This window comes from Rickettsia australis str. Phillips (assembly GCF_000273745.1).
In the GTDB taxonomy this organism is placed as follows: domain Bacteria; phylum Pseudomonadota; class Alphaproteobacteria; order Rickettsiales; family Rickettsiaceae; genus Rickettsia; species Rickettsia australis.
On record NZ_AKVZ01000018.1, the window covers coordinates 1 to 91,400 of the forward strand.

A 91,400-nucleotide genomic window follows, 5' to 3' on the forward strand; every position below is an offset into this window, starting at 1 on the left:
GTAGGAGAGGATGCTCAAAATACAGTAGTTTGATCAACTATTACGTGTATCGATTTCACGATTGTCCCTAGTGGTTAAGCTGACCTTGTTGTATGGTTTGATTTCATTCCTGCATGGATTGGTTTTCTTGTCATTGCGAGGAGGTATTGTTGCGTAGACACCGGTAAAACCTACTGTGTCACCCCGTGGTCCATAAAAACAATAAAAAGTACTAATAATTTTAGTATTTTTAACTGGATCCAGTGGTCAAGCCCACGGGGTGATAGAGGTAAAATTGATCTACGCAACAAGATCGCTTGCAATGACGACTTGGTATTCACGCTTGCAATGTCTTGCAGGATGATCCACAAAATTATCAATGTTTTATCATTTTATTATAGTGTTCCGATAAAACTTTCACGCCATATAGCCATAATAGACATACGATAATAAAACTAAGCATCAATAAACCGGCTATGTCGTTATGTATGGCGTTCGGGAAAATACTAAAGGATATGAATTGAATAATAGCACCTATTGATTTACCGATTTTAGTACCCATAACATCAACAGCAGCTTTACCTTTAGTCTTCATTTCACTATCGAGCGGAATATATACCATTTCTTTAGTAGCATCGAAAAGTGAATATTTTACGGATTTAGAAAGTACATGCCAAAGTCCGCCGATAAAAACTATAACGACAAGCGGTGAACTATAGCCGAGAGTATTTACAATATTTCCTAGGTGATTTTCAAAAACCGTGAATGAAAAGAACATAACGCCTGCTCCAAACATTATAATCGGTGTTATAATAGCTCCCCAAAACCAGCCGCATATTCTAATTAAACTACTGCCTAAAAACGCACTAACTAACGTGAGTACTCCCGTCCAAAAAAATACTTCACCGTGATAGGATATAAAATCCTTTGTGGCAGGATAGAGTTGTTTTACTTTTGACATCCATAATCCTTCTATGAGGCTAATACTCATAGAATAAGATATTACAAGAAGACAAATAAAACCGAGATATCTAGAAGTGAATATTACTTTTGCACTTTCAATTAAGCTTAATTTTAATATATCCGTTCTTTGGTTTTTAAATTTAATATTTTTGTCTGCTTCTACGACTGATTTATCAATAAGTTTATGAAGAACTAGACAAATTAATCCGGATATTAAAATAACCGTAATAAATGATTTTAAAAGGATTTCGTTTGTATCGTTTAGATGAGAAAATAAAGGTAATAAAAAATGCTCACTCTTAGCAAAATAAATAATTACGGTTCCTGAGATAAGTAAATTCGTTTGTCCGAATAAAGTAAAAAATGAGTAAAATCTTGGTGCTTCTTCGACTTTAGTAATTTTATTTGCAAGTTGCCAATATAAAAGAGTAAAGACTATAACTGGCCATAATTCTCCCATAATATAAAATAATACTAAACTCCACTGTCCCCAAATTATTAAAAACCATTTTAAGTGAGGAAGAATAGTGATATAGTGCTTAATTAAGCCAGGATCAGGATGAAAAAAATCTTTGTACGGAAATAAAATAAAACCAAAAATTGCGAAAAAAATAAAAAAGTACCGGTAATTATCCTAAAAACTTGCTCTGTTGTCATAATATTACAGAGTTTAGAATAAAGAATAACAAATAAAATTCCCATCGGCATTTCGCCCCACAGTTTGATAAAACTCAATACTTCCGAGCTAATTAAGGTAACAACAAAACTATCTTTAATACTACGAACTAAGTTTTGATTAAGTAGAATAAAAAACATTAATAAAGCCATCGGGATGAACTTGGTTAATTCATACGATCTAATCGGCCATACTATATGCCTAAATTTACTGTTTCTGGCTTTATTCCAAATTGTGAAGTTAGAATCCACGGCATCCATTTGATTTACTATGAGCTTATTTTTTTAGTACCGGATAGTTTTTATTATATGTCATTCCTGCTTATGTGCATGACATAGAGTGAGACTGCTCTTGAGTTGATATCCATGGGAATGACATATAAGGCTTTAAGTATTACAAAAATATAACATCTTCAAAACTGTCCGGCTATATTATTTTTATGCAACCTAGACTATAATAAAAACTATGTCAAGATTTTTTATTATAGTCTCATATATTGTTGTTAATTACATTTGTTATACTTAATCGTTGCGTTAATAAACTGAATAAATAACGGATGAGCTTCAAAAGGTTTAGATTTAAATTCTGGATGAAATTGTACTCCTACGAACCAACGCAGTCCCGGTAATTCAATTATTTCTACAATCTCTTCATCTTTTGAAAAACCGCTAAATACTACTCCATTTTTTTCAAAAATATTTTGAAATTCATTATTAAATTTATATCTATGACGATGTCTCTCATTTATTTCAAGGGTTTTATAAGCATTAGCTGCAATGGTATTTGCAACCAAAATACAAGGATAAGAGCCGAGCCTCATAGTCTTTTTTACATTTTCAATTGTTATTTTTGAGTCTTCATAGTTTTTATTTATTTTCTTAATAATTTTTGTACCGGCTACTTTAAATTCTTCCGTTACTGCATCTTTAATACCGATTAAGTTCTGAGCTATTTCGATCGTCGCAAGTTGCATACCGAAACATATTCCAAAAAAAGGTATGTTATTAGTACGAGCATATGTTATTGCTATAATTTTTCCTTTAGTTGCACGTTCTCCAAATCCGCCTGGTACTAAAAGTCCATCTATATTTAATAATTTTTTATTAATATTCTCTTCAGTTAGATTTTCAGCATTTATCCATACTAAATCAATTTTGTATTTGTAATAAATACCTGCATGATCAAGTGCCTCGATTACTGATTTATAAGCATCTTTTAATTTATGATATTTAGCTATTATAGCAATTCTTACTTTTGAATTAGAATCTTTTAGCCTACCAATTATATCATACCATTTATCTAATTTAGACGGTACGACATTAATATTAAAAAATTTTAATACTTTATTGTCAAAACCTGAATTATGATACGCAATCGGTACTAAATATATATTTTTTTGATCTATTGCCGGAATAACATACTCAGATTCTATATTACAAAATAAAGCTATTTTATCTATTTCGCTTTTTGAAATGTTACGTTCTGCACGACAGACTAGTATATTAGGTGTAATACCTATAGCACTTAATGCTTTAACTGAGTGTTGGGTAGGTTTTGTTTTTAATTCACGAGCGGTTTTAACATAAGGTAATAATGTTAAATGAATAAATAAGCAATTTTCGCTTTTTAATTTGTTACCGATTTGCTTTATAGCTTCAAAAAACGGTAGACCTTCAATATCACCGACTGTACCGCCTATTTCACAAATAATAAAATCAAAACCCTTGGTATTTGAAAGTATAAAATCTTTTATTATATGTGTAACATGCGGGATGATTTGAACAGTAACGCCGGTGTAATTTCCTAAACGTTCATCTTTAAGTAATTTTGAGTATATTGCTCCTGTCGTGATGCTATCAAACTTGCACGAGGAAACTCCGGTAAAACGTTCATAATGTCCAAGATCTAGATCGGTTTCTGCTCCGTCATCCGTTACATATACTTCCCCATGTTCGTGAGGATTCATAGTCCCAGGGTCGACGTTAAGATAAGGGTCTAGTTTTCGTACGCAAACTTTAAATCCTTTTGCTTGTAATAGCATAGCAAGAGATGCTGCCGTTAGACCTTTACCGAGTGATGAAACAACGCCGCCGGTAACAAAAATAAAACGTACCATTATTTATTATAAACCTAGTTTACTAATATTTTTGTAAAATTTTACTGCTTTTTTTAAATCTTCTTCCGTATCTACGGAAATAGGAACATTCTCAACTAAACATGTACCTATAGTCATGCCGTTTTCAAGGACACGTAATTGTTCTAAACGTTCTGTTTTTTCTAAAAAAGTTGGCTTAAGAGATACAAATTTTTCTAAGGCGTTTTTGCGAAAACCATACATGCCTACATGATATAAAAATTCTTCTGCACCGTTTGGAATAAGACTACGCGAAAAATACAATGCTTTCCCCGCTGAGTCAACCGCTACGGTAACATTACTACTAGCTTCCACTGATTCCCTATCTACCTTTACTACCGGTGTAACAATATCGTATTCACTGTTTTTTAAATATTCTATAATTTTCAAAATAGAGCTAGGTTCAATAAAAGGCATATCTCCCTGTATATTAACTATGTAATTAATGTTTTGATTATTTGGAATTAATTTAAAAGCTTCATAAGTACGGTCAGTACCGGTTGGGATAGCACTATCCGTGAATATTACTTTCCCTCCAACTTTTTTAATAATATCTGCTATCTCTTCCGAGTCGGTCGCAACATATGTATGCTCAAGGTTAACCTGATTTATTTGCTTGAATACCCGCTCGATTAAAGTTATAGAGCCGATAAGCTGCAGCGGTTTTTGTTTAAGCCTAGTTGAACTTAGCCTTGAGGGGATAATTATAGCAACGTCCTGATGCTGCATAAACTTCCTATGTATTAAATTACAAAATAATTGTTGACAGCTTAGCCTTTTTCGGCGATAAAGTAAAACATAATTTTTGAATATATATTTATACTTAAGCGTCATTTCGTGATCAAGCCACGGAATGACACACACAAAAACATAAATATATTTAAGAGCTCGTAGCTCAGTCGGTAGAGCATTTGACTTTTAATCAAAGGGTCCCGGGTTCGAATCCCGGCGAGCTCACCATACTTCTACACTGTGGGTTTGTAGCTCAGCTGGTTAGAGCACACGCCTGATAAGCGTGAGGTCGGAAGTTCAAGTCTTCTCAAACCCACCATTCAATCAACTAAAATCTGTGTTACATATTTAAAGAAGAATAAGAAACATTAGATTAATCAGTAGTTTCTTTGTATCGGTAACATTTTTTCTCAATGAGTTTTTTTAGAGGTAGGAATAGTTTAGAAGGGAGATTATTAAGAGCACACCACGGTCAGTTTCCTACCTTATGAAGCTCAAGATTCTGTAATTCATGTCTTAAACAATGAGCTTTAAGGAAAATAGAGACATAATGCTTTTGCTCTTTTTCAAAGGCATCGTTAGTCACCGCTATAAATTGTGGGTTTTCGATGATTAGATTTGTTTCTTCTAAAACTTCACGGATAGCACATTCTTCAAATGTTTCTCCAAATTCTAAATGTCCACCGGCAGGAGCACAACTAGACTCGTCACGGGAACTAATACGTTTACCTAGTAAAATCTCATTTTTGCTATTAAAAACTATAGCACCTATACCGACACGTGGGTGGTTAGTCATATATTAAGTAGCTCCGAATAAATAATAAAGTCGATATACGAAGTGCTATCTATTGACTTATTAATAGCTTACGTTAATTTCCAAATTAAATAAAAAATATTGCTTATTTAAATACCATGAGCTATTTGTAGATTATATTTAATATTTACCTGTAGTTATGAATTCTACCAATCAATCACAAAATAATAGCTTAACTCTCTCATGGCTTAAGCTTGGTATAGTGTCTTTAGGGCTTGCCGGTTTATATTCAATTATTTTGGTGGTACTACGTACTCCACAATTATCGCGTTTTTTCCCGAATCCGCATATTTTCAAATCTGCTTTAATTATTCATGTTAATTTATCGGTATTGATTTGGTTATTGTCTATTACGGCTAGTGTTTGGTCTTTGTCATTAAAACAATCCTCTATGTCATTCCCGCGAAAGCGGGAATCCATTTTTTTTTTCTAGATTCCCGCTTTCGCGGGAATGACATACTATGCAAGCTTGCCTTCTTAGCTACTCTTCTAATCGCTATTTCCTCAATAGCGGGGCATAATCCGGTGATGAATAATTATATACCGATGCTTGAAAATATCGTATTTATTTTAGGGTTAAGCTTATTTGGCGTTACGTTGCTATTATATGCGATAAATATTTTATACTTCTTCGATTGGGCAAATTTAAATAGTCTAGTTAATTTTACAATATTATCGACTATTATAATGTTTATTTTAAGTTTCGTTTGCTTTGGATGGTCTTATAATGGTTTGCAAAACATTATCCAAATTATTCCTATCGAGATAGAATTTTATTATGAATTACTTTTTTGGAGCGGAGGTCATTTATTGCAATTTATATATACTCAAATATTAATATTTATTTGGGTTATCTTATTTCAGAAGCTAATAGACAGAGAATTAAAATTCCAAAAATTTCACCTGTTTTTACTTTATTTAAATTTTATTTCCAGCATTCTTATACTTTTCGGTCATATATCTTATGACATTATCGACGGAGCATTCAAAAAATTCTATACAAATCATATGAAATATCTAGGCGGTATTGCTCCTGTTTTATGTTTGGTCGGTATGGGGGTTGAATTCTTGTCATCCCGCGGCTTGACCACGGAATCCAGTAAAAAAATAGATTCCGTGGTCAAGCCGCGGGATGACACGGTTATAATAAATAACAGAGTCATCAAAACCATCTTACTTTGCTCCATTACTTTATTTTTACTTGGCGGGCTTATTGCAATGAACATCACGGGTATAAATGTAGTAATCCCGTCTCATTACCACGGTTCTATAGTAGGGATTAGTATTGCTTGTATGGGGTATAGTTATTTTGGTATCAATGTTATTCCCGACCCTTATGTCATTCCCGCAGAAGCAGGAATTCAGAAAAAAGTATTCGCAAGCATGAATTCCTGCTTCTGCGGGAATGACATAAGGGGTTACGGGATGACATTTGCCATCTACCTCCTAACATTCGGGCAGATTCTGCACATACTAGGTCTAGCACTCGCCGGCGGTTATGGAGTTATGCGGAAAGATCCAAATAGCGTAATGTCGATGTCAGCTAAGCTATTAATGGGAATGATGGGAGGAGGAGGGCTGATTGCTATAGTAGGCGGCTTGATGTTTGTATATATTTGTGTTAGAGTAATTTTTTTTAAAAGTATAAAACTAGAACATGAGTAAACCAACTAGAGAAGAAGCTACAGAGGCAGTAAGAACGTTACTAAAATTCATTGGTGAAGATCCAACTAGAGAAGGGCTACTTAAAACCCCTGATAGAGTAATTAATAGCTATACGGAAATATTTTCCGGTTATGGAAAAGATGTAGAAGAAATATTAAATACAAAATTTTACGATACTTGTAATTTTCAGGGCTTTATTTCACTAGAAGGCATAAAATTTACCTCTTTTTGTGAACATCACATGTTACCTTTTAACGGTACGGTACATATAGCTTATATTCCTGATAACTGTATTGTCGGCATAAGCAAGTTAGCACGAATAGTAAATATTTTTGCTAGAAGGCTGCAAATTCAAGAAAAAATGACGGTACAAATAGCAGAAAGCGTACAGGAGAATTTAAGGCCGCTTGGCGTTGCCGTTAAGATTTCTGCCTTGCATAGTTGTACGTCTATGCGTGGAGTGATGCAGGATCATAGCATAATGAATACCATACATTATACGGGTATATTTGCTGAGCAGCAGAAATATCGCCATGAGTTTTTGAATCTTACCACGAAAAGATAAGTGTATCTTTTATGTCATTCCCGCGGAAGCGGGAATCCATCTTATTATTATAAATGTTTTTCTGCATTCCCGTTTCCGCGGGAATGACATAAAAGATACGGAGATGACATAGAAATACCATATTAAACTAAAAATAACTAAAAAAATTCTATGTTATTATCACAATATTTTTTACCTGTTTTAAAAGAAGAACCAAGTGAGGCTCAAGTAACTTCGCATAAATTAATGCTTAGAAGTGGAATGATTAGGCAGCAGGCAGCAGGGATTTATACATGGCTTCCGCTTGGCTTAAAGGTACTTAAGAATATCGAGAACATAGTAAGCTTAAATATGAATAAAGCAGGAGCTTTAGAAGTTCTAATGCCTTGCATTCAACCGGCACATTTATGGATGGAATCGGGACGTTTTGATAATTACGGTAAAGAAATGCTGAAATTTCAAGATCGTCATGATAATACTTTACTATTCGGTCCGACTAATGAAGATATGATTACGGATATTTTTCGTCATAATATTAAGTCATATAAGGATTTGCCTAAAAATCTTTATCATATCCAGTGGAAATTTCGTGATGAGATTAGACCACGTTTTGGTGTTATGAGAGGCCGAGAGTTCCTTATGAAAGATGCTTATTCTTTTGATATCAACGAAGAAAATGCCGTTAAGACCTATAATCAAATGTATAAGGCTTATATTAATACTTTCAGGGATTTAGGCGTGTTTGCTATCCCTGTTATTGCCGATAACGGTCCAATCGGCGGCAAGTTAAGCCATGAATTTCATATAATTGCTGAGACTGGTGAAAGCACTATTTATTATGATAAAAGATTTAAGACACTAAAAGATAATCCTGATATCGATGTAGAGGAAATTAAAAGCTGGTACGCAGCAGCTGAAGAAAAGCATGACATAAATAAACTATCTATATCTGAACAAGAAATAACCAGTAGTAAAGGGATAGAAGTTGGGCATATTTTTTATATCGGATCAAAATATTCGGTTAATATGAATGCTCTTATTCATGACGAACACGGTAAACTAGTTCCTGTAGAAATGAGTTCCTACGGTATAGGTATTTCAAGGCTAGTTGCAGCTATCATAGAAGCAAATTGCGATGAAAAAGGTATCATTTGGCCTTCTAGCGTTGCTCCTTTTAAAGTTTCTCTAATTAATTTGAATATTCAGGATAGTAAATGTGTAGAGCTTGCGGCAAAAGCTTATAAAGAGCTATCAGATAAAAATATAGAAGTGTTATATGACGATACCGAAGCACGTCCAGGCAGTAAATTCGCAACGCATGACCTTATCGGATCACCTCATCAAATTATAATCGGTCCTAAAAAAGCTGCAAATAATATCGTTGAATTAAAAGACCGTAAAAGCGGAAATATAGAGGATATTGAGGTAGAAAATCTTATTAATTATATCAAATAATATAGACAGTGATAGTATCATATAAAATATATGAATATATCTGCAACTGAGTTAAATAAAAATCCTGGAGAAATCATTGATCAGGCATTGAGAGAGCCGATAGTTATTAATAAGCAAGGTAGACCTACTGTTTTTTAGTAGACTATGAATATTTTACTAAGCTTGAAGATGATTATTGGTGGAAGGCAGCAACAAATATTACAAAACAGCCGGAATGGTTATTAGTAAAAGAATCAGCAAAATTTCTTAAAAGCTAATGAAAGAAATAATTTTAGAAAAAAGGATAATAAAAATATTAGACCGTTATCCTGAAAATCATCAGCGTAAAATTAAAAACAAAATTCTCGCTTTAATAAATAATTCAGTAACCAATGGTAGTAAATTATTAGTAGGCTACCATGATTTTTATAGATGCGATATTGGAGAATATAGAATAATTTATTGTTTTAATGAAACTACAATTTATGTGATATTAGTTGGAAAAGGTAACGATTCTGAAGGGTATAAGTTATTAAAAAACATTTTCTAACAAAATATACTGTAAGAGACATGAGTGTATGACACAGTTGATTCACAGGAAATTAACATGAAAAATTTTATAAAATATTTGTTTTTTACCGTTTTATATATTGTAGTAACAATAATAGTCGCTTATATGGTTTTGGCTCAAACTGTTCCTAATGATGGGCAGTGTCATATGATGGATAGACCGCTTGTTATTCATTACATCTTAGCAGCAATTATTACCGCTTTACCGGCACTAATTTTAATATATAGTAGAAGTAAGAAAAAGAAGAAATAAATTATATGATCGGTAAATTAAGCGGTAAGATTGATGCCCAAGGTGATGATTACATTATAATTGACGTAAACGGGGTAGGATACTTAGTATATGCTTCGGGTAAAACTTTAGGTAAACTTGCCGAAGGGGAATTTTATAAACTATTTATCGAAACCCATGTTAGAGAGGAACATATTCATCTTTACGGCTTTCTAACTATAGAAGAGAAGAATTTGTTTAATTTGCTGCAATCCGTGAACGGTATTGGTACAAGAATGGCTCTATCTATTTTATCAAATCTAACTCCTACGGATATTCAAATTGCTATAAATAATGAAGATAAAGATATATTTAAAGCAATATCCGGCGTTGGTGCTAAACTTGCTGAGCGTATAGTGCTAGAGCTGAAAGGTAAAGTAGCGAAAATATCAAGTGGTTCAGCTATTATCAAAGATAGCTTAAATATCAAAAATATTACATCAGTCGCAAGCAATGAAGTAATAAAAGCTCTAGTCAATCTAGGCTTTTCTAGATTTGAAGCTCAAAACGCCGTTCAAGGCATTATTATCCAAAACCCCGAAATCTCTATTGATGAATTAATCAAAACAGCCCTGAAAAATCGAAATGCTGGCCTTTAAATCAAATATTAATTTATTAATACTTTTTACTTTTCTTTAATTTTGATATATAATACGTATTCAAAAGAAATATCATTAAAATTAATAGGTAAAATTATGTCAAAATTAAAAATATTTTTAGCAAGTATAAATGCTAATAAATTAATTGAAGAACTAAGAAAGATCCAGCTACATTAAATATCAACGATGAGGTATTACCCAATCATTTGGAAGATTTAATAGAAATTTTAAAAGGAGATGATACTGTAAAAACGCTCAAGATTGAAAGGTCTGTATGGAATTCAGTATCATTACTATCACACAACGGTATAACAGAAGAAAGTAAAATAGAATTATTGCAAGTGATACCAAAAATGAAATTAAATGCTTCAGGTTTAACCGGTCTTACCTAAACAATAGCGATATAGATATTGTTTGTGAAGCAATCAAACATAGCAAAATTAATGAACTTGAGTTTTTTTAGGTAGAGAAATAAGTGATGAATCAAAAGCAAAATTATTCACTTCTATAAAAAATAATAAAGTTCTTCTTAATTGTTTGGTTACGGGTCCAAATGATATGTCATTACAAGAGAAACACGAAAAAAAAGAATGGATAAGTCAAATTAAGAAGATAACTGATGAAAATCAGATTATTCTAGAAGAGAAGTAGCACAAGTTTTAAAAGAGTGGTCTGAAACGTCTAACGATGTGCATAAGGGTACAATTCATAATCACTTAAAATTATATTAAAAGTTAAATAAAGATAATGTTATAGAAGAGTTAGCAGAATTAAAAGTAATTGATGCAAATTCTATTCTAGAAAACGCAGATAAACATATTAATGAGCATTTTTTTGAGATGATGGGAATTACACAAGAGGTTATATGTTGGTGATTTATCTAATATAAATCAATTAAATTATATAGAATCTTGAAATAATTTATAGCATAAAACTATTTTTTAGCTATTATTAGTCATTATATTTGATTTAAAATAATGACTAATATATTATCACCTGAAAAAAGTGACAATGATCAAGAATTGCCTATAAGGCCCTCATATTTACAGGAATTTGTCGGTCAACAGCAGATTAAAGAAAATCTTTCGGTATTTATTAAAGCTGCAAAATCTCGGAATGAGCATCTTGATCATACTTTATTTTACGGTCCACCAGGTCTTGGTAAGACTACGCTTGCCAAAATTATTTCCAACGAAATCGGCGGTAATTTCAAATCCACCTCCGGTCCTGCTATACTTAAGGCAGCTGATCTTGCTGCTATTCTTACTAATCTTGAAAAGAACGACGTATTATTTATTGATGAAATCCACCGATTAAATACTGCGGTTGAAGAGATTTTATATCCTGCTATGGAAGATTTTGAGCTTGATATAATTATCGGTGAAGGACCTGCCGCAAGGTCAGTGAAAATAACCTTGCCGAAATTTACCTTAATCGGGGCTACTACACGCCTTGGGCTGCTTAGTAATCCTTTGCGTGATAGGTTCGGTATTCCTATGCGGCTTAATTTTTATAATACTGAAGAATTGAAAAAAGTTCTAAATAGAGCGAGTAAATTATTTGATATTGATTTGACCGATTCAGGTTCGGAAGAGATAGCAAAAAGAAGTAGAGGAACGCCAAGAATTGCATTAAGATTGCTGCGTCGTATAAGAGATTTTGCAGCAGTTGACGGTAAATCAAGAGTAGATAAAGAAATCTCTGATTTTGGGTTAAAGCGTTTGGAGGTTGATCTCATAGGACTTGATAGTAATGATTATCGTTATTTGAAATTCATAGCGGATAATTATAACGGTGGTCCTGTTGGAATTGAAACGATCGCAGCAGCCCTTTCTGAACAGCGTGATGCACTTGAAGAAACCATAGAGCCTTATCTAATACAGATAGGTTTACTACAAAGAACTCCTAGAGGTAGGGTAATCACGATTGCTGCTTTTGAGCATTTGAAAATGCCGATACCTAATCAATCACATCATCAATTTAATATTTTTAACGAGAATGAATAATAATAATTTAAATGATAGTTATGCAGCTGCAGATGTTATAAAAAGGCTGATAAAAGATCATATTAAACCTTATGCAAATAAAATATATTTTTCTATATTTTGTATGGTTATCGCAGCACTATGTACGGCAGTGATCGTACATGCGGTTAGACCTATTATTGATAAGATTTTTTTAACGCATGATAAGAAAATGCTGATAATAATGCCTATAGTACTTACTGTAACTTTTTTTATAAAAGGAATTTCAGAGTATTATCAGAATTATCTAATAAAATTTGTTGGGCAGAGGGTGCTAAATGATTTGCAGATAAAAATGTATGAGCATTTGTTACTTGCTGATATTTCTTTTATTCAAAACCAATCTTCAGGACGTTTAATATCTCGTTTTACTAACGATATTTCTTTGATGCGTGGGGCTGTTTCTAATTTACTTGTTGGCTGTGCTAAACATTTCCTAACTGTAGTATGTTTAATAATAACGATGTTTCATTTAGAACCACTATTATCTTGCGTAGTTTTTCTTGTTTTCCCTTTGGCTGTTTATCCGGTGCAAAGGATGAGTAGAAAGATAAGAAAAATATTTGCACAATCACAAGAGGAGCTTGGACATTATACTTCTAGGCTTGATGAAACATTTCAGTCAATTAAGATTATTAAATCTTTTGTAGGCGAAAAAATAGAAAGTAATAGAGCATCGTTGATTATTAATAATATTTTAGAGTTTTACAAAAAAACATCTAAGCTAGATGCGATGGTTTCACCGATTATGGAGGGTTTAAGCGGTCTTGCAGTCGGAGGGATGGTTTTGTACGGAGGTAATCTAGTTCTTGAGGGTAAAACAACACCAGGTGCATTATTTGCTTTTTTAGCTGCTTTTGCTGCAGCTTATCGACCATTTAAAAGTTTGGTATCATTAAATATTAATTTGCAAGAAGGAATAGCAGCAGCTAAGAGGGTATTTAGTATTTTAGATACCGCACCTCTTATTAAAGATCATGAAGATGCTAAAGAAGTAGATTTATATAATCCACAAATTACTTTTGAAAAATTATCTTTAAGTTTTGAGAGTAAAATAGCTATAAAATATATAGACTTAAAGTTAGAACCTCATAAAATAATTGCGTTTGTCGGGCGTTCCGGTAGCGGTAAGACGTCCCTTAGTAATTTATTAGTGCGTTTTTATGATCCAAATGAAGGAAGAATTTTAGTTAATAATCATGATATTAAAGATATTAAGCTTACTTCACTTAGAGGTCAGATTTCCTTAGTTACTCAAGATACTCATTTATTTGATACAAGCATTGCCAAAAATATAGCATACGGTCAGGAAAACGCTACAAGAGAAGAAATAATTGAAGCAGCAAAATATGCAGATGCTCATGAGTTTATTATGCATCTGCCGAACGGTTACGACACGCAGATAGGAGTGCAGGGGACAACGCTTTCAGGCGGTCAGCGTCAGCGTGTATCTATTGCTAGAGCGTTCTTAAAAGACGTACCTATTTTAATTTGGGATGAAGCAACAAGTAGCTTAGATCAAGTTTCCGAACAGAAAATTCTAGAATCTTTAAAGAAATTACGCCAAGGAAAAACCACTTTAATCATTACGCATCGTTTAAACAGTATTACCGACCTTGATAATATTATCGTCATGAAAAACGGTGAGATTTGTGAGCAAGGTACTCACACTCAATTGCTTAAGAATAAGGATGAATATTATAGGTTGTATAATAAGGAGCTAAGGGAGAACAGTTGACTTATAAAATAAATAGCTTATATTCCTTAATTTTTATTAGCTATTATTGTATGGTTTAAATTGTCATTGCAAGCGCCTAAAGGCATTGTTGCATAGATTGATTTTCCGTCATTGCGAGAAGAATTACGTAGTAATTCGACGAAGCAATCCAGTAAAAAATTCTGTATATCAGAATTTTTTAATTATTTTTCTGTATTGCCGCGTCGCTTCGCTCCTTGCAATGACGGTTCGGATATCCATGCAACAAGGTTGCGGCTAAAGGAGTGTAGCAATTTCAAGACTTTGGCACGAGATTGCTTCATCAAAATTTTCAATTTTTTCTTGCAATAACGACTGAAATACCCACGCAACAATGCCTATGCAGGAATGACATAAACACAAGGAACACCATAATGCTCATTACCAAGATTTTTAAAGACTATCGATTATTTGAAATATTTATGTTAGGAATAGTTAGCGGTATGCCGCTGGTTATAATTTTTTCTACTCTTTCGGTATGGTTAAAAGAATCCGGAATAGATATCGCTGTTATTACTACTTTTGCGGTTGCAAGATTATCATATTCATTAAAAGTATTTTGGGCGCCGTTAGTCGATAATTTAAAAATACCTTTTTTAAGTAGGTGGGGGCATCGAAAAAGTTGGCTTATATTATGTAGCTCTTTAATGGCTTTAGTACTAATTGCTATGAGTAAGGAAAATCCTGAAGTTTCTTTAACGTCTTTATATTTTTTGACTATAGTATTAGGATTTTTATCTAGCACGTTCGATATTGCCGTTGATGCGTTGCGTATCGATAAGTTTGATCAGGAAACACAAAGCATCGCTAGTGCAACTGCCGTATTCGGTTATCGAATCGGTATGCTTATTACAGGAGCAGGTGCTTTGTATCTTGCAGAAATAACCGAAAATAATTGGCAACTAACTTTTTTTGTTATAGCTATAATATTTGTCGTTGCAACGATATTTATAATAACCGTAAACGAAAAAGAACTAGTAAGAGAAACAGTTAATATTACTTCTATTACTTCATGGATTGCTACAGTAATGAATCCTTTCAAGGATTTTTTCAAAAGAGAATTTGCCGTAACTATTTTACTTGCTGTAATATTTTTTAAATTAGGCGATGCCATGCTTGGAGCGGTTGCTTCACCGTTTTATATAGAGCTTGGTTATACAAAAGGCGAAATAGCAATAATAGCTAAACTTTACGGATTAATTGCGACATTAGTCGGCGGTTTTGCCGGTGGTATTGTAATGTATAGAGTGGGGAATTTTAAAGGTTTGATTATTACCGGTATTGCCCAAAGCTTAACGCATTTTGCATTTATTTGGCTTAATCATCAGCCTTCTTCTTTTGAAGCTTTATTAATTGCTATTACTATAGAGAATTTTGCTGCTGCTATGGGGGCTACCGCTTTAGTCGGATATATAGGTAATTTATGTAATACAAAATATTCTGCAACACAATATGCTTTACTTAGTAGTGCAAGTAGTGTATGCAACAATACTGTCACTATTTATGCCGGAAAACTTGTAAATATGATGGGGTGGGATGGTTTTTTCATCTTTACTATAATTTTAGCCTTGCCTGCTTTGTTGATATTAATGTATCTTAATAAAAAGGTTAATGTGTAGTAAGTTTTGTTTTTAACGTCATTGTGAAGAAATTTACAATAGTAATATTGACGAAGCAATCTCAGGAGTTTGTTATTATTTCATGAGATTGCCACATCGTTTCGCTCCTCGCAATGACGAAATCTATATTTATTGAGCAATGGTGAAAAATCCCGCTTGATTTAATTTGAATAATATTTTATTTAAAATGTTTAGTAAGTTTTTATTACCTTATATTTTTATTGCAGCATTTTTTTTTGCTCCAATAAGCGAAGCGAAGAAAGCTATAAAAAATACCCCTAAACCTCCTGTTCAAACTAGTTTAGTAATTGATGCAAAAAGTGGTAAAGTGCTGCAGGCTCATAATTCACAAATTCGGGTTTATCCTGCTTCTTTAACTAAGCTAATGACTCTGTACTTAATGTTTGAAGCAATCGAAGCCGGCAAGTTATCTTTAGATAAAAAATTACTTGTCTCACAGAAAGCTTCAAAAATGCCGCCCTGTAAGCTTGGTTTAAAGGCAGGAGAGACTATAACCGTTAGAGAGGCAATTAACGGATTAATCATAAAATCTGCTAATGATGCTGCCGTAACTGTTGCTGAGGGGATGAAAGGTTCTGAGAAAGCTTTTGCTCATTTAATGAATGTTAAAGCTAAACAGCTCGGCATGAAAAATACCTATTTTAAAAATGCTTCAGGCTGGCATGACCCATTGCAGCTAACTACCGCAAGAGATATGGCTAAACTTACTATGGCTTTGAAAAAAGATTATCCTAAATATTATCCGCTCTTTTCTAAAACCAGTTTTGTATTTCGTGGAAACATAGTAAACGGACATAATATGGTTACTAAAAATTATCAAGGTGCAGAAGGTATGAAAACAGGTTTTCATATACCGGCAGGTTATAATTTAGTAACTACTGCTTCTAGGAACGGTAAATCATTGATTGCCGTTGTTACAGGAGGCAAAAGTGCTGCATCTCGTGATCAAAAAATGATGGGGCTACTAGATAAGCATTTTAATATTAAGCCTATAGTCCCTAAACCTTCAATCAAACTTGCCTCTAATAATAAATCTACTACAAAAGCTAAATCAAAAATAATAAAGAAAAAGAATATACGTAGTTGATATGTATCGTTATTGCCCGCGTGGATCAATTTCACATCTGTCATCCTGTGGCTTAACCACGGGATCCAGTAAAATACTAAAATTACTAGTATTTGTTTATTATTTTTATGGACCCCGTGGTTCAGACACAGTGTGTTCTACCGGTCCACGCAACAATGCCTTTCAATACCATAAAGTAGTCGTGGCAACCTCATGAGGTTAATACAAAAACTCCTAGGATTACTTCGTCGAAACTTAAGTTTCTCCTCTCAATGACGTTAAAAATTGAGTCATGAAACAACGCCTACGACTCCCACAATGCCGATAATATTCATTCATCTGGATTTACGGCCAGCTTATATTTTAGATTTACGAGTTTTATATGACAATTAACACTACATTTAGTGTTTTTTGTAACTTTAGTAGATGAAGATTTTTTAGAGTGTTTAGCTAAAGTTTTACTTTGTAGTTTTTTTAGATTAATATTTTTTAGAAATTTCTCAGTTTCATTAGGTAAATATTCTATTTTTACTTTAGTGATACCTTGATTTTTAAATGCTAAAATTTCAGCCGCTTTTTGAGAAACATCTATTATACGATTTTGCTTAAAAGGACCTCTATCATTAACCATTAAAATTACTGATTTATTATTGGCTTTGTTGGTAACTTTAACTAAGCAAGGAAGCGGAAGAGTTTTATGTGCGGCAGTTAATAGATTTCTATTAAATCTATCACCGTTAGCTGTTTTTTTACCGTGAAAACCATCTTTATGTCCACCGTACCATGAAGCATAACCTGTTTCGGTAAAAGATTTAGGACTGTGAGGTTTGTAAGTCTTTCCTTTTATTTTATAATTTGTGCCAACTTTATAATGTCCTTTATAAGTGAGATTATGAGGATCATCCTTTGATAATTCTTTGTAAGAATATTTGCAGGAGTAAGGTAATCTTTTTGAGGTATTACAACCGCTTAGACTAAAAATCAATAAAAAAATCAATACAATAAGTTTATGGCTTCGTATCATCATCATGTTTATTAAAATAATAAATTATTTTAGCATAACACACAACTTTTTCAACACCTTTTATTTTTGATGCAATAGAAGCAAGCTTTTCTAGCTCTTCTTCTGATCTTGCAACTCCAAATAAATAAACAATATTATCTATAGTTAGAATAGTATAATTAGCAAATTTAATGTCTTTTCTGACTAAGTTTTTAGCTTTAATTTGTGTAGTTATCATACTATCTTTAGTATATTGGGCTAAGTCAAAATGATTACTATTTTTATTTACTTTCAACTCATTAATAACTTCTTGTACTCCTTTTTGATTCCAAGCAATTTCTACGGCTTTTAACGCATCAGATTCGTTTTGAATATTTCCTGTTAATAATACTCTTCTTTGTGATACTTCGACCTTTATTTTAGCACCTAAATCTCTAAAATTATTTTTTACTAAATCAGCTTTAATACCGGCAGAAATCCTTGAATCATTTAATGTTTCAGATATTGGTTGATCTTTTGAGGCAACAATGCCGGTAGTAGTTGCTGCAGTAAAAATAGCAGGTAAACAAGCAGATAAACTAAAAGAAAGAGCTATAAAAATTAGAACTCGTAACATCATGATAATAGTGCCATACGATTTTTCAAAAGATTGTATTTGTTTAAGAATTAACTATTTGTTTATGTCATTCCCTATAGTACCGGACCTTGTTGTATGGATACCGAGTCGTCATTGCGAGCGACTGAAAGGAGCGCGGCAATCCAGTACTTTAAAGCCTTTTAAGCTTTATTTGAAGGAAATCTTAATCTTAAATACTTCTTTAAAGCTCGACTTATCTCGCTTTACCCTAGATTCCCGCCTACGCGGGGGAATGACATAAAGTAAAAATAGTAAGATATTATATCTTACTATCCGGTAATTTATTCTTTAATAAAAGAGGTAATTGCAGTAAAATAAATATAAAAGTAATAGGTATTACACCGAATACTTTGAATTTTACCCATGTTTCATCTGAGAAATTACGCCAAACTATTTCATTAACTACAGCCATAAAAAAGAAAAAAGCCGCTGTTCTATAGCTTAAAGTTATCCAGCTTTCTTCTTTAAGACGTACTATACTTTCTAAAGCATATTTGATAAAAGGATTTTTTCTTATACCGCTCATGAGAAATATTATTCCAAAAATAACATATAATATAGTAGGTTTGATTTTTATATACATTGAATCACCGCTAATTAAAGTAATGCTGCCCGAAACTAATAAAACAGTCGTAGAAATAATAGAAAGCTTGGATACTTTCTTATCGATAACATAACAAACGGTAATACAAATAACAGAGGTAATAAGCATATAAAGAGTAGCATTTTGTATACCGCCTCCATAAAAAAAGCCTGCAAAAAATGCTATTACCGGACCAATTTCTGATAAAAGTTTTAACATATTTAATTTAATTGTTCTCTTTGATAAAATTAATTTGATTCATTTTTGTGTACTGATATTAAGTTATTTTTGGAATATCTTAATTTTAATTTGTATGAAAATATTTATCAGTAATATAGTAGTAAAATAGGCAAGTACTTGTAGCCCGTTAGGTCTTGCAATATAACCGGTAACAATATGTAAGATTTTACCTATTATACTTCTATCTGCTACTAACCATGAACTATCCCAAAGTTGATCGGATAAAAACATAACTAGACCGGAAGAGGTTAAAATACCTGCAGCACTTGCTGCAAATCCGCCTGCTATTAGCATTAATAATACAGTAGAGATTTTAAAAATATATTTTTGATTAGCAATCTTAATTAAACCGAAATATATTACTAAACCAAGTAAGAAGCCACTTGTAGCACCTATTATCACTCCTTGTAAGTAAATACTGCTTGATATTGTTTCAACTGAAGATATGCTATATACTAAAATAATAATTTCTGCACCTTCTCGTAATATAGTAGTAGCAACTAAAAGAACTAACATGAAATAACTGGCGTTACCTTCATGAATTTTTACTGATAAGTCGTTTATATGTTGCTTTACTTTTATACCATAACCTTGCATCCATATTATTGTCCAGCTAATCAAAATTGTTATTAGTATCATAATGCCGGAATCGAATAACTCGTCACCTATTCCGCCAAAAGATAAAGATAATTTACGGGTAAAAAATGCAAAAATTGAAGCAAATACTACTCCAAGCATTACTCCGGCAATAATATAAAGACGAGATTTTTCTATTTGTTTTGTTACGGCAAGTATTACACCAAGTAATAAGGATATTTCTAAACATTCACGAAACACTACTAAAGCAATTTTAAACATATTTTTTATCTAATCATTAACAATTATAATACCATGAGCCGTATCTTGATGAAAATCCCCAAAAATTTCATATTTTCCGGGTTTAAGCGGTGCAAGTATAATATTTATTGACTCATTTGGCATAACTATTTTTTCACGATGTAAATCATGACTTTCAAACTCTTCTACAGTATCATCTTCATTATGAACAATTAACCTTATCTTAGTAGATTTTGGTACTTCAACTATATTCGGAACAAATTTATGATCTTTTATAGTTATCTTTACTTCTAATATATTATCATTTGTTTTATTATCGGAACTTTTATTTGTAGAGATATAAATAATTACTGCTAAAAATATCAAACCTACTAGTACAATAATATTTTTGTTTTTTTAATAATTTCCATACTAAACTCCTAGTGTAATTAAAGTTTAAAGTAAGATTCTTATATACTAATTTGATTTGAGTTTTAAATTTGTAATAATTACAAAATTTATCTTGCAATTTTTATTAATGCTATAAGATATACAATTATTATCATTATGACAAGGATAGATAATAAAATATAATTTTTTTGTTTTTTATTATCCGATATTTTAGTTTGTTTCATATTTATTTAATTTTGTTTAAAATCATTAAGTTCAAGTAAAAGATATTCATTTATCGGTAATAATTCATGAGAAATAATTTTATTTATATTAGAACCTAAGGCTTTAAAAGTTTTTCCTTCTGCAATAATACTGCGTGTTCCAACCGTTACTTTACCTTGCAAAGCGTAAGAAAAAATTAAAGGATATGTAATATCGCCAATTTTCATCTCTATTTGTTGTCCTTTTGCTTTAGAATCATATAGTATTTTACCGTTTGATAAGCGAGTAATTTTAGCATTAAAGCTTACTTTTTCACCACATAATAAAGGAACACGATAAGCTATTTCATCATCATAAATTTTTACTTCATTATTTTTGACAAAATTTTGCGGTAATATGGATTTTAAAATTACATTAACTTTATAATTATAAGCATCATTGAAGATAATATTATTACTATTATTAACGGCATATTTTGCCGGAATAATAGCTTCTCGTGCTTCTCCTACCATCATACCGATTATTACATTATCTAAGCCAAGCATTACAGGAGCAGAGCCTAAAGTAAAAGTTTTAGTATCTTCAGATATTAAAGTATTGCTCATATCTGATATTTGATAAAATACGGTAACTACATGTCCGCAAGAAGCGGGACCGATATTACCGCTACCGAGCGTATGAATTTTGAACAGTGTTTTTACTAAATCCTTACGTACTTCAATAGTGTAATCATTAGGATTAATAGGTCCATTTAACGGTTGTAAAATATTTTCCAAAAATGCTTTCCCTTCTTCGGTTTTAAGAGCATTTATTACTATTTTTGAAACCGTACGTTCAAATAAATTACCGTTTAATGAAATAGATGGCTCATTATTTATACTAGTTTGGTTTTCATCGGTAGATGAATTATTTGAAGCCATTTGCTCTATAGTTGTAGGATTATTGTTGTCGGGAGATATTTTTAACTTTACTATATTGTAAAGTATTAGGATTACAATGATTAAAGATAAAAATTTCTGCATATATACTCATTATAATTTAAAAAATTGGCTGTAGCTATTTCAGAAAGCTCAATACAAGCAAATTTTACAGGACTCGCCTTTACTCACGTATTATTATACGCTTCGCTCCGAGGACTTTATACTCCTTGCTCTTTTCTAAATTAAACTTCGTCTATCTACTCTGTCATTGATCAGGAGTATATGTTTTAGTACAACAAAGTTTACTATAACAATCAATTACTTAATAATCAAATGAGAATAAAAATAATTTGATTAATAAAAATAATTGATTTAAATTTAGATGCAGAATTTTATAAATATAGTGGTGAAAAGTGAAAAAATTTATAGTTTGTTTTTTATGTTTATGGACATTAAACATATTTGCTACTTCTAAAACTTACCCTAATAAGCTTAATCGTTGTAAAATTACTGGAAATATATTTAATGATTATGAACCGAAAGTTTTTGAGACTACTAATAATTTATTACGTAAAACAGGAAGATTATCAAAATTTTACGGTGAAAGGATATTAATTAAAGGAAAAATATTAGATCAAAATTGTGTGCCTGTTGCAGATGCTAAAGTTTATTTATGGCAAGTAGGAAGCGGAGGCAAGTACCCTTATGAACCTTTAAAAACTAGAGTTGATAAAAGAAGATTTACAAGTAAAAGCGATTCAAGCTTTACCGGTTCCGGTATTGCTACTACTAATAATAAAGGAGAATATTATTTCATTAGTATGTTGCCTTATAAATCTTCTCGTTATTTTAGAAGTGCAAACATAAGAATAGAGCATCCCAGTCTTACTACTCTTGAAACACGCTTAGACTTATCTGATAAAAATATGTGTGATAATGAGTGCGGTGAAGTAAATCCAATATTGATCGCACCGCAAGAAAATATGCCGTCTTATTGTTTTGATTTAGTATTACAAGGTACGACGCTTAAGAGGTATTAGAAAAGTAATATGTAATGTCCTCGCTCTTGTGTCATTCCTGCGAAAGCAGGAATCCAGTAAAGCCTATAAAAACAAGTTTTTATAGGCTTATTTTATCAAGTATGTAATTATTATGGATTCCTGCTTTCGCAGGAATGACATATAGGTTTTTTGGGGATGACATCATGCGGTGCTTCTAAAGGCTTTTTGATACCACAACTACATAATGTAAGTGCTAATACGAATAAATAAAATGTCTTCATTACTATAAATTATTATATGACATTAAGAAATTATAATAAATATCTTATATATATTATAGTGTTTTTATTATCTATAATAATTTTTATTCCTAAAATTCATGCTAAGCTCTATGAGAAGCCTAAGGATAAATTAGAATTTTTAAGAGGTGCAAGCGTTCCTGATAATATAATTTTTTTTGATGAAGAAAAAAATCAATATTCTCTTGATCAGTTTGAAGGAAAGACTATATTGTTAGTGTTTTGGGCCACTTGGAGTGCTTCTTGTGTCAAAGAAATTCCTGACCTTGATACGTTACAAAAAGATTTTAGGAAATTACCTTTTTCAGTAATTCCGATTTCAGAAGATTATCAAGACATAAAAGTTGTTAAAGAATATTTTAAAAGTTATCAAATAAGATATTTGCCGATTTATCATGATTATAGAAATGAATTATTTAAAGCCTTAGGGGTTGTTAGTTTACCGACTAGTATATTAATAGACCCAAACGGCAAAATCGTAACTAGCTTTGTTGGCAATACAAATTGGTATGACGAAAAAGTTAGAGATACTATTTTATCTGCCATTCCCGGAAATTATCCTGAACCTAAAAATAGTTATAACGAACAATATCTGAATAAACCGGCTAAGCCTTTGCCGCCAATAAAAAAGGATATAATTAAAAACGAGCAAAATAATGAATGAAGTAAATAAATCAACTATGGCGAATGCAGAATTTGATCAGATAATAACCAAACGGCAGATAAGTAAATTAGATCAATTATTTGCTTCGGTTTTTGGTGATTCTAAAGAAGTGATTGCCGTGTTACGCCTTAGCGGTGTTATAGGTAAAGTAAGTGCTATGCAATCGGGACTTACTTTAGAATCATTAAATGAACTAATAGAAAAAGCTTTTAAAATAAAGAAATTAAAAGCATTATGTTTAATTATTAATTCTCCTGGCGGTTCTCCGGTACAATCTGAACTTATTGCGAAACGTATTCGTGACCTTGCTAAAGAAAATAAAATAAAAATATATAGTTTTATTGAAGATATGGCGGCTTCAGGCGGATATTGGATTGCTTGCAGCGGTGACTGGATATATGCTTCTTATAGTTCGGTTATAGGTAGTATTGGAGTAGTGTCAAGCGGATTCGGTTTCCATGAAGCGATTAATAAACTTGGAATAGAGCGTAGAGTTTATACGGAAGGAAAAAATAAAGCAATTTTAGATCCTTTTAAACCTATTAATAAAGAGGACCTTAAAATTATCAAAGATTTGCAAAAGCAGGTTTACGAGCATTTTGTAGAATATGTAAAAACAAGAAGAGTAGGGAAGTTAACACAGCAAGACGAGATTCTATTTAACGGTGAATTTTGGGCAGGACAAACTGCTCTTGATTACGGTTTAATTGACGGCATAGGTGATATGTATAGCATAATGAAAGAAAAATTCGGCGATAATATTAAGTTTCAATATCTGTGTGCTAAACAGCCTTGGCTTAAAAAGAAACTTGGTATGGGAAGTAAGATATTAACTGATAATCTTGCTAATTCTTTAATTGATGTGATAGAAAATAAAATTATTAACGATAAATTTGATATAAAATAAATATACTAAGATAGAACTTGAAAAATTGGCGACAATGTCTTTGTAAGTTCTCGGATGCTCACGTACTTTTGTACGCTCTGCTCCTCGGCATGCAAACTCCTTGCTCTTTTCCAAGTTGATCTTCGTATATCAACTCTTCACTTATGAGAAGTATTATGAATATAACGCAGGTTAAAATTAAGAAATTAGAAAATTTTTCAGGTAGTTTGCCGGAATATGCTACAGAGCATAGTGCGGGGATGGATTTAATAGCCGCAAATGAGCAACCTATAACAATAAAAGCAGGTGAAATACAGCTAATTCCAACCGGCATCGCTATAGCATTACCTGACTCATTTGAAGCACAGATAAGACCTCGTTCGGGTCTTGCCGTTAAACACGGTATTACGGTTGCTAATTCACCTGGTACTATTGATGCAGATTATAGAGGCGAAATAAAGGTGATTCTTATTAATCTTGGTAAAGAAGATTTCGCTATAGAAAAAGGGATGCGAATTGCTCAGATGATAATATCCAAGTACGAACGTATATTATGGGAAGAAAGTAGTAGCCTCACGGAAACGATGCGTGGTAGCGGTGGCTTTGGTTCTACGGGTGTTTAAGGATTTTAAAAACGTTATTGCAAGTGGGTATTGTCCTAATCGTCATTGCAAGCAGCCGTAGGGAGCGTGGCAATCTAGAAAAAGATTTAAAAAAATTCTGCAAATTAGAATTTTTAACTGGATTGCTTCGTCGAATTACTACGTAATTCTTCTCGCAATGACGGAAAATCGGTCCACGCAACAAGATCTCTTAGCAATGACGACTCCAGTATCCATGCAACAAATCATACACTTATGAAAATCATAATAAAATTATTAATTGCTATATTTTTGTTAGCTTTGAACTGGATCCCGTGGTCAAGCCATGGGATGACAACTGGGGTAAATTCTGATTATGTAGATAATGTTAAGCAAGTTTTTACATATATCGATCAAAAAAATTGGTCACAAGCTGAAGATTTAGCTCTAGAGGTAAATAGTAAAGTTTTAACAAAAATTGTACTTTCTCAGAAATATTTAGATAATAAATATTCAGATAATAGTTTTGAACATGTAATAAGATTTTTACGCAATAACCCGGATTGGCCTCAAAACAAGCTGCTTGAAGAAAGAGCGGAAGAATATCTAAATAATAATACAAATAAAAAAGTAATTTTTGATTGGTTTAGTAAACATCATCCTATTACAGGCAAAGGTTATAAATTTTATGCGGCAGCTGCAAGTAGTTTAATCAAAGATCAGAAGATATTACTACCTATTATTAAAGAGGCTTGGGTATATGCCAATTTCACTCCTGAAGAAGAAAATGTATATTACAATAAGTGGTATAAATATTTAACTGCAAATGATCATTTAGAGCGGATAGAAGAGCATTTATGGAAAAATGATATTAGGTCTGCCGAGCAATCCCTGAAATATGTAGATCAAGGTTATCGTAATTCCTTTAAAGCACAAATTGCGATTATAGGTAAATCACCAAATGCTGAAAAGCTTTTTAAAAATGTTCCTGAAAAATACTATACTTCCGGTTTGTTATATCGTTATTTAGATTCTAAAAAGACGCAAAAACTGACAAGTGAAGATGTTTCTTTATTTAAGAAGGCTAAAAATAACCGTAAACATTTTGCAAAATGGTGTCGCATTCAGTCCTATTATGCTCGTGAATTCATCGATTACAAAGATTTTGCAAATAGTTATAGAATGGCAACGATGCCCTTTGCTACTTGTCCTGAAACTATAAGAGAGCAGGAATGGCTTGCGGGTTGGCTTTCTTTAAGCTTTTTAAAAAAGCCTGATCAAGCATTAGTACATTTTAATAAGTTGATTAAAGTTGTTAAAACCCCAATTAGTTTAGCACGTGGATTTTATTGGCTCGGTCGTACTTATGAAGCAAAAGGCGATAAGCAAACGGCTAGAAAATTTTACGAGCAGGCAGCCAAATATTCTTTTACCTTTTACGGACAGGTAGCAAATGTTGAATTAAATAGAACAAAATTAGTTTTACCTCCTATTCCTGTAATAACTTCTGAAACAAGGAAGAATATCGAGAATAAAGAGATTATCAAAGTAATAAGGTTACTGGTTAAATATAATAAGAATAATTTAGCCATGATATATTCCAAAGCAGCGATTAAAAACACTAAAAATCCTGCAGAAATTCAAATAATTATGAATATTATTAAAGCAAATAATAATACTAACCATATGGTTGAGGTGGCAAAAATTGCTGCCCAAAATCATGCTTTTATTCCAGATTGTGCTTTTCCAACGCCTTATAATCTAGGAGATTTGCCTATCCCACCTCATTTAACTTATGGAATAATTAGACAAGAATCGGTCTTTGACCATAGGGCCGTGAGTTATGCAAATGCCATGGGGCTGATGCAGCTTATTAAGGGTACTGCTTGTGATACCGCAAAATCTATAAATATGAAATGTAGTGTAGCAGATTTAACTAGGAATCCGGTATATAATATCAAGCTTGGTTCGCATTATTTCAAAAAATTATTAGATGATCATAAAGGTTCGTATATTCTGTCTATTGCCTCTTATAATGCAGGGAGTCATAAGGTAGTAAAATGGATCGATAGATTCGGTGATCCAAGGGATATAAAAGATACAAGAAAGGTTGTTGACTGGATAGAACTTATACCTTATCGAGAAACAAGAGATTACGTTCAAAGAGTACTTGAAAATGTTCAAATTTATAGGGTAATCTTAAATAAGAATAATAACTTGTACTTTAAGAGTGACTTACATGCTTGCGATATAACAAAAAATTAATCTTTATTAGTGTTTTATTTTGACATATAGTAATACATAAGTATAATGTGGAAACTAATTAACAATATGAATTAAGGAGGAGAGTATGAAAAAATTAGAGCAACACCTTAAGAAACAGCGTAATGATAACGATGCTCAAGTAAAGAAATATAAAAAAGATCTTGATGTAATAGGCATTAGATATGACCATAAATTTGCACATGTTGAAGTTCCAAATCATGCTACCGGCGGGTTTGAATATTTTAAATGGGATTGGATAACAAGCACTACGGGTAGTCATCCAGAAATAGTACAAATATTTAAGAAAATAGTAAGCACTCTGAAAGAAGCTAAAAATGACCCAGCCCAGTATGAAAACTTAGTATCTAACTTGGATGCTAGTACCAGAAATGCACTTGATGTTAATATTAAGAAGCATAATATTACTGTACCGACATCAGACATTAATAAGGTAATATCAGAAATATTATCAGGAATGCAAGCATGGCTAGATACAAAAAGTCATATCCCTCTAGAACTTAAGCAAAAATTCTTAGAGTTAGGTTCTAATAATTTAGAAGAGTTTATAGAAAGTGCTTTTAATAAATTTAACAATAAATGGATAGTTAAAGAATTTATTGATAATGCTTTTGTACCACCTAGAGAGGAAAGTAACAAATATCTAGCTGGTATTGGTTGTGATTCAGCTGAGCAGCTATGGACTAAAATGGGAAATCTTAGAATAAGCGATGATTCAAATAAAGCTACAACCTCTCAGGCTTCATCAGAGAGTATAAATTCTAGTGACTTTAAAGGTAACACGTCAGATGAAGATTCCGATGATATAGAGGTTATATCACAATTACTAGCATCTAAAGTAACGCTTAATAATGGTAAAAAAATTGATGTTAAGAAAATTATAGACGCAATATATAACCTACAAGATTTAGATTTTTATTTAAGGAAGTTAACTCCTGCAATCAATCAGCTTGTGAAAAAAGAAATAGCATTAAAGTTAGCTTACGATTTTTTTAATGATTCTAAAGAGTTAAATGAAGTACGCTCTATATCGGAAGCATTAGGTATTAAAGAGGAGTTTAATACTTACAGCAATTTTAGCCTTGAGGAGCTAAAAGATGAAGAAGTTAATATTACTGGTGGAGATTATTCGTATTTAGAATAATTGCTTTCCTCTGTCATGCCGTGGTTTATCCACGGTACCTAGCACAAATAAAATAAAGACTAGATGCCGTGGATAAACCACGGCATGACAGAGTAGGTTTACCTGTGCATAACAATACCTATCAATGATATTCATGATTCTTAAAAATTTATCTTTACTAATAATATTATTCTTTTCAATATCAGTTTTTTCTGCTGCTACTAACCTAAAAAATATCCATATTACTGTTGTTGCTCCAGCAACAGGTGCTGATAATAAGACTTTATCGGATTTAAAAAATATTAATGGATTAAATTTACAAATTCCTTCTAAGTGTTTTTCTAAAGGTAAGCTACCCTTTCTTGCAAGTAGCGATGAAGTAAGATTTAATTGCCTGCGGGATGCCTTATTTGATGAGTCTGATAATATAGTATGGAGTTTACGAGGTGGTTATGGCTCTGCTAGAATAATTCCAGGTTTACTAAAGCTATCAAAACCAAATAAAGAAAAACTCTTTATAGGATATAGCGATATAACGGCTTTACATCTTTTTCTATCACAAGAATGGGGATGGAAAACTATTCACGGTAGTAATATAGCTGACTTATTAAAAACTGATAAAGATCAAAGTAATTTTACCAAGCTTGCTGAAATATTAAAAGGTAAGGTAAAGCAGGTTAATATAGAGAACTTAGTACCTCTTAACAATATAGCAAAATTAAGTGATCTTGTTAACGGCAAACTAACAGGCGGTAACTTAACTATGGTGCAAACTAGTATAGGAACGAGTTGGCAAATAAAGACCAAAGGCAAAATTCTTTTCTTAGAAGATGTGAATGTAGCTCCTTTTAGATTAGATCGTGAGCTTTTACACTTAAAGCAAGCAGGGTTACTTGAGGATGTTAAAGCTATAATATTTGGTTCATTTGGTAAAGATCTTGACGCCACAATGTTAGTGCTTCGTAATTTTGCGGATAATTTAAATATTCCGGTATTTAAAACAAATAGATTCGGTCATGAAAAAATTAATGATCCGATTATTTATAATACGGATAGTAAGATTATCATGGGGAATAATAAAGGATTTAAGTTAGTTATGGGATTGTAAGATTCATTGTGAGCAGTACCTAATCTGTATTGCGAGCGACCGTGGGGAGCGCGTGGCAATCTGAGGACTTTGGTACAAGATTGCAATGACGGCTGTTATAATTAACTCTGCCTAATCAAATGTAAATAATCATTATATCTTGATAAATTCAAATCATAAGAAAAAGACTTATTTGTAATGTAATATTCAAGTAGTCGTATTAATCCTGCTTTATGTTTATTTAAAGTCTCGATGCTTAAAGCTATTTCCGTTGTTTGTACATAAGGTTCGGTACTTGTTATTTTCACGTAGGCGATACTGATTTCTGGATTCCCCTTGTTTGGTCTTGTTGTATGGCTCACTTCAACCTCTATCATCCCGCGACTCGATCGCGGGATCCAGTCTTTTTTAATTTTTTTGTGGACCCCGTGGTCAAGCCATGAGGTGACATCGAAGGTTATAAATCCGTTTTCTAGTAACATCAAACTTTCGATAATAAGTTGCGGAGATAGCCCAAGCTCTATTGCTTTCTTAGTCGGAATAGTACCAGTTTTATAATCCATTATAGTTATATTGTTGGATTTACTTATTTCAATTCGGTCAGCTATACCGATTATTTTTATATCTTGACCTGCAATATTTAGTCGTAATTCCCCTTTAGTTTCAAAATAGATTTCTTTGCAGTTTTTTCGGCGTTCTATATCAAATAAAATAAAAGCTTTACTGAAAGCCGTGAGTTTTATTTGCCAAGTCTTTTTTGTGTACGTTGGTAAGATAGTGCCGTATAAAATATGATTACCGATATTTATTAAAGCAGCTTGTTTATCAAGCAAATTTAAATTAACATATTGTTTATCGTAATTTTTAGAATATTCCTCTAAAACTTTATGAATAAAATTACCAAAATCCGATATTTTAGGTTCTTCCCATATATTATCTTTTTGACGTAGTCCAAGGATTTTTTTAGCATAAAAACCGTATGGGTTTCTTATTAATGTTTCTATGTCGGTTACTGATAAGACGCTTGGGAAAGAGATGCTTTGTGCTGTGGGTCTATTGTCATACCGTGGCTTGACCACGGTATCTATTATTTTGTGGATCCCGCGATCAAGTCGCGGGATGACATAATAGGGTATAGGGACGACATTCTGTAACCTCAAAAATAAATTACTCAGCACTGACAACTTCCCATCATATTTTTTAGCGTTTAGTATAATTACTTGTTTATTTTGTAGAAACAAATTGAAATAATCTGAATATAGAGTAGGGGCGATTTCATTGTAATCTATATTTAGTATCTGTAAGGCTTTTTTGCTAAGCCATGGGTGAGCTTTAGCGGTAGGTGTCCAGTTTTCATTATTAAAATGCGGTAATATAATTAAGTCGAATGCACATAATGCTAAATCTTCAGGCCCTCCTATAGTAATATTAGTAGAGTCAGTATTTTTATAATATTTGATATTAGAGAGTAAAAAAGAAAAAATTTTAGGAAAATCCTTTTTATCAGTTGAATTTATATATTTGCTATATGCAGTTAAATTTGTTAAAAACTCAGCTAGTTCTGCTCCTCCTTCTTTTTCCCAAATATTAGGCAAAAGTTTTTCAGCTATTTCTTTAGTTAAGGTCAGAATATCTAGTATATTACGTGGGTTATCGGTAAATAAAATCTCTATTAAGTTACGACAATATTCTTTTGTATCCTCGTTATCAAATTGTAATTGCAATAAATATTGAGGTGAGGATATAAAGCGGTTTTTATTAGATAGCATTAACTCTAACTTATGCACAGCGTCATTCACAAAGCTTGATATTGTACGCTCCGCAGACTTACTCTTAAATTCATCTTGTCTGAAGTTTTCTGAATTTAGCTGTGTAGGATTACTGATTAAAGGATTTTTAAGTAATAAAAATAGGAGTTTTAAATCAAAATTATTACATAATATTTTAATAATGGAAGTTAGTAATTCACTTATATTAGTAAGCCTTAAGTCATTACCTAGTAGATCTTCGTATCTGTCTAAAAAATTGCAATATACTCTTTTAAGTTTATTATTATTTGTAATGATTGCTATTCGTTTATCTTTATTACGGCTACATATATAAGCTATTTGTTTAGCCTCTTCATAAATGTCATTAGGCTCATAATAAGATATACCATCGCTAATCTGCTTGGATGCTGGATTATAGTGAATTATGTAATTCTTTAATTCTTCTTCAAATCTTTTTAAAAAAACATTAGGCTTGAACATTCCGACGAGTATTATTTTCTTATTCCTATTCTTTATCCTTATTATTTCTTCGTGTAATAGCTTCAATTTATAAGCTGCTTTAGTTTGTTTTTGAGTAAATGATATTTCTTCTTGCCATCTTAAAAAGCAATATTCTAGAAATTTATAAATCTTTTGCCAATATTTAGAATTGTTATAGACTTCAATTAATTTTATATCGACATTATTGATTATAAGATCATTAAACAATTTTCTTAGAATTTCTGCAGCTTTTAATGATTCATTTTTATTACATTGTAAGTCTTTATATTCTGTAATTATTTTTGATATAATAAGAAGTTCTTCTATTTTAGATACATAATCCGAATCGGTTTTTTTTGAAATAAGAGAATTAAAAGGAATAATGATAGGTAATTTGATTTTATATTTATCGGCCAAAATTTTCCTTAATTCTAGGCATGAGAAATTATTAGGCAATATTATTTGAACTTCTGTACCTTTCTCTAATTTATCAATGATATACTCAGCAAAGCTTTTCAAAAAAGAATAATCAGCAGTCATAAATAATGTTTTTTACGGTAATATAGCAGATCCAAGGTCTGAAACAAATCTTATTTAAAACGATAATATAGTACAATAAATAATATTTGATTATTAGTTTCTTATTGAGTATCTTAAAATATATTAATTTCAATTTTATAAATAAGGTATCATATGAAAATTTTTATTATATTATTTACTATTATAGTCTCTATAACATCACGAGCTTGTGCTAATAATTGAAACTCACATATAGCGTATTGTGATAACATACAAGTAGAACAACAAGAAGATTTGATAATACAAAAATTGGTTAAACTATTTGCAGCTGAAATGAATTGTAATTAGCGGCTGTTTACAACAATGGGATGTGCAAGATAATCGAGTAAAATATTCAATTACTTGATAAGAACAATGTAGACCTGTAATTTATGGTCAGTATCAACTTGGAGACAATGGTAGAGGTTCTACTTTCGTATGTGAATGTTCTAAAAATTCCGTATGTTGTTGGCCGCTTAGATATGAATATAATAAAGTGTTTGTAATATGTTCATCTCATTATGTTGAAAACTAATATTTACTTACTAGCTTTTACGAATTCCTTAAATAATTCTAAATCTACTCCATTATCGTTAAGATATTCAGGATGCCATTGAACGCCGATAACAAATTTATGTTTCGTTGATTCAATGGCTTCAATTATACTGTCTTCTGCTTTTGCAGATACGATAAGATAATTACCAAGTTGTTTAACAGCCTGGTGATGAGTCGAATTAACCATAGTTTGTAGCTGATTATTAGCTATTTTAGCAAGTTTAGTATTTGCTTCTATACTAATTGCATGTGAAACTATATTTTTAGGTGAAGGTTGTGTATGGTTAATTATAGTTTCAATATAATCAGGAATATGTTTAATAAGCGTACCATTAAAAATAACGTTTAATAACTGCATACCTCGGCATATTCCTAAAACCGGAATATCTCTCTCTAAGGCTTTCTTTAAAACTAATATCTCAAAATTATCACGTTCTTCATTAGAAATTACTGCATCTTCGGCGTATTCCGGCTCATAAAATTTAGGATGTATGTCTTCATCACCGCCTGGAATTACAATACCGTCAACAAATTCCATAAGCTGATTTATTGTATCAGTTTGATAAGGTAATAATAGTGGTACACCACCGGCTGCAATAATTGCATCGGTATAGTTTTTTCGCAAGGCATACCATGGAAAAGCAGCGTAAGTATATTTTTCACAATTTTGAGCTAAATCAGGTGTAACACCTATTATCGGTTTCTTTTGCATTTTGGTATCGTTTTATTATTTTTCTTTCAGCTATGTCATTAAGTTGTCATTGCGAGCAGTTGTAGACTGCGTGGCAATCTCGTGAAATAATAACAAACTCTTGAGATTGCTGCGTCGTTGCTAACGCAACTTCTCGCAATGACGATTTGGCATCCACCAAAATCACTATTACCCCTCAATATGCGGTGGTGTTTCAAAAGTATGGAACGGCGGTGGTGAGGTAAGCGTCCACTCAAGCGTATTAGCACCGTCACCCCAAGGATTTGCCGGACAATTTTTGCCGTATTTTAGCGTATAGAAAACGATAAATACAAAATAAAGAGCTGCCGCCATAGAGATACCTGCTCCTATGGATGAAACCATATTCCAGCCAGCGAAAGCTTCAGGGTAGTCCGGTATTCTTCTTGGCATGCCCGCAAGACCTAAGAAATGCTGCGGGAAGAAAGTTAAATTAACACCAATAAATGTAATCCAAAAATGGATTTTGCCTAAAATTTCTGGATATTGTTTACCAAATATTTTTCCAAACCAATAATAAAAGCCTGCAAATGCCGTAAATAAAGCACCGAGCGACATCGTATAATGGAAATGTGCGACAACATAATATGTATCGTGCAGAACTCTATCAAGTGCCGAATTTGATAGTATTATACCGGTTACGCCGCCAATCGTGAATAATATAATAAATCCTATCGAAAATAACATAGGAGTTGGGAATGTAATAGAACCGCCCCACATAGTTGCTATCCAGCTAAATATTTTAATGCCTGTCGGAACTGCTATAATCATCGTTCCGGCAGTGAAATATATAAGTGCATTATAAGAAAGCCCAACAGTAAACATATGGTGAGCCCATACGATAAAGCCGACGAAACCGATTATTACCATAGCTCCGACCATACCTTGATAACCGAATATAGGTTTGCGTGAAAAAGTTGAAATAACCTGACTTACTATACCAAAGCCTGGAAGTATTACGATATATACTTCAGGATGACCGAAAAACCAAAATAGATGCTGAAATAATACAGGATCACCGCCGCCTTCAGGCTTAAAGAAAGTGGTGCCAAAGTTACGATCGGTAAGGAGCATAGTGATAGCCCCGCCAAGCACCGGCATAGCTAAGATTATCAGAAATGCAGTTACTAAGATAGACCAAACAAATAAAGGCATCTTGAAAAGGCCCATGCCTGGAGCTCTCATATTAAAGATAGTAACAATTAAGTTAATTGATCCGAGGATTGATGATAGACCTGTTAAATGTAAGCTGAAAATAGCCATATCGACTGCTGCCCCTGGGTGACCGCTCAAATTACTTAAAGGAGGGTAGAGCGTCCAGCCCGTTCCCGGTCCGCCGTCAACAAAAGCCGAACCCATCAGTAAGAGAAAAGCAGGAACTAGTAGCCAAAAACTGATATTGTTAAGGCGTGGAAATGCCATATCGGGAGCCCCTATTAATAGAGGTACAAAATAGTTACCAAAACCACCAAACAAAGCCGGCATAATCATAAAGAATACCATAATAACCGCATGTGCTGTGATAAGCACGTTATATAGCTGGAAATCATGATTTAAGAAAGTGCCGCCGGGCATTGCAAGCTCTAACCTAAATAGAAGAGAAAATAACCCTCCGACAATCCCGGCAAAAACGGCAAATATGATATACATAATGCCGATATCTTTGTGATTGGTAGAAAAAAGCCATCGCCTCCAACCGTGTGGGATGTGGTGGCCATCGTGATAAATTTCGGTAGTAGTTATATCCATAATTATTATTTTGCCTGTTTTAATTTTTCACTTTGTTTGTTCTTGTATGCAATGATGTCATTGTTGTTTGGTGCTGAAAAAGTGCTATGTGTTATTCCTGCAACAGTAAGAATCTAGGCTTTTCTTTGTCATGCTAAACAAGTTTGCCTTATCTCTCTCTTAATTAGTAGATACTGAAATAAATTCAAGATGACTATAAATTCTTCTGGATTCACGTTTTCACGGGAATGACATAAAAAATATTGTATTATTTTCCTTAAAAATCAGGAATGTTATACTTAATCTTTTTCCTTTTAAGGTTATTTAAGTGTAATTTTAGTATTTTCTCGAGTTTCATTTGATCTTTTGGTTTATTGTTAGTTATTACGTAATTTACAAATGTTGATACTATTAAATGAACATAAGAATTTTTTTAAAAATGTAATTGCTTTCATACGTAATTTCGGTATTACAATTGCTATATACTGCAAAAGTGATTCAGCATATAGATATTCACATTTTGTTCCCATTCCCATAGAATAACTTATATATTTTCTGGTCAAAGGTCACACGTTCTTAAACTCTATTTTTCTGAACCTAAAGACTATATAGGTAAGTCCTTTAAAAGCTGCTATATTTATTTACTAATTTTCATTTTTTCTAAGAAAATATAAACAAACTTCTAAAGCTTCCTGATAATTTAAAGAGTTTTGACAGAAGCTTAAAATAAACGCTTTTTTTCTTCTTCATTATTTAAAGAATAGATTAAACCTTTATCAGTAAACTTTTTTAATTTTTTACCAGTAAAAAAATCAACTTCATTTTTAATATATGCTAAATAAATTTTTCTTTTTAGTCTTGGTACACAACTCTCAATATCACAGCATAAATCAAGAGTTTCTAGATAAATGCATTTATTACTGCTTTTCAAGTTTTCAAATAATAATGGTAATATTAAACCCTCTTTAATATTAATAAAATCTACGTACTAAAAAACCTAAAGCTTGAATTGCTGCAGCTTGCGATAATTCTTCCGGATTTCTTAAATTTTTAGCAACACAACCTATTGCATCATCATAATCTGCATAACGCCCTACATCTATAAGATAAAAAAAGTTTTGCCCACTCAGGCCAATCAGCTACATCATGATTATTTACTCTTCTTCACTTATTATCATATAATTAGTTAGCCGCCAATTTTGGATTCTCGCCATTCATAGTCGTCTTGTTCTTGCTTGCAATCCAATTATCGAAATCCTCTTTGCTTACTACTTCTATAGCAATCGGCATGAAGCCGTGATTGATGCCGCATAGTTCGGAGCATTGTCCGTAATATACGCCTTTTTTTGCCACTCTTGTCCAGGTTTCGTTTATTCTGCCTGGGACTGCGTCTATTTTAAAACCAAGTGACGGAACGGCAAAACTATGTATTACATCACCTGCGGTAATGAGAAATCTTACGGTAGCATTTTCAGGGATAATAATTCGATTATCAACATCCAATAATCGTTTCTGGTCAGGTTTTAGATTTTCATCAGAGATCATTACGCTATCAAATTCTAAATTATCATGATCAGGATATATATAATGCCAATACCATTGATAACCTACTACTTTAATAGTTAAATCTGTTTCGGGTATTTGTTCAGCATGACGCAATATTCTAAAAGACGGTACTGCAATAATAACTAAAATTATAATAGGTATTACAGTCCAAATTATTTCTATTAAAACATTATGTGAAAATTTTGCCGGTACAGGGTTATTTTTTGCATTAAATCTGATACATACAAAACCAAGTAATCCAGCAACAAATAAAACAATAGCTGTTGAGATATAAAGCAGAAAATTATGAAAATGATGTAATTCCTCCATAATCGGACTTGCCGGAGGCTGGAACGTTACTTGCCAAGGTAACGGCTCGGAGGCAAAGCAATTACTACTAACAATCACAAAATAAATTAAAGCAATAGACATCTTCCCAAACTTCGCTTCTAGAGGTAATTTAGACGTCGAATCTAGACTCGAATCCTCACATATGTCTATAGTGGCAAGCACTTCCGTGTCTCCTTTAAATTCCTCTCTATAAGCCGGTTTGGAAAGATGTCTAATAATGTTTTTCATAGCACATAAAAGTTATTTCTATATATAATATAAATGTATATACAGTTTTATTAAAGTAAAAATCGATAAATTTTTGTAAAAACTACATATTTTTAATAATCTTTGAGCTAGAAAGTGTACCTATATTAGGATGTTGTAGTAAGTCAATAACTTCTATTACTTTCGCATTTATTAATTTTGCTTGATTTTGTTTATTTATTAACTGAGGATCGTGCTTTGTTACAGCGATTACAGAAGGACAAATATCTTGTACTAATCGGGCGTAATCATTAAAGTCTTTTAGTGTAGGCAATATAAGTACTTTATCAACAAATGTGAAAGAACTTAAAATTTTTGCTCGTTGTAATTGATTATGTATAGGTTGACGTTTTTTATATTTAATAATTGTTTCGTCAGGCTCTAAAGCGACTATTAAGTATTTAGCTTGTTTTTTAGCTTTGCGTAGAAATTCTATATGACCGTAGTGTAATACATCAAAACAACCGCCTACTAGAACTATTTCACTATTTATAGGGCAGTTTTTATTTAAAGAAATATCCTCATAATATTCTATTTTGGGCGGTTTGATAGTATTATGGTTAGATGAACAGGATATAAGATTTATAAAAATTAATAAAAATAAGAAAAGTCTAGGCATAATCCTTCTAATATAAGTTCATGACTAATATAAGTTAACGAAGATTAACTTATATAAAAAATTTAATTTTAATCAAAAAAACTAATAAAGCAGAAATAAAACAAAATTTTACAATTGTCTATTGTAATTTGTTTGTATATAATTCATATTATTATTAGTAATGAAAAATTGATTCAAATAATCTTCAGAGCAATTTTAATGAATGATACCGCACTATCTTATGATTTTAATGGCATATTACCATCCTCTTTTATTAGTGCACGTCTTAGGAAAATCCTCATCTCTTCGTCCTTATTATTATTTATAGGATTAGTTTTTTTCGTCTCTTTTGCTGTTAATAATTATGTTAACAACACATTATCCATAACTTTAGTACGACCTGATAGTGGTGAAGAAGAAACAATTTCATTTAAAGAAGTAGTAGTAAAAAAAGGCGATACTATAAAGTCAATTTTAATAGAACAACATATCCCTAAAGATGAAATAGAAAAAATTGTAAGTTTAATAAAAGAGGGGAAATTATCCTCTGCTCTTAAAATAGGGCAACAAATTACTTTTGAATATGAAACAAAAATTACTGAAAACGAGCATGAAGATTTAACCTCAGAGGTAACATTCTTAAATAAAATCATTATAATTGTTGATAAGCACAAGACTATTGAAGTAATAAGAGAAAACGATAATTTCAACGTTGAAGAAATTATAGTACCTTTAACTAAAAAAATTGCTAAAGCATCGGTAAATATTGAATCAAATTTTATGTCAGCTCTTAAAAAACTGGGTTTATCAAATAATAGCATAATAGAGCTGATTAATGCTTATGCCTATCAAATCGATTTTCAACGTCAAATAAAAAGTGGTGATACCGCAACCGTAATAATGGAACAATACGTAACGGAAGACGGTAAATTTTCTCACCACGGTAAAATCCTGTATGTTTCATTAAATCTTTCAGGAAAAGAATATAATATATATCGTTATTCCCATGACAATAATACAAATAATTATGCATTTTTTTCCGAAGATGGTAAAAGCGTAAAAAGAAGCTTACTTAAAACCCCGCTAAAAGTTATAAAAGTTTCTTCACATTATGGTAATAGAAAACATCCGATACTCGGTTATACTAAAATGCATAAGGGAGTTGACTTTTCAGCTCCAACCGGTACGCCTATATATTCCGCAGGAAACGGAGTTATAACGGAGATAGGTTGGAAGTCGGGTTATGGAAAATTTATTCAGATAAAACATAGTGGTACGTTATCTACTGCTTATGCTCATGCTTCAAACTTTGCAAAAAATTTAAAAGTGGGAAGCATAGTAAAACAGGGGCAGGTTATAGCATATGTTGGGAGTACCGGTAGAGCTAGAGGACCACATTTGCATTATGAAGTTAAAATTGACGGCAAACATGTTAATCCTATGTCGGTTAAAACAACACCTGGTGTAGAATTAAACGGAAGAAATTTAGAGAAATTCAAACAATTTAAAAAAGAAATAAAAACTTTAAATGTTAAGCTTGATAAGGAGTTGTAAACTGATAAAGCATCAGAGGTTTCATTAGGATAGCCGTCATTACGAGCGACTGAAGGCGTTGTTGTATGGATAGTTTTGTGTCATTCCCGGCGTGGCATTATTGCGTGGATCGGTTTTCTATTGTCATCCCGCGACTTGAAAGCGGGATCCAGTTAAAATACTAAAATTATTAGTATTTTTATTGTTTTTTGAATATCGTGGTCAAGCTACGGTATGACACCGAATGGATTTTTTGGTCTACGTAACAATGCCTACTCGCAATGACGATTTGCGTAACCAGTCCCATACATTTAATATTTCATAAACATCTATGTTCCTACTCCTAAAAAAACTACATCTAACATTTGCTTGTAGTAGTCGTATAATAATAACCTTAGTAATTATTGACCAGTTAAGTAAATGGTGGTTTATTGATAATTTGAGATGGAAACCAGGCTTAATGCTCAAGGTTACTTCTTTCTTAAATATGGTTTATACTTGGAATTACGGTATTAGTTTTGGTCTAATGCGTGAATATTATCAGTATAGTAATGCTATTTTTTTAATAACGAACACGCTTATTGTCTGTTATTTATATTATTTGATGATACGTTCAAAAACAATAGGGAGTTTTGCCGGTTATAGTTTTGTCATTGGTGGGGCTGTCGGTAATCTAATTGATAGGTTTTTTAGAGGGGCGGTCTTTGACTTCATTCATTTCCATTATCAAAATTATAGCTTCCCCGTATTTAATTTAGCTGATTGTTTTATTACAATAGGAGTAATTATCTTAATAGAAGATTATTATAGTACTAAAAAAGTTATTGAAGAAAAGGTTAAAGGGAATTATGATAATGCTCAAATTAAAGCTATGGCTGAAAAAATTCGTAACACCGATAAGGGCGGTAACGATTAAATATAATTTAAATTAAAGGTGTTTAAGTGAAAAAGATTTTTTTATTATTGACTGTTTTATTAATTACTTCTGCTTGTAGTAAAAAGTTAAAAGAAACCGTAGGTATATCAACAGCCGGACCTAATGAGTATCAAGTACAGCGTGCTAAAGCACTGGAAGTGCCTCCTCATTATTATTTACCAGATCCTGGGAATAGTAAAACAACTTACAGTAATGTAAAAGGACAAGGTGAATTTAATGAAGGTGAACAAGCTTTAATGCAGGATATGGATTAAGAATTGTGTTGTCCCCGTGGTCAAGCCATGGGATAACAATTTTTTGCTCACCCTCTCAATTACAGATTCATGAATTCTCATACAAAACAAAAAATAGGTGTTTTTGGGCTTGGTAAAACCGGTATATCGGTTTATGAAGAGCTGCAAGGTAAATGTGACGTAATTGTTTATGACGATTTAAAAGCAAATAGAGATATATTTAAAAAATTATATAGTAAAAGCGCTATTGTTGCTTTATCTGATTTAAGATGGCAAAATTTAGATAAAATTGTCTTAAGCCCTGGAATTTCTTTAACACATAAGATAGTAGGTATGGCAAAAAATTTTAATATTCCAATCACTTCCGATATAGATTTATTATTTGAAAAATCAAAAAATTTAAACTTTATCGCCATAACTGGTACAAACGGTAAAAGTACTACTACTGCTTTAATAAGCCATATCTTAAATATTAGCGGTTTAGACTATCAGGTTGCCGGTAATATTGGAGTTCCTGCTTTGCAAGCTAAAGCAAGTAAGAACGGATATGTACTTGAATTGTCTTCTTTTCAGCTAGATCTAGTAAAAATCTTTACAGCTAAAATAGCAGTGCTTCTTAATATAACTCCCGACCATTTAGACAGACATCAGGATATGAACGGCTATATTGCAGCAAAATCCAAGATTTTTGATCGAATGGATAAAGATAGTTATGCAGTAATTAATATTGATAATGATTATTGTCGTGAAATTTTTATAACATTGCAGCAGGAGCAACGTATAAAACTAATTCCTTTTTCGGTTACTAAAATTCTTGAAAACGGCATGTCGGTAGTTGATGATAAAATTAACGATAATTTTTTTGATAATATAAGGTTTGAATGCCAGTATAATTCAGAAAGCTTCAGACAAGATGAATTTCAAGGCAAGCCTGCGGAGCGCATAAAAATACGTGAGCACAGGCGAGACCTACAAAATTCGCTTGTATCAAGTTTTCTGAATTATACTATACCTTTTAATAAAAATTTGCAAGGAACTCATAATTATGAGAATATCGCTGCAAGTTATGCAGTAGCTAAAATAATAGGATTAGAACCTAAAAAAATACTTGAGTCTATAGGTAGTTTTCAAAGTTTACCTCATAGAATGCAATACATCGGTAGTATAAATAATATAAGTTTTTACAATGATAGTAAAGCGACAAATGCTATATCTGCCGTACAATCAATTAAAGCACTTGATAATATTTACTGGCTTGCGGGAGGAATCCCTAAAGAGGGTGGTATTGAAGGCATAAAGCCTTATTTCAGTAAAATTAAGAAAGCTTATTTTTATGGTCAAGCTAAAGAAATATTTGCAAATACTGCTAAGAATATAGTAGATTTTGTAATATGTGATAATCTTGAGCAGGCTTTCGATCTTGCTTATAAGGATGCAGTAGGTGATAATGCGGAGGTGAAAAATATCTTGTTGGCACCTAGTTGTAGCTCATATGATCAGTTTAAAAATTTTGCAGAGCGTGGCGAGTGGTTTATAAAGTTGTGTAGTATACTATCACCCGTGGCGTGACTCATAGTACAGGACGGTTGTTAAAAAATTTTCGATGTCATTCCCGCGAAAGCGGGGGGGAGCCTAGACTAAAAATCTTTAATTTTAAAGATTTTTTATTAGATAATTTTTGCAAATAAAGCTTCTTGAAGCTTTATTTAACTGGATTCCTGCCTCCCGCAGGAATGACATAAAACGAAAAATGTCCGGTACTATAGGTTTGATCACGGTATGACCTCGAGCATGTTTTCTAATCCATGCAATAACATAAATATAGTCATGAATAACGAAATATCTAATAATTTTATAAAATTATGGTGGCGGAGTACCGATAGGCAAATAATAATTTCTTTAATTATCTTATTTGCTTTTAGTCTAATGCTTGTTACTACCTCAGGTTCGGCAGTAGCAAGTAGAATAGGGCTTGAAGAAAGTTATTTTGCATCTAGACAAATATTTTATTTAGCTGCTGCTTCAGGTCTTATATTATTATTTTCATGTCTTAATAAAAAATGGTTAAGGCGTTTTGCAATAATTGGGTTTATTGCTAGTATAGTTTTATTAATAGCAGTTAAATTTTTGGGCTATGAAGTAAAAGGAGCAGTGCGATGGATTAATATTCTAGGTCTATCTATTCAACCTTCGGAATTTATCAAACCGTTTTTTGCAGTTGTTACGGGCTGGATATTGTCGCTGAAATTTAATGATGATTTTCCAAGTTTTACAATTTGTATAATATTTTATTCTATTGTTGCTATTCTCTTAATTATTCAGCCCGATTTTGGAATGCTTGTAATGATTACGGCAGTTTTCGGTATTCAGCTATTTATTGCGGGTATGCCGATATTTTGGATTGTGCTAGCCGGTTTTTTAGGAATGATAGGAGTAACTATTGCTTATTTTTGGTTACCTCACGTAACGCAAAGAATTAATTCATTTTTAGATCCTGATAGTAGTGAGAATTATCAAGTTAGTAAGTCTCTTAAGGCTTTTGAGCATGGCGGTTTATATGGACGCGGTCCAGGAGAGGGAGCAGTAAAGCAGGTACTACCTGACTCACATACAGATTTTATTTTTGCTGTAGCAGGTGAGGAGTTTGGAGCTATTATTTGCCTGATTGTTATAGGTATATTTGCTTTTATAGTATTAAGAAGTCTTATTAAATTGTTAAACGAAACAGATAAATTTGTACAATTCGCTGCTAGCGGTATAATTGCACAATTAGGGCTTCAGGCGATAATTAATATGGGCGTAACTTTGCATTTATTACCTACTAAAGGTATGACATTGCCGTTTATTAGTTACGGTGGTTCTTCAACGCTTGCAATAGCTATCGCTACCGGTATGCTGCTTGGATTTACAAGACACCGAATTCCTTTAAATTCGTACAAAATTCGTAATGTTGAAATATGAAAAAAATAATTTTAGTAGCAGGTGGTACGGGCGGGCATTTTTTTCCGGCTGTTGCTCTTGGGGAAGAATTATTGAAACGTGGATATGAAGTTCATTTTATTACTGATTTAAGATGCCAAAAATATATAAATCAGAATATGGGGTTAATTTTTCATATCTTAGATTTAAAACGCTCAAGTAATATTTTTTTATTTTTACCAAACTTATCAATTGCGATCTTAAAAGCTATTAAATTATTATATAATATCAGATCTTCAGCTATTATAGGATTTGGCAGTTATCCTGTTATATCTTCGATATTTGCGGCAGTTTTTTTAAGAGTACCGATTATAATTCATGAACAAAATTCTTACCTCGGGAAAGTTAATAAATTTTTTGCAAGCTTTGCTAAAAAGATAGCTATTTCTTATGAAGATGTAAAAAATTTACCGGAATTTGTAAAAAATAAAATAGTAGTTACCGGTGGGATAGTTAGGGAGAATATTAGGGAGTTGGATTCTGTAGTGTACTCAGTGTCACCCCGTGGCTTGATCACGGGGTCCAAAAAAATAAAAAAAGACTGGATTCCGTGGTCAAGCCACGGAATGACAAGCTTTTTACTATATTAATCTTTGGCGGTAGTCAAGGAGCTACGTTATTTTCAGAGCTGATACCTGCAAGTATCCAAATTTTGATGCGAAAACAACCAAATCTTAAATTAAATATAATCCAGCAAGCCGCATTAGGTGATCAAGTAAAAATAAAAGATATATACTCGAAATTAAACATTAATTATGAATTTGCCGAATTTTTTGATAATATGGCATTGCAATATAAAGAAGCCGATATAGTGATTTCAAGGGCAGGCGCATCTACTATAGCAGAATTGACCTATATAGGGTTGCCGGCAATCTTTATTCCACTGCCTAGTGCTGCGGATAATCATCAATATTACAATGCAAAATTATTGGAAGATAAAAAAGCAGGATGGTGTTTAGAGCAGAGTGATATTTCTGCAGGAAAATTAGCAGATAAAATACTCGATTTGATAAGTAATCCAAAGATATTAGAAGATGCTTCACAAAATTTATTAAAAAGAAGAAAAGAAGGGCATGTGTTGTTAAGTGATTTAATAGAAGGAGTGATTTGTCACTCCGTGGCTTGAGACCCCAGGGTCCAGAAAAAAATAAAAAAGACTGGATCCTGTGGTCAAGCCACGGGATGACAGTAAGGCACGCAACAATATCAAAAATACCTCAGAATAGCAATAATTTAATTAAGTGCACAGCAGTTCGGTTCTTTATCCTTGCAAAACTGGCTATTATGTGGCATTAATCATAATAAAAGTTTTGGAATAATATAAATATATGTTTAAAAAAATTATAATATTATTTTTAGGAATGTTTTTACTTTCAGCTTGTACTGATAATTTGAGAAGCTATTTTCAAAGATCCGCAAATAATAGATTGGTTGATAGTAAAGGTGCTAAAGGCGGCAAAAGAAAACCAGTATATAATAATAAATATATTACTTTAGCTAAAAAGAATATTATAGAAGATAATCTTGATTATGATAACGACGATGATGATGACTATGATAGCGATAGTCCTTTAAGAGGAGAGAGAATCGATCCTGTAAAGAGAAATCGTGAAATGTATCTTAAGATGATTAAAAGGGATATAGCAAGGCAAAAAGCAGAGTCCGGCTTCGCTGAATCCGATGATGGTATGACTTTAAGTAGAGCAAATAAAAAGGTGAGAAAAGACGATAGCGATAAAGAAAAAAAGATGCAAGAGGAATTAAATCAGATAAAAGCAATGCTTAGAGAAACTAAGCGTGATATATCAAAATATACTTGTCCAAATGCTGCGGTAAACCAAAATTATGCACCACCCGTTACAAATTATGAACCTGTAAATTATCCACCATTAAAAAATAGTAAGCCGTATAATAACAATTCTAAGGTAAAGCAAAAATTTATCCGTGAAGATTATGATGACGTTAGTAATGCTTGTTCGATATAATATATGTCATATATTTATCACTATCAATAGGTTTATTATTTTTCTTAAGTAAGAATATTATTTTTTAATAAAAATTAATATTTTAATATAGAAATATGTTAAATTTATTAATAGGTATATTATAAAAAGTAAACTCTCAGCAAGTACTTCTAGTCTTATCTCTATAAAAGGTCTTCAAAATCCTATTGTTGCTGAAATAAAGGAATTAACAAAAATTACATTTTAAAGATCAAGAGCTTGAAAAAGCTTACGGGATGGCTTCAGATGATGTTTCTATTTAAGCAACAAGGGAACAGATATTATATGCTTTAAAAGCTGTAGAATCTGCAAAACAACATTTGATAGACAAGACACAAGAATTTTGTAATCAATTAAATGACTATGGCATTTGTGTTGCTTACTCATTTGCTCATTATAAAAGAAGCGGTAAGGACATATTAGAATTTGTATCACCTTATTTATTAAAAAACGCATCTGATATGGAATATATTAAGGCTTATATTCCTGAAGCATATATAAAAGAGAGTAATACAAATGATGCTATGGAATTACTTGGTACACGAGAAGTAAGAAATTATTTAGCAGAGGCTGATAAGCTCGCAAGCAAATCTCCTGTACCGTCTACCACTTCTAAAATGGATAAATTTAATTATGATAGTGATGAAATTACGGTTGCCGGAGAAGAGAACACGACGCCGCATACTGAACAACCTTGATAACGCTGTCACCCCATGGCTTGTCCATGGGATCAAAATACTAATATTATTAGTATTTTTAGTTATTTTTCTAGATATCTTGGTCAAGCTACGGTATGATACCGAACGAGTTTCTTGAGCCATACAACATTAGACTTCTGGCATAACTTGTTTCTCAAGGTAATTTGTGCGTCAATCCTAGCCCCTCATCCTTATGTACTATAGTGTACGCTGCAGTTCTGTGCTTCGTGTTTCCTTCAAATTCCTCTTTATGAACTACATTATGCAAGAGTCTAATGTTAATCTTTCCAATTTAATTCCGTATAGGTTGCTAATTTCAGCTTTATAATTGCTATTTTTTAGCCATTTCTTAGCTGCTTCCAAATACAAGAAGATTATCGGCGTAATATAAAGAGTAAGTAGTTGCGATGTGAGTAACCCACCGACTACGGCAAGTCCTAGAGACCTTCTCTCAGCACCAGTAGCTCCGACTCCAAGGGCAATAGGAATAGCTCCCATTAATGCGGCTATGGTAGTCATCGTAATCGGTCTGAATCTTATTATACATGGCTTCATGCGAAAATTTATTGTCGGTACGTTCAAGTTCCAAAGCAAAATCGATAATCATGATAGCGTTTTTCTTAACGATACCGATTAGCATTATAAGTCCGACAAACCCGTACATATCAAGTTCGCTATTAAATATTAGTAGAGTGAGTAATGCTCCAAATATAGCGGTAGATAGCTCTGAAAGTATGGTTATAGGATGCACAAAACTCTCATATAACATACCAAGGATAATGTAAATAACTATAACGGCAAGTCCAAGCAATAAGCCAAGAGCAGAAAAAGACGACTGAAATGCCTGAGCCGTTCCTTGAAAGCTTCCGGTAATCGTAGCCGGAATTTGTAAGTCTCTTATTGCCTGATTAACTTTTGGAACGGCATCACTAATTGAATACCCGCCTTGTAGGTTAAATGATACTGTAACCGAAGGTAATTGCCCGAAATGTGAAATACTAAGCAGATCAACAATATTAACAATTTTAGTAATGGTAGTTAGCGGTACTAAATTGCCGCTTGCAGAGTTAATATTGACTAAAGATGACATTGATGAATCTATTTGATATTTAAGGTCTAGCTCTAAAATAATGTCATATTGAGCTGTTGGGGTATATAATGTTGAAATCTGCTCAGCACCGTAAGCTGCATATAGGATATTCTGTATTTGTTCGATTGATATACCGAGTTTTGCATCCTTATATCTATCAATCTGTACTAAAGTTTGTGGTTGTGCTATTTGTAAGTCCGAAGTTACGTCAATAAAACTTGGCATCCGTGCAAGCTTGTCTTTTAATTTCGGTGTAAAGTTAAATAGCTCGTCTTGATCGAGTCCTTGCATAGTATATTGATATTGGCTTTTTATTGCTTGTCCGCCAATCGTAATAGTCGGTATGTTTTGAATATATACCTACTAGATGATCTAGTTTTGAGCGTAACTGGTCTATAACTGCATCAGCTCCTATTCTTTGATTTCTTAGTTTTAAGCTAATAAAAATCGTACCTTGGTTAACGGCATAGTTCCTACCAGAAACACCTGCGGCCGAAAAGAATGAATCTATGTTATGGTTTTTAAGTAATACATTATATTAAAAGTTTTTTTATATTTTCTTGGATCCCGCGATCAAGTCGTGGGATGACAGACGTAGTCTTTTCCTCACAATGACAATCCTTCAAAAACACATTACATAACATTGGCGCTACGGTTATCGAGATAACTCTCGAAAGTAAAATAGCGGTAGTAATAATAACAGCAAGTTCGTGTAGTCATTTCCTAAAATTCCGCTCATAAATAATATCGGTATGAATACCGCCATTAGTGATAGAGTCATTGAGACGATAGTCAATCCTATTTCTTTAGTACATTAATATATGCTGCTATTTTATTCTTGCCTTTTTTCATATGTTATGTGATATTTTCAAGCACTACTATTGCATCGTCTACTATAAACCCCATTGCAAGCGTTAGAGCCATTAAAGACATATTATCGATGCTATAACCGAATAGATATATAAAGGCAAAAGTACCGACAATCGATAAAGGAAGAGCAATAGTCGGAATAATCACGGACCGTAAATGATACAGAAAGAGAAATATAGCAATCACTACAAGTATTAAAGCGGGTAGCATCGTAAAATTGGCATCATTGACCGATGCTCTGATAGAAATTGACCTATCAAACATGATATTAATATTAACACCCTCAGGGATTTGTTTGCGGAGTAACGGTAATACTTCTTTTATAGAGTCAACTATTTCAATAGTGTTAGTATCGGGCTGTTTCTGAATAGCAAGTATTAATCCAGGTTTATCTCTATACCAAGTGGCTATTTTATTGTGAGCTACGCTATCGATGGCTTTACCGATCTTTTTAAGAAAAAGCGTATTACCGTTTTTATAGGTTAATATTAAATCATTATATTCTTTAGCATTTTGTAGTTGCCCGGGGCTCTAATGCTCGAGTAGATATCTTGACCGTATAAAGCTCCAGTCGGTAAATTAACGTTAGCAGAGCTGATAATATTCGATACTTGGTTAAGCCATAGATTATTTGCTGCCATCTTAACCAGATCAACTTGTACACGCACTGCATATTGTTATGAGCCGTACACTTGTACCTGTGTAACACCCGGTAACATTGATAAACGTTCAGCCATAATTGTTTCAGCGTAATAGTTCCACAGTATATAAAGGGAGAGTATCAGAGGTTAAAGATAAATAAAATATAGGTGCATCGACAGGATTTACTTTACGATATGAGGGTGTAGTAGGTAAGTCGTGCGGTAGCTGCTTGTACGTCTTGTGCCGATGCGGCTATATCACGATCTCAATTAAACTGCAAAGTAATTTGAGTAGTGCCGTTACTGTTAACCGAACTCATCGAATCAATATCGGATATCGTCGAGAACTGCTTTTCAAGCGGTAATGCAACTGAAGATGCCATAGTGGTTGGGTCAAGCTTACTGAAACCTGAATAGTCGGAAAATCGATGTCAGGTAAAACGCTGACTGGTAATAGATTATAGCTGAATGCTCCAAACAGCAAAATAGTCACCATGAATAAGGTAGCAAGAACCGGACGCTTAATAAATATTTCTGAAATACTCAATTATTCCTCACACCTGTCATTCCGTGGCTTGTCCACGGAATCCAGTAATACAAGTTACAAATATAGCAAATTTTGTTTTATGTCATTCCGCGAAAGCGGGAATCCAGTAATTACAAATTGTATACATAGTAAGTTTTTAAAATTAAAAGCTCGCTTTATCTTGGATTCCCGCCTGCACGGACATGACATAGGAAGTAAGAATAAACTACTCCTCCCTAACACTCACCTCTACTCCGTTAGATAATCATAGTGGCCCGTTGGTGATTAGCGTTGCACCCTCATCTATACCGCTTTTAATAACAATAAAATCATCATTAGAAAAAACTTATATCTATATTCTTGACCACGTCCTTATTGTCTTTATCGATCACAAATACATCAGGTCTTTGATCATTAGTTTGCATCGCCTTAGACGGAACTATTAGAGCATCTTTTTCTGTGTAGATGCGTAATGATACACGTACGAATTGCCCAGGCCATAATATTTCATCTTGGTTAGGTTAGAGTTGCTTTGACTTTTATAGTGCCACTATTTGGATCAATTGCATTGTCGACAATGACTATCTCACCGTCTTTAATTTCTTGATCGTTTACGGTTCTAACCGTCAAAGCCAAGTTATAAGATTTTTGAGATTTATTAATACAGTCTAGATATTTTTCAGGTACGGAAAAACTGACATAAATAGGTGAGATGGTATTTATAGTGACAAGATTTGCAAAATATGGTGACACTAAATCACCTATATCAACATTACTCTCACTAAGTTTACCGTCAAAAGGAGCTACTATTTTTGAATACTCGATTTGTAAATTAGCATCTGCAATAATTGCTTTATCAAGTTCAACAGCAGCCCCAAGCATATTCATATTAGTTAGCATCTGTAAATATTGCTCTTCCGAAACGGCTTTTTCTTCATATAAAGCACGATATCTTGTTTCTTCTTTTATAGCATTTTTGAGGTTATAAGTATCACTTAGTAAATTTGCTTGTGCTTGATGTAATTGATTTTGAAACGGACGAGAATCGATTTTATATAATAAATCACCTGCTGTTACTTCTTGTCCATCATCAAAATTTACACTTAATATTTGTCATGTAACTTGAGGTCTAATATCGGCACTTTGGTAAGTTTCAGCCGCTCCTGCAAGCTCTATCACATAAGGTACGTCTTTTCTGATAACTTTTGTTACTTCAACCGGAGCTGCTATAGTAATTTGTTTACTGCTTTTATGATGATGTTTTATTACCCAAACCACTAATATTACTATTAGCACTAGTAATGTTATCAATATCAAATTCTTTAATGTGTTTGTGTTATTTCTGCTTATTTATGTCATTCCCGCCTACGCGGGAATGACATAAATAAGCCATGCAACAAGGCTTGCAGTCGCTCGCAATGACGTTGCTCGTACTACCACTCTCTCTTCCGAGTGTATGGAAAATATTAACCATAGAACTTAGCTGTAAAAGCTTTATAGCCACCCAGTCAATTTCGTTTTGTAGTATGTTTTGTTTAGTGGTAAGCACTGTTAAGTAATCTATATTACCTCGTTTATAACACTGATCAGCAAGCTTAAATATAGATGTTAAAGCTGCTTCATTTTGTTGCCAAATATGCAAATTATTACTTGATGTTTGTTCAAACGATAAAGCATCCATAACTTGCCCGAAAGCTGTGCATACTACTGATTTATATGCGGCCACATATTGCTTTTTAACACTTGCGGCAATTTGTACATTAGTTCTAGTTTTGCCAAAATCAAAAATAGGTCCTGTTATGTTGCCACCCACCTGCAAGTCTCAGTTGAGTTAGTAAATAGAGTATTAAGTTTATTGTTACCGAATCCTAATAAACCTGTTAAAGAAATTTGCAGAAAATAAGTAGCTTTTATTGCTTTTAAGTTTGCATCTGCTGCTAGTAAATTCTGCTCTGCTGCTTTAATATCCGGTCTTTGCTCTAAAAGTTCTGACGGTAATATTTTAGGTAATACCGGTAGAGCAGGGAAATAATCTATCGGTTTATCACGATAAATTAAGCCGTTTACTATATTTTCAGGAGTTCTACCTACTTAAAATTTTTAAAGCAGTTTCCTGCTTGTGCCTTTGTTATTTTAAAGGTGGCAATGATAAATTAGTAAGTGCAAGCTCGGAAGCAGCTTCACTCACCGGTATTAAATCACCTACGCTAAGATTATAATTTCTGATTTAATTTATAAATTTCCGTTTGAGTTTCAATTAGTTTTTTAGTTAGATATATTTGTTTGTCTAATGCTAAAAGATTAAAGTAATTTATAATGACGTTACTTATAACTGATAAACGTACCACTGCCTTGCTATACTCGCTTGTAAGGAAAGTTTTTTAGCTGACTCTCTAGCATTTGCGGCAGTTCCTCATAAGTCTAATTCTTATTAAGTACGCTTGCTAGCCTGAAATTATTAGAAAATCTTGACTCATTAGGTACTTTTGTTTCATTGCTATTTTTTGTTCAATTTGCTCCGCCTTGTAAATTGATTTGCGGGAATCTATAAGAATTAACAAAGTTAAGTTGAGCTTTTGCTGCTAGCACATTACTCATTGCCAGCTAAATATCAGAGTTATTGTTTAATGATTCTTTAATTAGCTCATTTAATATTGCGTCGTTAAATTGTAACCACCACTTGGATGATGTATTATCTTTCTGTTCTATAGAATAATTATTCCAACTATTAGGTAATGAGAGATTCGGTATAGTATTATTTTGTTTAGTACTACAACTACATAGAAGAAATGATGAAATCGATAAAACTAGTATGTTATTCTTCATTGTCATCCCGTGGCTTGACCACGGGGTCTAGTTAAAAATGGTAAAACAACGTATATAATAAGTTATTTTCTGGATACCGAGTGCTTTTTTTGATCCACGCAGGAATGAGATAAAACTCTTTAGCAGGTTCATTAAAATAAATTAATATTATTTATGAATCTTTAAACTATTATGTCAATATAGACTATTATTTTTTCAACTAACTATTTTTGTAACTGCGTAATAATGTTGCTAACTTTTTAGAAACAACTTTAATGTCATAATTTTGTTTGAGAGTAAGGTAGGCGTTTTTAGAAAATTCTTTTGCTTTTAAGGGGTTATCTATTAGATAGACAATTTTTTCTGCTAAATCTTCAGCAGAGCCGGCTTTACAAATAAGACCGTCTTGCATATGCTTTAAGATTTCTGCAGGTCCTTCAGTATCTGTACTAACAAGAGGCACGCTTGCCTCTATTGCTTCAAGCACTATAATTCCAAACGGTTCATGAAGAGACGGTAAACAAAAAATATCTATTTGTTTAAAGAATTTATCTCTATCGTTAACCCATCCTGTAAATGATATTTGACTTTGTAAATTAAGTTTACGTGCTAAAGCAATTAAATTATCTTTTTCTTCACCGTTTCCACCTATAACAGCTTGAATATCATATTTTTTTTCTTTTAAAATTTTTATAGCATTAATAAAAACATCAACACCTTTTTTAGCTACAAATCTTGCTAGTACACCAATTACGATAGGTTTTCTATATGTTTTATTTGGAGTAAAGTCTTTATAAATATTTATCATATTCGGTATGATGCATATCTTAGATTCGGCAAAGTTATTTTTTAGTAAAAATTCTTCCATATGATGCGTCAAGGCAATAACAAAATCACATTTACGTAGTCCTTTTAAACTATAATTATGAGCGATACCGATTAATTTTATATTTTGTGATTTAATAAATTTACTAAAATTTATTGCTCTATTACCATGTGCTATAATTATATCGGGCTTAATTTTGTAGATTATATATTTAAGGATAAGTACCGATAACGGATCAATAGGTACTAAGTTAGGTAGTTTAAAACTTGTCTTACGTAGAAAAGAATTTATTTTTGCTTTGTAAGAAGTGATATTTATAATCTCAATTTTTTGCATTTCAAGAGCTGCATTATAATTTAAAAATGCTTGTTGAATCCCGCCAAGATCACGGCTTAGCATAATATTGAGTACTTTCATTGCTACTTTAATTTTTTGATTTCTTCTTCTGTTAAATCGGTAAATTCCATAATTTCATCTAAAGGTCTATTTTTTGCTAATATTTTTTTAGCCATAGTAACTTTTTCCCTAGCTTTCCCTATAGCTTCTCCTTTAGCTAGTAGAGCATCCATAATTTTTTGTTCTTCTACGGTTAAATTATCCATTTCGGTTTTTACCATTTTTTCATAGGTATTTCACTCTTTTTCAGACCAGCTAGCTTGATCTAGAGCATAAAAAATTTTTTAATTATTGGGTCTTCACCTATCAAATGCTCCATTTCTTCTAGAGAGCTTTCATGTGCATGCTTAAAAGAAATACGCCCATTTTGCTTGAAGATGCTCTAATTGATCTAATTCTTTATTAAATTTTTCTAGTTCTAAACAGATAAAATAAAAATCTTGTAGGTCATTTTCATAAGTTTTAGTATCAAGTAATCTATGATTTGATTTCTAATCTTTTTTATCAGGAAAGAAAATAAAATCGGCAATAGCTAAGAATATTACTCCTCGAAGTTTTGCATATACTGCCATTTTCTTATGATTATCATCCTCTTTGAGTATTTGCCTTGAGTAGGCTTTTGCTGCATAAAGCTGAGCTCTTTTTTTTAAAGCCCGGATGTTTACTGACTTGCATCTCTACAATGCATTGAGTACCGTGTTGATCTTTGCACAATACATCTACTATAGATTATTTATAAGCAGCGATGTCTCAGTCCTAGGTAGTTTTTAAAAATGTAACTGTGGTAATTACTTCCTCTCCCGTATAACCTAAAATGTCATTTAGGAAATGAATAAGTATATTATTGTTTTTTTCCCGTACCGAAAATTTTGTAAAATGCATAGTTATTTTTAGGGTCTAAGAAACGTGAAATTAGCATAATAGTCTATATTTTTATATATAATAACTTCATTATAGCAAATTTGCTATAATTTGCTATAATACAATTTCCTAATATGTAAAACATTATGATTAGTAAAATTAATTTTGTAAAAATGCATGGTCTTGGTAATGATTTTGTTATTGTTAACAAACGAGATTTATTAAGTTCATATGATTTATCACAGCTAGCAAAAAATATGGCTGATCGTCATACAGGTATCGGTTGCGATCAGTTTATTATTTATGCAGAGCATAATGATTTTTATGAGATGATTATCTATAACATAGATGGCTCTAGTGCTAAATTATGCGGTAATGCTACAAGATGTTTAGCCAAGTTAATTTATCTTGATACGGGAAAGAAAGATATTACCGTAATGGTAGGCAATAAAAAATTGCTATGTAATGTGGAGGATGAAAATAATATTAGCGTTAATGTAGGAAGTGTTAGTTTTAATGAAGCTTGGATGCCAAGCCGTGATAAAATTTGGGAACTCGCAGAGCGTTATATGATTGATTTAAAGGAAATTATTTGTGTTGATATAGGTAATCCGCATTTGGTGATTTTTAGTAAGTTAGAGCCTCAAGATCAAAAAATTGTCGGTGAAAAATTGCAGGATAAGGAATTATTCGCAGATGGGGTAAACGTTAATTTTGCTGAAGTAAAAGATAATAAAATCTACTTATCCGTTTGGGAGCGAGGGGCAGGGTTAACACTTGCTTGCGGAAGCGGCGCTTGCGGTAGTTTTGCTGCAGGTTTAAAGTTCGGTTTTATCCATGCACCAAGTATAGTAGTATTTAAGCATGGCAGCCTTACTATGAAAGAAGAAAACGGTAATATAATAATGCAAGGGTCTGCTAAATTAGTTGCTCAAGGGGAGTATTATTATGAGCAATAATTTAAGACAAAAAGTAGTAACATTTGGCTGTAGACTTAATATTTACGAAAGTGAGATAATACGAAAAAACTTGGAATTATCGGGTATCGATAATGTGGCAATATTCAATACTTGTGCAGTAACTAAAGCAGCTGAGAAACAAGCAAGACAAGCTATCCGCAAGGCTAAAAAGAATAATCCCGATTTAAAAATTATCGTTACCGGTTGTAGTGCTCAAACAAGTCCGCAAATGTACGGTAATATGCCGGAAGTTGACAAAGTTATAGGGAATGAAGAGAAGTTATTACCTAATTACTACCAAATTACCGATGAAAAAATAGTAGTTAACGATATAATGTCGGTGAAAGAGACGGCAGGTCATTTAGTAAGTAGCTTTGACGGTAAATCTCGTGCTTTTATTCAGGTACAAAACGGTTGTGATCATTTTTGTACTTTCTGTATTATCCCTTACGGTAGAGGTAAAAGTAGATCAGTACCAATAGGAGCTATAGCAGAGCAGGTAAAGCATTTAGTACTAAACGGTTTTAAAGAAGTAGTTTTTACCGGTGTTGACGTTACGTCTTACGGTTCAGATTTACCAGGAAGCCCAACATTTGCACAAATGATTAAACGAGTTTTAAATTTAGTGCCTGAACTAAAAAGGCTTCGTTTATCTTCAATAGATGTTGCAGAAATAGATGATGAACTTTTTGAGCTTATAGCTTATAGTGAGAGGATAATGCCGCATTTTCATATTAGCTTGCAAGCAGGCGATGAGATGATATTAAAACGTATGAAAAGACGGCATAATAGGGCAGAGGTAATAGAGTTTTGCCGGAAGCTGCGGGCAATAAGACCGGTAGTATCTTTTGGTGCGGATATTATAGCTGGTTTCCCGACTGAAACTCCTGAAATGTTTGAAAATACAAGAAAATTAATTTCAGAAGCGGAATTACAATATTTACATGTTTTTCCTTATTCGGAAAGAGAAGGAACGCCTGCAGCATGTATGCCGCAAGTACCGAAAACTATAAGGAAAGAAAGAGCTGAAATTCTAAGACAAGAGGGGCAGAATCAGTTGTCTGAGTTCTTTAAGAAGCATATAGGTCAGAAAGTAGAGTTATTGGTAGAGAATAATAATATCGCCCATACTGAAAATTTTATTCCGGTAAAGCTAGACAAACCTTTAGAAATAGGGCAGATATTTAAAGCGAGGTTGATAGGTATAGAAGAGGGATATATGAGGTGTGTGTTGGTTTAATATGTCACCCCTGCTGTGGCTTGACCACGATATCCAGACAATTTTCAAAAAAACTGGACCCCGTGGTCAAGCCACGGGGTGGCAAAACAAAATAAAAAAACAAAAAAATCATGAAAAATATAGAAACAATATTAAGGCTTGCTGAGGAAAAAATCTTATTAGTACAAAACTTAAAAGCACTACAAGAATATAAAGTAGAATTTTTAGGTAAAAACGGTATAGTGACGGGTGAGCTTAAAAAACTAGGTAGTTTAAATGAACAGGAACGTAAAAAATTTGGCTTAAAAATCAATAAATTAAAGGATAAAATACAGAATATAATAAGAGCAAAAGAAAAAATTTTAGAGGAGCAGGAACTAAATTTAAAACTTGCTGCCGATAAAATTGATTTAACAATCCCTGCAAGGAGATATAAACAAGGTTCTATTCATCCAATAACACAATGTAGCGAGGAGTTAATACAAGTATTTTCGCAGTTTGGTTTTACTATAGAAAACGGACCGAATATCGAGAATGATTTCCATAATTTTACTGCTCTCAATTTTGAAGATGACCATCCCGCAAGGCAAATGCATGATACTTTTTATTTGAAAGGTCAGGAAAATAATAAACCGTTGTTATTACGTACTCATACTTCAACAGTACAGATTAGAGCTATGAAAAGCGGCAATCCGCCTTTTAGGTTTATAGCACCTGGTAGGACTTATAGATCAGATTCGGATATGACGCATACACCGATGTTTCACCAAATAGAAGGACTTGTTATTGATAAAAATATCAATATGGGGCATTTAAAATATGTTATCACGGAATTTATAAAAAACTTTTTTGAAAATTCTAATATTGAATTACGTTTTAGACCCAGCTTTTTCCCATTTACCGAACCTTCTGCCGAAGTTGATATTCGGATGAATAAAGACAATAAATGGCTTGAGGTCCTTGGTTGCGGGATGGTTCATCCAAACGTGCTTAAAAATGTCGGTATCGATAGCAGCGAGTATCAAGGTTTTGCTTTTGGGCTTGGGGTAGAGCGTTTTGCAATGCTAAAATATAATATCAAAGATTTAAGACAATTTTTTGAAGGAGATATGCGTTGGCTTAAACATTATAATTTTGGGAGCTTTGATATACCGAATTTAGCAGGAGGGCTTACGAAATGAAGTTTACGTTATCATGGTTAAAGCAATTGTTAGAGACATCGGCTTCAGTGACTGAAATTGCCGAAGCCCTCACAGCTATTGGTCTTGAAGTAGAAGAGGTGATAGATAAAGCGGCAGAGCTACAAAAATTTGAAGTAGCATATATAGCAAGTACTAAACCTCACCCGTCAGCTGATAAGTTAAAGCTTTGTGATGTTGAGACTAAAAGCGGTATGTTACAAATAGTTTGTGGTGCGAGTAATGCAAGAGCAGGTATAAAAGTAGTACTTGCAAATATCGGAATAGAAATACCAAATGGTAAGTTTAAGATTAAGGAATCTATTATTAGAGGTGAAAAAAGCTGCGGTATGCTTTGCTCTGAAGAGGAATTACTGCTAGCTTCAGAGTCTGAAGGGATTATAGAGCTATCTGAAGATGCTGTAGTTGGAGAGAATTTTACTAAGTATTACGGCTTAGATGATCCTATATTTGTTATTAACGTTACTCCTAATCGTGGTGATGCACTTGGAGTTTACGGTATCGCAAGAGATTTATCGGCAAAAGGACTCGGAATACTTAAAGAATTAGAAATTCCGGAAATAAAGAGTACATTTACTTCTAAAATTAAGCTTAACGTGCAAGACAAAGAAGCTTGCCCTTTATTTACTTTTAGAGAAATAAGAAATTTAAAAAATAAACCAAGCCCTGATTGGTTACGGAAATTATTAAAAAATGTCGGGGTACAAACTATTTCAAGTTTAGTGGATGTAACAAATTATATTTCTTATAGTTTTGGGCAACCGATGCATGCTTACGATGCGGATAAGATACGTGGGAGGATTGTGGTTGAGAGATATCCCTCTATGTCATTCCCGCTTACGCGGGAATCCAATAATTCTTATGGCAAAAGCGATGCTCTAGATAGTGATAAGGTTATTATGGATTCCCGCGTAAGCGGGAATGACATAGAGGGTGGCATGGATGACAACAATGACGCAATTACTTTCCACGCCCTAAACGGCAAAGAATATTTACTTACCGAAAATGATTTAGCTATAAAAGATGAAAGCGGTATTCAAGGTCTTGCCGGTGTCATTGGCGGGGCTAAGAGTAGTTGTACTGATAGTACAACTAATATAATACTGGAAGCTGCATGTTTTAATGCTAAAATGGTTGCAGCTAGCGGGCGAAGATTGCAAATTGATACTGATGCTAGATATCGTAATGAGCGTAATATCGATAGAAATTTTACGGAAAAAGCTTTAGACATAGCAACTAATCTTATTTTGTCAATATGCGGAAATGGTGAAGTATCGGAAGTAGTGAAATGCGGTGAGAAAGAGCCGCAAAAAAAACCTTTAGATTTTTCAGCATACTATTTAGAAAAAATTACGGGAATTAAATTAAATATCAAAGAGATAGAAGCTATATTAAATAAACTAGGATTTGTTACGGATGTTAAAGGTGAGATTATAAAGGTAATAGCTCCTTCTTGGCGTCACGATATAACTATTTTAGAAGATATAGCTGAAGAAATCGCTCGTATTTACGACTATGATAAAATAGAAAGCATAAAATTACCTGAATTAGACCAAGATAATAATAAGCTAAGAGAGCATAAAAGAATATCTAGTTTTAAAAGGATATTAGCAAGCAAAGGCTATGATGAGGTAGTAACTAATTCTTTTATGAGTAGTGAAGATGCAAAGTTATTTGCTGAATTAAAAAAAGAGTTGTTTTTGCTTAATCCTATTAGCATAGGAGACAATTATATGCGTCCTACTATACTGCCGAATTTGTTAAGTATAGTAAGTAAAAATCTAGCACGCTCTGTAAAAGATATGGCTTTTTTTGAAGTTGGACCGAGTTTTATAGATTTAAATACGGAAGCAACTTATTTGACGGCAATTATAAGCGGTTCATATAGTAATAAAAATCCTCATTCACTTGGACGAGGCTATGATGTTTTTGATCTTAAAGGTGATTTAGAGCTGGTAGTGGATTATGCAGGATTATCTATAGATAAATGTATAGCAACAGATGGGACAGCATTGCCACAATATTATCATCCAACTAGAGCAGTAAATATAGGGCTTGGTAAAAATTTATTAGGTCATTTTGGACAGATACACCCTAAAATCTTGAAATATTACGATATTAATCAGGAAATATTTGCATTCGAGTTAAATATTACGAATTTGCCGTTGAAAAAAGCTAAATGCGGTAAAAGAGACGAATTTGCAGTATCAGATTTCCAAGCTAATTTTAGAGATTATGCATTTATTGTTGATCAAGATCATAGAGTCGGTGAAATAATATCATATATAAATAATTTTAATAAAAAGCTTGTCAAATCAGTTATATTATTTGATATTTATAGCGGTGATAAATTACCTGAAGGTAAAAAATCTATAGCCATTAAAATAGAGCTACAAGCAGATGATCGGACGTTGTCTGATACTGATTTAAATTCGTTCAGTAAAGATTTAGTTGTTGCCATCTCGCAAAAATTTCAAGGAACATTAAGAGAATAACAATATGTTAAAATTAATAGTTGAAACAAAAACGTTAGTTCAGTCCCTAGGGTTTGCAAGTTCCGTTGTTGAAAAACGTAATGTAATACCTGAATATGCAAACATTAAATTATCGGCAAAAGACGGCAATCTAGAGCTTAGTTCTACTAATATGGATTTGTACTTAAGTCAAAAAATAGCAGTACAGGTAGTAAGTGAAGGTGAACTTACCGTTTCTACGAAAACTCTACATGATATAGTACGCAAACTTCCGGATTCCGAGCTTATATTAACAGATCTCGGTACAACGGGACTTGAAATCAAAGGCAAAAATTGTAAATTTAATTTATTTACTTTGCCGGTTAGTTCTTTTCCTCCAATGGATAGTATTAATCCTGAAGCAGGTTTTAAAATTTCCTGCACGGATTTTGCTAAAATAATCGAATCGACAAAATTTTCGATTTCTTTAGATGAAACTCGTTATAATTTAAACGGTGTTTATTTACACATAAAAGACAAAGAGTTTTATTCGGCAAGTACCGATGGGCATAGGCTTTCAATTTCATGGGTAACATTAGAAAAACACATAAAGAATTTTGGAGTTATATTACCGCAAAAAAGTGCAGAAGAAATTTTAAAAATAGTTAAAGATCCTAAAAATATAAATGAAGATATAGAAATTTTATTAAGTAGCAATAAGATTAAATTTATATGTAACGAAAATACTATTATGCTATCAAAGCTTATAGACGGTACTTTCCCTAATTATAGTGCTTTTATTCCAGAAAGCAGCAGCTCAAAATTAGTAATTAATCGAAAAATATTTGCAGATAGTATAGAAAGAATAGCGATAATAACCGTTGAAAAATTTAGAGCAGTAAAATTATCATTATCTCGCGAAACCTTAGAGATTAGTGCTGTCGGTGAAGCAAGAGGTAACGCAAAAGAGGTTATTAATTCTTCACAAGATAAGGAAAGTTTTTATGAATATAATAGTGATGAGCCTTTAGCTATAGGCTTTAATCCACAATATTTGGAAGATGTCTTAAAAGCAGTGAAATCGGATTTAGTAGAACTATATTTTTCAGATGTTTCAGCACCAGTACTTATTAAATTTCCTGAGAATCCTAAAGATATTTTTGTCGTCATGCCTGTTAAGGTATAGAGTAGCTGTATGTTATTCAGGCAAGGCATTGTTACGTGGATCAAAAAGCACACTCGATGTCATCCCGTGGCTTGACCACAGTATCCATCAAAACACTTATAGTATTAATAATTTTAGTATTGTTAGCTGGATACCGCGATCAAGTCGCGGTATGACAATGAAGGATTCCCGCTTCCATGGGAATGACATAGAGGGGGTATAGGAATGACATACAATTAGTTCAAATAATTTTTGACTAATAGCCAAAGCTTCTCTATTATTTCCATCAAACACCCTAATTAAATATTGGTTATGAAAAAAATTATCGGATTATTTTTTGTAATGATACTTAGTGCAATAAGTACTAGTATCTTAGCGGATGATTATCCAAAAACAGAACGAGAGCAGAAATGGGATGAAGTAGGTTCTATAGCAGGTGAAGAAGGGTTAGTTTTTAGACCTAGTAGGGTAAAAAACGAATCTACTAAAGCTGTAGGAGGTTCAGTTAATAAATATCTTTGGCAAGCAGCATTAGAGACTATAAGTTTTGCTCCTCTTACATCAGCTGACTCAAACGGCGGCGTGATTATTACGGAATGGTATAGCCCACGTTCTAATTCTAATTTTCGATTTAAAATAAATATATTTATTAAAGACGATGTAATAAGCCCTGATTCAATTGAAGTGAAAGTATTTGAAGAAATGCTTAAAAATAAACAATGGGTACTTAATGAAAACACCTCAAATCTTGCTATCACACTTGAAGATAAAATTTTAAGAAAAGCTAGAGATATATATATTAATAGTGCTAGGTGATTATATTACCTCTATGTCACCTTGTGGCTTGACCACGGTCTCAGGACGCAGTCTGTGATGCAAGATCACGTGGTCAAGCCACGGGGTGATAATAAATTAACAAGAAGATATGAATCAAATAGAACAAAAATGGCAGCAAATTTGGCATGACGAGAAAGCTTTTGAGGTATCAAACGAGAGTAGCAAGCCAAAATATTACGTACTTGAAATGCTGCCTTATCCTTCCGGTAAAATCCATGTAGGTCACGTACGCAACTATTCTATAGGTGATGTTATTGCAAGGTTTATGACTATGCAAGGTTTTAACGTGCTTCATCCGATGGGCTGGGATGCTTTTGGGCTACCTGCCGAAAATGCCGCAATAAAAAATAATTCTCATCCGAAAGATTGGACTTATTCTAATATCAAGAATATGAAAAAGCAGCTAAAATCTATGGGCTTTTCTTATGCTTGGTCTAGAGAGATAAATAGTTGTGATCCGCAGTATTATAAACATGAGCAGAAATTTTTTTTAGAGCTTTATGAGAAAAATCTTGCTTATCAAAAAGAATCACTTGTTAATTGGGATCCGGTTGATAATACCGTGCTTGCGAATGAGCAAGTTGTAGACGGGCGTGGTTGGCGTTCAGGTGCAGTAGTTGAGAAACGTTATTTAAAGCAATGGTTCTTAAAAATCACTGATGATGCTGAAGAATTATTAAACGAAATTCAGAATTTAAAAGATTGGCCTGAAGCAGTCCGCTCTATGCAAGAGAAATGGATTGGTAAATCGATAGGTGCTAATTTTCATTTCAAAATTAAGGATAATGAAGATATTACTATAGAAGTATTTTCAACAAAACCCGAAACCATTTTTGGTGCTGGCTTTATAGGAATTGCATTTAATCATCCGATAATAGAACGATTAGTTTCTAAAACACCTGAAATATCGAATTTTATAGCTAAATGTGCAAATATAACATGTTCTGTTGAGCGTGATAAAGCTGAAAAGGAAGGTGTATTTACCGGTCTTGATGTTACTCATCCTTTCGATTCAAATATAGTTTTACCGGTTATTATTACTAATTTTGTGTTAATGGATTACGGTACCGGTGCTGTGTTCGGTTGCCCTGCTCATGATGAACGTGACCATAAATTAGCTGTTAAAATGAACTTAACTATTAAGCAGGTAATTGAAACGGATATTGATGTACAAAAGACCCCTTATACGGAAGATGGAATTTTGGTTAACTCAAATTTTCTAAATGGCTTAACTAGTAATGAAGCAAAACAAAAAGTAATCGAGGAGTTTGAAAAATTAGAGATAGGTAAACGCAGCATAAATTATCGTCTAAAAGATTGGGGGATTTCAAGACAGCGTTTTTGGGGTTGTCCGATTCCTATGATTCATTGTGAAGCTTGCGGCATAGTTCCGGTACCTTACAAAGACTTACCAGTTACGTTACCTGATGATGTTAGTTTTGACGGTCACGGTAATCCGCTTGCTCATCATCCTAGTTGGAAACATGTGAATTGTCCGAAATGCAATAAGCCGGCTATTCGTGAAACCGATACTTTTGATACATTTTTTGAATCATCTTGGTATTTTACGAGATATTGCAATAGCAATGCTACAGAGATGACCGATAAAAAAGCTTGTGATTATTGGCTTCCGGTTGATAAATATATAGGCGGCATCGAGCACGCCGTTATGCATTTATTATATGCAAGGTTTTTCACAAAAGTAATGAACGAACAGAATTATGTAAGTGTTCGAGAGCCTTTTAAAGGGTTATTTACTCAAGGTATGGTGTTGCATGCTACTTATAAAGATGAACATAATAATTGGTTATATCCTGAAGAAGTAGTTAAAAAGGGTAATGAATTTTTTCATAAGGGAAGCAATAATAGAGTAGTGCAGGGACGCATTGAGAAGATGAGTAAGTCTAAAAAGAATCTCATCGATCTTGAGACAATGCAAGAGCAATATGGGGCAGATGCTATTAGGCTTTTTGTACTGTCCGATAGTCCACCTGAGAAAGATCTAGAATGGTCTATAAGCGGTATTGAAGGCTGCTCACGTTTTATTAATAAGCTTGAGCAAATGTTTGAGGCAATAAAATTTTTATATAACGAAGCTAATAAAGAGGAATTTGAAGGAAACATGGAATGCAACACCGTAGCGTACACTTTAGTACGTGAAGATGCGAGTACCGGATCGATGTACAAATTACCTTTAGAAGCAAGTTATATTAACAAAGAGCTTAATAGGTTAGTTCATTTTACTATAAAGCACGTCGCAGAAGATATAAAGCATTTTGCCCTAAACAGAGCAATAGCACGTATGCGTGAGCTTTCTAATGCTATATTCTCTGAAATATCCAAAGATAAAATTGATGTAAAAACTGTACGGCATGGCTTTAATATTTTAGTACAGCTACTAAATCCTTTTATCCCGCATATTACAGAAGAAATTTGGCAGAAGCTTGGCAATAAAGAGCGGTTATATAAATCAGCTTTTCCTGCATTTGATGAGTCAATGCTAGAGTTAGATACATATATTATGGCAGTGCAGGTTAACGGCAAACTCCGTGATACCTATGAGTTTAAAACTGCCGTAAGTGAAGATGCAATAAAGCAAATTACCGTCAATTTGCCAAAGGTACAAAAATTCTTAGCAGGAAAAGAACCGAAAAAGATTATTCTTGTGCCTCGTAAAATTGTGAATATTATAGTTAATTGATTTGAACTCACCTACTGCGTTACTCATCGTCTCGCCTATTATTGATAGGTTTTGCTCCCCGCTTCTTGTATCCGAATCCTAACTGCATTGACTATATTGTTTGCATTGTTATTGTGAGAAGAACTACTCGGTGTCACCACGTGGCTTGACCACGGGGCCTAGTTAAAAATACTAAGAATTATTAGTATTTTAAGTTATATTTTTGGATCCCGTGGTCAAGCCACGGTATGACACCGAGTGCGTTTTCCGAACCACGCAATAACGCCTCTTCTGCAGCAAAGACATAGAGTATTACATCGATGCCCTCTTTAAATAGAGTGTAAGATTGTATACTTGAAGTCAATTTACTATGTTAATAATTTAATATCTTTATTAACTTATCTTAATTTAAATTAATGCATAAAAATATCGATTTCATTCCAACCGATAAGGTCTAAATTAGCTCTTGTTGGTAAAAAACGAAAAATATCATGGGCAAGCTCGAGCCTATTTTCTCTAAGTAGCATTTTTTGTAACATATCTTTTAACTGATGCAAATAAAGCACATCTTTTGCTGCATATTCTTTTTGTTCTGAAGATAAATTGTCAGTACCCCAATAGGAAGATTGTTGTTGTTTTGAAATGTTGATATTAAGTAATTCTCGGCATAAATCCTTAAGACCGTGGCTATCTGTATATGTTCTAACTAGTTTTGAAGATATTTTAGTACAAAAGATATTTTCTAAATCTATACTTAAATATTTTTTTATAGATGCTAAATCAAATCTAGCAAAATGAAATATCTTGCATCTAGTTTTATCTAGCAATAACGCTTTTAAATTAGGAGCAGTATAATCTTGATTTACAAAATGAACAAGATGGGCTTCACCGTTGCCGTTACTAAATTGTAGCAAACATAGTTTATCTCTATGTAGATTTAACCCCATTGTTTCAGTATCTATAGCGATATCTCCTTCAAGTTCAAAATTATTAGGTAGGTCGTTTTGATAAATTGTTATAGTCATAAATTATATTCAATTCTTTTTTAATCATGTTGTTTGGGATGTTCTTCTCTATTTATTTTATGTCATTCCCGCTTCCGCAGGAATGACATAAGCGTCATGCAACAACACCTTTAGTTGCTCGCAATGACGATACCTACCTTTGACTAGGTGTGTCTTTTATTGTAAACACCTGCTCATTTGGAGCAGCTACTCCTAAAACTTTCTTTGCTTGTTCTTCTAACATATCTTTATTTAGCGATTCCGTTCGGAGTAATTTGACGTTATGTGCAAGTTCTACTCTTTCTGCTCGTAAGCCTTTCAGTTCATCATAAGCTTTTTCAAGCTGCCTATTTACTTTTAAATATGCAATAATCCCTTTGTTCCCATATATGCAATGAAAAACAAAATATCCAAGCAGTAAAGCTAAAAAGATATTTAAAATTATTTTTTTAGAATGATTGTTTAAATGTAGTATCATAAATATATATTCATAAAAAATAATACCGGAGCGGTTAAAATAATACTATCAAATCTGTCTAGCACTCCTCCATGACCGGGTATTATATGACCGCTATCTTTAATATTAAATTTTCGCTTAAAATATGAAATAAATAAATCACTTGATTGAGCTATTAATGCTAATATACAACTAATTATAAACAAATAAATTTTATTTGAAAAATAGTAATTTTCAATATGAAAGTTTGGTATAAAACTCACTAATACCGCAACCAAACCTGCTGATAATATTCCTGTAACTAAACCGCTCCAAGTTTTTTTAGGACTGATTTTTGGAGCAAGCTTTGCTCCTTTAAAAGTTTTGCCGCCAATCATTGCAAAAGTGTCTACAGACCAAATAATGCAAAAATAAAGCATAATAAGCCATTTATTAGTATCTTCCAATAATATTAATAGAGCTATAGGAATCGGGATAATAATTAGTCCCAGTACTGAATACGGTATAGAAGAGTAGGTCATATTATACCATTCACTTAACATTCCCACACCCAATAATATCATTAGAATATAAAATAAAGGCTTAAACCATAATATGGCTATAACAAATAACGGCACTAAAACTATACCGGACAGGATTCTTAAATATATATTTTGTTTATCTTTTGCCAAATGTTCTTTTCCTTTTTGAGTAATCATTTATAGCTTCTAGTATATCATCTTTATTAAAATCAGGCCAATATTTGAGTGAGAAATATAATTCAGCATAAGCTGCCTGCCAAAGCAAGAAATTACTGATGCGATAAACCCCGCCAGGTCTTATTAATAAATCTACATCCGGCATTTCTGGATCATATAAAGCATGCTGTATATCACTTTCACTTACTTCTTTTTTACCGCTTGCAATAATTTTTGTGCAGGCATCAACTATTTCTTGGCGACTTCCATAACTAAAAGCTATACAAAGTGTTATTTTATTATTATTTTTTGTTAATTCTATAGCATTATTTATTTGTTTTTGCAATGAGCTACTTAATAAGTTAAGCCTACCTATTACTTTTATTTTAACGCCGTTTTTATGTAAACTGTTTAATTCATTTTTTAAATAAATACTTAATAATTTTATTAAGAAATCTACCTCCATGCTTGAGCGTTGCCAATTTTCGGAAGAGAAAGTATATAAAGTTATATAAGGTATATTAAGGTTAATAAACTCAGGCAGTAATTCACGAATTTTATCAGCACCTGTTTTATGTCCTTCAGATTTTGTTAAGTGATGCCGATCTGCCCAACGAGCATTACCGTCCATTATTATTGCTAAATGTTTTATGTTAGTCATTATTTTATATTTTAGATGTTGCTGTATGGATCGATTTTTCCGTCATTGCGAGCGGGTACTGTTACGTGGATACTAAAACCATCATTGCGAGGAGCGAAGCGACGTGGCAATCCAGAAAAAATAATAAAAAATTCTGTAAATCAGAATTTTTTACTGGATTGCTTCGTCGCATTACTACGTAATTCTTTTCGCAATGACGATTTGGTATCTATGCGGGAATGACATCGGCGGTCATATTTTAGGTATTTCAATTCTTACCGATAGCCCGCCTAAATCCTTGCTATCTTCTAAATAAATAGAGCCTTTATAATCGTTTATTATTTCTTTAGTAATAGCAAGCCCAAGTCCTACATTACTTGCATTATCAAGCTGCCTTGCTTTATCTGATCTATAAAACGGTTTAAATACAAGATGTTTTTCTGTATCATCTATACCGATACCGTTATCCTCAATAATGATAGCTACGGTAGATGGATTATCTGTCAAAGATATTTTAATTTTAGTTCCATACTTTATAGCGTTACCGATTAAATTAGACAAGGCTCTTTCAAAAGAATTCGGTTTAATTCGTGCTTTTGAATTATCTATATTATTAAGTTTTATAAATTCAATATCTACATGTGACCATTTGTTTAAAAAATGTTCTATCCAAGGTAGTAATAAAATTTCTTCAAATTCTTCTGTACTTTCACCTTTAGCAAAATCTAAATAAGAATTTATCATTTGCTGCATAGTTAATATATCTTGTTTTAACCCTTCGATTTCTTCGCTTTCTTCCATTAATTCAAGTTGTAGTTTCATTCTTGTTAAAGGAGTTCTAAGGTCATGAGAAATCATAGCAAGCATAGTGGTTCTTTTAGTAATTTGTTTTTCAATACGAGCTTTCATTTTTAAAAAAGCAAGTCCTGCTTTTCTTATTTCTAAAGCTCCTGAAGGTTGGAAATTTTTGTCTTTTAAAACACCTCGACCAAATTTATCCATGCTATCCGCAAGAGTGAGTATTGATTTAATTTGATTTTTGGAGAAAATAATAGAAACAGAAAGTAATATAACAGTTAAAGATATAATCCATAAAACAAATATATATACCGTAGGATTAAGTAGTAATTTTGCAGGAAAAGTAATATATAATATTCCATCTTTTAATTCTAAAAATACTTCAATTTTATTTTCCTTATTCAGCTTAACTATATTTTTTTCATGGATTTTTGTAGCTAAAATATTTTTAAATATAGTAAGAGGCTCACTTAATTTAGGTTGTTTTATAGATAACTTTTTATTAAGCTGAAATTGATAAGATAAATTAAGATAATTTTCTGATAAATGGGTTATTTCTCTTGAATTATTTCTATGTTCTTTAATCAGTGATTCTATTTCATTGATAATAATAGTACTAGTATAATATGAAACATTATACCAATGACGATCGTAAAACAAGAATATAGCAACGATTTGTCCTATTAAAATCGGAATGATTATAATAAACATAAACCGTACAAATAATGTTCTCGGTAATAATTTAGATATAAAGCTCATATGTAATTTGTATACGTAATTGGCATTGCCTATATGGCTCAAGAAGCCTGCTCGATGTCATTCCCGCCTACGCGGGAATGACATAAAGTGATCAAATATAAAGTGCATAGCCCTCATTACGCACGGTTTTTAAATATTTTGGCTCTTTTGGGTTGTCTTCTATTTTGCCTCTTATTCTTGTAATTTGTACATCGATAGAACGCATACTAAGACCTCCCATTATTTTTGAAAGTTCAAAACGACTAGTAGATTTACCGGAATTTTTTATTAATATCTCAAGTAATTTTTGTTCGGTAGAGCTAAGAGGTATGATTTGATCGTTCTTAGTGAATTCCTTTGTATCAAAATTATAGAAATTATTGCCGAATTTAATTATATTCGTTTCTTTTTTAAAGTTATTATAATTATTAATTAAATTATTTATCCGAAGTAATAATTCTCTCGGTTCAAAAGGTTTAGTTATATAATCAGAGGCACCAGCTTCAAGTCCTTTAACACGGTCATCGGCTTCCGATAAAGCAGTAAGCATAACTATAGGAATATTATTACCGGCATCCCTTATAGTAGTAGCAAAATCAAGTCCTGTTATTTCAGGTAACATAACATCTAAAATAATTAAATCATAATTAGAATTTTTTAATAGATTTTTAGCTTCTATGACTGAGCTTGCCGTTGATACTAAAAGCTCGTTTTTATTTAAAAACTGCTTTAAAAGTGCTAATATTCTGCTATCATCATCTACGATTAAAATATGTGCTTTATGTGGTTGCATGTATACTCATTTGTCATCCCGTGGCTTGACCACGGGATCCAGTAAAATTATTAATATCATAAGCTGTTTGTTTGGACCCCGTGGGGTCAAGCCACGGGGTGACATCTTAAATTATATCTACTTTAATATAAATATAAGTTAATGACAATGATAAAACTAGAGCAAATTTTTTGGCATGTTTGGATTAACGGTGATTTAGTTCCTTATCAATTCGCAAGGATTCATGTTTTAACTCATAGCCTGCATTATTCAGGATCGGTATTTGAGGGTGAGAGAGCTTATAACGGCAAAGTTTTTAAACTAAAAGAACATACGGAAAGATTAATAAAATCAGCAGAAGCATTAGGTTTAAAAGTACCTTATAGTGTGGACGAGATAATAAAAGCTCATGAACTTGTAATAAAACAAAATAATATTAAGGATGCATATATAAGACCGCTTATTTGGTGCGGAGACGAATCACTAAATATTACTAACCCTGATTTGTCTACTAATCTTTTGATTGCCGGTATTCCATCAATGCCCAGGTCTTTTGAGAAAGGTATAAATTTACATGTAAGCCGCTGGCGTAAAGCAATGCCTGATAGCACCCCGGTACAATCTAAATCCGCCGCGCAATATAATATGGCAATAACGAGTCAAAAAGAAGCTAAAGCTCTTGGCTATGATGACGCATTATTACTTGATTATGAAGGGTATATTGCTGAATGTACTACAACAAATATTTTCTTTGTTCAGGATAAAACATTATATACTCCAATTGCTGATAGATTTTTAAATGGTATAACAAGACAGACTATTATTGAAATTGCAAAAGATTTAGGTCTAGAAGTAAAAGAAGAGCGCTTGAAATTAGAGCAAATAGAGAATTTTACCGGATGTTTTGTTACAGGTACGGCAATTGAGGTGCAAAATATTAGTTCTATAGATCTTGGCAATAAAAAGCTTATTTTTGAGAATCATAAAATTGCAGAACTTGTGCAAGAAGAGTATGGGCGTGTTGTTAGGGAGTAGGAAAAAGTGCTAAATCTTTCATCCCGTGGCTTGACCACTGGATCCCGCGATTAAGTCGTGGGATAACAAATTAGGAAGCTGAACCATGAGTCCAATACTTCCTCACAATGACAAATTAATAAAAAAATAAAAAACAATGAATAATATATTTAAAGGTTTAATTACCGCACTTATAACACCTTTTAAAGATAATAAGCTAGACTTATATGCTTTAGAGAGAATTTTAAAACATCAAATAAGGCATGAAGTCGATGCAATATTAATTGCAGGTTCAACCGGAGAAGGTAGTAGTTTGAGTTTTGAAGAATATAAATTATTACTGCAAACTAGCGTAGAAATCGTTAATAAGCGTATTCCTATAATAAGCGGATGTTCATCAAATAATACCGCTTATGCAATAGAACTTGCAGCGGAATCTACAAAAATCAAAGTTGAGGGTTTTATGGCTAGTCCACCATCTTATGTAAAACCTACACAACACGGGATTTATAAGCATTTTGAAGCATTACATGAAGCGTGTAATCTACCTATTATATTATATTCAGCTCCAACTAGAAGCGGAGTAGATTTTTCTGATGAGACGATATTAAGGCTTAGCGAGCTACCGCGTATCTTAGCATTAAAAGATTGCGGTGTAGATTTAGAACGTCCATTGCGGATTAGAGCAATAGTTAAAAAGAATTTTAATATTTTAACCGGTAATGATGAAGTAGTTTTAGCTTTTAATGCACAAGGCGGGGTAGGGTGGACCTCTGTAGCCTCTAATATTGCTCCCGATATGTGTAAAGAGCTATTAGAGAAGTGGTATAAGAATAATACTAAAGGAGCATTAGAAATCCATCAGAAATTACTGCCTTTATATAAAGCTTTGTTTGTAGAATCTAATCCAATTCCGATAAAATATGCCGCTCATTATTTAGGTTTATGTGAAAATGAAATTAGACTTCCATTAACTGAAGCAAGCGATAGTGCGAAAAAACAAATTGAAAACATTATAACATCACTATCTATAAAAATATGACCGAATATAAGAAAGTTATTGCACAAAATAAGAAAGCCCTGTTTAATTATTTTATTGAAGAAAGATTAGAAGCAGGTATTGTATTAAAGGGGAGTGAAGTACAATCTCTGCGTCAAGGCAAAGCTTCTATAGAGGAAAGCTATGCAGCAGATACCGGACATGAGGTATTTTTGTATAACTGCCATATTGCAGAATATGAAAAAGCGAATAGATTTAATCATTCTACTCGTAGACCTCGTAAATTATTGTTGCATACTAAAGAGATAAAGAAAATTATTGGTAGAATTAGAATAAAAGGCTGTACGCTAGTAGCTCTTTCTATGTATTTTAATAAAAAAAATAAAGTGAAAGTTGAGCTTGGTATTGCTAAAGGTAAGAAATTACATGATAAAAGAGAATCAATTAAAGAAAAAGACTGGAAAAGAGATCAGAGTAGATTAATAAGACAGAAATAAGCGTCATTGCGAGAAGAATTACATAGTAATTCGACGACGCAATCCAGTAAAAAATACTAATTTATAGCATTTTTTTATTATTTTTGCTGGATTGCCACGTCACTTCGCTCCTCGCAATGACGATTTCCAGTAAAAACAATATAGAATTTTTTAAAAAGGAATTTATGCAGCATATTATAGGTAAAATATTGGTTATATTTGTAGTTGTGATAGGAGTTTTATTTGTTTTCAAAACAATGAAAACTTATTCTACAAATCCGGTTTCCATTGAGGTTAAACAAAGTGAGGATGCAAGGAAATGTGAAGAGGAAAGAGTCCAAGAAATAATCAAAGATTATTTGCTTAAAACTCCGGAAATAATAATAGAATCAATAGAAGGCTTGCAAAAACGTAAAGTACAGGAAAATGAGACTAAAGTTAATAACTATCTAAAAGATAATAAGTTAGGTATTGAAGATAGTACAAGATTTCCTGTTATAGGAAATAAAGACGGGGATGTAATAATAATTGCTTTTTATGATTACAATTGTTCTTATTGTAAAAAAGGCGATATTTCTATAAATGAATTATTGCAAAATGATCCAAAAGTTAAAGTTATATTACGACCACTCCCTATCCTTGGAGATGCTTCTGAATATCTTGCAAGAATAGTTTTAGCCGTTTATAAGGTTAATCCAAGTAAATTTAAAGCTGTTCATGATGAATTAATAAAAATAAGAGATGTTTCTAAGGAATCCATAAAAGAGTTATTAACCGAGAATGGCTTAAATGCTACGGAAATTGAAGAAACTGCCGATAGCAATGAGATTAAAGATTTCATTACTCAAAATATGAAAATAGCTAGAAGCCTTAGAATCCAAGGAGTACCTGCGTATATAATTGATTCACAATTAATACCTGGGTTAATAGATTTCCCACAATTACTAAATATAGTTAAAGAAATTAGGGATGCTCGGTGAATTTCAAAAATTGGCAGTGTTATCTAGCAAGAGCTGCGGTGCTCACTTGTTAAGTATATGTTCCGTTCCTCGACTTGCAGACTCCTTGCTCTTTTTGAAATTGACCATATCCGTGAGCGTTCAATTATACGAATGTTTAGGATGTCATGCCCGCGAGGTTGTTGTTGCGTGGACCGGTAAAACCAGCTGTGTCATCCCCGTGGCTTGACCCATGGGGTCCATAAAAACAATAAAAAATACTAATAATTTTAGTATTTTTAACTGGATCCCGTGGTCAAGCTACGGGATGACAGAGGTGAAATTGATACGTGCAACAAGAAATTCCCGCGAAAGTGGACATATTAAAATTATTTTTCTAGATTCCTGCTTTTAGCTAGGAATGACATCGATTGCTGTTGAATAATTTTAGCCTTTATTTAACAAATCAAACATAGCTTTACCGATATCGGCAGGGGATCTAGTGATAGTTACGCTGGCACTTTGTAGAGCTTCAAGCTTATCTTCGGCACTTCCTTGTCCTCCGGCAATAATAGCTCCGGCATGTCCCATTCTTTTACCGGGAGGTGCTGTAATACCTGCAATAAAGCTAACAATAGGCTTCTTGATTTTTGATTGCTTGATAAACTCGGCTGCATCTTCTTCTGCATTACCGCCAATTTCACCAATCATAATAATTGCTTTTGTTTCATCATCTTTCAAAAACATATCAATACAATCAACGAAATTAGTGCCGTTAACAGGATCACCGCCTATACCGACACATGTAGATTGTCCAAGTCCTACGGCTGTTGTCTGTGCTACTGCTTCATAAGTTAGAGTACCTGATCTTGAAACAATACCTATCGTTCCTCTTTTATGAATATGCCCAGGCATAATACCGATTTTACATTCACCTGGTGTGATAACTCCAGGGCAGTTAGGACCGATTAATCTAGTTTTAGAACCGACTAAAGCACGTTTTACTTTCACCATATCAAGTACCGGAATTCCTTCCGTTATACATACTACTACTTCAATTTCGGCATCGATTGCTTCTAATATCGAATCAGCGGCAAAGCTGGGCGGAACATATATAACGCTTGCATTTGCACCGGTTTTTGCTTTTGCTTCATGTACGGTATTATATACAGGTAAATCAAGGTGAGTATGACCGCCTTTGCCGGGTGTGACACCGCCAACCATGTTAGTGCCGTAAGCTATCGCTTGTTCAGAGTGAAAAGTTCCTTGTGAACCAGTAAAGCCCTGACAGATAACTTTTGTTTTTTTATTTATTAATATTGCCATGTTAAATAATTTTTATTGTTTTTATTTTGTGTAATTGTCATCGTCATTGCGTGCAACTGAATGCGTTGTTGCATGGATCATTATTATGTCATTTTCCCGCCTACGCACGCGGGAATGACATAAAAGCCACGTAAGTATACTACGACTGCCTAGCTCATGACGATTACCTACCTAATAGCCTCGACTATCTTATTTGCCGCATCTGCTAAATCATATGCCGGTATTATTTCTAAACCGGAATTTGATAAAATTTCTTGGCCTTTTTCAACGTTAGTACCGGCTAAACGGACTACTAATGGCACTTTTATCCCTATGTCTTTTGCAGCTGCAATAATCCCTTCCGCTATAATATCACAACGCATAATACCGCCGAAAATATTAACCAAGATTCCTTGCACTTCTTTATCGGATAAAATTATTTTTAAAGCTTCTTTTACACGCTCACGATCAGCCCCGCCGCCAACATCTAAGAAATTTGCAGGTGACGCACCGTAAAGCTTAATAATATCCATAGTAGCCATAGCAAGACCTGCACCGTTAACCATACAACCGATATTACCGTCCATTTTTACATAGCTAAGCCCCGCATTTGCCGCTCTAGTTTCTAAAGGATCTTCCTCATCGTGATCACGCATTGCCGTAATATTTGGATGTTTGAATAAGCCGTTATCGTCAAAAGTGATTTTTGCATCTAAAGCGAGTAAATTTCCGTCCGTTTGTACAATTAACGGGTTGATTTCAATTTGTGCCGCATCAGTTTCAATAAAAGCATGATAGACTGATTTTACTATTTCTTTCATCTGTTTAGCTTGGTTATCCTTAAAACCTAGCTCATAAGCTATACCACGCATATGAAAATCTTGTAAACCGATTGCAGGATCCACAGAAAATTTAATAATTTTTTCCGGAGTTTTTTCTGCTATTTCTTCAATATCGACTCCTCCTTCGGTAGAAGCTATGAAAGTAATACAACTCGCCGATCTATCAAATACTATACTGAAATAATATTCTTTTAAGATATCACAACCTGATTCGATATAAAGACGATTTACTTTTTGTCCTTGAGGTGCTGTTTGATGTGTTACTAAATTAATACCAAGCATGTCATGAGCAACTTTTTTGGCTTCTTCTTTACTCTTAACAACCTTAACACCGCCTGCTTTACCTCTACCGCCGGCATGTACTTGTGCTTTAACCACATATACTTCCGTATTTAACTTATCTATGGTTTCGTTAATCTTTTCGGTTTTCGTAACAACGAGTCCAGTGGAAGTAGGTACGCCGTATTTTCTTAAAATCTCTTTTGCTTGATATTCATGAATATTCATTTTAAATAATTTATTTAAATAATTAAAGCACAGTATAATAATTAATCTTTAAACTGTAAAGTGGAGAGTTTATGATGTCATTCTAGCGTAGGAGGGAATCCAGTAAAAATACTAAAAACAAGTTAAGTGATATAAAAATTAGTTTATAATTTACTTAAAAATTCTGGATTCCCGCCTACGCGGGAAATGACACGCACTATTCACTCCACATTCTATTAAGTACGTTATCTTTCCTAATAAAGTGCTGATATAACGCAGCTAGTATATGCAAAATAATTAAAGCAGTAAATAACAAAGCAGTCTTTTTATGGATTTTTTTAAAGATTTTGGCAAATTGTAAATCTTGAACAAAAGAACTTATAGTAAACAAACCGTCAAAATTAATATGATGATTTGATAGGATAGTCATGAAAAAGCTGCTTATCGGCATTAATAACATTAAAAGATATAGCAAATTTATATTAATATTAGCGGCTCTTTTCTACCAATTCGGTAAATCAGCTGGTAATAAAACATTAGCATTATAGAACTTCAATAAAAGACGTATTATTACTAAAGATAAAACAACTATACCGGTTGCTTCATGTATCACGTATAATTCCTATTTTAGAGGCGGTTCTATATAATTATCCATTAAGAAACCAACAACGAGCATTACTATAACTATAATACTCATTATCCAGTGAAAAAGTTTTGCAATTAAGCCGTAAGAATTTTCAGTATTTGTCAGTAGCATGATTAATACTCCAATAAATTATTCTTAACATAATGTTATTCCTAACTAATGTATGGCTCACTTATGACTGCTCGCAATGACGCAAGGATATCAATTCCCAATTGCTGTATCTATAATCTTTTCCGCTTCCTCGCTGCTAATTTTTTCTTTATCATTCAGAATGAGATTAGCATTCTTTAAGTCATCTCCTATTGCTTCTGCTCTTCCTTTTAAAATCTTAGCTAAAAACTGTTCGGCAAGAGCGTAATATGAGATTCTGTTACCTGGTTTTGCAAAGCCATGTCCTTCATCTTTGTAAAGTGCATAAACTACCGGTATATACTTTGCTTTCATGCTGTTTACAATCTGTTCTGATTCTGCCTGTACGACTCTCACATCGTGAGCACCCTGTGCTATAAATAAAGGCTTTTTGATATTATCAACAAAATTAATCGGTGATCTTTGTCTTAAAAACTCTTTTTCTTCTTCAGTATCCCAAGGTCCTATACGTGTTTTATATATACTTAACAATGGTGTCATATAAGGAGCTTTAGATTGCACATGAGTTAATAAATTAGACATACCGACCACATCAACACCGCAAGCAAATATGTCAGGGGTCATGGTAAGACCTACAAGCGTTGCATAACCTCCATAACTTCCGCCCATAATACAAACTTTGTCAAAATCAACTATATTATTCTTAATAGCCCAGTTAACACTGTCAATTAAATCGGTGTGCATTTTACCGGCATATTCTAAATTACCAGCGTTTAAGAAATCTTTCCCAAAACCGGTAGAACCACGGTAATTTATACTTAAAACTGCGTAACCACGATTTGCAAGCCATTGATGCTCAGGATTGTATCCCCAGCTATCACGAACCCACGGTCCGCCATGAACATTAATTATTAGCGGTACTTTTTTATCAGGAATATTATTTTCATCAAGCTTTACATCATTTGGAAAAGTGATATAGCTAACTAAATCAAGCCCGTCACGTGACTTGATAATTACCGGTATCATCTTAGCAAGATTATATTGCTCAAGTTCTTTGCGATTAGTAAATAAAAATTCGGTTTTTTTATTTGCCCTATTATATTTATAATATTTCACCGGTGCATTATCAGCCATATAAGCAACGATCCAAGTTTTGTCGTCTAATGTCCTACTATTGATAATTAAATCACCGCGATCAAGAGCCTGCAGATATTTCATATCATCTTCAATCTCTTTATCTAATATTTTATATGAAACTCTATCATAGTCTATGGATACTGCTTGCGGAGTTTGTTTGGTAGGATGCATAGCAAACAAACCGATATCGGCTTTTGGATCTTCAGCTAATATTTCTTCATTATCTGTAGCGAGTGTTATCGCCTTAAGGGCTGAAGTATTGCGGTTACGCCCCTCAAGCATATAAAGAATTTCGCCGCTAGCATCAAAACCGAGTATAGAAGTATTAAAAGAATCTTCCATTGAGATTTTAGTATATAATTTAGGTTCTCCGTCTTTTAATTCATAATATTCAACGGCTCCGTCTTTATCTAGTAAATTACCGAATCTTAAATTTAAATTTTCATCGGTTACATAATCAGTAAATCTATCATTTTTATAAATTAGTTCTTTTTCTAAAGTATCTAGATTTAATTTATAAATATCAAAATATTCAGGATTACGCTCATTTAAATATATTAATATCTCATTTGGCTTTTTATAGCTCACTCCAGCTATACCTGCTTTAACTCCTCTTTCAGGAGTAAGTAATTTTGTCTCTTTGGTCTCTATGTTATAGCTATAAATTCGGTCATTTTCATCACCGTTAAAATCTTGGGTATATAAAATATTTTTATTATTATAAGCTTTAGTATAAGACCAAATACCACGTCCTTTATCATGGGTTATGGCTTCTGCTTTACTAATATCATCTGATGGGGCTAGCCAAATATTTAAGACACCATCTTTCGGTGCAACATATAGAATATATTTACCGTCGTGGGTTAGAGAAACCCTTGCTTTATCAGGGTTACCGAATAAAACTTTTCTTGGGATTATTTGATTGTTATCCGTTATCGTTTGCTTTTGAAACATAAAAATACCAACACTTATTATTAATATAGTGCCTATAATATAGCAAATTTTACTCATTACTAATGGTTTGTTATTTAAATTGAGGTTCTTTTTTATGTCATTCCCGCCTACGCGGGAATGACATAAGGGGGCACGGGACGACAAAAACTACACTCTCTCAATATTGCTTAAAAACCAATCAACTTCTTTAGTATTAGTATTACGTGTAAATGTCCATTCTTCTTTTAAATTTTCAATTTTGTCAACCACATTTTTACCTTGAAATAGTAATTTAATAAAGATGTTATTACCAAACATGTAAATTTCTGAATATTTTGCACTTAAAGCTGATGAGTCAAAAAAATTGCCATAGGATGGTGTTATTTTTTCAAATGCTTCCAAGTATCTTTTATCTATCAGCTCAGATAATTCCTTAGAATCTTTTTTATAAGCAGCTTCTATAATCATTTGAAAAGCAGTTTTAGCATTATTTATGAATTTAACCGGATCAAAAGAGTAAAGGCGTTTATGGACTTGTTCCAGTCCATCTACGACCGCAGTTATATTATGTTCCACTATTATATCTTTAAAAGCTTTAATATCTTGGGCTGTTGGAATATTTTTTTCTTCTTTATTAGATTTGACTGTACTGTAAGTTACGTTCTTAATAACTGGTTCGCCAAAATAAGATTTTTGCTTTGTCTGTTCCTCTTCTGAAGTAGAACCGAGAGTCGTAATTAATTTGTTGATAATGTAAAAAGCAATAATGGCAAAAATTAATAACTCTATTATTTGAGGAGACATTTTCTATTTTTTTTATTAAAAGATTATTCCATATCTTAATATAAAAAAATAATCTTTTAAAGTTATTTAATAAAAATAAGGATTTATTTTTATTTGAGTTATACTTAAAGTTTAAAAAATATTAAAAGATAACTAAAATATCTTGATTATTTTGTTTTGTAAATGATGTTTAAACTCCATCATTGCAAAACATTTATAGCCTTTAGTCCATTTATGCTAAGGGCTTGTTGTACTAAAGTTTAATTTTTAAGCGTTTTTAGTATAACGGATAATTATTGTTTTCAATGATTGAGTTTATCCCTTAGCACTTATATATTTTTTAGCAACTCTTCTACTTTGATAGCATTATCAAATCCGTGATCGTAATGAAATCTTATATCAGGTGAGAATTTCATATTTATTTTATTAGTAATAAAATTTCTGATAGCATTTTTAGAATTATTTAATGCATTCATAATTTCATTTATTGTTAGTTTAGTATTAAAAGGCAAGAAATAACAATTAGCTATTTTTAGATCAGCAGTAACTATAACTTTCGTAATAGTGAGAGGACAATCAAAAAGTCTGCTATCCAGCATTTTACCACGTCTTAGAATTTCGATTAATGCTTCATTTATAATGCTTGCTAATTTTTGTTGTCTATGAGAATTAGTTTTGGTTAATTTTTTCATGAGTTAAAATATATACAATTCTAGAGCATAATAGCATGCTTTTGCCAAACAACCAATACCTAAAAATTTTAGAAATTTTGTTTTAAAAAAACCAGAGAATAAAGAAATAAAGCATCCCCAAAAAGGAAAGGCCATTAAGAAAATTATAAATATCTCATATTTATAATATAATTTTGTTAAACTTTTATATCTTAAGATATTTTGTTCATTTTTGGAATCATAAAAGATATTTAAAACTATTTTTCCAAAAATATAATTGACTGCATTACCGCTAAGAGCAGCACAAATAGCTACTAACAGCATTATTAAACTATTATAGCCTCCAAACATTTCCATAGAATGAAATATTAATTCATTCTGAAAACCGATAATAAGATTTGAGACAAAACTATCAACGAATAATAAACTATATGCTTCAAATTGATTCATAAATGTAATATATTGAATTTTGATTATGTATGTTGTATTGCTCGATCCTTTTGTTACACCGTGGATTGACCACGGGGTCCAGAAAAAAATAAAAAAGACTGGATACCGTGGTCAAGCCACGGGGTGACAAAATAGCACCATACCACAACCATTACTAATCTAACACCAAAATAAAGTAACCAGCAATGAAAAAGCAAATTATTTATCCTGATTTTATAGCACGAATTTTTTCTACGGCACTTGATTTATCATTATTTGCCTTTATAGCAATCCCAATATCACAATTTTGTTCTTTTAATTTATTATGGTTGTTCTTTAATGATTATTTCCTTAGCAATAACATTAATCTTCATAATCCCAATGAAATGTTTAACTTAGTTATGAGTCAGGAATTTTATGAATATCTTAAAGCAGGAAATTTTAATCAATATATTTTGTTTAATATCTCAATTTTTGCTACTAATATATTAGTAATAGGCTCATATTTTATAACTCTTTGGTATTATAAAGGTGCAACGCTTAGTAAAATGTTCCTACGTATGAAAGTCGTAGATGCCGTAACATTAAAGCGTCCGACTTTAAAGCAGTTAATTAAAAGATTTTTAGGGTATATGACTTTTCCTATAGGTATTTTTTTCATACTTTTTTCTTCTAAAAAACAAGCATTGCATGATAAGATAGCCGGAACAGTTGTGATTAAGTCTTAATATATACTCGCTGAATTTGAAAAATTGGCTATGTTGTGTACTAGTCTGCGGTTAAAAGCTTCAAAACGCCTTGCTCTTTTCCAAATTGAGCTTCGTATTGTATACCAACTCTTCATTTATAATGATATATACTCCGACTATGAATAAAACAAATGATAATAAAATAGACCAGCTGATTTATCTTTTTTCTAAATTGCCTGGGCTTGGTAGTAGGTCGGCAAGACGTATAGTGCTTTATCTACTACAAGACAAAGATATTAGGTTAAAAAGCCTGATTAATCACCTTGTAGAGATAGATAAGAAAATAGTAAAATGCAAGATTTGTGGTAATATGGATACGGAAAATATTTGCTGTATTTGCTCTGCTGAATATAGAGATAAATCGGTTATTGCTGTTGTTGAAACCGTAGCTGAATTATGGGCAATGGAGCGTAGCGGTAATTTTAAAGGTTTATATCATGTACTAGGTCACAATTTATCGGCAGCTAGTAGGCACAATCCTATCGTACTTCGGTTACCTGAACTACTTAAAAGATGTTTTGCAGAAAATATTAAAGAAGTTATTATTGCTACTAATTCTACTTTAGAAGGTCAAACTACTGCGTATTTTATTACTGAATATTTAAAAGAGCATCCTGCTAAAATTTCTCGCCTTGCTAGCGGTATACCTATCGGAGGTGAACTTGATTATCTAGATGAAGGTACTTTATCTGCCGCTATTAACCTACGCCAACCTTTTGAGTAAAATATTATGCCAAATGATAATAATAACGGTATCAGTAACACAAATAGCCCAAACGGTAAATCTATGGCTCCAAGACCGGAAGGAGTAAAACCTAACTGTGTAGTTTTACTTATTCTGTAAGTGATAATATTAATTCCACTCTTGAAGCCTTACAAGCACAAGGTGCAAGTGTTCATTACATAACTGATAAGGATGGAACGCAATATCAATATCATAATGATTTAACAGATCAAGCTTTTTATGTGGGCAAGAGTAGTTGGAAAGGAGAAGTAAGTGTTAATAAGTTTGGTATTGGGAATATGCTTATTAATGATGCAAAAAGTGATTTTGCTGAAGAGCAAATAGAGCAGTTATGTAAATTCCTTAAGGATATAAAAGTAAGATATCCGGATTTAGATTTAAAACATGATTTAGTAGGTCTTGGTGAAGTAACTGTAAACCGTGAAGGAAATGCTCATATAGCTTCTGGATCAAAATTTCCTTGGAAAAAATTAGCTGAAGCTGGTTTTGGTAGATATTTTGAGACTACGCAAGATCAAAAGAGTAAAATATTATTAAGTTCTGATAGTACTGGAGAACAATTTGATACTTTACAAACAAAGTTAAAAGCATATGGTTACGGAGTAGAATCTACAAGCACTTTTGATCAAATTACTCAACAAGCCGTCAGAGTATTTAATGATCGTTACGATACCGGTTTACCGAATGAAGTGCCGCCTGTAACTTGGACTGAAGCAAGTGAATATGAATTATCAAAATTATTAGGGAAAGAATTAGTTGGGGATATAATATCATTAAATATTATATCTTAATAATCATTCGCCAAATTGCTCTTTAATATTGAATTATTAAAGAGCAATTAAAGCTATAACAAATCTTGATGAAATTCTAGATGATGTTCACCGGCAAATTTTATTACATCATTGAAGACTTTTTTAATTTCATATATAATGCCTAGTTATTTTTAACAAGGCATTGTACATTAATTTAATTCTTAGTCAAAAATTATTAATATTTTTTAATAATTATCCACCGAATTGCTCTTTAATAATTCTATCTTCCAGCGTATGGTTTTTATTAAATAGCAGTTTGATAGGCGTATCCTTAGTAGATTTAACGGTAACATTTGTGATATTATTAAACTCCTGAAAGTCGGCAGTAGCATTTACCGGTCGTTTATTTGTATTAAGTATTTTAAATTTAATCGTAGCAGATGAAAGCAGTAAAGCACCGTGCCATCTACGCGGTCTAAAAGAGCAGATAGGGGTTAGGCATAGCATATTTGATTCGAGCGGTAAAATAGGACCGCCGGCAGATAAATTGTAAGCACTACTTCCAGCAGGCGTTGCAATTAAAGCTCCGTCTGCTACTAATTCGCTCATTCTCTCTATTCCGTTTACGTCTATTCTAAACTTAGCCGCTTGATTAGTTTTACGAAATATCGATACTTCGTTAATAGCAAGTGCGGTATATATTTGACCGCTTATATCTTCAGCTTGCATAAGCAGAGGATTTAGAATAGAAACAGTACTTTCATGTATATTTTGTGATAAATTCTTAGTATCTAAAGGATTCATTAAAAAGCCGAGGTGTCCTAAATTAACTCCATAAAAAGGTATATTAAGATGCATATAGCGGTGAATATTATGCAGTAATTCTCCATCGCCTCCTATTACGATAATTACTTCTGCTTCCTCTATTTTACAATAATTATAGAGTTTTTTTATTTCCTCTATAATAGCTAGATGTTTAGAATTTTGGTTATAAATCAATGCTATTTTATTTATATTCATTATATGAATTTCTTTTTTAATATATAGACGCTTAACTAATAATAAGTTATAAGAATAAAGTAATAAAATAAATATTAAGTTAAATTATGTCATCATTCAACATCAAAAATCATAAAAATGATCTGCTATTTGTACCGCTAGGAGGATCTAATGAAATAGGTATGAATCTTAATCTTTATCATTATAAAGGTAAATGGTTAATGATTGATTGCGGTAGTGGTTTTGCTGATGACTACTTACCTGGTGTTGATATGATAATTGCCGATAGTAGCTTTATAGAGAAATATAAAAAAGATATAGTAGGTCTGATTTTAACTCATGCTCACGAGGATCATTTAGGCGGTGTACAATATTTATGGAGTAGCCTTAAATGTCCTATTTATACTACTACTTTCACAGCAAATTTTTTAAAAATTCGTTTAAATGAATATGATTTTGCTAAAAATATAAAAATTCATGAAGTGAAACCCGGTAGTAAAATAAGTCTAGAGCCTTTTTCCTTAGAGATGGTGCCACTGACTCACTCGGCTCCTGAAATGCAAGCAATTATGATCCGTACGGATGCAGGTAATATTTTACATACGGGAGATTGGAAATTTGATAATGATCCGGTACTTGGTAAAAAAGTCGATGAGGAGCTTCTAAAGTCTTATGGAGATGAAGGGGTTCTTGCACTTGTTTGTGATTCAACTAACGTGTTTAATAAAGGAAGCTCAGGGTCTGAGGGAGATGTTAGAAAAAGTTTAGTAGATATCATAGCCGGCTGCCCTCAAATGGTAGTAGTTTCAACCTTTGCATCTAATTTAGCACGGCTTGATACAATAATTCATGCTGCAGGACTGGCCGGTAGAAAAGTAGTCTTAACCGGTAGAAGTTTGCATCGTATGATGCTTGCTGCTCAAGAAAGCGGCTATTTTAAAGATATTTCTCCTCTAATTAGTGAACGTGATGTTAGTAGATTTAGAAGAGAAGAATTATTAGTAATTGCTACCGGTTGTCAAGGCGAGCCCATGGCAGTAACTACAAAACTGGCTAGTAATTCTCATCCGTCAATAAGACTTGCTCCTAAGGATACGATGATTTTTTCTTCAAAAATTATTCCTGGTAATGAAAAAAAAATATTCAGACTATTTAATATATTTGTTAAAGCCGGTGTAGAAGTTATTACCGAACGTGACCATTTTGTGCATGTTTCAGGACATCCATCGATTGACGAGTTGCACAAAATGTATTCTTTAATTAGACCAAATATTTGTATACCTGTTCACGGCGAGCCTGTACATATTCATGAACATGTTAAGCTTGCTAAGAAAAACGGTATAAAACAGGCAGTAGAGGTTGAAAACGGTAGCGTAGTATTGCTTGAACCTAATAATGCAACAGTAATTTCAAAGGTTGAAAACGGTTATTTAGCTGTAGATGGTAATTATTTACTCCCTGTAGAATCTCCGATTTTCAAAACTAGAAGACGTATGCGTGAGTCGGGTATCGTGGTAGCGTCAGTAGTAATTAATAAAAAAGGGCTGCTTGCTGCAAACCCAATGCTGTCTATGCCTGGTCTGCTTGATCCAAAAGAGGATATGGCGTTGGTTAATCTCATTAAAAACGATATTAAAGAACTTGTTACCATTCAAAATAAACAGGCTAAAAAAGCATTGTCGGATGAACAAGTAATCGAAGCAATAAAAGGCACAATTCGTAAAACCTTAAAACAAGAAATTAATAAGTCACCCGTTATAATAGTAAACCTTGAGAAAACTGTGGAGTAGTGAAATTGTGATTGTGAGTAGGTATTATTGTATGGTGCGAGAAGCCAGTTCTATATCATTCCCGCATGGTGTTGTTGCGTGGATACCCTAGCCATCATTGCAAGGAGTGAAGCGACGCGGCAATCCAGGAAAATAATTAAAAAATTCTGATTTACAGAATTTTTTACTGGATTGCTTCGTCGAATTACTATGTAATTCTTCTCGCAATGACAAAAAGCTGGTCCACGCGGGCAACGCCACGCAGGAATGACATAAACATAAACTTGCAAGCGACAAAGAAAAAATCAAATGAATAAATTTAAAAATATTGCTGTTTATGGAGGAGGGAGTTTCGGTACTAGTCTTGCTTCTTTAGCATCACAAAACTGTAGTAATGTTACTTTATTTTTACGTGATGAGGAAATAGCAAAAGAAATTTTACATAAAAAAACTAACATAAAATATTTAGGGGATATTAAGTTACCTGCTCATTTACAGGCTACTACAAACTTAAGTGTAATTAAGGATTTTGAGCTAATTATTATTGCAGTGCCGTCTTATGCTTTTGATGATTCAATAAAATTATTAAAAACTCACGGCATTTCTGAAGATAATACTCTTCTAATCGCAACAAAAGGCTTTGCCCGTAATCCTACTGAACTATTTTCTGATAGATTAAAAACTCTATTACCACATAGCTCTACAGCGTTTTTTGCAGGTCCGAATTTAGCAAAAGAACTCGCTAATAATTTACCGGCTTCGGCAAATATTGCAAGTTTAGATATAGATATAGCAAATAAAATAGCTAATAGCCTAAGTTCAAAAATTTTTACTACTAATATGACAAGCGATATTGTAACATTACAGGTAGCAGGAGCGTTGAAAAATATTTTTGCTATTAAAAGTGGAATTGATTTAGCAAATGAGCAGGGCGAGAATGCAAGAGCAACGCTTATAGTCGCTGCCTTAAAAGAAATTATTACTTTATCTAAGGTCTTTGGAGGTATGCACAAAAATTCTGATATTTTGCTAGAGGCAGGAGTAGTAGGCGATTTAGTGCTTACTTGTTACTCTTTAGGTTCACGTAATACAAATTTTGGTTATGAGCTTGGAATTAGTAGCGATAAAAAGAAATTTTTACAGGAATATAAACAGCTAGTAGAAGGAAGAGAAGCATTAAAATTAGTTTTAGATTTGATCAAAAAATATGATTTACATATGCCTATAATTTCTGAAGTGGCTAGCTATGTTATTCCTGCATAGGTGTGGCGTTGTTGCATGGAACGAAAAACCTACTCTATGTCATTCCCGCCTACACGGGAATGACATAAAATGACCCATGCAACAATGCTTCCTAGCAATGACGATTGATTATAGCTATAATAAGCTCTTCATCTGTTCTCGCTCTAATTTTTCTTGTTTATCTAGTTTATTAAACATTCTTTATAAAAACTGTTTGTTATATATACAAGTTCTATTTCAGGCTTTAATTCAGAAGATTTAAGTATTACTACATCCTTGAAAGTAATCACTTTATCAGCTTCTTCTTCTAAACTATATTTATCTTTTAAAATGTTATAAAACTCTTCAAATTTATTTTTATCTATAGTTAAAATAACGGCTTCTATTACATTAAAATCATTATATTTTACTAAAGCTTTAGATATAGTTTTTACATTTGATTCTATATAATAATTATATCCTTGCCAATAATTAGGTTCTTTATTGATGATTTTGTATTTTTTTGTTAGATCTATATTGGTAGTTTTATTTAATTCAAGACCAAGCGGCATAGGATTAGAGTAGGTATTTAAACAAAAAAATATAATTAATAATAGTAATAGATTTTGCATAAATATACTCGTTAAACTTGAAAAATTTGCTACGTCGTCTTTGTAAGTCCTAGGATGCTCACGTATTAAATATACGCTCTGCTCCTCGGCTTACAGACTCCTTGATTTTTTCCAAGTTGAACTTCGTATCTCAACTCTTCATTTCACAGGAGTATATAATATTAAACAACAAATCTTAAATACCATAATATTGATTATATTTCAATTAAAAATTAATAAAATAAAAATCTTTACAAAATTTAGTGAAAAAAAATAAAACCTCATATATTATAAGTAATTATATCTTTAGCTCATTACATGATAATCTTTAGTATAGTTTTTTTTAAAACCGTTTCGGTATTATTAAGTGTAGTAATAGGATTTTTAGCAGGTAAATATTCAAATGTTGAAAGAGATAGTATCTCTTCGTTACTATTCTATTTTATATCGCCTATAGTATTTTTTACGATACCTGCTAGTACAACTTTAACACTTTCGGCATTAAGCGTTACGGTCGTAACATTTGTAATTGCAACACTCTTATCACTTTTTTCTTATTATTTTTTTGGTAAATTTTGGCAGGATCATACACGTAATATTATAGCTTTGTCTGCAGGTACGGCAAATGGTGGATATTTTATGTTGCCTATAGCTGCAGCACTTTTCGATGATTATACATTAAGTATTTATATGATGGCGGTGATAGGAGTTAATATTTATGAATGTTCCGTCGGCTTTTATATTTGTATGCGCAGTTTTGCTAATACCACCGATAGTATATTAAAAGTAGTAAAATTACCGATTTTAAACGCTTTTTTCTTGGGATGTTTATTTAGTTATTGTGGTTTTACTTTACCAGATTTTTTAGATGATTTTATATATAATATGAAAGGTTCTTTTTCAATACTCGGTATGGTGATGGTGGGGCTTGCTCTTTCGTCTCTACAAAGGTTTGAAGTTGATATAAAATTTACTCTTGCTACTTTTGTTGCTAAATTTCTATTCTATCCTTTGGGGGTAGGGTTATTTATCATGTTTGATCATTTTATAACAAAATGGTATAACAATGATTACTATAATGCTCTAAAACTACTTTCTACGGCACCACTCGCAGCAAATACTATAGTTATAGCGAATTTACAGAAATTTTATCCTGAGAAAGTTGCAGCTACCGTATTTTTATCTTTGCTTTTTGTAGTTATATATATGCCGACAATGGTCAGTATATTTTTAAGTGACTTAAATTAATAACATGATGACAATGATTTTTTTAAATTTATTCTAAATTGGTATTAATAGGTTCATATGAAAATTAATTCAATAAAAATTGGTCCCTATATTAATTTATTACCTCTTCAATATATACCGAAACATAAAATTTCTTATGTGGAATTCGGTGATCCTAAAAATAAAAATATAATAGTATGTGCTCACGGCTTAACTAGAAATGCTCATGATTTTGATAAAATAGCTAAAGAGTTGAGTAAAAATTATAGAGTAATTTCAATAAATTATCCCGGTCGTAGTGATAGTGAAAATTTTAAAAAAGCTAATCATTATAACTATACGACTTATATTAAAGATACGTTATTTTTTTTTAAAAGGCTAAATATCAAAAATCCTATTTGGCTCGGTACTTCAATGGGCGGTATTATAGGTATGGTACTTGCCAGTAAATATAAAAATATTTTTAAAGCCTTAATATTAAATGATATAGGGGCGTTTATTGATGCTGCTCCTTTAATGAAAATTGGAGGTTATGCTAAAAAAACGATACTCTTAGATGATTTGGCTAGTGCAAAAGAACATTTAAAACTTATTTATGCACAAATCGGTATTAAAGATGAAGAAGATTGGGATTATTTAACAAAATATAGCGTAATTTCTACATTCGGCGGAAAATATAAAATGAATTATGATCCTGCTATAACAAAAGGAATGAAAAATGCTAGTAATCAAGAAGATGTTAAACTATGGTCCGTATGGAATAAAATAAAATGTAGAATATTAGTAATTCATGGGATGAAATCTCAAATTTTAACAAAATCTACTGTTAAAAAGATGCAAGAAACAAAAATTTTTGATCTTTATGAAATAAAATATGCCGGTCATGCTCCTTCCCTAATGAATTTTGAAGAAATTAACTATATCAAATCTTGGTTAGAGAAGAAGTCTTGAGGTCATTTCTGCGTGGATATTAAATCGTCATTGCGAGGGGTGAAGGGCTTTATTGCAGGGCTCTTATGTCATTCATGCGCAAGCAGGAATCCAGAAACAAAAGATATTAAATACAGCAAATTTTTGAAATTAAAAACTCGATTTATCTTGCTTTATGCTGGATTCCTGCCTACGCTGGAATGATACAGAGATCATTTAAATTAATTAACAAATAATAATTATGAAAATTACTACTAAAGTACTAATAATAGGTTCAGGTCCTGCTGGTCTAAGTGCCGCTATTTATACGGCTAGAGCCGCTCTAAAACCAATATTAATTAATGGTATGCAGCCAGGTGGGCAGCTTACAATTACCACCGATGTTGAGAATTATCCCGGATTTGCAGAAACAGTGCCAGGATCTTGGCTTATGGAGCAGATGTCTATGCAGGCTAAAAATGTCGGTACAGAAATTATTAGTGATTATGTAGAAAAAGTGGATTTATCAAAGAGGCCTTTTAAAGTATTTACAGGATCAGGAAATGAATATGCAGCAGAAAGTATAATCATCTGTACTGGTGCGGAAGCAAAATGGCTGGGTATAGCTTCGGAGCAAGAATTTATGGGGTTTGGTGTTTCGGCATGTGCTACTTGCGATGGTTTCTTTTTTAAGAATCAAGAAATAGTTGTAGTAGGGGGAGGGAATAGTGCAGTAGAAGAAGCTTTATACTTAACCAATCATGCTAGCAAAGTTACTATAGTGCATAGAAGAGATAGTTTTAGAGCTGAGAAAATATTACAAGATCGATTATTTAAAAATCCTAAAATATCGGTAATTTGGGATCATGTAGTAGATGAGATTGTAGGTAGCAATAAGCCAAAATCCGTTACCGGAGTTAAAATTAAAAATGTCCACACCAAAGAGATTAGTTTATTGAATTGTAGCGGTGTATTTATAGCTATCGGGCATGCACCGAATACGGGGTTATTTACTGGACAAATTGCAATGGATGACGATAATTATATCATCACGAAATCAGGTACAACCAAAACTAATGTAGAAGGTGTGTTTGCTGCCGGTGACGTTCAGGATAAAATTTATAGACAAGCAGTAACTGCTGCAGGAACAGGCTGTATGGCAGCTCTTGAGGCTGAAAAATTTTTGAATAAATAATAAATTTCCTAAAAAAAGACATAATCATATAAGAATTTATTAATTTAAATTCTTATATTGAAAATTATAGCAATATACTCTTTCTTTCTAATTTTATAAAATAGAGAAGGATTATGCCTATACAACACTTAACTTCAGAGAAAAAAATGGGAAATTTTTTAAAAGCTATAGGAGGCAGAGATAGGTGTTACAGAGGTAACTGATAATAAAGTCATTTTTATAAAACAACTTCTAAAGACTTAGAACATTTTCGTACATTATTAGCATCTCCTGATGAATTAAAGAAGAATGTGATACATGCTTTATTTAATG

85 protein-coding genes, 2 tRNA genes and 11 pseudogenes are annotated in these 91,400 nt (G+C 32.6%); 52 read left to right on the forward strand and 46 right to left on the reverse strand.

What is annotated here, in order from left to right:
• Window positions 1-355: 355 nt before the first annotated feature.
• From tlc2 to A452_RS0102395, 3 genes and pseudogenes are all read right to left on the reverse strand, one after another.
• Window positions 356-1,878: pseudogene (gene tlc2 / locus A452_RS08065) on the reverse strand (nucleotide exchange transporter Tlc2).
• Window positions 1,879-2,120: 242 nt separating this feature from the next.
• Window positions 2,121-3,734 carry a CTP synthase gene (locus A452_RS0102390; protein WP_014412857.1) on the reverse strand — a complete coding sequence of 538 codons (1,614 nt, stop codon included), beginning with the start codon at window positions 3,732-3,734 and terminating at the stop codon, window positions 2,121-2,123.
• Window positions 3,735-3,740: 6 nt separating this feature from the next.
• The gene (locus tag A452_RS0102395; RefSeq protein ID WP_014412856.1) at window positions 3,741-4,481 is read right to left on the reverse strand and encodes a 3-deoxy-manno-octulosonate cytidylyltransferase; all 741 of its coding nucleotides are present in this window, start codon (window positions 4,479-4,481) and stop codon (window positions 3,741-3,743) included.
• Window positions 4,482-4,636: 155 nt separating this feature from the next.
• Here A452_RS0102395 and A452_RS0102400 point away from each other — a divergent pair.
• Window positions 4,637-4,712, forward strand: a tRNA-Lys gene (locus A452_RS0102400).
• Window positions 4,713-4,726: 14 nt separating this feature from the next.
• Window positions 4,727-4,803 (forward strand) — tRNA-Ile (locus A452_RS0102405).
• Window positions 4,804-4,956: 153 nt separating this feature from the next.
• Here A452_RS0102405 and A452_RS0102410 read toward each other — a convergent pair.
• Window positions 4,957-5,280 carry a nucleotide triphosphate diphosphatase NUDT15 gene (locus tag A452_RS0102410; protein WP_014412855.1) on the reverse strand — a complete coding sequence of 108 codons (324 nt, stop codon included), beginning with the start codon at window positions 5,278-5,280 and terminating at the stop codon, window positions 4,957-4,959.
• A gap of 157 nt (window positions 5,281-5,437) precedes the next feature.
• On the opposite strand from A452_RS0102410, the pseudogene A452_RS13110 reads away from it, so the two are divergent.
• The 14 genes and pseudogenes from A452_RS13110 to A452_RS0102475 all read left to right on the forward strand — a co-directional run.
• Window positions 5,438-5,669 (forward strand): annotated as a pseudogene (locus A452_RS13110) (hypothetical protein); the annotation flags it as partial.
• Window positions 5,670-5,760: 91 nt separating this feature from the next.
• Window positions 5,761-6,615, forward strand: a pseudogene (locus A452_RS08070) (palindromic element RPE4 domain-containing protein); the annotation flags it as partial.
• Window positions 6,616-6,729: 114 nt separating this feature from the next.
• Window positions 6,730-6,963, forward strand: a pseudogene (locus A452_RS12955) (hypothetical protein); the annotation flags it as partial.
• Window positions 6,956-7,528, forward strand: coding sequence for a GTP cyclohydrolase I FolE (gene folE, locus A452_RS0102420; RefSeq protein ID WP_014412853.1), 573 nt, complete (start codon window positions 6,956-6,958; stop codon window positions 7,526-7,528). The pseudogene A452_RS12955 and the gene folE, both read left to right, overlap by 8 nt.
• Before the next feature lie 150 nt (window positions 7,529-7,678).
• The gene (proS, locus tag A452_RS0102425) at window positions 7,679-8,962 is read left to right on the forward strand and encodes a proline--tRNA ligase (RefSeq protein WP_014412852.1); all 1,284 of its coding nucleotides are present in this window, start codon (window positions 7,679-7,681) and stop codon (window positions 8,960-8,962) included.
• A 30-nt stretch (window positions 8,963-8,992) separates the two neighbouring features.
• Window positions 8,993-9,100: a type II toxin-antitoxin system prevent-host-death family antitoxin gene (locus A452_RS11850; protein ID WP_014412851.1), complete on the forward strand. Its 108-nt coding sequence runs from the start codon at window positions 8,993-8,995 to the stop codon at window positions 9,098-9,100.
• Between the two features lie 118 nt (window positions 9,101-9,218).
• Complete coding sequence (locus A452_RS0102435; RefSeq protein ID WP_014412850.1) at window positions 9,219-9,491, forward strand: type II toxin-antitoxin system RelE family toxin; 273 nt, start codon at window positions 9,219-9,221, stop codon at window positions 9,489-9,491.
• Window positions 9,492-9,548: 57 nt separating this feature from the next.
• Window positions 9,549-9,764, forward strand: a complete 216-nt coding sequence (locus A452_RS0102440; protein WP_014412849.1) for a hypothetical protein — start codon at window positions 9,549-9,551, stop codon at window positions 9,762-9,764.
• 5 nt (window positions 9,765-9,769) lie between these two features.
• Complete coding sequence (gene ruvA / locus A452_RS0102445; RefSeq protein ID WP_014412848.1) at window positions 9,770-10,381, forward strand: Holliday junction branch migration protein RuvA; 612 nt, start codon at window positions 9,770-9,772, stop codon at window positions 10,379-10,381.
• A gap of 206 nt (window positions 10,382-10,587) precedes the next feature.
• Window positions 10,588-10,773, forward strand: coding sequence for a hypothetical protein (locus A452_RS0102450; RefSeq protein WP_014412847.1), 186 nt, complete (start codon window positions 10,588-10,590; stop codon window positions 10,771-10,773).
• Window positions 10,774-11,358: 585 nt separating this feature from the next.
• Window positions 11,359-12,387, forward strand: coding sequence for a Holliday junction branch migration DNA helicase RuvB (ruvB, locus tag A452_RS0102460; protein WP_014412845.1), 1,029 nt, complete (start codon window positions 11,359-11,361; stop codon window positions 12,385-12,387).
• Entirely contained in the window at window positions 12,380-14,143 is a 1,764-nt protein-coding gene (locus A452_RS0102465) for an ABC transporter ATP-binding protein (RefSeq protein ID WP_014412844.1), read from the forward strand. Before ruvB ends, A452_RS0102465 begins: the two co-directional genes overlap by 8 nt.
• Window positions 14,144-14,535: 392 nt before the next feature.
• Entirely contained in the window at window positions 14,536-15,780 is a 1,245-nt protein-coding gene (locus A452_RS0102470) for an AmpG family muropeptide MFS transporter (protein ID WP_014412843.1), read from the forward strand.
• 187 nt (window positions 15,781-15,967) lie between these two features.
• The gene (locus tag A452_RS0102475) at window positions 15,968-16,888 is read left to right on the forward strand and encodes a D-alanyl-D-alanine carboxypeptidase family protein (RefSeq protein WP_025999553.1); all 921 of its coding nucleotides are present in this window, start codon (window positions 15,968-15,970) and stop codon (window positions 16,886-16,888) included.
• Window positions 16,889-17,198: 310 nt separating this feature from the next.
• On the opposite strand, the gene A452_RS0102480 is transcribed toward A452_RS0102475, so the two are convergent.
• The 6 genes and pseudogenes from A452_RS0102480 to A452_RS0102510 all read right to left on the reverse strand — a co-directional run bounded on the left by A452_RS0102480 (window position 17,199) and on the right by A452_RS0102510 (window position 21,783).
• A complete protein-coding gene (locus tag A452_RS0102480) occupies window positions 17,199-17,852 on the reverse strand; it encodes a septal ring lytic transglycosylase RlpA family protein (RefSeq protein ID WP_231289951.1) in 654 nt (217 codons plus the stop codon).
• Between the two features lie 22 nt (window positions 17,853-17,874).
• Window positions 17,875-18,489 carry a BON domain-containing protein gene (locus A452_RS0102485; RefSeq protein ID WP_017208511.1) on the reverse strand — a complete coding sequence of 205 codons (615 nt, stop codon included), beginning with the start codon at window positions 18,487-18,489 and terminating at the stop codon, window positions 17,875-17,877.
• Between the two features lie 277 nt (window positions 18,490-18,766).
• On the reverse strand, window positions 18,767-19,309 hold the full coding sequence (locus A452_RS0102490; protein ID WP_014412839.1) for a septation protein A: 543 nt from the start codon (window positions 19,307-19,309) through the stop codon (window positions 18,767-18,769).
• Between the two features lie 29 nt (window positions 19,310-19,338).
• A pseudogene (locus tag A452_RS0102495) lies at window positions 19,339-20,188 on the reverse strand (FTR1 family protein).
• Window positions 20,189-20,197: 9 nt separating this feature from the next.
• On the reverse strand, window positions 20,198-20,551 hold the full coding sequence (locus A452_RS0102500; protein ID WP_050949543.1) for a cupredoxin domain-containing protein: 354 nt from the start codon (window positions 20,549-20,551) through the stop codon (window positions 20,198-20,200).
• Window positions 20,552-20,787: 236 nt separating this feature from the next.
• Entirely contained in the window at window positions 20,788-21,783 is a 996-nt protein-coding gene (locus A452_RS0102510; RefSeq protein WP_014412836.1) for an FKBP-type peptidyl-prolyl cis-trans isomerase, read from the reverse strand.
• Between the two features lie 311 nt (window positions 21,784-22,094).
• Here A452_RS0102510 and A452_RS0102515 point away from each other — a divergent pair, with 311 nt between their 5' ends.
• The 7 genes from A452_RS0102515 to A452_RS0102545 all read left to right on the forward strand — a co-directional run bounded on the left by A452_RS0102515 (window position 22,095) and on the right by A452_RS0102545 (window position 29,626).
• Window positions 22,095-22,721: a dioxygenase family protein gene (locus A452_RS0102515; RefSeq protein WP_014412835.1), complete on the forward strand. Its 627-nt coding sequence runs from the start codon at window positions 22,095-22,097 to the stop codon at window positions 22,719-22,721.
• A 258-nt stretch (window positions 22,722-22,979) separates the two neighbouring features.
• Window positions 22,980-23,645, forward strand: coding sequence for a TlpA disulfide reductase family protein (locus A452_RS0102520; RefSeq protein WP_014412834.1), 666 nt, complete (start codon window positions 22,980-22,982; stop codon window positions 23,643-23,645).
• A complete protein-coding gene (locus A452_RS0102525; protein ID WP_014412833.1) occupies window positions 23,638-24,552 on the forward strand; it encodes a S49 family peptidase in 915 nt (304 codons plus the stop codon). Before A452_RS0102520 ends, A452_RS0102525 begins: the two co-directional genes overlap by 8 nt.
• 155 nt (window positions 24,553-24,707) lie before the next feature.
• On the forward strand, window positions 24,708-25,154 hold the full coding sequence (dut, locus tag A452_RS0102530; RefSeq protein WP_014412832.1) for a dUTP diphosphatase: 447 nt from the start codon (window positions 24,708-24,710) through the stop codon (window positions 25,152-25,154).
• Window positions 25,155-25,388: 234 nt separating this feature from the next.
• Window positions 25,389-27,377 (forward strand): lytic transglycosylase domain-containing protein, encoded by a 1,989-nt coding sequence (locus tag A452_RS0102535; protein ID WP_014412831.1) that lies wholly within the window; start codon window positions 25,389-25,391, stop codon window positions 27,375-27,377.
• Between the two features lie 85 nt (window positions 27,378-27,462).
• On the forward strand, window positions 27,463-28,539 hold the full coding sequence (locus A452_RS0102540) for a hypothetical protein (RefSeq protein ID WP_014412830.1): 1,077 nt from the start codon (window positions 27,463-27,465) through the stop codon (window positions 28,537-28,539).
• Window positions 28,540-28,672: 133 nt separating this feature from the next.
• Window positions 28,673-29,626: an LD-carboxypeptidase gene (locus tag A452_RS0102545; protein WP_014412829.1), complete on the forward strand. Its 954-nt coding sequence runs from the start codon at window positions 28,673-28,675 to the stop codon at window positions 29,624-29,626.
• Between the two features lie 101 nt (window positions 29,627-29,727).
• Here the strand turns inward: A452_RS0102545 and A452_RS0102550 are convergent, their stop codons facing one another.
• From A452_RS0102550 to A452_RS0102575, 6 genes are all read right to left on the reverse strand, one after another.
• Window positions 29,728-32,394: a PD-(D/E)XK nuclease family protein gene (locus A452_RS0102550; protein WP_014412828.1), complete on the reverse strand. Its 2,667-nt coding sequence runs from the start codon at window positions 32,392-32,394 to the stop codon at window positions 29,728-29,730.
• 556 nt (window positions 32,395-32,950) lie between these two features.
• Window positions 32,951-33,679, reverse strand: a complete 729-nt coding sequence (locus A452_RS0102555; protein WP_014412827.1) for a gamma-glutamyl-gamma-aminobutyrate hydrolase family protein — start codon at window positions 33,677-33,679, stop codon at window positions 32,951-32,953.
• Between the two features lie 168 nt (window positions 33,680-33,847).
• The gene (gene ctaD / locus A452_RS0102560; protein WP_014412826.1) at window positions 33,848-35,446 is read right to left on the reverse strand and encodes a cytochrome c oxidase subunit I; all 1,599 of its coding nucleotides are present in this window, start codon (window positions 35,444-35,446) and stop codon (window positions 33,848-33,850) included.
• Window positions 35,447-36,146: 700 nt separating this feature from the next.
• Entirely contained in the window at window positions 36,147-36,356 is a 210-nt protein-coding gene (locus A452_RS0102565) for a hypothetical protein (protein ID WP_014412825.1), read from the reverse strand.
• Between the two features lie 251 nt (window positions 36,357-36,607).
• On the reverse strand, window positions 36,608-37,549 hold the full coding sequence (coxB, locus tag A452_RS0102570; protein ID WP_014412824.1) for a cytochrome c oxidase subunit II: 942 nt from the start codon (window positions 37,547-37,549) through the stop codon (window positions 36,608-36,610).
• Between the two features lie 82 nt (window positions 37,550-37,631).
• The gene (locus A452_RS0102575) at window positions 37,632-38,144 is read right to left on the reverse strand and encodes an adenylyltransferase/cytidyltransferase family protein (protein WP_331270659.1); all 513 of its coding nucleotides are present in this window, start codon (window positions 38,142-38,144) and stop codon (window positions 37,632-37,634) included.
• Between the two features lie 240 nt (window positions 38,145-38,384).
• On the opposite strand from A452_RS0102575, the gene A452_RS0102580 reads away from it, so the two are divergent.
• The 8 genes and pseudogenes from A452_RS0102580 (at window position 38,385) to A452_RS09530 (ending at window position 46,548) form a co-directional block, all read left to right on the forward strand.
• A complete protein-coding gene (locus A452_RS0102580; protein ID WP_014412822.1) occupies window positions 38,385-39,719 on the forward strand; it encodes a M23 family metallopeptidase in 1,335 nt (444 codons plus the stop codon).
• 310 nt (window positions 39,720-40,029) lie between these two features.
• Entirely contained in the window at window positions 40,030-40,614 is a 585-nt protein-coding gene (gene lspA / locus A452_RS0102585; RefSeq protein WP_014412821.1) for a signal peptidase II, read from the forward strand.
• Window positions 40,615-40,640: 26 nt separating this feature from the next.
• Window positions 40,641-40,889: a membrane lipoprotein lipid attachment site-containing protein gene (locus tag A452_RS0102590; RefSeq protein WP_014412820.1), complete on the forward strand. Its 249-nt coding sequence runs from the start codon at window positions 40,641-40,643 to the stop codon at window positions 40,887-40,889.
• Window positions 40,890-40,958: 69 nt separating this feature from the next.
• Complete coding sequence (gene murD / locus A452_RS0102595) at window positions 40,959-42,437, forward strand: UDP-N-acetylmuramoyl-L-alanine--D-glutamate ligase (protein ID WP_014412819.1); 1,479 nt, start codon at window positions 40,959-40,961, stop codon at window positions 42,435-42,437.
• 258 nt (window positions 42,438-42,695) lie between these two features.
• Window positions 42,696-43,829, forward strand: coding sequence for a putative lipid II flippase FtsW (gene ftsW / locus A452_RS0102600; protein WP_014412818.1), 1,134 nt, complete (start codon window positions 42,696-42,698; stop codon window positions 43,827-43,829).
• A pseudogene (gene murG / locus A452_RS08080) lies at window positions 43,826-44,973 on the forward strand (undecaprenyldiphospho-muramoylpentapeptide beta-N-acetylglucosaminyltransferase). Before ftsW ends, murG begins: the two are co-directional and overlap by 4 nt.
• 202 nt (window positions 44,974-45,175) lie before the next feature.
• Window positions 45,176-45,832, forward strand: a complete 657-nt coding sequence (locus A452_RS0102615) for a hypothetical protein (protein ID WP_014412815.1) — start codon at window positions 45,176-45,178, stop codon at window positions 45,830-45,832.
• 338 nt (window positions 45,833-46,170) lie between these two features.
• Window positions 46,171-46,548, forward strand: coding sequence for a hypothetical protein (locus A452_RS09530; RefSeq protein WP_014412814.1), 378 nt, complete (start codon window positions 46,171-46,173; stop codon window positions 46,546-46,548).
• Between the two features lie 255 nt (window positions 46,549-46,803).
• Here the strand turns inward: A452_RS09530 and A452_RS08090 are convergent.
• The 12 genes and pseudogenes from A452_RS08090 to A452_RS13115 all read right to left on the reverse strand — a co-directional run bounded on the left by A452_RS08090 (window position 46,804) and on the right by A452_RS13115 (window position 53,923).
• Window positions 46,804-47,929 (reverse strand): annotated as a pseudogene (locus A452_RS08090) (efflux RND transporter permease subunit).
• Between the two features lie 293 nt (window positions 47,930-48,222).
• Window positions 48,223-49,149, reverse strand: a pseudogene (locus A452_RS09540) (efflux RND transporter permease subunit); the annotation flags it as partial.
• Window positions 49,150-49,415: 266 nt separating this feature from the next.
• A pseudogene (locus tag A452_RS10770) lies at window positions 49,416-49,645 on the reverse strand (efflux RND transporter permease subunit).
• A gap of 546 nt (window positions 49,646-50,191) precedes the next feature.
• The gene (locus A452_RS11855; protein WP_081482383.1) at window positions 50,192-50,785 is read right to left on the reverse strand and encodes an efflux RND transporter periplasmic adaptor subunit; all 594 of its coding nucleotides are present in this window, start codon (window positions 50,783-50,785) and stop codon (window positions 50,192-50,194) included.
• Window positions 50,786-50,788: 3 nt separating this feature from the next.
• Window positions 50,789-50,986 (reverse strand): hypothetical protein, encoded by a 198-nt coding sequence (locus tag A452_RS08110; RefSeq protein ID WP_014412810.1) that lies wholly within the window; start codon window positions 50,984-50,986, stop codon window positions 50,789-50,791.
• Window positions 50,987-51,011: 25 nt separating this feature from the next.
• Window positions 51,012-51,488, reverse strand: a complete 477-nt coding sequence (locus A452_RS11360) for a TolC family protein (protein ID WP_014412809.1) — start codon at window positions 51,486-51,488, stop codon at window positions 51,012-51,014.
• A complete protein-coding gene (locus A452_RS12755; RefSeq protein ID WP_338009659.1) occupies window positions 51,473-51,745 on the reverse strand; it encodes a TolC family protein in 273 nt (90 codons plus the stop codon). Before A452_RS12755 ends, A452_RS11360 begins: the two co-directional genes overlap by 16 nt.
• A gap of 143 nt (window positions 51,746-51,888) precedes the next feature.
• On the reverse strand, window positions 51,889-52,023 hold the full coding sequence (locus A452_RS12500; RefSeq protein WP_017208517.1) for a hypothetical protein: 135 nt from the start codon (window positions 52,021-52,023) through the stop codon (window positions 51,889-51,891).
• Between the two features lie 160 nt (window positions 52,024-52,183).
• Entirely contained in the window at window positions 52,184-52,273 is a 90-nt protein-coding gene (locus A452_RS08120) for a hypothetical protein (RefSeq protein WP_014412808.1), read from the reverse strand.
• Between the two features lie 6 nt (window positions 52,274-52,279).
• A complete protein-coding gene (locus A452_RS09555; RefSeq protein ID WP_193427884.1) occupies window positions 52,280-52,501 on the reverse strand; it encodes a hypothetical protein in 222 nt (73 codons plus the stop codon).
• Between the two features lie 199 nt (window positions 52,502-52,700).
• Window positions 52,701-53,723 (reverse strand): glycosyltransferase family 4 protein, encoded by a 1,023-nt coding sequence (locus A452_RS0102670; protein WP_014412807.1) that lies wholly within the window; start codon window positions 53,721-53,723, stop codon window positions 52,701-52,703.
• Between the two features lie 2 nt (window positions 53,724-53,725).
• On the reverse strand, window positions 53,726-53,923 hold the full coding sequence (locus A452_RS13115; protein WP_458692631.1) for a hypothetical protein: 198 nt from the start codon (window positions 53,921-53,923) through the stop codon (window positions 53,726-53,728).
• A gap of 786 nt (window positions 53,924-54,709) precedes the next feature.
• On the opposite strand from A452_RS13115, the gene dapF reads away from it, so the two are divergent.
• The 8 genes from dapF (at window position 54,710) to leuS (ending at window position 65,096) form a co-directional block, all read left to right on the forward strand.
• Window positions 54,710-55,522, forward strand: coding sequence for a diaminopimelate epimerase (dapF, locus tag A452_RS0102685; protein WP_014412806.1), 813 nt, complete (start codon window positions 54,710-54,712; stop codon window positions 55,520-55,522).
• Window positions 55,512-56,762: a tRNA (N(6)-L-threonylcarbamoyladenosine(37)-C(2))-methylthiotransferase MtaB gene (gene mtaB / locus A452_RS0102690; protein ID WP_014412805.1), complete on the forward strand. Its 1,251-nt coding sequence runs from the start codon at window positions 55,512-55,514 to the stop codon at window positions 56,760-56,762. The genes dapF and mtaB overlap by 11 nt, the downstream gene beginning before the upstream one ends.
• A 110-nt stretch (window positions 56,763-56,872) precedes the next feature.
• The gene (gene pheS / locus A452_RS0102700; RefSeq protein ID WP_014412804.1) at window positions 56,873-57,922 is read left to right on the forward strand and encodes a phenylalanine--tRNA ligase subunit alpha; all 1,050 of its coding nucleotides are present in this window, start codon (window positions 56,873-56,875) and stop codon (window positions 57,920-57,922) included.
• Window positions 57,919-60,435 (forward strand): phenylalanine--tRNA ligase subunit beta, encoded by a 2,517-nt coding sequence (gene pheT, locus A452_RS0102705; protein WP_014412803.1) that lies wholly within the window; start codon window positions 57,919-57,921, stop codon window positions 60,433-60,435. Before pheS ends, pheT begins: the two co-directional genes overlap by 4 nt.
• 4 nt (window positions 60,436-60,439) lie before the next feature.
• Entirely contained in the window at window positions 60,440-61,579 is a 1,140-nt protein-coding gene (gene dnaN / locus A452_RS0102710) for a DNA polymerase III subunit beta (protein WP_014412802.1), read from the forward strand.
• Window positions 61,580-61,607: 28 nt separating this feature from the next.
• Window positions 61,608-61,781 carry a hypothetical protein gene (locus A452_RS11865; RefSeq protein WP_238533851.1) on the forward strand — a complete coding sequence of 58 codons (174 nt, stop codon included), beginning with the start codon at window positions 61,608-61,610 and terminating at the stop codon, window positions 61,779-61,781.
• An 89-nt stretch (window positions 61,782-61,870) separates the two neighbouring features.
• A complete protein-coding gene (locus tag A452_RS0102715; RefSeq protein WP_014412801.1) occupies window positions 61,871-62,374 on the forward strand; it encodes a DUF3576 domain-containing protein in 504 nt (167 codons plus the stop codon).
• Between the two features lie 109 nt (window positions 62,375-62,483).
• A complete protein-coding gene (gene leuS / locus A452_RS0102720) occupies window positions 62,484-65,096 on the forward strand; it encodes a leucine--tRNA ligase (protein ID WP_014412800.1) in 2,613 nt (870 codons plus the stop codon).
• On the opposite strand, the pseudogene A452_RS10410 reads toward leuS, so the two are convergent.
• The 8 genes and pseudogenes from A452_RS10410 to A452_RS0102750 form a co-directional block, all read right to left on the reverse strand.
• A pseudogene (locus tag A452_RS10410) lies at window positions 65,082-65,178 on the reverse strand (palindromic element RPE2 domain-containing protein); the annotation flags it as partial. The gene leuS and the pseudogene A452_RS10410 overlap by 15 nt on opposite strands.
• Window positions 65,179-65,277: 99 nt before the next feature.
• Window positions 65,278-65,439, reverse strand: coding sequence for a hypothetical protein (locus tag A452_RS11870; protein ID WP_231289950.1), 162 nt, complete (start codon window positions 65,437-65,439; stop codon window positions 65,278-65,280).
• A gap of 49 nt (window positions 65,440-65,488) precedes the next feature.
• Window positions 65,489-66,100: a ribonuclease D gene (locus tag A452_RS0102725; protein WP_014412799.1), complete on the reverse strand. Its 612-nt coding sequence runs from the start codon at window positions 66,098-66,100 to the stop codon at window positions 65,489-65,491.
• A 133-nt stretch (window positions 66,101-66,233) separates the two neighbouring features.
• Window positions 66,234-66,557, reverse strand: a complete 324-nt coding sequence (locus A452_RS0102730) for an FtsB family cell division protein (RefSeq protein WP_014412798.1) — start codon at window positions 66,555-66,557, stop codon at window positions 66,234-66,236.
• Window positions 66,554-67,234 (reverse strand): phosphatidate cytidylyltransferase, encoded by a 681-nt coding sequence (locus A452_RS0102735; protein ID WP_014412797.1) that lies wholly within the window; start codon window positions 67,232-67,234, stop codon window positions 66,554-66,556. The genes A452_RS0102730 and A452_RS0102735 overlap by 4 nt, the downstream gene beginning before the upstream one ends.
• Window positions 67,194-67,874 carry a polyprenyl diphosphate synthase gene (gene uppS / locus A452_RS0102740; protein WP_014412796.1) on the reverse strand — a complete coding sequence of 227 codons (681 nt, stop codon included), beginning with the start codon at window positions 67,872-67,874 and terminating at the stop codon, window positions 67,194-67,196. The genes A452_RS0102735 and uppS overlap by 41 nt, the downstream gene beginning before the upstream one ends.
• Window positions 67,875-68,105: 231 nt before the next feature.
• Window positions 68,106-69,410 carry a sensor histidine kinase gene (locus A452_RS0102745; RefSeq protein ID WP_017208521.1) on the reverse strand — a complete coding sequence of 435 codons (1,305 nt, stop codon included), beginning with the start codon at window positions 69,408-69,410 and terminating at the stop codon, window positions 68,106-68,108.
• 91 nt (window positions 69,411-69,501) lie between these two features.
• The gene (locus tag A452_RS0102750) at window positions 69,502-70,182 is read right to left on the reverse strand and encodes a response regulator transcription factor (protein ID WP_014412794.1); all 681 of its coding nucleotides are present in this window, start codon (window positions 70,180-70,182) and stop codon (window positions 69,502-69,504) included.
• A gap of 141 nt (window positions 70,183-70,323) precedes the next feature.
• On the opposite strand from A452_RS0102750, the gene A452_RS0102755 reads away from it, so the two are divergent.
• The 5 genes from A452_RS0102755 (at window position 70,324) to A452_RS11365 (ending at window position 74,004) form a co-directional block, all read left to right on the forward strand.
• Window positions 70,324-71,196, forward strand: coding sequence for a branched-chain amino acid transaminase (locus A452_RS0102755; RefSeq protein ID WP_014412793.1), 873 nt, complete (start codon window positions 70,324-70,326; stop codon window positions 71,194-71,196).
• Window positions 71,197-71,332: 136 nt separating this feature from the next.
• The gene (gene dapA, locus A452_RS0102760; protein WP_014412792.1) at window positions 71,333-72,217 is read left to right on the forward strand and encodes a 4-hydroxy-tetrahydrodipicolinate synthase; all 885 of its coding nucleotides are present in this window, start codon (window positions 71,333-71,335) and stop codon (window positions 72,215-72,217) included.
• Window positions 72,214-72,672: an SsrA-binding protein SmpB gene (smpB, locus tag A452_RS0102765; protein WP_014412791.1), complete on the forward strand. Its 459-nt coding sequence runs from the start codon at window positions 72,214-72,216 to the stop codon at window positions 72,670-72,672. The genes dapA and smpB overlap by 4 nt, the downstream gene beginning before the upstream one ends.
• A gap of 164 nt (window positions 72,673-72,836) precedes the next feature.
• Window positions 72,837-73,631: a DsbA family protein gene (locus A452_RS0102770; RefSeq protein WP_014412790.1), complete on the forward strand. Its 795-nt coding sequence runs from the start codon at window positions 72,837-72,839 to the stop codon at window positions 73,629-73,631.
• Window positions 73,632-73,842: 211 nt separating this feature from the next.
• Window positions 73,843-74,004 carry a hypothetical protein gene (locus A452_RS11365; RefSeq protein ID WP_155813375.1) on the forward strand — a complete coding sequence of 54 codons (162 nt, stop codon included), beginning with the start codon at window positions 73,843-73,845 and terminating at the stop codon, window positions 74,002-74,004.
• Window positions 74,005-74,036: 32 nt separating this feature from the next.
• On the opposite strand, the gene sucD is transcribed toward A452_RS11365, so the two are convergent.
• From sucD to A452_RS0102815, 8 genes are all read right to left on the reverse strand, one after another.
• Window positions 74,037-74,915 carry a succinate--CoA ligase subunit alpha gene (gene sucD, locus A452_RS0102775; protein WP_014412789.1) on the reverse strand — a complete coding sequence of 293 codons (879 nt, stop codon included), beginning with the start codon at window positions 74,913-74,915 and terminating at the stop codon, window positions 74,037-74,039.
• Between the two features lie 167 nt (window positions 74,916-75,082).
• Window positions 75,083-76,243, reverse strand: a complete 1,161-nt coding sequence (gene sucC / locus A452_RS0102780) for an ADP-forming succinate--CoA ligase subunit beta (RefSeq protein WP_014412788.1) — start codon at window positions 76,241-76,243, stop codon at window positions 75,083-75,085.
• A 196-nt stretch (window positions 76,244-76,439) separates the two neighbouring features.
• Window positions 76,440-76,682, reverse strand: coding sequence for a cytochrome b (locus A452_RS0102785; protein ID WP_081482385.1), 243 nt, complete (start codon window positions 76,680-76,682; stop codon window positions 76,440-76,442).
• Between the two features lie 162 nt (window positions 76,683-76,844).
• The gene (locus A452_RS12505; protein ID WP_014412786.1) at window positions 76,845-76,979 is read right to left on the reverse strand and encodes a hypothetical protein; all 135 of its coding nucleotides are present in this window, start codon (window positions 76,977-76,979) and stop codon (window positions 76,845-76,847) included.
• A gap of 90 nt (window positions 76,980-77,069) precedes the next feature.
• Window positions 77,070-79,106 (reverse strand): S9 family peptidase, encoded by a 2,037-nt coding sequence (locus tag A452_RS0102800; RefSeq protein ID WP_014412785.1) that lies wholly within the window; start codon window positions 79,104-79,106, stop codon window positions 77,070-77,072.
• Between the two features lie 90 nt (window positions 79,107-79,196).
• On the reverse strand, window positions 79,197-79,832 hold the full coding sequence (locus tag A452_RS0102805) for a Tim44 domain-containing protein (RefSeq protein WP_014412784.1): 636 nt from the start codon (window positions 79,830-79,832) through the stop codon (window positions 79,197-79,199).
• Window positions 79,833-80,140: 308 nt separating this feature from the next.
• Window positions 80,141-80,503 (reverse strand): 30S ribosome-binding factor RbfA, encoded by a 363-nt coding sequence (gene rbfA / locus A452_RS0102810; RefSeq protein ID WP_014412783.1) that lies wholly within the window; start codon window positions 80,501-80,503, stop codon window positions 80,141-80,143.
• A gap of 3 nt (window positions 80,504-80,506) precedes the next feature.
• Window positions 80,507-80,932 carry a YqaA family protein gene (locus A452_RS0102815; RefSeq protein WP_014412782.1) on the reverse strand — a complete coding sequence of 142 codons (426 nt, stop codon included), beginning with the start codon at window positions 80,930-80,932 and terminating at the stop codon, window positions 80,507-80,509.
• Between the two features lie 185 nt (window positions 80,933-81,117).
• Between A452_RS0102815 and A452_RS0102820 the strand changes: the two genes are divergently transcribed.
• The 3 genes and pseudogenes from A452_RS0102820 (at window position 81,118) to A452_RS08135 (ending at window position 83,196) form a co-directional block, all read left to right on the forward strand.
• Entirely contained in the window at window positions 81,118-81,639 is a 522-nt protein-coding gene (locus tag A452_RS0102820; protein WP_014412781.1) for an RDD family protein, read from the forward strand.
• 139 nt (window positions 81,640-81,778) lie between these two features.
• Window positions 81,779-82,384 carry a recombination mediator RecR gene (gene recR / locus A452_RS0102825; protein ID WP_014412780.1) on the forward strand — a complete coding sequence of 202 codons (606 nt, stop codon included), beginning with the start codon at window positions 81,779-81,781 and terminating at the stop codon, window positions 82,382-82,384.
• 6 nt (window positions 82,385-82,390) lie between these two features.
• Window positions 82,391-83,196 (forward strand): annotated as a pseudogene (locus A452_RS08135) (N-acetylmuramoyl-L-alanine amidase).
• Window positions 83,197-83,409: 213 nt separating this feature from the next.
• Here the strand turns inward: A452_RS08135 and A452_RS0102835 are convergent.
• A complete protein-coding gene (locus A452_RS0102835) occupies window positions 83,410-84,177 on the reverse strand; it encodes an NAD kinase (protein ID WP_014412779.1) in 768 nt (255 codons plus the stop codon).
• Between the two features lie 86 nt (window positions 84,178-84,263).
• Between A452_RS0102835 and A452_RS0102840 the strand changes: the two genes are divergently transcribed.
• Both A452_RS0102840 and A452_RS0102845 read left to right on the forward strand, forming a co-directional pair.
• Complete coding sequence (locus tag A452_RS0102840) at window positions 84,264-85,946, forward strand: ribonuclease J (RefSeq protein ID WP_014412778.1); 1,683 nt, start codon at window positions 84,264-84,266, stop codon at window positions 85,944-85,946.
• Between the two features lie 288 nt (window positions 85,947-86,234).
• Window positions 86,235-87,188: an NAD(P)H-dependent glycerol-3-phosphate dehydrogenase gene (locus A452_RS0102845; protein ID WP_014412777.1), complete on the forward strand. Its 954-nt coding sequence runs from the start codon at window positions 86,235-86,237 to the stop codon at window positions 87,186-87,188.
• A gap of 161 nt (window positions 87,189-87,349) precedes the next feature.
• Here the strand turns inward: A452_RS0102845 and A452_RS08140 are convergent, their stop codons facing one another.
• Window positions 87,350-87,778, reverse strand: coding sequence for a hypothetical protein (locus A452_RS08140; protein WP_014412776.1), 429 nt, complete (start codon window positions 87,776-87,778; stop codon window positions 87,350-87,352).
• A gap of 297 nt (window positions 87,779-88,075) precedes the next feature.
• Here A452_RS08140 and A452_RS0102855 point away from each other — a divergent pair, with 297 nt between their 5' ends.
• The 3 genes from A452_RS0102855 (at window position 88,076) to trxB (ending at window position 91,088) form a co-directional block, all read left to right on the forward strand.
• Window positions 88,076-89,005, forward strand: a complete 930-nt coding sequence (locus tag A452_RS0102855) for an AEC family transporter (RefSeq protein WP_014412775.1) — start codon at window positions 88,076-88,078, stop codon at window positions 89,003-89,005.
• A gap of 57 nt (window positions 89,006-89,062) precedes the next feature.
• The gene (locus tag A452_RS0102860; RefSeq protein ID WP_014412774.1) at window positions 89,063-89,935 is read left to right on the forward strand and encodes an alpha/beta fold hydrolase; all 873 of its coding nucleotides are present in this window, start codon (window positions 89,063-89,065) and stop codon (window positions 89,933-89,935) included.
• Between the two features lie 220 nt (window positions 89,936-90,155).
• Window positions 90,156-91,088 carry a thioredoxin-disulfide reductase gene (gene trxB / locus A452_RS0102865; protein WP_014412773.1) on the forward strand — a complete coding sequence of 311 codons (933 nt, stop codon included), beginning with the start codon at window positions 90,156-90,158 and terminating at the stop codon, window positions 91,086-91,088.
• Window positions 91,089-91,400: the final 312 nt, after the last annotated feature.

Bases quoted from the DNA above. Each gene is read 5' to 3' on its own strand.
- A452_RS0102390 (WP_014412857.1), bottom strand. From the start codon at position 3,734: ATGGTACGTTTTATTTTTGTTACCGGCGGCGTTGTTTCATCACTCGGT.
- A452_RS0102395 (WP_014412856.1), bottom strand. From the start codon at position 4,481: ATGCAGCATCAGGACGTTGCTATAATTATCCCCTCAAGGCTAAGTTCA.
- A452_RS0102410 (WP_014412855.1), bottom strand. From the start codon at position 5,280: ATGACTAACCACCCACGTGTCGGTATAGGTGCTATAGTTTTTAATAGC.
- folE (WP_014412853.1), top strand. From the start codon at position 6,956: ATGAGTAAACCAACTAGAGAAGAAGCTACAGAGGCAGTAAGAACGTTA.
- proS (WP_014412852.1), top strand. From the start codon at position 7,679: ATGTTATTATCACAATATTTTTTACCTGTTTTAAAAGAAGAACCAAGT.
- A452_RS11850 (WP_014412851.1), top strand. From the start codon at position 8,993: ATGAATATATCTGCAACTGAGTTAAATAAAAATCCTGGAGAAATCATT.
- A452_RS0102435 (WP_014412850.1), top strand. From the start codon at position 9,219: ATGAAAGAAATAATTTTAGAAAAAAGGATAATAAAAATATTAGACCGT.
- A452_RS0102440 (WP_014412849.1), top strand. From the start codon at position 9,549: ATGAAAAATTTTATAAAATATTTGTTTTTTACCGTTTTATATATTGTA.
- ruvA (WP_014412848.1), top strand. From the start codon at position 9,770: ATGATCGGTAAATTAAGCGGTAAGATTGATGCCCAAGGTGATGATTAC.
- ruvB (WP_014412845.1), top strand. From the start codon at position 11,359: ATGACTAATATATTATCACCTGAAAAAAGTGACAATGATCAAGAATTG.
- A452_RS0102465 (WP_014412844.1), top strand. From the start codon at position 12,380: ATGAATAATAATAATTTAAATGATAGTTATGCAGCTGCAGATGTTATA.
- A452_RS0102470 (WP_014412843.1), top strand. From the start codon at position 14,536: ATGCTCATTACCAAGATTTTTAAAGACTATCGATTATTTGAAATATTT.
- A452_RS0102475 (WP_025999553.1), top strand. From the start codon at position 15,968: ATGTTTAGTAAGTTTTTATTACCTTATATTTTTATTGCAGCATTTTTT.
- A452_RS0102485 (WP_017208511.1), bottom strand. From the start codon at position 18,489: ATGATGTTACGAGTTCTAATTTTTATAGCTCTTTCTTTTAGTTTATCT.
- A452_RS0102490 (WP_014412839.1), bottom strand. From the start codon at position 19,309: ATGTTAAAACTTTTATCAGAAATTGGTCCGGTAATAGCATTTTTTGCA.
- A452_RS0102510 (WP_014412836.1), bottom strand. From the start codon at position 21,783: ATGCAGAAATTTTTATCTTTAATCATTGTAATCCTAATACTTTACAAT.
- A452_RS0102520 (WP_014412834.1), top strand. From the start codon at position 22,980: ATGACATTAAGAAATTATAATAAATATCTTATATATATTATAGTGTTT.
- A452_RS0102525 (WP_014412833.1), top strand. From the start codon at position 23,638: ATGAATGAAGTAAATAAATCAACTATGGCGAATGCAGAATTTGATCAG.
- dut (WP_014412832.1), top strand. From the start codon at position 24,708: ATGAATATAACGCAGGTTAAAATTAAGAAATTAGAAAATTTTTCAGGT.
- A452_RS0102535 (WP_014412831.1), top strand. From the start codon at position 25,389: ATGAAAATCATAATAAAATTATTAATTGCTATATTTTTGTTAGCTTTG.
- A452_RS0102540 (WP_014412830.1), top strand. From the start codon at position 27,463: ATGAAAAAATTAGAGCAACACCTTAAGAAACAGCGTAATGATAACGAT.
- A452_RS0102545 (WP_014412829.1), top strand. From the start codon at position 28,673: ATGATTCTTAAAAATTTATCTTTACTAATAATATTATTCTTTTCAATA.
- A452_RS0102550 (WP_014412828.1), bottom strand. From the start codon at position 32,394: ATGACTGCTGATTATTCTTTTTTGAAAAGCTTTGCTGAGTATATCATT.
- A452_RS0102555 (WP_014412827.1), bottom strand. From the start codon at position 33,679: ATGCAAAAGAAACCGATAATAGGTGTTACACCTGATTTAGCTCAAAAT.
- ctaD (WP_014412826.1), bottom strand. From the start codon at position 35,446: ATGGATATAACTACTACCGAAATTTATCACGATGGCCACCACATCCCA.
- coxB (WP_014412824.1), bottom strand. From the start codon at position 37,549: ATGAAAAACATTATTAGACATCTTTCCAAACCGGCTTATAGAGAGGAA.
- A452_RS0102580 (WP_014412822.1), top strand. From the start codon at position 38,385: ATGAATGATACCGCACTATCTTATGATTTTAATGGCATATTACCATCC.
- lspA (WP_014412821.1), top strand. From the start codon at position 40,030: ATGTTCCTACTCCTAAAAAAACTACATCTAACATTTGCTTGTAGTAGT.
- murD (WP_014412819.1), top strand. From the start codon at position 40,959: ATGAATTCTCATACAAAACAAAAAATAGGTGTTTTTGGGCTTGGTAAA.
- ftsW (WP_014412818.1), top strand. From the start codon at position 42,696: ATGAATAACGAAATATCTAATAATTTTATAAAATTATGGTGGCGGAGT.
- A452_RS0102615 (WP_014412815.1), top strand. From the start codon at position 45,176: ATGTTTAAAAAAATTATAATATTATTTTTAGGAATGTTTTTACTTTCA.
- A452_RS08120 (WP_014412808.1), bottom strand. From the start codon at position 52,273: ATGAGTAATGTGCTAGCAGCAAAAGCTCAACTTAACTTTGTTAATTCT.
- A452_RS09555 (WP_193427884.1), bottom strand. From the start codon at position 52,501: ATGAAGAATAACATACTAGTTTTATCGATTTCATCATTTCTTCTATGT.
- A452_RS0102670 (WP_014412807.1), bottom strand. From the start codon at position 53,723: ATGAAAGTACTCAATATTATGCTAAGCCGTGATCTTGGCGGGATTCAA.
- A452_RS13115 (WP_458692631.1), bottom strand. From the start codon at position 53,923: ATGGTAAAAACCGAAATGGATAATTTAACCGTAGAAGAACAAAAAATT.
- dapF (WP_014412806.1), top strand. From the start codon at position 54,710: ATGATTAGTAAAATTAATTTTGTAAAAATGCATGGTCTTGGTAATGAT.
- mtaB (WP_014412805.1), top strand. From the start codon at position 55,512: ATGAGCAATAATTTAAGACAAAAAGTAGTAACATTTGGCTGTAGACTT.
- pheS (WP_014412804.1), top strand. From the start codon at position 56,873: ATGAAAAATATAGAAACAATATTAAGGCTTGCTGAGGAAAAAATCTTA.
- pheT (WP_014412803.1), top strand. From the start codon at position 57,919: ATGAAGTTTACGTTATCATGGTTAAAGCAATTGTTAGAGACATCGGCT.
- dnaN (WP_014412802.1), top strand. From the start codon at position 60,440: ATGTTAAAATTAATAGTTGAAACAAAAACGTTAGTTCAGTCCCTAGGG.
- A452_RS0102715 (WP_014412801.1), top strand. From the start codon at position 61,871: ATGAAAAAAATTATCGGATTATTTTTTGTAATGATACTTAGTGCAATA.
- leuS (WP_014412800.1), top strand. From the start codon at position 62,484: ATGAATCAAATAGAACAAAAATGGCAGCAAATTTGGCATGACGAGAAA.
- A452_RS0102725 (WP_014412799.1), bottom strand. From the start codon at position 66,100: ATGACTATAACAATTTATCAAAACGACCTACCTAATAATTTTGAACTT.
- A452_RS0102730 (WP_014412798.1), bottom strand. From the start codon at position 66,557: ATGATACTACATTTAAACAATCATTCTAAAAAAATAATTTTAAATATC.
- A452_RS0102735 (WP_014412797.1), bottom strand. From the start codon at position 67,234: ATGATTACTCAAAAAGGAAAAGAACATTTGGCAAAAGATAAACAAAAT.
- uppS (WP_014412796.1), bottom strand. From the start codon at position 67,874: ATGACTAACATAAAACATTTAGCAATAATAATGGACGGTAATGCTCGT.
- A452_RS0102745 (WP_017208521.1), bottom strand. From the start codon at position 69,410: ATGAGCTTTATATCTAAATTATTACCGAGAACATTATTTGTACGGTTT.
- A452_RS0102750 (WP_014412794.1), bottom strand. From the start codon at position 70,182: ATGCAACCACATAAAGCACATATTTTAATCGTAGATGATGATAGCAGA.
- A452_RS0102755 (WP_014412793.1), top strand. From the start codon at position 70,324: ATGACAATGATAAAACTAGAGCAAATTTTTTGGCATGTTTGGATTAAC.
- dapA (WP_014412792.1), top strand. From the start codon at position 71,333: ATGAATAATATATTTAAAGGTTTAATTACCGCACTTATAACACCTTTT.
- smpB (WP_014412791.1), top strand. From the start codon at position 72,214: ATGACCGAATATAAGAAAGTTATTGCACAAAATAAGAAAGCCCTGTTT.
- A452_RS0102770 (WP_014412790.1), top strand. From the start codon at position 72,837: ATGCAGCATATTATAGGTAAAATATTGGTTATATTTGTAGTTGTGATA.
- A452_RS11365 (WP_155813375.1), top strand. From the start codon at position 73,843: ATGGGGTCCATAAAAACAATAAAAAATACTAATAATTTTAGTATTTTT.
- sucD (WP_014412789.1), bottom strand. From the start codon at position 74,915: ATGGCAATATTAATAAATAAAAAAACAAAAGTTATCTGTCAGGGCTTT.
- sucC (WP_014412788.1), bottom strand. From the start codon at position 76,243: ATGAATATTCATGAATATCAAGCAAAAGAGATTTTAAGAAAATACGGC.
- A452_RS0102785 (WP_081482385.1), bottom strand. From the start codon at position 76,682: ATGTTATTAATGCCGATAAGCAGCTTTTTCATGACTATCCTATCAAAT.
- A452_RS12505 (WP_014412786.1), bottom strand. From the start codon at position 76,979: ATGCTACTGACAAATACTGAAAATTCTTACGGCTTAATTGCAAAACTT.
- A452_RS0102800 (WP_014412785.1), bottom strand. From the start codon at position 79,106: ATGAGTAAAATTTGCTATATTATAGGCACTATATTAATAATAAGTGTT.
- A452_RS0102805 (WP_014412784.1), bottom strand. From the start codon at position 79,832: ATGTCTCCTCAAATAATAGAGTTATTAATTTTTGCCATTATTGCTTTT.
- rbfA (WP_014412783.1), bottom strand. From the start codon at position 80,503: ATGAAAAAATTAACCAAAACTAATTCTCATAGACAACAAAAATTAGCA.
- A452_RS0102815 (WP_014412782.1), bottom strand. From the start codon at position 80,932: ATGAATCAATTTGAAGCATATAGTTTATTATTCGTTGATAGTTTTGTC.
- A452_RS0102820 (WP_014412781.1), top strand. From the start codon at position 81,118: ATGAAAAAGCAAATTATTTATCCTGATTTTATAGCACGAATTTTTTCT.
- recR (WP_014412780.1), top strand. From the start codon at position 81,779: ATGAATAAAACAAATGATAATAAAATAGACCAGCTGATTTATCTTTTT.
- A452_RS0102835 (WP_014412779.1), bottom strand. From the start codon at position 84,177: ATGAATATAAATAAAATAGCATTGATTTATAACCAAAATTCTAAACAT.
- A452_RS0102840 (WP_014412778.1), top strand. From the start codon at position 84,264: ATGTCATCATTCAACATCAAAAATCATAAAAATGATCTGCTATTTGTA.
- A452_RS0102845 (WP_014412777.1), top strand. From the start codon at position 86,235: ATGAATAAATTTAAAAATATTGCTGTTTATGGAGGAGGGAGTTTCGGT.
- A452_RS08140 (WP_014412776.1), bottom strand. From the start codon at position 87,778: ATGCAAAATCTATTACTATTATTAATTATATTTTTTTGTTTAAATACC.
- A452_RS0102855 (WP_014412775.1), top strand. From the start codon at position 88,076: ATGATAATCTTTAGTATAGTTTTTTTTAAAACCGTTTCGGTATTATTA.
- A452_RS0102860 (WP_014412774.1), top strand. From the start codon at position 89,063: ATGAAAATTAATTCAATAAAAATTGGTCCCTATATTAATTTATTACCT.
- trxB (WP_014412773.1), top strand. From the start codon at position 90,156: ATGAAAATTACTACTAAAGTACTAATAATAGGTTCAGGTCCTGCTGGT.